This window comes from Streptomyces sp. NPDC059256, assembly GCF_042753785.1.
Classification (GTDB): domain Bacteria; phylum Actinomycetota; class Actinomycetes; order Streptomycetales; family Streptomycetaceae; genus Streptomyces.
In genome coordinates this window covers 373,109-483,565 of the sequence record NZ_JBHYZO010000002.1, presented here as the reverse complement: position 1 = coordinate 483,565, position 110,457 = coordinate 373,109, and the positions used below count along the sequence as shown (strand labels likewise).

The 110,457-nt window shown below is 69.0% G+C and carries 87 protein-coding genes and 2 pseudogenes (1 of these 89 running past the window's edge); 44 read left to right on the top strand and 45 right to left on the bottom strand.

Annotated features, from left to right (window positions below; translation table 11 throughout):
* Positions 1 to 1,057: 1,057 nt before the first annotated feature.
* Positions 1,058 to 2,128, bottom strand: a complete 1,071-nt coding sequence (locus tag ACFXJL_RS06625; protein ID WP_384689765.1) for a PucR family transcriptional regulator — start codon at positions 2,126 to 2,128, stop codon at positions 1,058 to 1,060.
* A 282-nt stretch (positions 2,129 to 2,410) separates the two neighbouring features.
* Here ACFXJL_RS06625 and ACFXJL_RS06620 point away from each other — a divergent pair, with 282 nt between their 5' ends.
* The 3 genes from ACFXJL_RS06620 (at position 2,411) to ACFXJL_RS06610 (ending at position 10,551) form a co-directional block, all read left to right on the top strand.
* Positions 2,411 to 3,001: a hypothetical protein gene (locus ACFXJL_RS06620; RefSeq protein ID WP_384689763.1), complete on the top strand. Its 591-nt coding sequence runs from the start codon at positions 2,411 to 2,413 to the stop codon at positions 2,999 to 3,001.
* 293 nt (positions 3,002 to 3,294) lie between these two features.
* Positions 3,295 to 5,391 (top strand): SPFH domain-containing protein, encoded by a 2,097-nt coding sequence (locus tag ACFXJL_RS06615; protein WP_384690330.1) that lies wholly within the window; start codon positions 3,295 to 3,297, stop codon positions 5,389 to 5,391.
* Between the two features lie 159 nt (positions 5,392 to 5,550).
* A complete protein-coding gene (locus ACFXJL_RS06610; RefSeq protein ID WP_384689760.1) occupies positions 5,551 to 10,551 on the top strand; it encodes a DNA repair ATPase in 5,001 nt (1,666 codons plus the stop codon).
* A gap of 16 nt (positions 10,552 to 10,567) precedes the next feature.
* Here ACFXJL_RS06610 and ACFXJL_RS06605 read toward each other — a convergent pair whose 3' ends face one another.
* Positions 10,568 to 12,067, bottom strand: coding sequence for an alpha/beta hydrolase (locus ACFXJL_RS06605; RefSeq protein WP_384689757.1), 1,500 nt, complete (start codon positions 12,065 to 12,067; stop codon positions 10,568 to 10,570).
* A gap of 169 nt (positions 12,068 to 12,236) precedes the next feature.
* On the opposite strand from ACFXJL_RS06605, the gene ACFXJL_RS06600 reads away from it, so the two are divergent.
* From ACFXJL_RS06600 to ACFXJL_RS06590, 3 genes are all read left to right on the top strand, one after another.
* A complete protein-coding gene (locus tag ACFXJL_RS06600; RefSeq protein ID WP_384689754.1) occupies positions 12,237 to 13,283 on the top strand; it encodes a GlxA family transcriptional regulator in 1,047 nt (348 codons plus the stop codon).
* Entirely contained in the window at positions 13,280 to 13,882 is a 603-nt protein-coding gene (locus ACFXJL_RS06595; protein ID WP_384689751.1) for an HD domain-containing protein, read from the top strand. Before ACFXJL_RS06600 ends, ACFXJL_RS06595 begins: the two co-directional genes overlap by 4 nt.
* Before the next feature lie 96 nt (positions 13,883 to 13,978).
* The gene (locus ACFXJL_RS06590) at positions 13,979 to 14,809 is read left to right on the top strand and encodes an isocitrate lyase/phosphoenolpyruvate mutase family protein (protein ID WP_384689748.1); all 831 of its coding nucleotides are present in this window, start codon (positions 13,979 to 13,981) and stop codon (positions 14,807 to 14,809) included.
* A 38-nt stretch (positions 14,810 to 14,847) separates the two neighbouring features.
* Here the strand turns inward: ACFXJL_RS06590 and ACFXJL_RS06585 are convergent, their stop codons facing one another.
* Positions 14,848 to 15,387 (bottom strand): GNAT family N-acetyltransferase, encoded by a 540-nt coding sequence (locus tag ACFXJL_RS06585; RefSeq protein ID WP_384689745.1) that lies wholly within the window; start codon positions 15,385 to 15,387, stop codon positions 14,848 to 14,850.
* A 151-nt stretch (positions 15,388 to 15,538) separates the two neighbouring features.
* Positions 15,539 to 16,603, bottom strand: a pseudogene (locus tag ACFXJL_RS06580) (hypothetical protein); the annotation flags it as partial.
* Between the two features lie 475 nt (positions 16,604 to 17,078).
* Here ACFXJL_RS06580 and ACFXJL_RS06575 point away from each other — a divergent pair.
* From ACFXJL_RS06575 to ACFXJL_RS06545, 7 genes are all read left to right on the top strand, one after another.
* Complete coding sequence (locus ACFXJL_RS06575) at positions 17,079 to 18,284, top strand: helix-turn-helix domain-containing protein (RefSeq protein WP_384636432.1); 1,206 nt, start codon at positions 17,079 to 17,081, stop codon at positions 18,282 to 18,284.
* A gap of 304 nt (positions 18,285 to 18,588) precedes the next feature.
* A complete protein-coding gene (locus tag ACFXJL_RS06570; protein ID WP_384636429.1) occupies positions 18,589 to 18,870 on the top strand; it encodes a hypothetical protein in 282 nt (93 codons plus the stop codon).
* A 128-nt stretch (positions 18,871 to 18,998) separates the two neighbouring features.
* Positions 18,999 to 19,385 (top strand): ATP-binding protein, encoded by a 387-nt coding sequence (locus tag ACFXJL_RS06565; protein ID WP_384636426.1) that lies wholly within the window; start codon positions 18,999 to 19,001, stop codon positions 19,383 to 19,385.
* 373 nt (positions 19,386 to 19,758) lie between these two features.
* Positions 19,759 to 20,073: a 4a-hydroxytetrahydrobiopterin dehydratase gene (locus ACFXJL_RS06560; protein ID WP_358876879.1), complete on the top strand. Its 315-nt coding sequence runs from the start codon at positions 19,759 to 19,761 to the stop codon at positions 20,071 to 20,073.
* A gap of 703 nt (positions 20,074 to 20,776) precedes the next feature.
* Complete coding sequence (locus ACFXJL_RS06555; RefSeq protein ID WP_384689740.1) at positions 20,777 to 21,658, top strand: GNAT family N-acetyltransferase; 882 nt, start codon at positions 20,777 to 20,779, stop codon at positions 21,656 to 21,658.
* Between the two features lie 94 nt (positions 21,659 to 21,752).
* Positions 21,753 to 22,373, top strand: coding sequence for a DJ-1/PfpI family protein (locus ACFXJL_RS06550; RefSeq protein ID WP_384689737.1), 621 nt, complete (start codon positions 21,753 to 21,755; stop codon positions 22,371 to 22,373).
* 127 nt (positions 22,374 to 22,500) lie between these two features.
* Complete coding sequence (locus ACFXJL_RS06545) at positions 22,501 to 23,109, top strand: GNAT family N-acetyltransferase (RefSeq protein WP_384689735.1); 609 nt, start codon at positions 22,501 to 22,503, stop codon at positions 23,107 to 23,109.
* 59 nt (positions 23,110 to 23,168) lie between these two features.
* On the opposite strand, the gene ACFXJL_RS06540 is transcribed toward ACFXJL_RS06545, so the two are convergent.
* From ACFXJL_RS06540 to ACFXJL_RS06530, 3 genes are all read right to left on the bottom strand, one after another.
* Positions 23,169 to 23,771: a hypothetical protein gene (locus ACFXJL_RS06540; protein WP_384689732.1), complete on the bottom strand. Its 603-nt coding sequence runs from the start codon at positions 23,769 to 23,771 to the stop codon at positions 23,169 to 23,171.
* 243 nt (positions 23,772 to 24,014) lie between these two features.
* Positions 24,015 to 24,494, bottom strand: a complete 480-nt coding sequence (locus tag ACFXJL_RS06535; protein WP_329021384.1) for a hypothetical protein — start codon at positions 24,492 to 24,494, stop codon at positions 24,015 to 24,017.
* A gap of 60 nt (positions 24,495 to 24,554) precedes the next feature.
* Positions 24,555 to 26,108 carry a hypothetical protein gene (locus ACFXJL_RS06530; protein ID WP_384689729.1) on the bottom strand — a complete coding sequence of 518 codons (1,554 nt, stop codon included), beginning with the start codon at positions 26,106 to 26,108 and terminating at the stop codon, positions 24,555 to 24,557.
* A gap of 316 nt (positions 26,109 to 26,424) precedes the next feature.
* Here ACFXJL_RS06530 and ACFXJL_RS06525 point away from each other — a divergent pair, with 316 nt between their 5' ends.
* The gene (locus tag ACFXJL_RS06525) at positions 26,425 to 27,735 is read left to right on the top strand and encodes a chloride channel protein (protein ID WP_358876885.1); all 1,311 of its coding nucleotides are present in this window, start codon (positions 26,425 to 26,427) and stop codon (positions 27,733 to 27,735) included.
* Here the strand turns inward: ACFXJL_RS06525 and ACFXJL_RS06520 are convergent.
* The 4 genes from ACFXJL_RS06520 to ACFXJL_RS06505 all read right to left on the bottom strand — a co-directional run bounded on the left by ACFXJL_RS06520 (position 27,701) and on the right by ACFXJL_RS06505 (position 34,658).
* The gene (locus ACFXJL_RS06520; RefSeq protein ID WP_384689726.1) at positions 27,701 to 29,089 is read right to left on the bottom strand and encodes a dipeptidase; all 1,389 of its coding nucleotides are present in this window, start codon (positions 29,087 to 29,089) and stop codon (positions 27,701 to 27,703) included. The genes ACFXJL_RS06525 and ACFXJL_RS06520 overlap by 35 nt on opposite strands.
* A 191-nt stretch (positions 29,090 to 29,280) precedes the next feature.
* Positions 29,281 to 29,718 (bottom strand): hypothetical protein, encoded by a 438-nt coding sequence (locus ACFXJL_RS06515; RefSeq protein WP_358876887.1) that lies wholly within the window; start codon positions 29,716 to 29,718, stop codon positions 29,281 to 29,283.
* Positions 29,715 to 31,196, bottom strand: coding sequence for an APC family permease (locus ACFXJL_RS06510; protein ID WP_358876888.1), 1,482 nt, complete (start codon positions 31,194 to 31,196; stop codon positions 29,715 to 29,717). Before ACFXJL_RS06510 ends, ACFXJL_RS06515 begins: the two co-directional genes overlap by 4 nt.
* A gap of 150 nt (positions 31,197 to 31,346) precedes the next feature.
* On the bottom strand, positions 31,347 to 34,658 hold the full coding sequence (locus tag ACFXJL_RS06505; RefSeq protein WP_384689722.1) for a hypothetical protein: 3,312 nt from the start codon (positions 34,656 to 34,658) through the stop codon (positions 31,347 to 31,349).
* Between the two features lie 380 nt (positions 34,659 to 35,038).
* On the opposite strand from ACFXJL_RS06505, the gene ACFXJL_RS06500 reads away from it, so the two are divergent.
* Positions 35,039 to 36,151: a magnesium and cobalt transport protein CorA gene (locus ACFXJL_RS06500; protein ID WP_358877075.1), complete on the top strand. Its 1,113-nt coding sequence runs from the start codon at positions 35,039 to 35,041 to the stop codon at positions 36,149 to 36,151.
* A gap of 39 nt (positions 36,152 to 36,190) precedes the next feature.
* Here the strand turns inward: ACFXJL_RS06500 and ACFXJL_RS06495 are convergent, their stop codons facing one another.
* Complete coding sequence (locus tag ACFXJL_RS06495) at positions 36,191 to 36,538, bottom strand: hypothetical protein (protein ID WP_384689719.1); 348 nt, start codon at positions 36,536 to 36,538, stop codon at positions 36,191 to 36,193.
* 791 nt (positions 36,539 to 37,329) lie between these two features.
* Positions 37,330 to 37,533: a hypothetical protein gene (locus ACFXJL_RS06490; RefSeq protein WP_329021376.1), complete on the bottom strand. Its 204-nt coding sequence runs from the start codon at positions 37,531 to 37,533 to the stop codon at positions 37,330 to 37,332.
* Positions 37,534 to 38,924: 1,391 nt separating this feature from the next.
* Here ACFXJL_RS06490 and ACFXJL_RS06485 point away from each other — a divergent pair.
* The 5 genes from ACFXJL_RS06485 (at position 38,925) to ACFXJL_RS06465 (ending at position 45,357) form a co-directional block, all read left to right on the top strand.
* Positions 38,925 to 39,053 carry a hypothetical protein gene (locus ACFXJL_RS06485; RefSeq protein WP_329021375.1) on the top strand — a complete coding sequence of 43 codons (129 nt, stop codon included), beginning with the start codon at positions 38,925 to 38,927 and terminating at the stop codon, positions 39,051 to 39,053.
* 108 nt (positions 39,054 to 39,161) lie between these two features.
* Positions 39,162 to 39,938, top strand: a complete 777-nt coding sequence (locus ACFXJL_RS06480; RefSeq protein WP_358876891.1) for a hypothetical protein — start codon at positions 39,162 to 39,164, stop codon at positions 39,936 to 39,938.
* 323 nt (positions 39,939 to 40,261) lie between these two features.
* The gene (locus tag ACFXJL_RS06475) at positions 40,262 to 41,344 is read left to right on the top strand and encodes an LLM class flavin-dependent oxidoreductase (RefSeq protein WP_358876892.1); all 1,083 of its coding nucleotides are present in this window, start codon (positions 40,262 to 40,264) and stop codon (positions 41,342 to 41,344) included.
* Between the two features lie 2 nt (positions 41,345 to 41,346).
* Positions 41,347 to 41,961 (top strand): FMN reductase, encoded by a 615-nt coding sequence (locus ACFXJL_RS06470; RefSeq protein WP_358876893.1) that lies wholly within the window; start codon positions 41,347 to 41,349, stop codon positions 41,959 to 41,961.
* A gap of 195 nt (positions 41,962 to 42,156) precedes the next feature.
* The gene (locus ACFXJL_RS06465) at positions 42,157 to 45,357 is read left to right on the top strand and encodes an AAA family ATPase (RefSeq protein WP_384689713.1); all 3,201 of its coding nucleotides are present in this window, start codon (positions 42,157 to 42,159) and stop codon (positions 45,355 to 45,357) included.
* Between the two features lie 100 nt (positions 45,358 to 45,457).
* Here the strand turns inward: ACFXJL_RS06465 and ACFXJL_RS06460 are convergent, their stop codons facing one another.
* Positions 45,458 to 46,225: a hypothetical protein gene (locus ACFXJL_RS06460; RefSeq protein WP_384689710.1), complete on the bottom strand. Its 768-nt coding sequence runs from the start codon at positions 46,223 to 46,225 to the stop codon at positions 45,458 to 45,460.
* 199 nt (positions 46,226 to 46,424) lie between these two features.
* Between ACFXJL_RS06460 and ACFXJL_RS06455 the strand changes: the two genes are divergently transcribed.
* Positions 46,425 to 46,595 carry a hypothetical protein gene (locus tag ACFXJL_RS06455; RefSeq protein ID WP_384689707.1) on the top strand — a complete coding sequence of 57 codons (171 nt, stop codon included), beginning with the start codon at positions 46,425 to 46,427 and terminating at the stop codon, positions 46,593 to 46,595.
* Positions 46,596 to 46,679: 84 nt separating this feature from the next.
* Here the strand turns inward: ACFXJL_RS06455 and ACFXJL_RS06450 are convergent, their stop codons facing one another.
* The 6 genes from ACFXJL_RS06450 to ACFXJL_RS06425 all read right to left on the bottom strand — a co-directional run bounded on the left by ACFXJL_RS06450 (position 46,680) and on the right by ACFXJL_RS06425 (position 51,716).
* Positions 46,680 to 47,759 (bottom strand): MerR family transcriptional regulator, encoded by a 1,080-nt coding sequence (locus ACFXJL_RS06450; RefSeq protein WP_384689704.1) that lies wholly within the window; start codon positions 47,757 to 47,759, stop codon positions 46,680 to 46,682.
* A gap of 260 nt (positions 47,760 to 48,019) precedes the next feature.
* Entirely contained in the window at positions 48,020 to 48,883 is an 864-nt protein-coding gene (locus ACFXJL_RS06445) for an ABC transporter permease (RefSeq protein ID WP_358876898.1), read from the bottom strand.
* Entirely contained in the window at positions 48,880 to 49,848 is a 969-nt protein-coding gene (locus tag ACFXJL_RS06440; protein ID WP_358876899.1) for an ATP-binding cassette domain-containing protein, read from the bottom strand. The genes ACFXJL_RS06445 and ACFXJL_RS06440 overlap by 4 nt, the downstream gene beginning before the upstream one ends.
* 281 nt (positions 49,849 to 50,129) lie before the next feature.
* Positions 50,130 to 50,693: an NAD(P)H-dependent oxidoreductase gene (locus tag ACFXJL_RS06435; protein ID WP_358876900.1), complete on the bottom strand. Its 564-nt coding sequence runs from the start codon at positions 50,691 to 50,693 to the stop codon at positions 50,130 to 50,132.
* Positions 50,694 to 50,917: 224 nt separating this feature from the next.
* The gene (locus tag ACFXJL_RS06430) at positions 50,918 to 51,292 is read right to left on the bottom strand and encodes a hypothetical protein (RefSeq protein WP_384689700.1); all 375 of its coding nucleotides are present in this window, start codon (positions 51,290 to 51,292) and stop codon (positions 50,918 to 50,920) included.
* A 46-nt stretch (positions 51,293 to 51,338) separates the two neighbouring features.
* A complete protein-coding gene (locus tag ACFXJL_RS06425) occupies positions 51,339 to 51,716 on the bottom strand; it encodes a hypothetical protein (protein ID WP_358876902.1) in 378 nt (125 codons plus the stop codon).
* A gap of 320 nt (positions 51,717 to 52,036) precedes the next feature.
* Here ACFXJL_RS06425 and ACFXJL_RS06420 point away from each other — a divergent pair, with 320 nt between their 5' ends.
* Positions 52,037 to 52,960: a hypothetical protein gene (locus ACFXJL_RS06420; protein ID WP_384689697.1), complete on the top strand. Its 924-nt coding sequence runs from the start codon at positions 52,037 to 52,039 to the stop codon at positions 52,958 to 52,960.
* A 202-nt stretch (positions 52,961 to 53,162) separates the two neighbouring features.
* Positions 53,163 to 54,182 carry an endonuclease/exonuclease/phosphatase family protein gene (locus ACFXJL_RS06415; RefSeq protein ID WP_358876904.1) on the top strand — a complete coding sequence of 340 codons (1,020 nt, stop codon included), beginning with the start codon at positions 53,163 to 53,165 and terminating at the stop codon, positions 54,180 to 54,182.
* Between the two features lie 98 nt (positions 54,183 to 54,280).
* On the opposite strand, the gene ACFXJL_RS06410 is transcribed toward ACFXJL_RS06415, so the two are convergent.
* The gene (locus ACFXJL_RS06410; RefSeq protein ID WP_329021361.1) at positions 54,281 to 54,679 is read right to left on the bottom strand and encodes an RNA-binding S4 domain-containing protein; all 399 of its coding nucleotides are present in this window, start codon (positions 54,677 to 54,679) and stop codon (positions 54,281 to 54,283) included.
* Between the two features lie 118 nt (positions 54,680 to 54,797).
* Positions 54,798 to 56,870, bottom strand: a complete 2,073-nt coding sequence (locus tag ACFXJL_RS06405) for a PhoX family protein (protein WP_384689692.1) — start codon at positions 56,868 to 56,870, stop codon at positions 54,798 to 54,800.
* Positions 56,871 to 57,182: 312 nt separating this feature from the next.
* Here ACFXJL_RS06405 and ACFXJL_RS06400 point away from each other — a divergent pair, with 312 nt between their 5' ends.
* Complete coding sequence (locus tag ACFXJL_RS06400; protein ID WP_384689690.1) at positions 57,183 to 59,075, top strand: VWA domain-containing protein; 1,893 nt, start codon at positions 57,183 to 57,185, stop codon at positions 59,073 to 59,075.
* Positions 59,076 to 59,238: 163 nt separating this feature from the next.
* Here ACFXJL_RS06400 and ACFXJL_RS06395 read toward each other — a convergent pair whose 3' ends face one another.
* Positions 59,239 to 60,591 carry a sensor histidine kinase gene (locus ACFXJL_RS06395; RefSeq protein ID WP_384689687.1) on the bottom strand — a complete coding sequence of 451 codons (1,353 nt, stop codon included), beginning with the start codon at positions 60,589 to 60,591 and terminating at the stop codon, positions 59,239 to 59,241.
* Positions 60,588 to 61,241, bottom strand: coding sequence for a response regulator transcription factor (locus ACFXJL_RS06390; RefSeq protein ID WP_358876908.1), 654 nt, complete (start codon positions 61,239 to 61,241; stop codon positions 60,588 to 60,590). The genes ACFXJL_RS06395 and ACFXJL_RS06390 overlap by 4 nt, the downstream gene beginning before the upstream one ends.
* Before the next feature lie 227 nt (positions 61,242 to 61,468).
* On the opposite strand from ACFXJL_RS06390, the gene metG reads away from it, so the two are divergent.
* Positions 61,469 to 63,097: a methionine--tRNA ligase gene (gene metG / locus ACFXJL_RS06385; RefSeq protein WP_384689683.1), complete on the top strand. Its 1,629-nt coding sequence runs from the start codon at positions 61,469 to 61,471 to the stop codon at positions 63,095 to 63,097.
* Between the two features lie 229 nt (positions 63,098 to 63,326).
* Here metG and ACFXJL_RS06380 read toward each other — a convergent pair whose 3' ends face one another.
* The 4 genes from ACFXJL_RS06380 to aspS all read right to left on the bottom strand — a co-directional run bounded on the left by ACFXJL_RS06380 (position 63,327) and on the right by aspS (position 67,522).
* On the bottom strand, positions 63,327 to 64,106 hold the full coding sequence (locus ACFXJL_RS06380; RefSeq protein WP_384689680.1) for a L,D-transpeptidase family protein: 780 nt from the start codon (positions 64,104 to 64,106) through the stop codon (positions 63,327 to 63,329).
* 5 nt (positions 64,107 to 64,111) lie between these two features.
* The gene (locus tag ACFXJL_RS06375; RefSeq protein WP_384689677.1) at positions 64,112 to 64,972 is read right to left on the bottom strand and encodes a hypothetical protein; all 861 of its coding nucleotides are present in this window, start codon (positions 64,970 to 64,972) and stop codon (positions 64,112 to 64,114) included.
* Entirely contained in the window at positions 64,962 to 65,483 is a 522-nt protein-coding gene (locus tag ACFXJL_RS06370) for a SigE family RNA polymerase sigma factor (RefSeq protein WP_358876912.1), read from the bottom strand. The genes ACFXJL_RS06375 and ACFXJL_RS06370 overlap by 11 nt, the downstream gene beginning before the upstream one ends.
* A gap of 266 nt (positions 65,484 to 65,749) precedes the next feature.
* Positions 65,750 to 67,522, bottom strand: a complete 1,773-nt coding sequence (gene aspS / locus ACFXJL_RS06365; protein WP_358876913.1) for an aspartate--tRNA ligase — start codon at positions 67,520 to 67,522, stop codon at positions 65,750 to 65,752.
* 285 nt (positions 67,523 to 67,807) lie between these two features.
* Between aspS and ACFXJL_RS06360 the strand changes: the two genes are divergently transcribed.
* Complete coding sequence (locus ACFXJL_RS06360) at positions 67,808 to 69,886, top strand: SpoIIE family protein phosphatase (protein WP_358876914.1); 2,079 nt, start codon at positions 67,808 to 67,810, stop codon at positions 69,884 to 69,886.
* Between the two features lie 10 nt (positions 69,887 to 69,896).
* Here the strand turns inward: ACFXJL_RS06360 and ACFXJL_RS06355 are convergent, their stop codons facing one another.
* Together ACFXJL_RS06355 and ACFXJL_RS06350 are read right to left on the bottom strand one after the other, a co-directional pair.
* Positions 69,897 to 70,988 (bottom strand): AI-2E family transporter, encoded by a 1,092-nt coding sequence (locus ACFXJL_RS06355; RefSeq protein WP_384689672.1) that lies wholly within the window; start codon positions 70,986 to 70,988, stop codon positions 69,897 to 69,899.
* Positions 70,989 to 71,556: 568 nt separating this feature from the next.
* Entirely contained in the window at positions 71,557 to 71,823 is a 267-nt protein-coding gene (locus tag ACFXJL_RS06350) for a hypothetical protein (protein ID WP_384689669.1), read from the bottom strand.
* Between the two features lie 107 nt (positions 71,824 to 71,930).
* Here ACFXJL_RS06350 and ACFXJL_RS06345 point away from each other — a divergent pair, with 107 nt between their 5' ends.
* Complete coding sequence (locus tag ACFXJL_RS06345; RefSeq protein WP_384689666.1) at positions 71,931 to 72,758, top strand: helix-turn-helix domain-containing protein; 828 nt, start codon at positions 71,931 to 71,933, stop codon at positions 72,756 to 72,758.
* Entirely contained in the window at positions 72,755 to 72,955 is a 201-nt protein-coding gene (locus tag ACFXJL_RS06340) for a DUF397 domain-containing protein (protein WP_384689663.1), read from the top strand. Before ACFXJL_RS06345 ends, ACFXJL_RS06340 begins: the two co-directional genes overlap by 4 nt.
* Before the next feature lie 75 nt (positions 72,956 to 73,030).
* Here ACFXJL_RS06340 and ACFXJL_RS06335 read toward each other — a convergent pair whose 3' ends face one another.
* The 3 genes from ACFXJL_RS06335 to ACFXJL_RS06325 form a co-directional block, all read right to left on the bottom strand.
* The gene (locus ACFXJL_RS06335; RefSeq protein ID WP_329027647.1) at positions 73,031 to 73,396 is read right to left on the bottom strand and encodes a GntR family transcriptional regulator; all 366 of its coding nucleotides are present in this window, start codon (positions 73,394 to 73,396) and stop codon (positions 73,031 to 73,033) included.
* Positions 73,397 to 73,460: 64 nt separating this feature from the next.
* The gene (locus tag ACFXJL_RS06330; protein WP_384633894.1) at positions 73,461 to 74,444 is read right to left on the bottom strand and encodes an ABC transporter permease; all 984 of its coding nucleotides are present in this window, start codon (positions 74,442 to 74,444) and stop codon (positions 73,461 to 73,463) included.
* Positions 74,441 to 75,415 carry an ABC transporter ATP-binding protein gene (locus ACFXJL_RS06325; RefSeq protein WP_384633897.1) on the bottom strand — a complete coding sequence of 325 codons (975 nt, stop codon included), beginning with the start codon at positions 75,413 to 75,415 and terminating at the stop codon, positions 74,441 to 74,443. The genes ACFXJL_RS06330 and ACFXJL_RS06325 overlap by 4 nt, the downstream gene beginning before the upstream one ends.
* A gap of 366 nt (positions 75,416 to 75,781) precedes the next feature.
* Here ACFXJL_RS06325 and ACFXJL_RS06320 point away from each other — a divergent pair, with 366 nt between their 5' ends.
* On the top strand, positions 75,782 to 77,287 hold the full coding sequence (locus ACFXJL_RS06320; protein WP_384689660.1) for an alpha/beta fold hydrolase: 1,506 nt from the start codon (positions 75,782 to 75,784) through the stop codon (positions 77,285 to 77,287).
* Between the two features lie 119 nt (positions 77,288 to 77,406).
* Here ACFXJL_RS06320 and ACFXJL_RS06315 read toward each other — a convergent pair whose 3' ends face one another.
* Both ACFXJL_RS06315 and ACFXJL_RS06310 read right to left on the bottom strand, forming a co-directional pair.
* Complete coding sequence (locus ACFXJL_RS06315) at positions 77,407 to 78,363, bottom strand: pirin family protein (RefSeq protein ID WP_358876923.1); 957 nt, start codon at positions 78,361 to 78,363, stop codon at positions 77,407 to 77,409.
* 190 nt (positions 78,364 to 78,553) lie between these two features.
* The gene (locus tag ACFXJL_RS06310) at positions 78,554 to 79,012 is read right to left on the bottom strand and encodes an SseB family protein (RefSeq protein ID WP_250919257.1); all 459 of its coding nucleotides are present in this window, start codon (positions 79,010 to 79,012) and stop codon (positions 78,554 to 78,556) included.
* Between the two features lie 129 nt (positions 79,013 to 79,141).
* On the opposite strand from ACFXJL_RS06310, the gene ACFXJL_RS06305 reads away from it, so the two are divergent.
* Together ACFXJL_RS06305 and ACFXJL_RS06300 are read left to right on the top strand one after the other, a co-directional pair.
* Positions 79,142 to 81,025 carry an acyl-CoA dehydrogenase gene (locus ACFXJL_RS06305; RefSeq protein WP_384690326.1) on the top strand — a complete coding sequence of 628 codons (1,884 nt, stop codon included), beginning with the start codon at positions 79,142 to 79,144 and terminating at the stop codon, positions 81,023 to 81,025.
* 164 nt (positions 81,026 to 81,189) lie between these two features.
* On the top strand, positions 81,190 to 82,491 hold the full coding sequence (locus tag ACFXJL_RS06300) for a M18 family aminopeptidase (RefSeq protein WP_384689657.1): 1,302 nt from the start codon (positions 81,190 to 81,192) through the stop codon (positions 82,489 to 82,491).
* A 283-nt stretch (positions 82,492 to 82,774) separates the two neighbouring features.
* Here ACFXJL_RS06300 and ACFXJL_RS06295 read toward each other — a convergent pair whose 3' ends face one another.
* Entirely contained in the window at positions 82,775 to 84,598 is a 1,824-nt protein-coding gene (locus ACFXJL_RS06295; RefSeq protein WP_384689653.1) for an NHL domain-containing thioredoxin family protein, read from the bottom strand.
* Between the two features lie 368 nt (positions 84,599 to 84,966).
* Here ACFXJL_RS06295 and ACFXJL_RS06290 point away from each other — a divergent pair, with 368 nt between their 5' ends.
* Positions 84,967 to 85,791, top strand: a complete 825-nt coding sequence (locus ACFXJL_RS06290) for a maleylpyruvate isomerase family mycothiol-dependent enzyme (RefSeq protein WP_358876926.1) — start codon at positions 84,967 to 84,969, stop codon at positions 85,789 to 85,791.
* Between the two features lie 108 nt (positions 85,792 to 85,899).
* Here ACFXJL_RS06290 and ACFXJL_RS06285 read toward each other — a convergent pair whose 3' ends face one another.
* Both ACFXJL_RS06285 and ACFXJL_RS06280 read right to left on the bottom strand, forming a co-directional pair.
* Entirely contained in the window at positions 85,900 to 87,198 is a 1,299-nt protein-coding gene (locus ACFXJL_RS06285; RefSeq protein ID WP_358876927.1) for an MFS transporter, read from the bottom strand.
* Positions 87,195 to 87,848, bottom strand: a complete 654-nt coding sequence (locus ACFXJL_RS06280; protein WP_358876928.1) for a GntR family transcriptional regulator — start codon at positions 87,846 to 87,848, stop codon at positions 87,195 to 87,197. Before ACFXJL_RS06280 ends, ACFXJL_RS06285 begins: the two co-directional genes overlap by 4 nt.
* Positions 87,849 to 88,256: 408 nt before the next feature.
* On the opposite strand from ACFXJL_RS06280, the gene ACFXJL_RS06275 reads away from it, so the two are divergent.
* Complete coding sequence (locus ACFXJL_RS06275) at positions 88,257 to 89,231, top strand: serine hydrolase (protein WP_358876929.1); 975 nt, start codon at positions 88,257 to 88,259, stop codon at positions 89,229 to 89,231.
* 152 nt (positions 89,232 to 89,383) lie between these two features.
* On the opposite strand, the gene ACFXJL_RS06270 is transcribed toward ACFXJL_RS06275, so the two are convergent.
* From ACFXJL_RS06270 to pdhA, 3 genes are read right to left on the bottom strand one after another with little or no spacing between them, the layout of a single operon-like run.
* Entirely contained in the window at positions 89,384 to 90,823 is a 1,440-nt protein-coding gene (locus tag ACFXJL_RS06270) for a dihydrolipoamide acetyltransferase family protein (protein ID WP_384689648.1), read from the bottom strand.
* A 15-nt stretch (positions 90,824 to 90,838) separates the two neighbouring features.
* On the bottom strand, positions 90,839 to 91,819 hold the full coding sequence (locus ACFXJL_RS06265) for an alpha-ketoacid dehydrogenase subunit beta (RefSeq protein ID WP_358876931.1): 981 nt from the start codon (positions 91,817 to 91,819) through the stop codon (positions 90,839 to 90,841).
* A gap of 2 nt (positions 91,820 to 91,821) precedes the next feature.
* Positions 91,822 to 92,970, bottom strand: coding sequence for a pyruvate dehydrogenase (acetyl-transferring) E1 component subunit alpha (pdhA, locus tag ACFXJL_RS06260; protein ID WP_358876932.1), 1,149 nt, complete (start codon positions 92,968 to 92,970; stop codon positions 91,822 to 91,824).
* Between the two features lie 371 nt (positions 92,971 to 93,341).
* Here pdhA and ACFXJL_RS06255 point away from each other — a divergent pair, with 371 nt between their 5' ends.
* The 3 genes from ACFXJL_RS06255 (at position 93,342) to ACFXJL_RS06245 (ending at position 95,600) form a co-directional block, all read left to right on the top strand.
* Positions 93,342 to 94,007 carry a response regulator transcription factor gene (locus ACFXJL_RS06255; RefSeq protein ID WP_329021328.1) on the top strand — a complete coding sequence of 222 codons (666 nt, stop codon included), beginning with the start codon at positions 93,342 to 93,344 and terminating at the stop codon, positions 94,005 to 94,007.
* 159 nt (positions 94,008 to 94,166) lie between these two features.
* Positions 94,167 to 94,583 carry a pyridoxamine 5'-phosphate oxidase family protein gene (locus tag ACFXJL_RS06250; RefSeq protein WP_384633917.1) on the top strand — a complete coding sequence of 139 codons (417 nt, stop codon included), beginning with the start codon at positions 94,167 to 94,169 and terminating at the stop codon, positions 94,581 to 94,583.
* Positions 94,584 to 94,598: 15 nt separating this feature from the next.
* Positions 94,599 to 95,600: a phosphotransferase gene (locus ACFXJL_RS06245; RefSeq protein ID WP_384633920.1), complete on the top strand. Its 1,002-nt coding sequence runs from the start codon at positions 94,599 to 94,601 to the stop codon at positions 95,598 to 95,600.
* Between the two features lie 43 nt (positions 95,601 to 95,643).
* Here ACFXJL_RS06245 and ACFXJL_RS06240 read toward each other — a convergent pair whose 3' ends face one another.
* Positions 95,644 to 97,218 carry a protein kinase gene (locus ACFXJL_RS06240; protein WP_384690324.1) on the bottom strand — a complete coding sequence of 525 codons (1,575 nt, stop codon included), beginning with the start codon at positions 97,216 to 97,218 and terminating at the stop codon, positions 95,644 to 95,646.
* A 432-nt stretch (positions 97,219 to 97,650) separates the two neighbouring features.
* Between ACFXJL_RS06240 and ACFXJL_RS06235 the strand changes: the two genes are divergently transcribed.
* The 6 genes from ACFXJL_RS06235 to ACFXJL_RS06210 all read left to right on the top strand — a co-directional run bounded on the left by ACFXJL_RS06235 (position 97,651) and on the right by ACFXJL_RS06210 (position 105,614).
* On the top strand, positions 97,651 to 99,294 hold the full coding sequence (locus ACFXJL_RS06235) for a protein kinase (RefSeq protein ID WP_358876935.1): 1,644 nt from the start codon (positions 97,651 to 97,653) through the stop codon (positions 99,292 to 99,294).
* Positions 99,295 to 99,453: 159 nt separating this feature from the next.
* A complete protein-coding gene (locus tag ACFXJL_RS06230) occupies positions 99,454 to 100,020 on the top strand; it encodes a hypothetical protein (protein ID WP_384689642.1) in 567 nt (188 codons plus the stop codon).
* 142 nt (positions 100,021 to 100,162) lie between these two features.
* Entirely contained in the window at positions 100,163 to 100,885 is a 723-nt protein-coding gene (locus ACFXJL_RS06225) for a PadR family transcriptional regulator (protein WP_384689639.1), read from the top strand.
* A gap of 406 nt (positions 100,886 to 101,291) precedes the next feature.
* Complete coding sequence (locus tag ACFXJL_RS06220; protein WP_384689637.1) at positions 101,292 to 102,092, top strand: ABC transporter ATP-binding protein; 801 nt, start codon at positions 101,292 to 101,294, stop codon at positions 102,090 to 102,092.
* Positions 102,089 to 104,965 carry an FtsX-like permease family protein gene (locus ACFXJL_RS06215; protein ID WP_384689634.1) on the top strand — a complete coding sequence of 959 codons (2,877 nt, stop codon included), beginning with the start codon at positions 102,089 to 102,091 and terminating at the stop codon, positions 104,963 to 104,965. Before ACFXJL_RS06220 ends, ACFXJL_RS06215 begins: the two co-directional genes overlap by 4 nt.
* 106 nt (positions 104,966 to 105,071) lie before the next feature.
* Entirely contained in the window at positions 105,072 to 105,614 is a 543-nt protein-coding gene (locus ACFXJL_RS06210) for a bacterial proteasome activator family protein (protein ID WP_358876940.1), read from the top strand.
* A 350-nt stretch (positions 105,615 to 105,964) separates the two neighbouring features.
* On the opposite strand, the gene ACFXJL_RS06205 is transcribed toward ACFXJL_RS06210, so the two are convergent.
* Positions 105,965 to 106,963, bottom strand: coding sequence for an NAD(P)H-quinone oxidoreductase (locus ACFXJL_RS06205; protein WP_384689631.1), 999 nt, complete (start codon positions 106,961 to 106,963; stop codon positions 105,965 to 105,967).
* Positions 106,964 to 107,193: 230 nt separating this feature from the next.
* A pseudogene (locus ACFXJL_RS06200) lies at positions 107,194 to 107,865 on the bottom strand (potassium channel family protein); the annotation flags it as partial.
* Positions 107,866 to 108,388: 523 nt separating this feature from the next.
* Here ACFXJL_RS06200 and ACFXJL_RS06195 point away from each other — a divergent pair.
* On the top strand, positions 108,389 to 109,504 hold the full coding sequence (locus ACFXJL_RS06195; RefSeq protein WP_384689628.1) for a potassium channel family protein: 1,116 nt from the start codon (positions 108,389 to 108,391) through the stop codon (positions 109,502 to 109,504).
* A gap of 18 nt (positions 109,505 to 109,522) precedes the next feature.
* Here the strand turns inward: ACFXJL_RS06195 and ACFXJL_RS06190 are convergent, their stop codons facing one another.
* The gene (locus tag ACFXJL_RS06190) at positions 109,523 to 110,251 is read right to left on the bottom strand and encodes a helix-turn-helix domain-containing protein (RefSeq protein ID WP_358876943.1); all 729 of its coding nucleotides are present in this window, start codon (positions 110,249 to 110,251) and stop codon (positions 109,523 to 109,525) included.
* A gap of 68 nt (positions 110,252 to 110,319) precedes the next feature.
* Here ACFXJL_RS06190 and ACFXJL_RS06185 point away from each other — a divergent pair, with 68 nt between their 5' ends.
* Positions 110,320 to 110,457 carry the beginning of a flavin reductase family protein gene (locus ACFXJL_RS06185; protein ID WP_384689625.1) on the top strand. The gene runs 522 nt beyond the window's last position, so the window shows 138 of its 660 coding nt (coding positions 1–138); the start codon lies at positions 110,320 to 110,322; its stop codon lies off the right edge, out of view.

Genomic DNA, 110,457 nt, shown 5'->3' with positions numbered 1-110,457 from the left:
CTGTGCGTTCGTGTTGTATTCCCATCCATACACACCGCGCTTCTTTGTTTTTTTATTTATATTTGGGGGGGGGGGCGGGCCCCCCCCCCCCCCCCCCCCCCCCCCCCCCACGCCTACCCGAAGGCTATCCGTTAGGAAATACAGCCGGCCTTCGGCGCAGCGCTGACACAACCCGACTTGGGCGCGGAGCTGACGCAACCCGACTTGGCGCTGACGCAACCCGACTTGTCAGCCGCAGCCGAGTTCGCGGAGTTCCATGCGCGCCAGTTCTCTTCCTGGGCCAGCTTCTTGATGAGGCGTTCCATAACGGACCTCCAGTGTGATCGGGTGAGCGGCGGTGGCCGCTCTTCCGGTTTCCTGGAAGCTATGAGTAACCAATGCTCATGTCAATGGATTCTCAAATGAGAGAACGCTCATGGATTTCGCTGACCTGCGGGAAACGCAATCACTTTTCAGACAGTACCGGCACAGGGCATATGCCGTGTGTGTCGTAAATTCCCATCCGGCTTGTCCACTATCGACGTTCTGGGTCGTCGATTCCGGATACGGATGCATTCCGCGGCAGCCGAATACCGGTCGAAGGGGGCATGGCGCGACAAGCTGAAGGAGCGATCCCGACCAGCGTCGACGCAAAGGGCGGGGAGCCTACCCAGGGTTGCCCCACACCATCCATCCGCACCCCAACGGCGGCCGTGCAGGAGCGCCGGAACTCCTCCACCTCGTGACTCTCCGCATGCGTCTCGACGCTCTGGATAACCGACGATCCACTCCCCCGATGGGGCCGCAGCCGATGGCGCTCAGACGCGGCCCCATCCGGAGACCGGCGTACGCGCGTACACGCGTAGGCGCCTCCGCGGTGTCACCGGCACGCGCCGCCCGGTCCCGCGCAAAGACCCGGGAAGGCCCGGGACGAGGCCCGGGACGAAACGCAGGCACAGGCGCAGAACGTAGAACCTAAAACACAGAACACAGAGCACTGAGCACTGACAGACCGGTCGCAGGCACCCGCCGCACAGGGCAGGCGCACGTGTTGCCGCACAGGAGGAGCAGGCAACTGCTAAGCCCGTGCGCGCTCCTGGTCGGGCCAGCCCATCAACCGGGCGCCGATCACCGCCGTTTGGAGCGTGTAGCGGTGTACCGGATCGCCCGGGTCCGCTCCGGTCAGTCGACGGATGCGGTCGAGCCGATAGGTCATCGCCCGGACGCTCAGGGAGAGCCTGCGGGCCGCCTCAGCCGCCACACATCCGGTGTCGAAGTACGCGGTCAGGGTGTCCAGCAGCGGCCGGGCGCCGCCCCTGGCCTGGCTCAGCGGCCCCAGCACGCTTTCCACCAGGTCCTTCATCGCCTGTCGGTCGCGGGTGAGCACCGGGTACACCAACAGGTCCGCCGCCCGCAGCACCGGGTCCGGCAGGTCCATGGTGGCCGCCAGCTCCAGGGCGTTCAGGGCCTCCTCGTAGGAGTGGACGACACCGCCCGCGCCCGGGTGCGGCCGACCGATCGCCACCCGTCCGCCGTCCGTCGCCGCATACGCCTGCTTGGCGAAGAAGCCGAGGACCTCGTCCTGGTCGGCCGGTGCGATGCAGATCAGCCGGCCGTCCTTGGTGGTGAGGAGGATGCTCCGGTGCCCGAACCGGGCGATCAGCGCGGACTCCACCTGTCGGGCCACCGGGAAGCCGTCGTCGTACGGCTCGGGGCCCTGCGCCACCGCCACCGCATGGGCGTGGGAGAGGAGCAGGCCGAAGCGTTCGGCGCGCTGGGCGAGGCGTCCGAGGTCGCTGCGGCCGTAGAGCAGATCGTCGATGAACTCGCGCCGCGCTGCTTCCTCCTGGCGGACGGCGAGGCGCTGGGCCCGCTCGTGACCGGCCGCGAACGCATCCACCGCCTGCTCGACCGCGGCAAGGAGATGTTCCGCCGCCTGGTTCGAGAGTTCGGGCCGGACGGCCTGGGCCGCGGTGAGTTGGGCGCGGACCAGCAGTCGGAGCCCGATGCCCGCTTCGGCCGCCCGTTCACCCCGGCCGCGCAACGACTCCAGTTCATCGCGGCTCAACCGACGCCCGGTGGCACACGCGTTCGCGAGGATCTGGGCATACCCCTCAAGATGATCCTCGTATATCTCCTGCTCCGCCATGCTCAACTCCCCCTCTTGACGCTTTCCTAACGCTCGCTGAGCAAGGGTGCCATGTGCACCTACCGGCCCGCGACCGGCATTAAGACGGCGTAAAGACTGCCGGTCAACGGCAATGCGAACAGGCGTACCACCGGGCAAGAATGAGCTCCATGGTCGGCGGGGATCCAGCTCCATGCCGGACAGCGGAAATGGGGATTCCGCCTGAGTGCCCACAGAACGTGGGATCGACGGGGGCGGGACGACGAAGGGGCCGGGCACGGTCCGGGTGGAGGGGGATCAGTGATGGGCGAGTTCTTGGACCATGTGTTCCGCTTCCCGACGATGTTGTTCACCGCCGCCCTCGTCGTCGTCATCTGCTTCTGGCTCATGGTGTTGGTGGGAGCGGTCGGCCATGACTCCTTCGACACCGACCTGGACAGTGATGCACTGGGGCTGGGCGGGGTGCCCGTCGCCGTCTCCGCCTCCCTGGTGATCGCACTCACCTGGACGCTCAGCCTCATCGGTTCGGTTCTCCTGACCGGGCTCAGCGTCTCCGGGGGCCTGCACCACCTCCTCGCCGCCGTCCTCCTGCCCGTGGCCGTCCTCAGCGCATGGCGACTGACCCGTTGGGCCATCCGACCGCTCGCCGCCCTCTTCCCTGACGAACCCGGGCCGTCCCGCATCGACTTCGTCGGCCGCACCTGCACCATCCGCACCAGGCGCGTCGACGAGGGCTTCGGACAGGCCGAGGTCACTGCGTCGGACGGCTCCACGGCACTGGTGCAGGTGCGCCGCAGCGGCCTCGATGTCACGGCCGCACTCGCCCTCGGCAGTACGGGTCTGCTGTACGCCTACGACGAGGTCGGCGAGTTCTTCTGGGTCGCGCCCTACTGAACCGGGCGGCACCCCAGCACCCCACCCGCCGTACGCGTCGCACCCGGCACCGGCACCCGCCACCGGCAGCCAGGACCGGCATCCAGCGCTGACACCCAGCACCGGCATCCAGCACCGGCACCCGGGACCGACGCACCGCGCTCGCGATGCGCATAGCGACGCCGGTGGACCCCCTCCTCCTTCGGCCCGCCGCCGATCGAGCGCAGACCCGGCGGGGCCCACGCCCCACCGGCCTCGCCCCCTTCCGCTTCCACCCCGGGCTCCGGCCCGCCCGCTCCCACCCGAGGAACTTCATGGACGCCATCACCGTGGGCATCGGCCTACTCATCGCCCTGGTCGTGCTGATCGCCATCGCGATGCTCTTCGTCGTCGGCAGACTCTTCCGCAAGGTGGAGCAGGGCAAGGCGCTGATCGTCTCGAAGATGCGCACCGTCGACGTCACCTTCACCGGTCAGGTCGTGCTGCCCGTCCTGCACAAGGCCGAGGTCATGGACATCTCGGTGAAGACCATCGAGATCTCCCGCACCGGCCGGGACGGGCTGATCTGCCAGGACAACATCCGGGCCGATATCCGCATCTCGTTCTTCGTACGCGTCAACAAGACCGTGGAGGACGTCATCAAGGTCGCCCAGGCGATCGGCACGGCCCGCGCCAGCGACCAGGCGACCTTGCAGGAACTGTTCAACGCCAAGTTCTCCGAGGCGCTGAAGACCGTCGGCAAGCAGCTGGACTTCACCGACCTCTACACCAAGCGCGATGAGTTCCGCGACCGGATCATCCAGGTCATCGGCACCGACCTCAACGGCTACAGCCTCGAAGACGCGGCCATCGACTACCTGGAGCAGACCCCGCTGGCCCAGCTCGACAGCAACAACATCCTCGACGCCCAGGGCATCCGGAAGATCACCGAGCTCACCGCGGTCGAGCACGTGCGCACCAACGAGTTCCAGCGCAACGAGGAGAAGGAGATCACCCGGCAGAACGTCGACGCCCGGGAAGCGATCCTGGAGCTGGAGCGTCGACAGGCCGACGCGGAGATCAAGCAGCGCCGCGAGATCGACACCGTACGGGCCCGGGAGGAAGCCGAGACGGCTCGGGTGGTGGAGGAGGAGCGCCTGCGTGCGCAGAGCGCGTTCCTCAAGACCGAGGAGCAGTTGGGCATCCAGCGGGAGAACCAGAACCGTGAGGTGGCCGTCGCCGCGAAGAACCGCGAGCGGGTGATCGCGGTGGAGAGCGAGCGGATCGAGAAGGACCGGCTGCTGGAGGTCATCGCCCGGGAGCGGGAGACCGAGCTCAACCGCATCGCCGCCGAGAAGGAGTTGGAGGCGGAGCGCCGCGAGATCGCCGAGGTGATCAGGGAGCGGATCGCGGTGGACCGTACGGTCGCCGAGCAGGAGGAGTCCATCAAGCGACTGCGGGCGGTCGAACAGGCCGAGCGCGAGCGGCAGTCCCTGGTGATCGCGGCCGAGGCCGAGGCGCAGGAGAAGCTGGTCAAGGACATCAAGGCGGCGGAGGCCGCCGAGCAGGCGGCCGTGCACCGGGCGGCCGAGGAGCTGACCCTCGCCGAAGCCCGTACCAAGACGGCCGACCTGGACGCCCGTGCCAAGATCCGACTGGCCGAGGGCATCCAGGCGGAGGCTGCGGCGGAGGGCCTCGCGGCCGTTCGGGTGCGCGAGATGGAGGCGTCCGCCATCGAGAAGACGGGCCGGGCCGAGGCCGATGCCATGGCCGCCCGGATGAAGGCGGAGGCGGACGGCACGGTGGCGCAGCTCACCGCGGAGGCGGACGGCAGCCGGGCCAAGGCGCTGGCCGATGCCACCGCGATCGGCGAGAAGCTGAAGGCGGAGGCCGCCGGTCTGACGGACAAGGCCGCGGCGATGGCCGCGCTCGACGAGGCGTCGCGGGCCCACGAGGAGTACCGACTGCGGCTGGAGGCGGAGAAGGACATCCGGCTCGCCGGGCTCGATGTGCAGCGGCAGATCGCCGAGGCGCAGGCCACCGTCCTGGCGACCGGTCTGGAGAACGCCGACATCGACATCGTCGGCGGTGACTCGATCTTCTTCGACCGGCTGGTGCAGTCGATCTCGCTGGGCAAGGGCCTGGACGGTTTCGTCCAGCACTCGCAGACGGCCCAGACCCTCGCCGGCCCCTGGCTGGACGGATCGTCGTCCTTCACGGACGACATGACGGCGGTCCTCGGTTCGGTGTCGACGTCCGATGTGCAGAACCTGACGGTCTCGGCACTGCTGATGCAGCTGATGAAGAGCGGCGGCGAGCACAGCGGCCAGCTGCGGCAGCTCCTGGACGCGGCCCAGCAGTTGGGGCTCGGGGACGCTTCCCTGGCCTCGCTGACCGGGCAGCGCCCGATGAACGGGGTCGTCAAGACCTGACGCCGGGCCGTGTCCGGTTGGAGCCGGATGCGGTCCGGGGTCGGGAGGGGAGCAGCTGCCGCGCGGGGGGCGGCAGCTGCTCCGCCATTCCCCGCGTTCCGTCGGCCGCGTTGTCGACCGCCGCCGTGTTGTGAGGAGCTGAACCAGATGGAGATCGGGATGGACACGACGGATGTGCAGGGCGCGGGCGGCGCACGGGGGGCGGGCGGCGCACGGGGGGCGGCCCCCGCGAGCGGTGGGAGGGCCACCAGCAGGACGGCGCCCGGGCCAGCCCGCGGTGCGGGCAATGGCGCTCCAGCGCAGACCGGTGGGGGCCCGAGCGCCGACGGCTCGCCGGAAGTCCAGCTGGAGTCCGCCACCTACGATCTGCTGCGCGATCGGCTCCGCGGCCACGCGACCGAACTCGCCCGTCGCGCCGAGGCGCTCAACACCGCGCGCACCGCCGCCTTCGGCTCCACCGAGATGCAGCTGACGGCCACCGAGACGCTCACCGTCGACACCCCGGGGCACGCCCGGGACCTCGTCGCCGTCGGGGACGTGTTCCTGTTCGGCACCGACCCGTCCGCCGCGCTCACCCCGCGTACCGCTGTCGCCGATGTGTTCAGCCTCCACGACCGCGCCCGGCAACCACTCTCATCGGACGCCGTCCCCGGGCTGTTGGACGATCCGGCGTTCATCGCCGAGTTCGCCTCCCTGTGCCGCTACTTCCAGGGCGCCCGGCTGATCCGGCTGCGCCGGGTCGAGGACCGGCTGTTGGCCGTGTTCCGGATGGCGGCGGAGGGCGAAGGCACGGGCGGTCGGGCCGACGCCGTGCGCGTACTGCGCTGGGCACTCGACCCGGACGGCACGGTCCGCTTCCTGGACGGCCGAGGGGACCGCGACCTCGCCCGCACGCCCCCGTACGACATCGAGTGGACCGCGCTCCAGCGCGACAGCCATGTGCTCGGACGCCATCCGCACATCGCCGTCGGCGAGGACCTGTACGTCTCCACGGTGGGCGGCGCGCTCACCCTCAAGGTGGAGAACGACACCGAGAGCGCGGACGGCATCCACCGCGAGCCGGTCGACGAGCCCCTCCAGGCGCTCGCCGACGCCGATGTGTCCTACGCCAGGGTCGGCCCCCTGCTGTTGCTGCGGGTGCGGCCCTACAAGGAGCAGCACGTTCGCCATCTGGTCTTCAACACGGTCACCCGCGCGGTGGCCAGGCTGGACGCCATCGGCCAGTCCTGTCGGCGGCTCCCCGACGACCAGGGGATCATCTTCCCCGGCGGGTACTGCCTCGCCGGCGGTGAGGTGCGCGTCTTCGACGTGGCCGCCGACGGTCTGGAGTTCGAGACCGCGCAGCCCTCCCCCGGTGGCGAGGACGTGCTGTACGTCTTCCAGGACCCGGGCGGCGGCCGGGCCCTGCTGATGGCGTACAACACGATCCGCAAGGAGGCCGCGAGCCCGTTGGGTTGTGTCGGACACGCGCTGTTCGACGACGGCACGCTGATCCTGCTGCGCGACCCGCAGACCGACGAGCCCTCCCTGGTCCATCAGATCCAGCTGTGGCGCAGCCCCTATGTCAGCGCCACCCATCGGGCGCCCACGGGCTCGGGCCCACTCGCGCGCATCGGCAATGCCGACCTCGTCCGCGGGATCTCCGACTGTCTGTCCATCGCTCGCCGGGCCATCGAGACCACCCCCACCACGGAGGTGTACGAGTCCCTGGTGGCGCTGTGCTCCCGTACCGTCGACCGCTGCCACTGGCTGGACGACCCCGACACGGGGGACCTGCTGACCCCGCTGGAGGCGGTGCGGACGAGCGCCGGGCAGGTGCTGGAGGAGTTCCGGACCGTTCAGGCCCTCACCGCGCAGTCCGCGGAGGCCCTCGCGGAGATGACGGCCCGCATCACCCGGCTGGTGCGCCGCATCAAGGGCGAGGCGCCCGCGGGTGCGACGGAGTGGGTCGAGCGCATCGCCGAACTGCGTTCCTGCCACGGGCAGGTGGTGGGCCTGCGCGAGATGCGGTACGCCGACACGGAGGCGATCGACGCGCTCGCCCGCCGCATCGAGGACGACACGGCGTCGGCGGCCCGTCGGGCGATGGCCTTCCTCCAGCGCGAGGACGCCTTCACCCCGTTCCACGCCGAGGCGGAGGAGGCGACCGAGGCGGCGGCACAGTCGGCGACGGTGGCCGAGGCGGACGAGGCCGGCGCCCGACTGGTCGAGCGCACGGCAGGACTGCGGGCGCTGAGCGAGTCCGTCACCGGACTGGACAGCGGTGACACCACCGTCCGCACGGCGATCCTGGAGCGGATCGCCGATGCCATGGGCGCGCTCAACCGGGCCTCGGCGACCCTGCGCGCCCGTCGACGTGAACTCCTCGACCACGAGGGCCGGGCCGAGTTCGCGGCCGAGTTCGCGCTGCTCGCGCAGACGGTCACTGGAGCCCTGGCAGCTGCCGAGACGCCCGACGCCTGCGAGGACCAGCTCGCGCGGCTGCTGCCCCAGTTGGAGGAGCTGGAGTCCCGGTTCGCCGCCCATGACGACTTCCTCGACCGGATCGCCGAGAAGCGGACCGAGGTGTACGAGGCGTTCACGGCCCGCAGGCAGACCCTCGACGACACCCGGGCACGGCGGGCACAGCGGCTGGCCCGGTCCGCCGAGCGCATGGTGGAGGCGATCGTTCGACGCGCGGCCACGCTGCCCGACACCGATGCGGCCCACGCCTACTTCGCCTCCGACCCACTGCCGGTGAAGGTCCGTCGTACCGCGGAGGAACTGCGGGCACTCGGCGACCAGGTGCGTGCCGACGAGTTGGAGGGCCGGCTCAAGGCGGCCCGCCAGGAGGCCGCTCGGGCGGTACGGGACCGCACCGAGCTGTTCGCGGACGGCGGGGACACCATCCGTCTGGGCGCGCACCGGTTCGCCGTGACCACCCGGGCCGCGGAGTTGACCGTCGTACCGGACGGGAGCGGACCCGATGCCGGCCTCGCCTTCGCGCTGACCGGCACCGACTACCGGGCGCCCGTCACCGACCCCGCTTTCGCCGCCACCCGGCCCTACTGGACGCGCACCCTGCCGTCCGAGTCACCGCAGGTCTACCGGGCCGAGTACCTGGCCGCCCGGCTGCTGCCCGCGGCGATCGACGGCGCAGACATAGCGGAGTTGGTGCGTGATGCCGCGCAGTCCTCGTACGACGAGGGCTATGAGCGGGGGGTCCACGACCACGACACCGAACAGATCCTGCGGCTGCTGCTGCGGCTGCGCGCGGACGCCGGGCTGCTGAGCCACCCGGGGCAGGCCCGGGCCGCGGCGCAGCTGTTCTGGGCGCACGGCACGAGCGGGGCGCAGCGCACGGGCTGGGCGCGGCAGGCCCTGTCACTGGCCAGGGCGCAGGAGGTGTTCGGCGCGGTGGGCGCGACGGACGGTCTGCGGGACGAGATCGCCGCCGCCCTCGCGGGCGCGGCCCTGCCGCTGCACCATCCGGGGGCCGCCGACTACCTGGTCGCGGAGTTGGCGTCCGGGGAGTCGTTCACGACCAGCGGCACGGCCCGTGCGCTGTTGGACAAGTTCACCCGGGCGGTGGGCGCCTGCCCGTACGCGGACGATGTGCGGGCGCAGTTGGCCGAAGGGGAGGTCGCGGCTGCGCACCGGCTGGTCGAGGGCTGGCTGACGGCCTGGGCGCGGACGACCGGCGAACACCTCGCGGCGGGGGACATCGCGGAGGCGGTGGCGATCGAGCTGACGGCCGGGCTGGCGCGCCATGACGTGGACGCGTCCGTGACGGGCACGGCGGCCCCGCTGCTGGGCGAACACCCTCGGATCGTCCGCGGCGCGCTCACCCTGCGGCTGGATGAGTTCCTGTCCCGGACGGCCGGTTTCGCGGCCACCGACGTCCCCGGATTCCGCGCCTACCAGCAGGTGCGGGGGCAGCTCGCGGCCCGTGAGCGCACCCGGTTGCGGCTGGACGACTACCGGCCGAGGGTGATGTCCGCCTTCGTCCGCAACCGGCTGGTGGACGAGGTGTACCTACCGCTGATCGGGGACAACCTCGCCAAACAGCTGGGTGCGGCAGGGGACGCACGGCGCACGGACAGCGGCGGGCTGCTGCTGCTCCTGTCCCCGCCGGGCTACGGCAAGACCACGCTGGTGGAGTACGTGGCGGAGCGGCTCGGGCTGCTGCTGGTGAAGGTGGACGGGCCGGCGCTCGGCCGGCACACCGTCTCCCTGGACCCGGCGGAGGCGCCGGACGCGGCGGCGCGCCAGGAGGTCGAGAAGATCGCGTTCGCCTTGGAGGCGGGCAGCAATGTGCTGCTCTACCTCGACGACATCCAGCACACCTCGCCCGAGTTGCTCCAGAAGTTCATTCCGCTGACCGATGCGACCCGCACCCTGGGCGGGCGCGATCTTCGGGGCAAGCGGTTCGCCGTCTGCATGGCCGGCAACCCGTACACGGAGTCCGGGCAGCGGTTCCGCATCCCCGACATGCTCGCCAACCGGGCCGATGTGTGGGACCTCGGCGATGTCCTGACGGGCAAGGAGGACGCCTTCGCATTCAGCTTCGTCGAGAACGCGCTGACCTCACATCCGGTGCTCGCGCCCCTGGCGGGCAGGGGCCGGGAAGATCTGGAACTGCTGGTGCGGCTGGCGTCCGACGACCCCACGGCCCACCGTGACCGGCTCACCCATCCCTACGCGGCCCAGGAACTGGACCGGATCGTGAACGTCCTGCGGCATCTGCTGACGGCACGCGCGACCGTCCTCGCGGTGAACGCCGCCTACATCGAGTCCGCGGGCCGATCCGACAGCACCCGGACCGAGCCGCCGTTCCGGCTCCAGGGCTCGTACCGCAATCTGAACCGGATCGCCCAGCGGATCAGTCCGGTGATGAACGGCACCGAACTGTCCGCGGTGATCGACGACCACTACGCGGCCGAGGCCCGCACGCTGACGACGGACGCGGAGGCCAATCTGCTGAAACTGGCCGAGCTCCGCGGGCTGCTGGACGAGACCGGTGCGGCGCGTTGGGAGCGGATCAAGGACGTGTACGTGCGGGAGGCCCAGGGCGGCGAGTTGGAGCGGGCGGTGGCGGCGCTGGGGGTGTTGGCGCAGCGCCTCGCCGGGGTGGAGGCGGCGATCGTGGGGCGGGGCGGCCCGACCGGGAGCCCGGGGTGAGCTCCCAAGGCCCCGGTCAGCGGCTCGGGCAGCTGATGTCGTTCCGCGGGCGTTCGCCAGTGGTGAGGAAGGCGGTCACCGCACGGTCACCGCAGGCGTTGCCCGTACCGAGGTAGGCCCCGTGGCCGCCCGTCTCGGCCGTGACCAGCCGGGCCCGCTCCCCCAGCGCCTCGCGCATCTTCAATCCGCCGAAGTGCGGCGTGGCCGGATCACGTCGGGTCTGGACCATGAGGATGTTGGACGGCCCCTCATCGGTGATGCGCGTCGGCGCCTCGGTCGGTGTGTCCTTCCAGAAGGCGCAGGGGGTGATGTTCTGCGGCAGCCCCGCGGTGAGCGGATACGCAGCCCGGTCGGCCGCCACCGCACGTCGGTACGAGTCCACGCGGCCGGGCCACCGTATGTCGTTGCAGATCACGGCCATCGTCACCGCCGCGGCCTCGTCGCTCATCGGCTTCACCAGGTCGTCCGAGAGCACCGGCCGACCGGTCGGGTCCTGCGCGGCCTTGATCAACCCCGCCAGCTGGGGGAACGCGGCGTCGTTGTAGAGGGCGAGGTGCAGGGCCTGGCGCAGGAGGTTGCCGTCCAGGGGGATGTGCGCAGTGGTGGTCGGCCGGGGGTTGCGGTCCAGCGCCCGCGCCAGCCGGAGGAACTCCGGCCTGAGGTCCTGTGCGCGCCGTACCAACCGGAGCCCCTCGGCATCGCGGTCCGGGTGGGCGGCCCAAGCCGCGAAGTCGGGGAAGCGGAGCTCGACGGCCCGCCCGGTGTTGGCGAGCCACCCCCGGGCGACGCGCCGCGGATCGGGATCGCCGCTGCTGTCGAGCACCCAGCGATCGGTCCGCTGCGGATGCTTCTGCGCATACACCGCGCCCACGTAGGCGCCGTATGAGCTGCCCCAGGCGGACAGTTTCTCCACACCCAACGCGACACGGAACGACTCGATGTCGCGAACCTCGTTGGCGGTGGTCATGCTGCGCAGCACGGGCCCACCGTTGCGGTGGCAGGCATCGGCGATCCGTTGTGACCGGGCGATGTTCTCATCGATGCTGCCGTCGGCGGCGGGCCAGGACCGCAGGTTCGGCAGCCGCCGATCGTCGGGGTCCAGTCCGCAACTGGCGGTGGTACTCCCACCGACCCCGCGCGGGTCGAGGCTGACGACGTCATAGGCGCCCTTCAGCTCCCGCTGGAGGGCGATCCCCTTCTGCGTCAGTCTCTGCACCCCTGAGGAGCCGGGCCCGCCAGCGATCACCACCAGGGTGCCGCGGCGCGCCTGGGGGCGGTCGCTGAGGATGCGGGAGACGGCGAGGGAGATGCGTTTACCCCTGGGGTCGCGATAGTCCAGCGGAACCGACAGGGTGGCGCACTCCTGGGTCTCCGGTCCGCCTGCCTTCGCACAGTTCTCCCAGACGAGGGCCCGGGGCGCGGGTGTGGTCGGAGCGGCCTGCGCGGCGGGGGAAACGATGCCGGTGAGCGTTGCGGAGAGGGCGAGGAGAAGGGCCGGAGTGGAGTAAGTCGTCATCCCTAGAGGGTTGTTGACATCCGGTGCCCCGCCCATCCAGGAGGCTGGTGGACCGGGGTGGGGGTACCCCCCGACCGCGTGGTTCACCCGGCGCCACCCGCCGTTGCATGTCTGAATCTGACATATCTCCGTCATTGCCGTCACCGGGTGTCCGCAAGAGGATGAAGCCATGAGCCGCAGCCGCAAGGTCGTGATCGCCGTTTTCGACGGGGTGGAGTCCCTGGACGTGACGGGCCCCTCCCAGGTGTTCGCCACGGCCAGCCGGCTGCTGCACGGCGCCGGATACGGCTACAGCGTCGAACTCGCCGCGGCCAGTGCAGGTGCGGTGAGCTGCGCGGACGGGGTTCGCTTCGCGGTGGACCGCTCCTTCGCCGACCTGGACGCCTCCATCGGGTCGGGGGCCTTCGGCATCGACACCGTCATCGTGCCGGGTGCACTGCGTCCCGGAAGGGGCCGCCTCGAACCCATCGTCGAGCCGGCCGTCCTGGCATGGGTGAAGAAGGTCGCACCCCGGGTGCGCAGGGTGGCGTCAGTGTGTGCGGGAGCCCATCTGCTCGCCGAGGCGGGTCTCCTCACCGGCCGGCGCGCCACCACCCACTGGGCGACGGCGGACCTGCTCGCCGAGCAGTACCCGGACGTCACCGTGGACGCCGAAGCCGTGTACGTACGCTCCGACCCGATCTGGACGGGCGCCGGTGTCAGCGCGGGCATCGATATGAGCCTGGCGCTCGTCGCCGACGACCTCGGGCGCAGACACGCCCTGGCCACGGCCAGATGGATGGTCGTCTACCTCCAGCGCCCGGGCAACCAGGCCCAGTTCAGCACCCCGCTGCACCGCCAGAGCACCGCGAGCCCCGATGTCGCCGAGCTCCTGGCGTGGATCGACGCCCACCTCGACCAACCGCTGAACGTGCCGACCCTGGCGGCCCGGCTCAGCTTGGGGGAGCGGCAGTTCGCCCGGGTCTTCACCCGGGAGACCGGGAGCACACCGGCCGCCTACGTCGAAACACAACGTATCCAGGCGGCCCGGCAACTGCTCCAGGAGGACGCACTCACCGTCTCCGCCATCGCCACCCTCTGCGGCTTCGGCTCCACCGAGACCTTCCACCGCACCTTCAAACACCACACGTCCATCACACCTCACGCCTACCGCCAGCGGTTCAACACCAGGACCGACCCGTCGGACACCACGCCTTCGAAAGGCCGCCCACCATGACCGCAGCCCCCGCCCTCATAGCGCGCCCCGACACCGCTCTCGCCGACGCCGCGGACGCGATGCTGCAAGCCGCCGCGCCGCCCGCGCTCGTCGCCCACTGCCACCGCACCTACGTCTTCGCGGCGGCCCTGCTCGACCGCCGCGGACTCGACTACGACCGCGAAGCCCTCTTCCTCGGCGCAGCCCTGCACGACCTCGGCCTCACTCCGGCCTGGACGCACACCACGACGCCCTTCGAGGAACACGGCGCGCAGGTCGCCCACGAAGCCCTCCTCCAGCAGGGCGCCCGCCCTGAGCTCGCCGATCTGGTGGCCGACGCCATCCGCCTCCACCTCCTGCTCACGACCGCCGACGACCGCCGCCCCGAGGTCGCGGGCATCCACCTCGGGGCGGGCGCGGACGTCATCGGCCTCCGTATCGACAAGATCCCCCCGACCACCGTTGACCTGGCCCTGGAGACCTTCCCGCGCCAGTCCCTCGCTTCCTTCCTTCGGGAGGCCCTCGGCGACGAGGCCCGCCGCAAGCCCGACTGCACGATGGCCCAACTGGTGGCAGAGGTGAACTTCCTGGACCTGTTGGCGAACGGCCCTGGGGAATGAGCCGCGGAGACGGTCAGCCCTTGCGCCCTCGGGGCGGAGCCACCCCCGACGACGGCACGGAGAAATAGTGCTCGCCGATCGGGGACACATGGTGCAATGCCACCCATGACAACGCTTCTCGACAAGGCACGACTGTTCCGCTCCTGGCACGTTCCGGGCGATCCACTGATCCTGCCCAACGCCTGGGACGCGGCCTCCGCCCGAGTGGTGGCGAGCGCGGGTGCCGCCGCGGTCGCCACCACCAGCGCCGGGGTCGCCTGGTCGTTGGGCCACGGCGACGGGGACCAGCTGAGCCGCGAACAGGCGTTGGGCGCGATCTCCCGGATCACGGCCGCCGTCGACCAGCCGGTAACGGCCGACATCGAACGCGGCTACGCGACGGATCCCGCTGGTGTGGGCGAGACCGTACGCGGCGTCCTGGCGGCCGGAGCCGTGGGCATCAACCTTGAGGACACCCTGCGTCCCGTCGCCGAGCAGGTCGCCCGGATCGCAGCGGCCCGCAAGGCTGCGGACGAGACGGGCGTCCCGCTGTTCATCAACGCCCGCATCGACACACACCGCCTGCCACCCGGTGGCCGCGCGGCATGGCTGGACGAGACCCTCAGCCGAGCCGGCGCCTATGCGACGGCGGGCGCGGACGGCATCTTCGTCCTCAGCGCTCCGGACACCCTGGCGATCAGCACGCTCGTCGAATCCATCCCCTTGCCGGTGAACGTCCTGGCCTGCCCGGGATCACCATCCGTTTCCGAGCTCGCCGATGCGGGGGTCGCCCGCGTCAGCGCGGGTTCCTCCATCGCCGAGGCGGCGTACGCACTGGCACGACGAGCAGCCCACGAACTACTGACCGAGGGCACGACGACCACCCTGGAGGGCGGATACGAATATGCCGCGCTCAACGCGTTGTTCCTGGACGAACGGCCGCGCTGAGAACACTGGCCGGGGAAGAGCGGCGGGCGCTCAGCCGATCATTCCCGCCCGGGCCGGCGCGCCCATTCCTCATCGAGGATGCTGAAGACATCGGAGTCACGCCAGCCGTCCCGAATCCGCGCGGTGTGCCGGTGCCGGCCCTCATGGATCATGCCGAGCTTGCCCAGCACCCGGGCCGATGCGACGTTGCGAGGGTCGCAGGTCGCGTAGATCCGATGCAGTCCAGTCAGCTCGAACCCCCTGCCGAGGAGTTCCCGGCCGATGGCCGTGCCCACCCCTTTGCCCCACACCCGAGGATGGACGAGATACGAGATCTCGCCCTGGCGATGAGCCAGACTCCGGACCTTCAGCTCGCCGATGCCAACGAGTTCACCGTCGAGGCAGGCGCCATAGACGAACCGCGTCTGTGGGGACTGCGCCCGGGCGTCCACCGCACCTCGGACGAAGTCCCGTGTCTGTTCCTCGGTGTTCGGCCCCCACGCCTGGTAGCGGCATGCCTCCGGCAGACTGGCGAAGGCATGCACAGCAGGGCAGTCACCGACAACGAGATCACGCATGGTCACCAAGGGGTTGATCACCAAGCGATCATGTCAAGCCTGCGTCGCCGCACATCAGCGCCCCCACAATTCTCAAGCCGCGCTGACAGCCTCCCCCATCGCCCCCGTTGGTCCGGAACTCCACTTCCTGGACCAACTGAGGAGCGGGCCAGGGGATGAACCGCGGACGCCGTCAACCCTTCGCTCCTGCCAGTTGGCGTGCTCGTGTGTCCAGCTCCCGCACCGCCCGAGCCCTTCGGTACGGAGCAATGCGCCTGCGCAACGATCGAAAGTGCTCGTCTCCACGGGCCGTCGACAGTGTCGCGTAGTCGTCGAGGAAGAGCCCCCACGTGCCACATGCCTCTTCGACATGCCCAAGCTCGAACTGACGCTCAGCAAGGACAGCGTGTGCGTGCAACCGCCCTTGGCGCTCTTGTCGGGGTTTGGCCTTCAAGGACTCCTTCAGGGCCGCGATGGAACCCGGTAGATCCTTCGTCTCGTACAGAACGTGCGCGATGTGGAACTGGTACGCGGACCGGTCGTATCCACCGACCGACTCGCGCCGGGAGTCGGCCCGGGCAAGTGCGTTCTCCGCCTCTCGAAGGCGGGCGAACGCCTGCCGACCGTTCCCCACCATCGCCGCCGCATGGGCCTGCTGCCCACGCAGGAAGGCCACCAGTCGCGGCCCGGCCTTGGGCGCTGCCTCGGCAGCCGAGTCCGCCAACTCCAGAGCCTTGCGCCCATGCCCCAGGCTCGACGCCTGGAGGCTCATTCCGCGCAACGTACGCGAGAAGGTGAGGTGGTCATCCGCTTCACCCGCGAGCTTCAACGCCCTGACGTAGTACCTCTGCCCCAAGCCGTGCTCCCGCTCGTACATGGCCATCCAGCCCGTCAGATACGTCAGGTCCGAGGCCGCAGAGAGCATGGCCGAGTGATCCTTGTCGCTGGCCGAGGCCCGCAGATAGGGCAGTACGGTGTTCACCAGAAAGGCTGCTGCCATCGGCCGGGCATGACCGCCGCCGAACTCATCGAGGATGTCCGCGATGCGATCCGTCATGGCCCGCACCCCCTTGACCTCACCGGCTCCGATCCGGCTGCTGGGCCCGGTGACACGCACTCCCTCCGCGGCTTGAGCAACCTCCCCGAAGACCGGCACTGCGAGAACGGCTGAATACATTCCGGCTGTGAGCACACCACGACGCGAGGGGTCCATGTCTGCCCTTCCGAGATCCATCAGGGATTCGACGGTGCCGCGAGAGCCGACGGACTGGCCTGCCGCAGGCTCGGACTGTTCTGACTACCGGGTTCACTGCGCTGTGACGACGAACTCTGTGACGACCACCGCGACTGTTTGAGCGAGAATTGGCGGACTACTTTGCTCCGCTTACGGGCTTCGTCTCCACGTCGACTCCCCTGGGATTCCCGACTCTGCGGTTTAGCCTCTCCATCACGGTACCCGTGCAATCCCGCTCGGCAGGTGGCTCCGAACATTCCGCTATCGAAAACCGGACACCGAGAATGCGAATAGCCCCAGTGAGCCCCGCCGAGTGCAGTGGGGCTGAGCCACCCATACGGGGACTCAGGAGTACGAGCATCCGTCCCCGACGCTGAAAGACCCTGTGCACCGACGCGGGCGCCCCTCGCAGCGATCCTGCGAAGGGCACCGACGCCATCTCCCCCGGGATCCAGAGGAGTAGCGTTCTGAGTGTCTACGTCAGAACGGAGGCCCCAGTATGACTGATGGCCCTACCGAGCACACCGCCAGTGTGGGAGCGCGTATTCATGAGCTACGAGCGCTACGTGACTTCACACTCGCAGAACTGGGCCAACGCGCCCACGTTTCCCCCTCCATGCTGTCCCGCATCGAGCGCGGCAGCCGAATTCCAAGCGAACAGATCATTTCCGCCGTTGCCAGGGCTCTGAGCGTCAGCGTCACCGTGCTGCACGGCCAGCCATACATCGAACAACTACGCAGGGACCAACTCGACCGCCTCATCTCACCACTGAGCATCGCGCTGGACGACTGGGACATTCCCCCGGCGGACGACGACCCCGTGCCACGAGCCCTGACGGAACTCCACGACGAGATCAAGCGGGTCCAGCAACTGCGCACAGACGCGGAGTACGGCACACTCGCGGAAATCCTGCCCGGCCTGCTCGGGGAGTTGGCCCATGCCACCCTTCTTCGTGAAGCGCCGGGGCGGGACAGGGAGAAGGCGCACTGGCTCCAGACGGAAGCTGCTCTGGGCGCGTTCAGCGTCGCCTACAAGCTCGGATACATGGACTTGGCGCGGTTATCGCTCGCCCGTATGGCATCGGCAGCGCTCCAGTCAGGTGACCCGCGACAAGTTGCGGCCGAACGCGTCAAGCGGGTCATGCTGCTGGCCGAGGGACCCGCATTGGACAGAGGGCTGCGACTGGTCCAGCAAGGTCTACGGGATCTCGATCCCGACGGCACTGCCGAGACCCTGGCCGTACGGGGAGGGCTCATCCTCAAGGGCTGCCAGCTCCACGGCCTCCGAGGCGACAGGGAGGAACTGAGTTCCTGGCTTGAGGAAGCACGGGGGGTTGCTCGACAGACTGGCGAGACAAACCACTATCTGTTCGTGTTCGGACCCACGAACGTCGAGCAACACGCCATTGAGGCGGCCGGAGACCACGACGATCACGCCCTCGCGGTCAAGTTGAGCAACTCGGTCCGGCTGCCGTCCGCCTACCCTCCCGCGCGGGCGGGCGTGTACTGGATCGACACGGCTCGCTCCCAAGCCCTGACCGCCCGGCACGATGACGCTCTGGAGTCCCTGGAGAAGGCCAGGCGGACGTCACCGCAACAGACCCGCTATCACCCGACCGTCCGGTCGACCGTGGGCGTACTGCTGAGGTCCCGGCCGCGGGCGTCGGAGCGCTTGCGTACCTTCGCCCAATGGAGCGGCGTGTAGCGCACCAGTAACTCTGCGTCAAGGGTCTGGCGTTGACTCCCTGTCAACGCCAGACCCTTTTCTTTTCGCAACTCTGTGAACAGACCCAATCGAGTCACCAGGAGTCGCGATGCCCATCGGAGCACGCCGCATACAAGCCCTCTTGAGAGCCGACCTCGTGCCCACGGGTCGCGGTCCCGTCGAGTACCGCAGTGGGGGCACTGTGCCCAGTCGCTCAACCTCCCGTCCGGCCTCCGCCCACGACGAACCGGCGGGAACGGTCCGCCAAGACTCGTCGAACAGCTTTCGAGGGAGCTAGCCCACGATGCGCGCCGCCATCGTCCGAGCCCTGTTGTGGGCTCTGAGCCGGTTACTTCCGGCAGAGGACGACGCCGTACCACCGCCCACATTCACCCCCGAGCCGGCGCCGGTTCCCGCCCGCTGGTGGTCCACGCCGACCCCCGCCCATGTCGTTGAGCGGCAACGCACGCTTAGAGGTGAAGACTGCCGAACCGTCCGCCCGTACGTCGTTGCGGAAGAGACCCTGCAACTACGCGCCCTGAGCGCGGACCACGACCCGTATGCACATCGGGGGACGTACGCATGAGACACGACGCAGTTGCACGACCCACGTCCCCGCCCGAAACCTTCGATCACACACCCCACAACACCGAACAGCCACTCGGGGCCGCCCGAGCAGTGGGGGCCACGAGCGAAACGGAGACCCTTCTGAGCATGAGCTTGACCGTGGAACCGTCCAAGATCGGGGTGGTGCGACGAGCCGTCGTAGATCGCCTCAAGGATGTCGGTCACCGAGAGGCCGCCCCCGATGTGGGGTTGGTGGTGACGGAACTACTCGCCAATGTCCACAAGCACGCCGAAGGCATCTGCCATCTGGAGATCGAGCCTCGCGGTGAGCGGCTGGTCCTCCGTCTCAGCGACACCGTGCACAATCTGCCCACCGTGCGCCAACTCTCCGACTGCGCCGAGACCGGCCGCGGCCTGCTCCTGGTCGCAGCGCTGACCGAGCACTGGGAATCCACCACCACCCCGACGGGCAAGGTCGTGACCTGTACGTTCCACACCGCTGCCGTGTCCTCACAGACGAAGGCCGACCGATGACGGGGGTCGAGCACGAGTCCAACGCAGTGACGCCCGCCGCTCCCCGAGCGAGATCGGAGAGGGCACTCGCAGACAGGGTCTTCTTCGCCATCGCGACCCTGACTCTCTTCGGCTCCCTGGTGGCCGCCCTCCTTCGAAGCATCAGGGGGGACGGCCCTTGATGTGCTCAAGACCGCAGAGCCTGGCTCCCTGCCAGGGGCAGGAGTCCTGCGCTCGCCCCGGTGTGCCTCCCGCAAACGGGTGCAATCCCCCCGGCCCCCGCCGTGGAGCGCTGGACACCCCGGGGCGGGGCATGAACAGCTGAAAGCACCCACAGTGCCAGCGGCCGGACCCGGCAGGTCGTTGGGCCAGTACCGATCCGAAGGAGCACTCGATGCCCGCCACCGCGCTGACCGCCGACGAGTTGGACCAGGCGTTGACCGACCTGCCCGGTTGGAGTGTGCAGGACGGCAGCCTCGCCGCAGAGTTCAAGGCCGAGCGCGCCAGGGTGCCCGAGCTGTACCGGGCCGTTGCAGCCGCCGAGGACGAGGCGAATCACCACGCCAAGATCACCATCCTCTACGGGACGATCGGCTTCGGGCTCAACACCCATGACGCCGGTGACGCGATCACCGCTCTGGACACGGCCCTCGCCGCACGGATCAGCGCCTTGGCCGCCGAGCACGGGGCCGAGCCGGCTGGCGGCTGATCCGTTCGGTCGTGGCGAGTCCGAGGCGGCGGCGTACCGACGCCGCCTCGGATGATCTTGATCCCAGGGGGCGAATGGCCCCCCGCAACCGCCCAACGCGGGCGCGCAGCTCAGATGTTGCTCAGAGAATCGGTGATTTTCGGGACCGCCGAACCGTTCCTGCTAGCTTCGGCTCACCGACGGTCGTCGAAGCACGATGCCGCTGACCGTCGAAGGCACCGAGACCCACCATTCACCGCACTCTCCTCGTTCCTCCCGGTACGTGACGGCAACAGGGGGTACCCATGCAGCACGTATGGCTGGCCATCGCGGCGGTCTTCGCTCTCAATCTCGTTGTGTTCTCCGGCGCTTGGCTGTTCCTCAGACTGCACCGGGTTCACATCCGCTGGCACGGCTGAGCAGCGCTCCGACCTTTCGGGGGCTGGGCTCGGTCGGGCCGGAGATACGGTGATCCGCCACCGTGAGCAAGCGTGGCGGAGGGCGTGATTCCGTACGTCCCACCGAGCCCTGTCCGGACCGGGCGTACGGCACCCGGAAGGCCCTCGGAAGGCCCCCTGTGCCCAAGGCTGACCAAGAGCGCGGGAATCACGCACGTGATCGCAGATCGCTCCCACCACGGCAGGCAGACGCGTTGACCAGCCAGAACGGCATGTGATCACCGAATGCGCTCCCCCGGAGTCGAGCACCTGCGGGACCATGGAGCATGCGCCCCGATGACTGGCACCTCACCCACGACGTCGATGACTTCCTCGTCCGCGCCGAAGGCTTTCTGCGCCCCCGCCTGGCCCTGCACACCACGCTGCTGACGGTGACCGACAAGCTGCAAACACGCGGGGCGGACGCGTACGGCGACGAAGCCCCCGCTTTCGGCCGGTTGGAGCGGGCGGGCGAGACCATCGGGACCTTTCATCGCCTGGCGGGCGGTCGGCTGTTCATCGCCGCGCTCTCCCCCGAGCACGCCGAATCGCTCGCCCTCCGGATGAAGGGCCTCGGCCATTCCCTCCCCGGCGTCACCGGGGACCACAACGCCGTCACCGCCTTCGCCGAGGCATGGCAGCGACTCACGGGCGCCACACCGACACTCGGGATCCGGCTCGGTCTGTACCGTCTCGGCACCCTGACCCCGATGGACCTGTTCCCGCAGGGCCGAGGGCGTCTCCTGGGCGAGCAGGACCGGGAGCAACTCATGTTCTGGTTGCGCGGGTTCGCGACCGACGTACAGGAGGACGTCACCATCGACGCCGGCTCCTGGGCCAGCACCCGCTTCGCCGACAAGCACTACACCTTTTGGGAGACCCCGGACGGCACACCCGTATCGCTGGCGGGCTCGACCTCGATGGTCTCCCACATGGTCCGGGTGGACCCCGTCTACACCCCGGCCCACCTGCGCGGTCGCGGCTACGGGGGCGCCGTGACGGTCGAGGTGACCCGGGCCGCACTGGCTGCGGGGGCAACGGACGTCGTGTTGTTCACCAATGCGGCCAACCCCACCAGCAACGCCCTCTACCAGCGTCTCGGATACGAGCCGGTGACGAACATCAGCGTGTACGACTTCGCGTACCCCGCTGATCCGGAAGGCAGTTGAGACGCCCGAGGGGGTCATTCCGCCGTTGGCACCCCGGGGCCTCGTGCAGCGCAGCCCTCTCCGACCCAGGTGAGGGCTGGCTAGGCTGCGGCGCATGGACATAGTGATCCCGCTCTTCGACGACTTCGAGCCGCTCGACGCGATCGGACCGTACGAGATCCTCGCGTATGTGCCCGGTGCCACCGTACGGTTCGTCACGGCCGAACCCGGGCTGGTGCGTGATGTGTTGGGTTCCCTGCCCGTGCACGTCCCGACCGGGTACGCGGAGGTGGAGCGCTGTGACGTCCTGCTGATCCCGGGCGGTGGCAGCTTCCAGGCCATGGTTGCGGACGCCGACTTCCTCGACTGGGTGCGCGCGATCCACACCGGTACCCGCTTCACCACCTCGGTGTGCACCGGCTCCCTGGTGCTCGGTGCGGCCGGTCTGCTGAAGGGCCTGACCGCCACCACCCATTGGGACGCGGCTGCCGACCTGGAGTCGTACGGTGCCGTCTACACCCCCGAGCGGGTGGTCCGGCACGACCGGGTGATCACCTCGGCCGGGGTCTCATCCGGCATCGACATGGCCGTCCGACTGGCCGCCCTGCTCACCGACGATGTGACGGCCCAGGCGATCCAGCTCTACACCGAGTACGACCCGCAGCCCCCCTTCGACTCCGGTTCGGTGGCCAAGGCATCGGCGGAGGTGCTCGAACGGGCCCGCGCCCTGGGCTGACACCGCGGGCGGGAACGGGCCCTTCGGGCGGTCCGCCCCGGTGGCGAGCGAGGGTGCGCGGGAGGCGGTGGAACCGTACAGGGGACCTCTCTCCAGCCTCGAAAAACGAAGAGTGCAGAATGAACCTATGTCGATATCGAACACCCCGAAAACGGCAACGCTCGACGATGCGCCGCTGGTCAGCAGCGTGTTGGCCCGTGCATTCGACGATGACCCGATGATGCGTTCGTTCTTCCCCGACGGCGCCACGCGTGAGGCGGATCTGAGCCGCTACTTCACGACGATCTTCACCCGGCAGTACGTCAAGCACGCCGTGTGCGAGGTCACCGAGAAGGCCGCCGCGTTCTGGGTGCCGCCGGAGGCCCAGGCCAAGGCCGTCCCCGATGGGGAGACCATCCAGGAGCTCCTGAACATCCTCGGCGACCGGGCCGAGTTGTTCCGGAACACCGTCGAGACGGCCGCCAAGCACACCCCCCAGGAGCCGCACTGGTATCTGGCGCTGATCGGCGCCGACCCGGCGGCGCAGGGCCAGGGGCACGGGGCCGCCCTGCTGCGCTCGGGGCTGGCGAAGGCGGATGCGGCTGGTCTGCCCGCCTACCTGGAGTCGTCCAAGCCGGACAACCTCCCGTTCTACGAGCACTTCGGGTTCACCGTGCGCAACGAGTTGCAACTGCCCGACGGCGGTCCGGTGCTCTGGGCGATGTGGCGCGAGCCGCGCCCCACGACCGCGGCCTAACCCCCACCGCGTACCCCGACCGAGCCCCCGCTCGATGTGTCGATCACCAGCGGGCGGGGTCACTCCGAGGGGCGTGTGCCATCTGCCCGGAGGCGGGCCAGGACCAGTTCCCCGCGCGGGGACAGCCTGTATCCCGTCTCCAGGCTCTCGGTGAGTCCGTACTCCTTCAGCCTGCGCACATCGGCCTTGAACCGGGCGAGGTCGCGATCGATGGACTCGGCGAGTTCCCGCGCCGGTACGGCCGGACGCCCGGCGATCAGTGTGAGTACGGTCTCGGTCCACGGTCCGTGCTTGCTGCGGGAGTCGATCAGCGCGAGACGCTCCGCGTCCAGGGCGATCTCCCGTTCCGTCAGGTCCTTCGCGGTCCGTAGCCCCTCCCGCGGATCGGACCCGGCATGGTGCAGGGCGATGCGGTAGATCCGGCGGTCCGTCCCCGGTCGCAGACTCCCCAACAGCTCGCTCCGGTCGGGAAAACCTGCCTTGCGGGCGTCCTCGTCGGTGATGTCCTCCTGAGCGACGATGTCCACCGCACCGAACTCGATCACACCGACAGAGGTCCGCAGCGTTCCGCCCACCTTGGCTTCCGGGCGCAGCCAGCGCCGGAACGCCAGGCTCACCTCACCGGCGACCACCCGGTCGAGCACGTCCCGTTTGAACATCATGTGCCGCTCCTCGGCCGCTTCGGTCCGGTCGCCCAGCACTCCCGGCGCCTGGGTTTACGGGTTCCCCAGTCTGTGGGCGGGGCAGGCAGAGCCACCACCCGGTGGCGCCATCGGCACCCACCGACCGGACCAGCGGCGCCATCGCCACCCACCGACCGGACCGGTGGACACACTCGTGGGCCCGGTCCAGGACGGACCGGGCCCACGGGGGAACCTACGAACCTGCGGACCTGCGGACCTGCGTCAGATCAGATCCCCTCGACTCTCATCCGGGTGGTACGTGGCCAGGGCCCAGATGATGAACACATCGATCGCGATCATGATCACTGCCCAGATCGGGAGGTAGGGCAGGAACAGGAACTGCGCGATCAGGCTGATCGAGGCGAAGAAGATGCCCGTGTACCGCGCCCAGGACTGGTTCGACAGCACGCCCCAGCCGGTGATCAGCAGACAGACGCCGAGCACGAGGTGGATCCAGCCCCATCCAGTGAGGTTGATCTTGTAGACGTAGTCGCCGACCCGGGTGTACACGTCGTCCTTGGCGATCGCGGAGATGCCCTGAAGGATGGCGAGCACGCCATTGCAGATCATCAGGATGCCCGCGAAGACGACCCCTCCGACCGCCCAGCCACTGTTGTGACGGGACCCGTAGCCGGAGCCCTGACCGGTCGTCGGGGTGGATCTCGGCGGTGGTGTCCCGGTCGGCTGCGATGCACTGCTCATGGGACGTCCCTTCATTGGCTTCCTTGCCCCGTGCGCCCATCGCGGACGGGAATTCGAGCCTCAGCCCGCGCCCGGCCCACCGCCATCGGTGTTCGGCCGTTCGGGTGATGGTGGGGTCTGGGGGGTGCGCGGCGGCCGGGAGGGGCGTTCCGGCACGGGCGCGGGCCCGGTACCGGCCGATCCACCGGCCCGTGCGTCAGCCGCGCTCCCACCGGATGACCGCCCCGATGACGGTCCCGATGACCTTCCCGACGGAGGCCCCGACGGCGCACTCCCGCCCGTGGCCCCACCGGCGGCCGGTCCTGACGGAGGGCCCTCCTCAGGGCCCGACCGCCCCACCGTGCCGCCTCCGGGGCCCGGCTCCCCCGCCACCAGTTCCACCACCGCCAGGGCGAACAGCAAGCCCAGTGCCAGCCCCACCACCACCCACGCGGTCGGATAGCTCCACAGCACGTACGCCAGCACCGCCCCCGCCACCAGCACCCAGACGATCCACCGTCGATGGCGGCGCACCCAGGGCCCCACCGGCCCCGTGTGCAGCCCCGCACGGGCGATGGTCGCCCGTACCGCCCCAAGGCCGCTGTGCCACGTCTGGCGCACGAGGGCGGCCCAGCGCCCCGGGCCGGTGAGCCAGGCGGCGAGAGCCACCACGATCCCGAGCGTGACCACCATCCGTACCGTGGTGCGCAGATAGCGGACCATCGCGTCGTACACCGAACCGGCCGCGGGCTGGGACACCTCCGCCGGCAGCGCGTCCAGATAGACCGCTCGGAAGCCCGTCAGACCCAGGCCCAGCAGCAGCAGGGCGAACGCCACCCCCAGCGCGGCGGCGACCAGCGCCCTGCGGCGGCGCACCGCGAGCAGTACGCCCACGACCACCAGCAGCAGGGCCAGCACCGGCAGCCAGAACCCGGCGATCTGGAGCAGCCGGAACCCCGTCTTGACCTTGCCGATGTCCTCCGACTTGAACACCGTGAACTCGGCGTTGACCTGGGGAATCCGCCCGGCCACCGTCAGGCCGTCGTCGACCAGGCGCTGTTTCACCTGGTCGACGACCGGCCCCAGATCGATCTTCACGGCGTCGTTCGTGAGCTCGACCGCACCGCCGCCGTTGCCGGTGAGGGCCTTGTCCACGGCGTCATGGACCTTGCGGTTGGCGTCGACCCAGACCGTCTTGAACGCGTCGGACGCCACGACCTCCTGCGACTTGTCGTGGACGAAGCTGCGCAGTGCGCTCTCCAGCGAGTCGCCCAGTTTGCCGAGCGCCTTGGTGAGGCGCGGTCGATCGGCGGGAGCGACGCCCTCCAGTACCGAGTTGAGGTCGATGTGCTCCATCACGGCATCGGTGACCCGGGTGGCGACCGCGTTCTGTACGTCCGCGTCGGAGGCGAGCGGGGCGACCGTGTCCACGTATCGGTCGGTGTTGCCGACCTCGTCCGCGCTCCAGGCGGCCACCGCGCCCAGTGGGGCGAGGACACAGCCGATGACGATGAGCAGCGCCGAGAAGAACGAGCGCACCCGATGGTGGCCGGGCCTGGGCGCCGAGGTCTCCAGGGCGGTGACCCTCGCTCTCAGGTGCTCCAGTTCGGTGCCCCCGTCGGTGCCCCCGGTCATGGCCGCTCACCCCTGCCCGGGACGGGCGGGCCGCCGTGCCGGACGTGTTCGCCGTACGCCACCGACCATCGCCCCGGCCGTGCGCTCTTACCGTCCGCCATCGCCGTACGCCTCCCGCTCGCCGTCCCGTCAGCGAACCCGAAGCGTGGAGCGGCGGCGAGCGGTGGACCGCCGTCCGGGTGGAGCCACCCGAATGCAGCGCGCCCAGGCGGACCACCCGCCCCCTCCTGCCTTTGCATGGGCTCATGGATCGCCAGGAAGTGCGCACCCCGACCGCGTGGAGCCGTACGGCAGGCAGTAGCGGGCGGAGGGTCGTGTGAGTGCGGCGGCGCCCGGGGCAGCCTCGGATGAGGCACCCACGCTCCGGGACACCATCCGCAGCCGCGGCTATCTCAAACTGCTGCTGCTGTCCGTTCTGATCGGGGCGCCCATCGCCCTGGCCTGCTTCTTCTTCGTCAGTGCGCAGCACGCCCTCCAGCACGCCATCTGGGAGGACCTCCCGCACGCGGTCGGGTACGACGAGCCGCCGTGGTGGTGGTCGCTGCCCGCGCTGCTGCTCGCCGGGCTGTTGCTCGCGCCGATCGTGACCCGGCTGCCGGGCCGCGGTGGGCATCAGCCGGTGCACGGTCTCGGCGGGCCGCCGCTGGGGCCCGATGCGCTGCCCGGTGTGGTGCTGGCGGCCCTCGCGACCCTGCCGTTGGGTGTGGTGCTGGGGCCCGAGGCCCCGCTGATGGCGCTCGGCAGTGGGCTCGCACTGCTCGCCGTGCGGTCGGCGAAGCGGGCCGAGGACCCCAAGGCCGCGCTGGTGTTGGGGACGACGGGGTCGACGACCGCGATCTCCACCATCCTGGGCGGTCCGTTGGTCGCTGCGGTGATGGTGGTGGAGGCGGCGGGCCTCGCCGGGCCCCAACTGGTGTTGCTGCTGTTGCCGTGTCTGCTGGCCAGCGGTGTGGGTGCGTTGGTCTTCACCGGTTTCGGGAAGTGGACGGGACTGTCCATCGGGGCGCTGCAACTGCCCGACGTACCACCGAATGTGAGCCCGGACGCCGGTGACTTCCTGTGGGGGGTGCCGGTCGCGGTGCTGATCGGTGTGGCGGTGACGTACGCCCATCGCATCGGCTATGTGTCCCTGCGGTGGACCGAACGGCACACCGCACTGCGGACGGTGGTGTGTGCGGTGGCCGTGGGGGTGTGCATCGCCGTGTACGCGCTGGTGTCGGGCCGTTCCCCCGCGGAGGCCGCACTGTCGGGGCAGGTGACGCTCGGTGTGCTGGCCGCCGATCCCCATGCGTGGTCGGTGGGGGCGCTGGTGGCCCTGGTGGTGTGCAAGGGCCTTGCGTGGGGGGTGAGTCTGGGTTCCCTGCGCGGTGGACCGATCTTCCCTTCGGTGCTGCTCGGCGCGGCGATCGGGGTGGCCTGCGCGGGGTTGCCGGGGCTGGGGGTGACACCGGGGCTTGCGCTCGGCATGGCGACCGCGTCCGCGGTGGTGACCCGACTGCCGGTGACCAGTTCCGTGTTGGCCGTGCTGCTGATGGGCAAGGACGCGGCGAACCAGATGCCGTTGATCGCGGTGTGTGCGGTGGTGGGGTTCATCACCGCACAGTTGTTGGAGAAGCAGCAGCGCTGAAGTGGCGTAGGAACAGCGCTTCGACCTGCGCCATGTGCTCGATCTCGGTGGGGTCGACGCTCTCGTTGGGGGCGTGGATGAGGCACTGCGGCTCCTCGACGCCCATGAGGATGATTTCGGCGCTCGGATAGGTGTCGGCGAGGACGTTGCAGAGCGGGATGGAGCCGCCCTGGCCGAGGAAGGACATCGGCCGGCCGTACACCTCGGCCATGGCCGTACCGAGGGCCGCGTACGCCGGGCCGTCGGTGGCGGCACGGAAGGGTGACCCGGTGCCCTCGGGGTCGATGTCGACGCGTACGCCCCAGGGTGCGGCGGCCCTCAGTTGGGCGATCAGTGCCGCGCTGGCCGTTTCCGCGTTCATGCCGGGCGGTACGCGCAGACTGACCCGGGCCCGGGCGGTGGCGGGCACCGCGGCGGCCGACCCGACGACCGGGGGACAGTCGATGCCGAGGACGGTGACGGCGGGTCGGGCCCACAACCGGTCGGCGACGCTGCCGGTGCCGGTCAGCCGTACGCCGTCGAGCACTCCGGCATCCGTGCGGAACTGCTCCTCGTCGTAGCCGACGCCGTCCCAGGTGCCCTCGGTGTCGAGGCCCTCGATCCGGGTGGCGCCGGTCTCGGGGTCGCGCAGCGAGGCCAGCATCTGGATCAGTGCGGCGAGCGCATCGGGTGCGGGGCCGCCGAACATGCCCGAGTGGATCTCGCCCTCCAGGGTGTCCACGGTGACGACGACGGCGGCGAGACCCCGGAGGGAGACGGTCGCGGTGCCGGTGCCCACGGCCGCGTTGCCGGTGTCGCAGACCAGGAGCGCATCGGCGAGGAAATCCTCGGGATGCTGGGTGACGTACGCCTCCAGGCCGCCGGTGCCCTGTTCTTCGGAGCCCTCGGCGACGAACCGCAGGCCGACCGGGATGTCGTCGCCCAGCGCCCGCAGCGCGGTCAGATGCATCACGATGTTGCCCTTGCAGTCCGCGGCGCCGCGCCCGTACCAACGGCCGTCGCGTTCGGTGAGGGTGAAGGGCGGGGTGGTCCAGGCGTCGTCGTCGAGGGGCGGTTGGACGTCGTAGTGGCAGTAGAGGAGCACGGTCGGCGCACCGGGCGGCGGTGGGCGGTGCCCGATGACGGCATGGCTGCCGTCGGGGGTCTCGACGAGTCGTACGTCGTGCAGTCCGGCCTCGGTGAAGGCGTCGGCGACCCAGCGGGCGGCCTTGTGGCACTCCTCGGGCGGGTACTGGCGGGGGTCGGCGACCGAGGGGATGGCGACGAGGTCGGCGAGGTCGGCCTTGGCGCGCGGCATCAGGGCGGTGATGCGGTGGAGCAGTTCGGTGTCGTCGCTGTTCGCCTGGGCGTTCATGTCGGTGCCTCGTCTCCTGGTCGGTGCCTCGTCACCCAGGTCGTCACCGCGGCCAGGTCGTCACCGCGGCCGAGTCGTCACCGCGGCGGCGGGCTCCCCTTGGCGTCGACTTCACCCGGTCACCGTTGTCGTGGGTCGCGGGTCGCGGGTCGCGGGTCGTGGGACATGGGACGTGGGACATGGGACGAGGGTCAGTTGCGCACGGTGCTGTCGGTCTTGAGGTCGTCGATCGCGTCGCGGATCTTGTCGATCTTCTCGGGGCAGTAGATGTCGACGATCATCGCTTCGGCCTCCACCACCTGGGAGTCGGCGATGATGGGCCGCTGCCCGGGGCCCGCAGCGCCGTTGGAGAGGTTGATGCGCCACAGCGCGGACTTCAGTGCGCTGGCCGGGTCCTCGCAGACCACTCCGCCGTCCGTGCCGAGCACCCGCTCGATGGTCTGGATCTCCGGGCGCGGCAGTCCGGCGTCGTCCAGGTCGGAGGCGAGTTGGTTCGCCTTCTCGGTGGCCTGGTTGGTGACGCGGACCTTGTTGTACTGGATGACGCCGACGACCGCGAGGGCGACCAGCATCACGATCGCACCGATGTAGATCCACTTGTGTTCGGAGGCGAATCGCGTCGGGCTCATGCCGCACCCCCGTCGGCCGTGGCGTTCTCGGCGTTCTCCGCCGTCTTCCAACTGGGTTTGCGGAACTTCAGGAACGCCCAGGGGATCAGCAGTCCGAGGATCACCAGACCGCCGCCGACGATCAGTACGTACGCGCCCACGCTGCCGCCGCCGAACTGCGACGGCGGTACGAAGCCGATGGCGAGCGCGGCGAGCGACGCCAGCAGGCCGACCGTGCACAGCACTCCCAGCAGGGGTGCGCGATAGCCGCGGGGGTGGTCGGGCTGGTTCTTCCGCAGGCGCATCGCGGCCACGAACATCAGCAGGTAGACGATCAGATAGACCTGGGTGGTGATGGTGGAGAAGATCCAGTAGACGCTGGAGACGTTCGGCAGGAATGCGTACATCAGGGCGATGACGGTGGTGACGATGCCCTGGGTGACCAGGATGTTCTGCTGGATGCCGTTCTTGTTGAGCTGTTGCAGGAACGGCGGCAGATAGCCCTCCTGCCGGGAGATCTCCAACAGGCCCTTGGAGGGGCCCGCGAGCCAGGTGAGCATTCCACCGAGGGCCGCGGAGACCAGCATCACGGCGGCGATCGGGGTGAGCCAGCCGATGTGGAAGTACGAGAAGAAGGCGTCGAACGCCTGCATCACACCGGCGGTCAGGCTCAACTGCCCCGAGGGGACGACCCAACTGATCGCGAGCGCCGGCAGGATGAAGATCAGTAGGACCAGGCCCATGGCGAGGAACATGGACTTCGGATACTCCCGCGGCGGGTCCTTGAGCGAGGAGACGTGCACCGCGTTCATCTCCATGCCCGAGTAGGAGAGGAAGTTGTTGACGATCAGTACCAGGCTCGCCAGTCCGGCCCACTGGGGCAGCAGGTTGGACGCGGTCATGGGCGCGGCGGATGGGTTGCCCTGGCCGAGGAAGACCATGCCGAGGACGACGAGGATCGTGCCGGGCACCAGTGTTCCGATGACCAGGCCCCAGGACGAGAGTCCGGCGAGCGCCTTGGTGCCGCGCGATGAGACCCAGACCCCGGTCCAGTACAGGACCATGATGACGATGGCGGTGTAGAGGCCGTTGGAGGCGAGCGCGGGATCGATGACATAGGCGATCGTGCTCGCCACGAACGCCAACAAACTCGGGTAGTAGAAGATAGTCATGGCGAATTGACACCAAACCGCCAGAAACCCCAACGGTTTGGACAGGCCCTCGCTCACCCAGCGGTAGACACCACCCGGCCAGCCCGACGCCAGTTCCGCGGAGACCAGCGCGGTCGGCAGCAGAAAGACGATCGCGGGGATGAGGTAGAGGAAGACGCAGGCCAGGCCGTAGACGGCCATGGTGGGTGCGGCACGCAGACTGGCGACCGACGCGGTGGTCATCAGGGCCAGGGTCAGCCAACTGAGCGTGGGGTTGGCCGGCCGGCCGACCGCCTTGGTACGGGCCGTCTGCCGCGGAAGGTCCGCGGGCACGTCCATCGAACTCATGGGCACCTTCCCCCGTGCTGGCCGCTCGGTGGCGAACCGCCGTGTGGCGTGTGGTTCGTCCCAGACTCGACGGGGCGCGGGGGCTCTGCACCCGGTGACCGGCCGACCGGGTGACGGCACGACACACCCAGTGGCGAGCTGTGGGGTACTTCAGCGGTCGACGGAGTCCGTCGCCCTACTGGTGGCCGACCCGATCTGGTGCCCGGTGCGCTGGGCGGTCACCTTGACCGTGATCCTCTTGCCGCCCTGTGCCGACTTCAGCTTCAGACTGGACCCGGTCGCCCCGACGATCGCCCGGCCGTCGGCGTACCACTGGTAGGCGTACGACGTCGGCTTCGGCGACCAGGTGCCGCGCTTGGCCTTCAGGGTGCGGCCGACATCGGCCGTCCCCGTGATCCGCGGCGACTTGCTGGCCTTCGGCGCACTGCCCAGCGCGACCGTGGCGGGTGCGCTGGTGGCCGAACCGTCCGGGTGGCCGATGCGGCGGGCGGTGACGCTGACCGTGAGCTGCTTGCCCACGAGCGAGGACGGGACGGTGTAGGTGGACGAGGTGGCGCCGGAGATGCTGCGCCCGTCCGCCTTCCACTGGTAGCGGTGGGACGTGGCCGCGGGCGTCCAACCGCCGGTGACCGCGGTGACCTTGGCTCCTGGCCGTACGGTGCCGCTGATCCTGGGCGCCTTGGTGTTCTTCAGCGCTGCGCCCGGGGTGACGGTGAAGGTGCCCCGGCCGAACTCCCAGCCGTAGTGGGTGATCACACTGGCGGTCCAGGTGCCCGGTGCGGCACCGTCGAGATCGAGGGCCACCGTCAGCGACCGGCGATCCGGCGCGACGGAGATCGGCGTCGACTCGATGGTCTTCCCGGAGCGCTTGATGCGGACCGTGTCCTGTTGGTGCAGCGCCGTGCCCGTGAGGGTGAGGACGGTGTCGCTGCCACTGACAGCAGTGGCCGGGCCGATCGTGCCGACCGTGCGCGGCTCGTTCCCGCACAGGCTGGCGCGGCAGTCGAAGGCGGCACGGTAGGAGGTCTGCGAAGCCCGCTCGGGGAGCCCGATGACCAGGGTGGTGGGCAGGAGCGGAGCGGTGGTGGGCTCGTCGGTGGTGCAGCGGTAACGGCCGGTGCGGGTGGTGGTGCAACCGTTTTCTAGCGCACTGCCGTAGAGCCTGGGCACCACGGTCAGCCCGCGCTCGGCGACCCCGGTGTCACTGGTGACGGTGGCGTTGAACTGGTCGCTCGTGCCGGTGGGCAGCGCCGCACAGACGGCGGAGTTCTGCTCGGTCAGGGTTCCGGTGAGCGCGCCGAAGCCGTAGCTGACGTTCGGGATCCGGAGGCATTCGGGTGCCGGCCCGGCCGCCGTGCCGATCCGCAGGGCGTCGAAGCGGTAGTCGGGGGCCGCCGGCCGGTCCTGCGGCACGGTGACGATGACCTGGTAGCTGGTGGAACCGGTGACCGCGCAGGCCCGGGCGCGGTAGCCGCAGGTGGTGATCGCGCCGTCCGCGCCATGGGCAACGGTGTGGGCGGTGGCCTGCTCGTCGCGGGCGTTCAGATAAAGCGTGTCCTTGGGGTCTTCGGTGGTCACCTGACGGCACTGGAGGGTGCCCGCCGCGCCGGCCGTTGCCGTGACGGACGGGCCGCCCACGACGGTCGCCGGGTTGGGGATGCAGCCCTTCGCCGTGGCGGTGACATCGCGACGGGTGAGGGTGTACGAGCCTTCGGTGTCCTCAGCGGAGAAGATCACCGTGTAGGCGGCGCCAGGAGTGAAACCACAGGTGGTGTGTGCGTACTGGACGGGCCGCAGCGCGCAGACCTTGGTACCCGTCGGGTTGACCACCGTGACGACGGCATTGCTCGTGCCCGCCGCCGTGTGCAGTTGGAGGTTCTCCATCACGCTGTGATCGCCGGCGGGGATCGTCAGACAGTGCGAGAACACCCCGCCACCGGTGGTCAGGTGGGCGGCGGCCGTGGTGGCGGTGAAGTCACCGGCGGGAACCGTGGTGCAGCCCTCGGCCGTGTCGGTGCGGTAGAGCGCCATCGCATAGGCACCGGTGGGCTGCTTCGACTGCCCCGCGGTGATCAGCATCCGGTGCGGGGCCTTGCCGGTCAGCCCGCAGGTGCCCTCGTTCAACGTGGCCCAGTCGCACCGCTGGGTGCCGTCGGCGTCGAGGACGACGGCCTTGGGGTCGACCTTGACCGCACCGCGGTTGCCCAGTGCGGCCAACCGGGCTCCGGCCGGCTCCGGCAGGATCAGACAGTCCGTCTCCCCCGCGGCCCCGAAGTCGCCGAGTTGGCCGCCGAGCACCGCGGGCCGACAGCCGTCGCTGGCGGTGCGGTCGTAGACGAGTGTCGCCTGGTCGGTGACGAGGGTGTAGTCGGCCGATTCGGGCAACTGGCACTGGCCCCACGGCTTGCAGACGGTCCTGCCGGTCCGGTCGTAGACCTTCACTCCGGACCGTACGCCCGCGGCTGAGACCTGGTGGATCTCATAGCTGCCGGCGGTGGGAGCGGAGAAGATCTTGCAGCCGCTCGCGGTGGCCGCTGCGGGCGGCGAGTCATAGGCGTTCAGCGGGGCGTATCCACAGCCCGAGGGGTCGGACAGCCGTCGGATGCTCAAGGCGTACGCGGCGGGGAAGCCCGCTTCGGAGTGCCTGATCCGAGCGATCACCCGGTAGGGGCCGTCACCGGGCAGGACGCATCCGTCACTGCCGTCGGCGTTGGTGCGGGGGCAGATCCGGGCGCCGGAGCGGTCGGTGATCCACTGGTCGGCGGAGAGGTCGACCACGACCCGGTCACCCGGTCGGGCCCGGAACGGCTGGCACAGGAGTTCCAGTGCGCTGTCCAGGGAGCCCGTGACCGCGGGGGTCGTCCAGGAGGTGCCCGTCGGTGGACGGCAGCCGGTGGTGTCGGCGAGGGAGACCGCGGCGAGGGCGGTCCGGCTGCGGGCCGAGCCGTAGTTGACGACCTTCACGGTGAACACGCCCGCGCGGGGCAGGGCACACCAGCCGGCGCCACCGGCAGCGTCGTAGCAGTCGAGCTGGCGGGCGCCGTCGAAGACGAGTGCGTGGGAGTCGCCGCGGTGGCGGTCCAGGAGGATGCGGTGGAGTCCGGGGCGCTCGGCGGTGACGGTGTAACAGACGCTGCCGTCGCCGGGGACGCTGGCCCTGCCTGCGGCGTCGCCGGGGTCACCGAAAGCGGACAGCGGAAGCGCCGTGCACTCGGTGATGTCGGCGGGGGCGGGTTCCGCCGCCGCCTCCCGGGGTGGGCGTGGGTCCATCTGTGCGGCACCCACGGACGCGCTCGCGGCGGCGTTCTTGGAGTCGTTGACCGTACGGTCCGTCGACTCCTGTCGCGGAGCCGCCTTTCCCTTCTCGGGCACCCAATCGACCACTCCGGGCACCACCATGGACAACAGCACCGACAAGATCAGCAGCGCTGCGACATACGACGCGGATTTCAGCAATCTCACAGCCGTAGAAGGGTGGTACGGCACGACGTCCCCCCGGACCGGCGAATGGCATGGGCGCGCCGGGGCCTATCCGTAACAGGGGCCTGTGTGACGCGTGTGGTGAATCCTTGCGATGATCCCATAAATGTCTCTTGAGGGGTACACATAAGCCAGCTCGGGCGGCTACCTTCCGGCCACCATGGCCGTGATGGGCATCGAGAACCCTGACCCATCTGCCCCGCCATCGAATGCACGCCAAGCGCGGCAGCCCGGGCGCCCCTTTCACCTCCCGCAACCCCCCGAACCCCTGCCGTACCGTCCTGGCCTGCGGAACTCTGCCTTCCAGTACCGGTCCGATGGCACACTTGCGCCCGGCCGTCCGAAGGAGCTCCACCGTGCCGATGATGCGCAAGCTGCGCCGAGTGATAAGCCGCACCTACCGTCGCGCCACCGTCGATCTCAGCCACCCGGCACGCTCACCCCTCGGCAGCACGGTCGTCAACTGCGTGGTGTACGAGGACGGTGTGCGGCAGCCCTGCGACGGCGACGCCCAGAACGCCCTACGCCAGGTGCGGCGCTCGGACGGCCGGGGCTTCGTCTGGTTTGGGCTGCACGAGCCCACCGCCCTGGAATTGGCCGTCTTCGCCGAGATGTTCGGACTCCACCCGCTGGCCGTGGAGGACGCGGCGCTGGCCCAGCAGCGACCAGGGCTCCAGCGCTACGAGCCCGTGCGCGGCCAGCCCCACGGGGACACGCTCGTCGCAGTGTTCCGGACCTGCCGCTACATCGCCGACCCGCAGTCCCCCTCGGGCGGGGAAGTGGTGGACACCGGAGACCTGATGGTCTTCATCGGCTCCGACTTCGTCCTCACCATCCGACACGGCGGACACGGCTCCCTCGGCCCGATCCGGGAGTCGCTGGAGGCCAGGCCGGAACAGCTGGCCAAGGGCCCGGCCGCCGTACTGCACGCCATCGCCGACCAGATCGTCGACGACTACCTCGCCGCCGCCGACGCCGTACAGCACGACGTGGACGAGGTGGAGACCGCGGTCTTCAGCGAGCAGGCCGGCCGCCATGACGCCGGCCGCATCTACCAGCTCAAACGGGAGCTACTCGAACTCAAGCGGTCCGCAGGTCCGCTGGAACGGCCCATCCGGGCGCTGGCCACCACACCGCTCGCCCCGGCCGGCCCCGCCATGCAGCCGTACTTCCGGGACGTCGTCGACCACCTGACCCGGCTGAGCGAACAACTCGCCTCCTTCGACGCACTCCTCGACTCGATCCTCCAGGCCCATCTCGCACAGGTGACGGTCGCCCAGAACGAGGACATGCGGAAGATCACGGCGTGGGCGGCGATAGTCGCCGTACCGACCATGGTCTGCGGGATGTACGGGATGAACTTCGAGCACATGCCGGAACTGCGCTGGACCTACGGCTATCCCCTGGTGCTCACCGTGATGGCGACCGCCTGTGTGACCATCCACCGCAGCTTCCGCCGCAACGGCTGGCTCTGAACCCGTCGGTGGCCGGGGTGGGATGGACGGAAGCGGCGATCAGAGCGTTCCGGTCTCGACCGTGGGGCGGACCGCGAAGGCCGAGGCGTCTTCGAGCCAGGACGTGTCCACCAGGGGCCCGTCGAAGAGGACTCCCGCGACCCGCTGCGAGCGGATGAGGTGGAGGGTGCTGGACCACAGCCCGCCCGGCGCCGGATCGACGACCTCGGCAACCACGGGCCACCGGCGCGCCTGTGCGAAGAGCCGCAGACCGACCAGCGCGGACGGCTGACTGGTGGCGTACAGCACGACCCCGGCTCTACCGGGGTCGGACGGGCCGTCAGGGATAGCGGCGGCAGAGTCCGCAAGGCGGGCGCAGCGCACGCGTTGCAGCGGTGTTCGTCTCATACAGCGACGATGCCGCTACTGGGCGCGAAGGTGAAGTCCACAACCGGATGACTCTGTGGAATCTCCAGCCCATGCGTCACACGGGGCACAGGAGTGTCGCTCTGTCATCCTCCGTCCCTTTCCGCGCCCCCCTTCTGCCGTCCCCGAAGGGCTATGACGGACAGGTCCGCTCCAGCGGGACGCCGGGCCCCTGTCGATGACGCCCGCCCTCGATGCTCGGGAAGCCACCCTGTCCAAACAGCGCGGGCAGCCCGAGCGGCCCGAGCGGCCCGGGGTGGCGACGATTGGAACGACCAGGACGACCGCCCGGCGCAGGGGCCTCCATCGCGCTGCGGACCGTAGGGCGAGATAGGGGTCCACCAGGCCGCTCGATGTTCACCCTTGGCAGTCCGTGGCGATGATCTTCACCTTTCGATCTTGGGAGGCCGCTCATTCCCAGAGAAAGGATCTTGAATCTTGAGGCGGCACCCCTCCTTTCCCTCATTCAACTCCGTTGCTGCAAATGCCCATTGAGGCGTCGATCGATCCTCAGGCATTTCCGTTCCCGGAGGTGGCGGGAAACCGAGAGCGTCGGGCATACGACCGAAGGAACGTTCTCCCACGCGCACATCGATACCCATCAGGACCCTCGCGAAGATCCTCAGGTTCCACCCCTCGACCACGGCGGAAGAATGCGGGCGTCACGAGCTGATACGCAGTCAGATTTTCTGCATGCGCGACCTCTTGACGCCCGGACCTGTTGTCGCCTTGCCCCCTCTGCCCATGGGTCCGGTTCGACGCCCGGTCGCGGGCTACAGCAGAGTGACGAACAGGCCGAGAGTCATGACGGCGACCACACAGCCGTAGAGCGCGAGCGTCACCGAACGCGCCTCGTCGGAGGGGTCGGTACGGCCCGCGCTGGAGAACCGGAGGGCCGAAGTGCCCAGCAGGGCGAGCGCCGCTGCGGAGCAGACGGCGACCATGGGGACGGAGAGCGCAGCGATCAGGAAACTCATCACCCGGCGAACCTCTCACGGGTCGTCAGAAGCCGCATGCCGGGCTACTCCGGCAGGGGCAGAACGGCGTCCGGCGATACGGGGGGCAACCTCTGTGGCGCCAGTTTTGGAGGTGAAGCATGTGGGTGACGTGTCAGACAAACGTCTAATTTGCCTATCCGCGCGACACCCCGCACCACGGACCGCCTTGCCCCTAACGTACGAATGTGGCGGGATGGCAGCAGTTGAGCGCGTTGGGGATCGCGGCGATTGTGGGTTCGCAAGGGGTGGCCGTGGCCACTGCTGCAACCGGGGCCGTGAGGGAGTCGGCGCACGCGTCGATCTCCGAGCCGATGGCCGGACCCGAACGCGGGGCGGACACCGAGGGGACCGAAGGAGACGGCCGGGTACGGACGTCCGATCGGCCGAAAACCGACGGTACGGCGGAGGTGGCGCCCGGGCAGACGGCACAGGAGCCCAGCGCCAGGGAAACGGACACTCGCCCCGACACCTCACCTACGCCGGCCGCGAAGGCATCGAACGCATCAAACGCATCAGGGACGACGAGTTCCCCGGCCAGTGGGGGGAGCGAGTCCCCGCAGCCAGCGGCGGCGGGGCAGGGCATCCAGAACGAAACCGCTGATCGAGACCCGGCTGCGGCGGCCGGCGAAACGCGCACCCCCCGGCACTCGGCCGACAAAACCGCGGGAGATGCCGGAGACGCTGAGGGTGCTGGAGCTGCCGGACCCGCTGGAGCTGCCGGACCCGCTGACGGCGCTGGGGACGAGCGAGCAGCGCGGGCCGCAGCGGAACCCACTTCGGTCCCGCGATCGAACAACCCCCTCGGCTCGTCCTCCGCTCCTGCCCGGGTGCTCGACGGCGCGGCACACGTGTCGCTCCCGCTCCCCTTGCCGTTCGAGGTCTCCACACACGTGTCGGTACCGGGACTCGTCTGCGCCTCGGCGTCCGTGTCGGTCGGAGGAACCGTTCCGCTGACGATCGACGTATCGGTGGCGGTCCACCTGTTCACCGACTGCCCCCCGCCTCCCGAGCCGCCCCCCTGCCCCACGCCGACCCCCACTCCTACACCGACCCCGACCCCGACCCCGACTCCAACGCCCACACCGAGCCCCACACCGACGCCGACACCGTCCCCTACCCCGACGCCCACACCCGTCCCTACTCCTACGCCCACCCCGACCAGTCCACCTCCGACCAGTCCGCCCCCGGCGCCTCCGGCTCCCGCGCCGCCCGTGGTCGAGCCGCCTCCGGCTCCCCCGGCCCCGCCGCCGGTCGAACCGCCCCCCGCGCTCATCCCTGCTCGCGCCCCGGCACCGCCCGCGCCACGGCCGCTACCGGCTCCCCCGCGCACCAGCCCGCCCCAGGCGGCACCGCCGCCGCAGGCCGTGCCGGTGCGCAAGTACCGCCCCATCCCGGGGAAGCGGAAGTCCGACGGGCTGCCCCTGGTCGTCATCATGCTCACCACCACCACGCCCGCCGTCCTGGCCGCCGCCATGCTGCGGCCCCGGCGCGGTCGCTGACCCGACCCGGCCGCCCCAGCGGCGCCCGGGGCACGGCACTGCCCGACGCAAACCGGCGCACCAGGCCGGACAGCGCACACAGCACCCCCCGACAGCACGGAGATCCCCATGTCCGAATGGCTGGTCCTGGCCATCGCGATGGCCGCCGCCTGCGCCGTCGTACTCGCCGCAACCCTGCTCAGCCATCGCAGACGCGAGGCCCGGGCCCTTCCGATCGACGATGACCGCGACTCCACACCCGACGTCCTTGAGTACATGACGATGATGGTGGGCGTGGTGTACGCCATCGTCCTGGGGTTGGCCATCGCGGGTGTCTGGGAGGCGCGCAGCACGGCCCAGGACGATGTGCGACGCGAGGCACAGGCGCTCTACGAGGTGACCCAGCGCGCCGAGGTCTTTCCCCCTGATGTCCAGACCGAGCTGAGGAAGGACATCGACCGGTACGTCTCCCACGTGGTGCACACCGAGTGGCCACGGATGACGGCGGGTGAGGAATTGCCCGACCGCGGGACCCAGCTCCTGGACACCGTACGGAGTGATGTCGCCCAGCACGAACCTGCGAATGAGCTGGAGGCCCAGGCGTACCAGCCGATGCTGGACCAGATCTCCATCGCCGACGACGCACGCAACGCACGGGAGCAGAACGCGGGTGCGACGCTGCCCGGGGTGGTCTGGTTCGGTCTGATCATCGGGGCGTTGGTCACGGTGGGGCTGATCTTCACCATGCACATCGGGCGCTCCGGCCGGGAACTGCTGCTCGCCGGACTGTTCAGCGCGCTGATCGCCTTCCTCCTCTTCCTGGTGTGGGACTTCGACGCACCGTTCGGACGGTCGGGCTCAGACTCGGCCGATGCGTTCCGCCAACTCTTCTCCGCCGCTAGATAGGGACGGCCGGGCTACCGGCGATCTGGTGTGGGGTGTCCGTCACTCGGTGACGGGCACCCCCTTTGTCTGTGGGGCATCGGCCTGTCTGTGTGCATCGGCCGGGGCGTGGGGCGATGCGTAGATCCAGACATGCCTCGGGGCAAGTCTCGGCTGCTTCCAGAAACGGCCTAAAAGCTGAAAAGCAGCAGGTGGGAGGGGGCGCGGCAGGATGGGGATCAGCCGATGGGCCGGGGGCGGAATAGCGGGGAGGGGTCTCCCGTTGTACGATTTGATTCAACATTCAACCACTTAGGTTGAAGGCCCTAACCCGAGAGGTGAGCTCCATGCAGTTCGGCATCTTCACCGTCGGCGATGTCACCACCGACCCGACCAACGGGCGCACGCCGAGCGAGCACGAGCGGATCAAGGCGACGGTCGCCATCGCGCAGAAGGTCGAAGAGGTCGGCCTCGACGTCTTCGCCACCGGCGAGCACCACAACCCGCCGTTCGTCCCCTCGTCCCCCACGACGCTGTTGGGACACATCGCGGCCCGCACCGAGAACCTGATCCTGTCCACCTCCACCACCCTCATCACCACCAACGACCCGGTGAAGATCGCTGAGGACTACGCCTACCTCCAGCACCTCGCCGACGGCCGGGTGGACCTGATGATGGGCCGGGGCAACACCGGGCCGGTCTATCCGTGGTTCGGCCAGGACATCCGACAGGGCATCCCGCTGGCGATCGAGAACTACGCCCTCGTCCACAAGCTGTGGCGACAGGACGTGGTGGACTGGGAAGGCAAGTTCCGTACGCCCCTCCAGTCGTTCACCTCGACCCCGCGCCCGCTCGACGGCGTACCGCCGTTCGTCTGGCACGGTTCGATCCGCTCCCCGGAGATCGCAGAACAGGCCGCCTACTACGGTGACGGCTTCTTCCACAACAACATCTTCTGGCCCATGAGCCACACCAAGAAGATGGTGGACCTCTACCGGAAGCGTTACGCCCACTACGGCCACGGCACGCCCGAACAGGCCATCGTCGGACTCGGCGGCCAGGTCTACATGCGCAAGAACTCGCAGGACGCGGTGCGCGAGTTCCGCCCGTACTTCGACAACGCGCCGGTCTACGGACACGGTCCCTCGCTGGAGGACTTCAGCGAGCAGACCCCGCTGACCGTCGGCTCCCCGCAGCAGGTGATCGAGCGGACGCTCGGCTTCCGTGACGCGGTCGGCGACTACCAGCGCCAGTTGTTCCTGATGGACCACGCGGGGCTCCCGCTGAAGACGGTCCTGGAGCAGCTCGACATCCTCGGTGAGGAAGTCGTCCCGGTGCTGCGCAAGGAGTTCGCGAAGCTGCGGCCCGCCGGAGTCCCCGAGAGCGCACCCCTGCACCCCGCCGTCATCGCTGCCCGTAAGGAGGCGTAACGATGAAGCCGCAGCAGACTCTGAAGTTGGTGGCCGTGTCCGCCGGTCTGAGCGTGCCGTCGTCGACCCGGCTGCTGGCCGACCGCCTCTCCGAGTCGGTTCGCCAGGGCCTCATGGGTCAGGGCGTGGACGTGGAGGTGCGTGTCATCGAGCTTCGCGAGCTGGCCGTTCCCATCGCCAACCACCTGGTGACCGGGTTTCCGCCGCCCGCACTCGACGACGCCATCGAAGCCGTCACGGAGGCCGACGGAGTGATCGCGGTGACTCCGGTGTTCACGGCGTCGTACAGCGGACTGTTCAAGTCGTTCTTCGACCTGATCGACCCGGACGCGCTCACCGGGAAGCCGGTGCTCATCGGGGCGACCGGTGGCACGGCCCGGCACTCGCTGGTGCTGGAGCACGCGCTCCGTCCGTTGTTCGCCTATCTACGGGCGATCGTCGCGCCGACGGCCGTGTACGCGGCGTCGGAGGACTGGGGCGGCACGGGAGACGCGCTCACCGACACCCTGCCGGTGCGCATCGACCGGGCCGGTGAACAGTTCGCCCGACTGATGGCGACCACTCCCCGACGGGAGCCGGTCGACACCTCACCGCTGGCGGCACTCCCCATCGCCTGAGAAAACGCGGCACCAGTAGCGCAGACAGTCACACGGCCCGGGTCGATACGACCCGGGCCGTGTTTCCGTCCCCAGCCCCCTGAACGGCAGGGAGTACGGCTGCGCCCCAGGTCACGGGCGTGCTCGGCGGCAGCGGCAGCCGGTCGCGCCCCATCCCATATGCGGGATGTCAGTGGTGCCTCCTATGGTTTCGTCATGACCCCTGCACTGATCGGGCGCGACCACCCCGCGGGCGTCCTCAAGGCCGAGATCGACCGGGCCACACAGAGCCACGGCGGCCTTGTGCTGGTCACCGGCGAAGCCGGCATCGGAAAGACCTCGCTGGTCACGGAGGCTGCCGACGAGGCACGCAGGCGCGGGGCACTGGTGCTCGGCGGCTCCTGCTGGGACTCGGACAGTGCTCCGGGGTACTGGCCCTGGGTCCAGGTGGTGCGAGGACTGCGGCGCAGCCTCGGAGACGAATGGCCGCAGATCGAGAAGGCCGCCGGCAGACAACTCTCGGCGCTGCTCGGTGAACAGCACGGCGATGCGCGCGAGCGGGACGAGAGCTTCGCCCTCTACGACGCGGTGACGACCGCCCTCGTCACCTCCTCCCACCAGCGGCCGGTGATGGTGGTGCTCGACGATCTGCACTGGGCGGACACCGCATCGCTCAAACTGCTCGAATTCGCCGCACAGCACGCCTGGTTCGAGCGGTTGCTCCTGGTGGGGACCTACCGGGACGTCGAGGTGGAAGCCGCCGACCACCCCCTGCGAGGGCTGATCCTGCCGCTGACGGCCCGCGCCGCGGCGACGGTGACGCTCACCGGACTCGCCCGGGACGACGTAGGGGCGCTGATCACCCTGACCACCGGCGTCGAAGCGGAAGCCCCCCTGGTCGACGAGGTCTTTCGACGCACCGGGGGCAACCCCTTCTTCGTGGAGCAGACGGCCCGGATCTGGCGCAGCGGCAGTCCGGTCACCACCGTCGCCCCGGGTGTCCGCGAGGCGGTGCGGCGCCGGCTGGCGCTCCTGCCGGAACCGGTGATCTCCCTGCTGGAGACCGCCGCCGTACTGGGGCGGGAGATCCACCGCCAGGTGCTCGCCGCGGCCGTGTCCACCCCGGTGCCGCAGGTCGATCGACTGCTGGAGCGGGCGGTCACCGCCCGGCTGGTGACCGTCAGACCGGGCGGGCTGTTCTCCTTCGCCCATGACCTCGTGCGCGAGACGCTGTACGACGAGTTGAGCGAGGCGCAACGGCGGGCCCGACACTCCTCGATCGTCCAGGCACTGGAAGCGACACCCACCCTCGGCGAGAAGGTGGTGCCGGCCGATCTGGCACGCCACGCCTATCTGGCGGGTGAGGAGTTGGATCGGACGAAACGGGTCGAGCTGTTGCTGTTCGCCGCGCGGGACGCATCGAGCAGGCTCGCGGGCGAGGAGGCCGTCGGACACTATCGACGGGCGATCGAAGCCGCGGGGGACGACACCCGCAGGGCGGTCCTCCTCCATCTCGACCTGGGTGGCGAACTGGTCCACCAGAGCGAGGAGACGGCGGGTCTGCACTCCTTCGAGCAGGCAGTCGAGTTGGCCCGGTCACTGCGCGATCCGGAGCTGTTGGCGCGGGTCGCCATCACCATTCACCAGAACGACCACTTCGCGCCGGGGCGGGCGCACCACACGCAATTGCTGCGGGACGCACACCGTGCGCTCATCGGCAGCGGAGACGAACCGACGCTCTCCCCCGAACTGCTGACGCAGGAACTGGCCGTGCGGACGACCGCGCTGGCGCGCAGTGGGGACGACGATGAAGCGTTGGCGTTCTCGCTGTGGGCCCGGCACGACTCGATCTGGGGTCTCGGCACCGCAGAGCAGCGGTTGGCGCTCACCGCCGAGATGATCGACGTCGGCCATCGCACCCGTAACCTGGAGATGGAGATGCATGCCCACTCCATGCGCTGGGTAACCCTGCTGGAACTGGCCGACCCGCGCTACTTCGATCAGCTGCGCGCCTTCAGCACCCTCGCGGAGCGGGCCGAGCTGGTGCGCTTCGAGATGGCTCGGATTCTGGACAACGCCCTGGTCGCGGGCTTGCGGGGGCGGTTCGCACAGGCGCGTGAGCTCATGGACGAAGTGGCCGAGATGCGCCATGGGAAGTCGCAGTTCAGTTTTGTCTTCGCCCATATGCAGTGGGCGGTGGAGCTGCTCCAGGGGCGGTTCGCCGCCGCAGAGACGGTGTTGGACGGGTTGGACGGCATCGGACACCCCTATCCGGAACTGCTGGTGGGGGTGACGGCCGCCGAACGGGGTGACACCGCCCTCGCCGTGCGCATGGCGGACGCCCTGCCCGAGCCACCGCCGCGGATCTTCACCCCGCTCTGGATGCGGCTGCGCGCCCAGGCCGCGGCGCTTTCGGGGGACCCCGGTCGGATCGACGAGGCCAGGGCTGCCCTCGCGCCGTACGCCGGTCAGTGGGTGGTCTCGCTGTACGGGTGTGACCTGGGCGGGCCGGTGGATCTCTGGCTGGGTCTGCTGGATGCGGCGGCGGGGCGCCGCGAGGCGGCGGTGGCGGAGCTCACGGCGGCCCATGAGTCGGCGGTCCGGATGCGGGCCCGGCCCTGGTCGGTGCGCTCCCGGGCTGCGCTGCTGCGGGTCCTGGGCGACGCAGCGCCGAAGGATCTGGTCGAGCAAACGCAGCGGGAAGCTGAGGAGTTGGGGTTGATGCATCTGCTGGCGGCCCCGGGCGCAGATGCTTCCGAAGAGGGGACGGACCCGGCGGGCATCGCCGGTACGGACGGCACCGACAGCGTGATCAACACCGCGCCACCGAAAGTGAAGTCCCCGGCTCCGGTCGGGGAGAGCACGACGACCGCAGGGGAGTTCCGCAAGCAGGGCGCCGTCTGGTCGCTGCGGTTCGCAGGCCGTGCGGCACACATGCCGGACGCGAAGGGGCTCAGGGATCTTCATCAGCTGCTGTCCCGTCCGGGCGAGGAGTTGTCCGCGGTGGTGTTGCTGGACCCGGAGGGTGGGGACCCGGTCGTCACGGCGCACCGCTTCGGTGCGGATCCGGTGCTCGACGAGGAGGCGAAGACCCGTTACCGCCTTCGACTGGAGCGACTGGACGACGAAATAGACCGCGCGGCCGAGTTGGGCGACACCCGCAGGGCGGCCGAGTTCGACCGCGAGCGGGCGGCCCTGCTGGACGAGTTGCGCACGGCCGCCGGTCTGGGCGGGCGCACCCGGCGACTGGGGGATGCGGCGGAGCGCGCCCGCAAGACGGTGACCGCGCGCATCCGGGACACCCTGCGCAAGTTGCAGCCGCTCCACCCCGAACTGGCCGCGCATCTACGGGATGCGGTGACGACGGGCGCCCACTGCGCGTACCGGCCCGCGAAGCCGGTGCGGTGGCGGCTCTGAGCGGGTCGAGGAGCCGCCCGTTGCGGTGTGGGTCGGCAGCGGCGGGTCCCGTTGTGCGCTTGCTGGTGGGTGTGCGCTTGGTGGTGTGGGGTCCTCGGTATTAGCGCCCGATCTGCTCCACGGTGATCTCGAACTGGTCCACTGCACCCTCCCACTCGGCCACGACCCTGTCGTCCTCCCCACGGGAATCCCGTATGTCGTCGTAGAAGAACCGCAGGTCGTGCGATGAGGAATCGCAGAAGGCGCGCAGATGGGCCCGGAGCCCGGCGTGTTCCACGGCTGCGATCGCTGCCTCGGTCTCCGCGTCCCTCGGCTTGCAGGGCACGAGGCTGTGGGGGCCGTCGCCGATCCCGGTCGCGACCCGCAGGGCGTCGAGGAGCGTGCCGTTCGAATTGATCCTGGCCTTCGCCAGACACCAGACGCCCGCCGGCAGCTCCGGTGAGGTGAGGTCGACCCCGTGGCGGGCCGTCAGCCGGGCCAGATCGGCACCGAGGACATACGGCAGGTCATCGACAGCGGCCCGATCGGCAGCGACGAGGTCCGTCAGAAAGGCAGCCGGGAAGTCCGCCCCACTGGGGTCGATCTCGAACAGGGAGCGGCTCGCGTCGAACCGGAGCTCCGGGTAACCCACCTCGTCGAGCAGCATCAGATTTTCGCTGGTGATGGTCTCCCGGCCGGTGAGAACCGCCTCCGCCAGCCATGCGGGGTCCCGGTACACCTCGGTCTCGTGGAGCCAGTTGCCGCTGTAGTAGACGGCGTAGTCGGCGTCCGGCGGGAAGTCCGACAGGGGCCGGTCCAACAGGACCCCGAATGCCTGGGTGAGCGACGACTCCCAGTCGTCGCCGGATGTGGAGGGGTTTGACGTCACGTTCCGGCTCCCGTGCATGGGGCCGTATCCACGGTGAACGGTGTCCACGGCCCGAAGGACAACATCGCGGCCACCCTAGGGACACCCACTGACATTGATGCTGATACTCGGGTTCCGGTGGTCGTGGCTCTGCCACTGACTGACGTCCTGCTGGGCTGCTCAGTTGGGGTGTCAGTGGGGCCTGATGAAATGTAGAGCGGTGGGCACACCGGCTGCCCTGCGCACGGACAACCGACTGACTGCCGTGCAGGAACTGCGGGCCGTGGTCCGCCGCACCGACGCCCTACCCATCGCCCGACGCTCGCCCCATGCGGTTCCCGTGGAGTTCGCCGAGCACCACGAACTCGAATCCTGGTGGTGGAGGCTCTAGTGCTGTGACCGGGACCCGTGCTCGTCGTGCGGCACGCCAGGCGGCGCCGGACGGGCACGGCATGTCCCGGCCAGGCCCCGGGCCTCAGACGGACACCACGTCCGCCACCACGCAGGCGATGTTGTCGGGGCCGCCCGCCCGGTGGGCCAGAGCGATCAGTTCCGCCACCGCGGCCTCCGGGTCCTCGACGGAGGCCAGCACCCGTTGGACAGCACCGTCGGACACCACCGAGAACAGACCGTCGGAGCAGAGCAGATAACGGTCTCCTGCCTGTGCTTCGTGCAGCCGCAGATCGGCGCGGGCCGATGTCTCACGGCCGTCCAGGGCCCGCAGCAACAGAGCGCGCTGGGGGTGCGAGTCGGCTTCCTCCCGGGTGAGCGTGCCCTCGTCCACCATGCGTTGGACGAGGGTGTGGTCGTGGGTGATGTGGAAGACCTCGCCACCGCGCAGCAACAGGGCACGGGTGTCGCCGATGTGGACGAGCGCGAGTCGGGAGCCGGTCCACACCATCGCGGTGAGGGTGGTACCGGAGTCCGCGGACTCGTCGAGCGCGGTGTTGGCGCGAAGGACGGCGTCCTCCAGGGCGTTGAGGAGATCACCTGCCCGGGTGGAGGGCTGCTCAGCCGGTGTGGTGGCTTCCCACTCCCTCAGCGCGTCGATGGCGATCAGGCTGGCGGCGGCGCCCTGGCCACCGTAGCCGTCGGCGACGGCGAACAGCCGCGAGGTGGCGTACGCGGCGTCCTGGTTGGTCTCGCGCACCAGACCGCGGTCGGTCTTGGCGGCGTAGCGAATGGCGAGTTGCGTCATGGCGGGTTCCTCCCGAGAGAGCTGGGTCAGCTGATCGGCGAGGAAGAAGGCCAGGTCACGACGGGTGGCGGTGTCGGCCTCCACCCGTGCCCAGTACGCCCGTACGGCCTGGGCCGCGGCGCCCGGATCGGACTCACTGAGGTCACAGACGGTGTGGACGTCCGCCAGTGGCATTCCGATCCGGCGCAGCCAGGCCACCAGCCGGGCGCGCTCCAACTGGCTCTCGTCGTAGTACCGGTATCCCGAGTACGCATCGACGCTCGCCGGTGGCAGCAGTCCCAGTTCGTCGTAGCGGCGCAGCGCCTTGGCGGAGAGCCGAGAGGCACGGGCGAACGCCCCGATCGTCAGCCGGACCATGCGGTTCCTTCCTCGCACCGGGTGGTGGTCCACCCGATGCCCCGATGCTGTGGCTTCCCCCGGGAGGAAGGTCAACCGCCGACGGCGACCGCCCCGCAGCGGAACGGCCCACGGCAGTCGATCGACAGCGGAACGACCCACGGCAACCGTCACACGACGGGCTGGCTCCCGTCATCACGCGTCGAGGAACGGGCGGCGGATGTTCCCCCGGAAACATCCGCCGCCCGCCCCTCAGCTCAGAACGGCTCAGCGCTGGAACCTCACTTGCGGTTGTAGAGCCGCATGGTCCAGGTGCCGAACACCACCACGAAGAACACGGACCACCCCAGGGACCAGGCGATGTCCGCGGCCGGCCACTCGCCCGCCATCAACTCACGCACGGCCGTGGACACATGGGTGACCGGGCTGTTGTTGACGAATGCCTGGAGCCATCCCGGCATGGTCTTCGGGTCGACGAAGACATTGCTCAGGAAGGTCAGCGGGAAGATCACCATCATGCTGACGCCCATCACCGACTTCTCGCTCCGCAGCAGCAGCCCGAACATCGTCCAGACCCAGGAGAAGGAGAAGGAGAAGACCATCAGGACCAGGACGCCGAGCGCGATACCGACGATCCCACCGTCCGGACGATAGCCGATGATCATGCCGACGGTCAGCATCACCACGGAGGCCATCAGATAGCGGACGATGTCACCGAGGAGATAGCCCACCATCGGGGCTGGCCGCCAGATCGGGAGCGTACGGAAGCGGTCGAAGACGCCCTTGGTGATGTCGGTGTTGACCGCGACACCCGTATAGAACGTGATCATGATGACGCTCATGGTGAGGATGCCGGGCAGCAGGAACTGGATGTACTCCTCGGTGGACCCGGCCAGCGCACCTCCGAAGAGGTAGGTGTACATCAACACCATCATGATCGGGAAAGCAGTCACATCGAACAGCTGATCGGGCACGTGCTTGATCTTGAGCATCGCCCGCCAGCCGAAGGTCATCGACGCCGACAGCGCACTGGGCCGCGGTGGTCGCTCCTTGTTCACCAGGAGCGCTGCGAGATCCTCCGCCCTGGGGGCCTCGAATTCGAGGTCGGCCTTGTCACTGGACTTGGTGGTGGTCGCGGTGCTCATGCCGCCCCCTTCTTGTCGGTCAGGGCGAGGAAGACCTCGTCCAGGCTGGGCTGGCCCAGCGCGAAGTTGTCCACGGTGATTCCGTTGTGCGCGAGCTCGGCCAGTGCCTTGGCGGCCTGTTCTGCGGCGCCGAACTCACTGGCGTGCCCATTGATCCGCGCGGTCAGTGCGAGCGGATCGGAGTCGAGCAGCACCTCCACACCGAGAACCGCCGCAAGCACCCGCTCGGCCTCGGGGCGCTGGTGGGCATCACGCAGCCGCAGATGGACCGCACCGGAACCGACGGACGCCTTGAGCTCGCCCTTGGTGCCCTCCGCTATCACCTTGCCGTGGTCGATGACCGCGATGCGGGAGGCGAGCTGGTCCGCCTCGTCCAGATACTGCGTGGTCAGCAGGACCGTCGTGCCCTGTGCGACGACCGCGCGCACGATGTCCCACACCTGGTTGCGGCTGCGGGGGTCGAGCCCCGTGGTCGGCTCGTCGAGGAAGAGCAGATCGGGAGTGTTCAAGATGGACGCGGCGATGTCGATGCGCCTGCGCATGCCACCCGAGTAGTTCTTGACCTGCCGCTCCGCGGCAGCTATCAGCCCGAACGCCTCCAGCAGCTGTTCACCCCGGGCCTTGGCCGCCTGCTTGGAGTGACCGAGGAGCCGGCCGAGCAGGATCAGGTTCTCCATGCCGGTGAGGTCCTCGTCCACGGAGGCGTACTGGCCGGTCAGGCTGACCCTGGCGCGGACGGCGTCGGCGTCCTTCCGCACGTCCTTGCCGAAGACGCGGGCTTCGCCGCCGTCGGGTCGGAGCAGGGTCGCCAGCATCTTGACCGTGGTGGTCTTGCCGGCGCCGTTGGGGCCGAGGACTCCATAGACGGTGCCGGCGGGCACGTTGAGATCGATGCCGTCGACCGCCCGATGTTCACCGAAGACCTTCACCAGGCCCTTGCTCTCGATTGCCAGTTCTGTACTCATCACGCCTTTTCCTTTGGTTTCACGGTGAGGCTCGGGTGCGGGCCACTGGCACGGCGAGGCGTCGTGAGGGCCTCCCCGGTCAGCGGCGGACCATGGGTCTTCGGTTGGTTCTGTGGCCTTCGGTTGGTTCTAGGAATTCGACCGCCACGATCGACGGAAGTCATCGGTCGGACCGTAGGAATCCGGCCACACCTCGCATCCATCATGCGAAATGTCAGCACATCTCATCTGAAGTTTTTCCACACTCAACGGGCTCATCGGACTGGTGAGGCTGGTGGTGCTCAGGAGCAGTACGGCCGCAGGGCACGGGCCTCCCTGAGTGCCAAGCCCCACCAGCCGAGCTGGTCGAGCATCACCTGGGCCGCGCGGTCCTGCTCCTCCCAGCGCTCGTCGAGGAGGTTGATCGCCACGCCATTGCGCAGTGTCACGGTGTGCAGCTCGGTGAAGACCGAACGCAGCTGTTCCACCGCGTACAGCCCTTGTGAGCCATGGCCGTAGCTCACGAAGCCGACCGGTTTGGCCTGCCACTCGTCGTAGGCGAAGTCGATGGCCTGCTTGAGGGAGGCGGGAAACGACCGATTGTACTCAGGCGTCACGACGACGAACGCATCCGCAAGATCCACCTGAGCAGCGAACTCGCCGACCGCTCCGGTCGTCCGTGCGGGATAGCGGGTCGGGAAGTCGAAGTCGATCAGATCGACGACGGCCAACTCCAACTCCGTACGCTCACGGGCACGCTCGGTGAACCACCGGCCGACGCCGTCGCCCACCCGTCCCTCCCGCGTACTGCCGATGATCACGGCGACCCGCAAGGGATCCGGTGACCGCTCGCCGCACTCCCGCATCAGCCGGACCCTCCTCCCGTCGAAATCAGCCCTCACCCCTCAGGCGCGAGATCACGACGCGCGATCGCCAGATCTCATCTGGCGACAGGAACTGGCGGACCGGGTGGGCAGGCGATGACCCGCTAGATCGGACCGTGCGGCCCGGAAGGGGTCAGGAAACGGCGTACGAAGGCCAGGGGCCGCGCATGGCGTACGAAGGAGGTCAGCGACCGAGCCCGCGCAGGTCAGCGGTCGATCGACCAAGGCGCGTCCGGGGGCGGTGAGCCCTCGGCGAGGATGTGCGCGACGATCCGGAACGCCGCCGCCAGGGGCACCGTGTCCTCATCGGGATACTCGTCGTCCTGCCCGTTGGCCAGGAGGAAGCCGTCGCTCCAGCCGTCGGCACCCGGGTCCACCGCGTGCTCGCCGGGATCGCCGGCTCCGGCCAGCAGCATCACCATCGCGCGCTCGGTATTGGTCACGAAGGCCAGCGAACGCCCGGCCGAGCTGCGCAGCCAGGTCTCAAGCCGCCCCTGGTCGATCCTCGTCAGCAGCCCCGCCCGCACCGCATCGGCCGACGAGGGCTCCTCGTCGTCGGCGAACACCCAGCTCTCGTCCACGCGCCCGACCTTCTCACGGCCGGCCGCCGACACCGGGAAGGGGTGCTCACTTCTCCCGCATGTAGAAGACGTAGTACGACGCCACCAACATGGCAGCGGCGAAGAACAGCCCCATGCCCACCGCCTGGAGGATGCTGCACCCGGTCAGGCTGTGGAGGAAGCCGATCGACATTCCGCACAGCCCCGCGTAGGCCGCGGCACGCAGCTCGCGCGGCAGGGCCCGCTGGATCCGACCGAGGCCGTACGCCACCCCGACGAAGACCAGCCCGGCGACCACGCCGAAGAGGACGTCCCACCAGCTGACGGCGACCCCGGTCCGACGCAGGAACCCCGCGTAGAAGCCGAAGACCGCTCCGAGAGCCAGCGGCACCCCCCAGCTGAGAGAAATGTGGTGCCGCGCGGACGGCGTTGCATGTGTGGCCATGGCCGGGCCCCTTCCCTCACGGTCCTGCTCATCACTCCCTCTCAGGGCACACCCACACGCGGCACCCGGCAAGTCAGGGCCCATCTCGCTCGAACCACCGCACCCGCTCACCACGCGACGCCGCACGGCGCAAGCCGAGCCCAGCCGCGCCAAAGCCAGCCCAGCCGAGCCGACCCGAGCCGAACCGAAGCCAGGCAAGCCCAGGCGAGCCGAAGCCAGGCGAGGCTTTTGCAGGGCTTTGACTCCCGGGGCAGCCGGTCACGCGCCCGGTCGGCGGACCAGCGGTCGCGCCCAGGACGCGGGCCGCGTTCCCTGGAAGGGTGCGGAGTCTTCTCTCAGCGGTGTCGACGGTGCTGCTCGTGCTCGTCGCCGTCCTGACGCCGCTCAGCGCACTGGCCGTCTGGGCGGAACGAGAGATCGGCGACCCGGACGGCTATGTCTCCGCGATGGCCCCGCTCGCCTCCGACCCCTCGGTGCAGAACGCCGTGGCCGACCGCATCACCGACGAGGTGCTGACGAAGGTCGATGCCGGACCCTTCACCCCTGCCGTACGCGAACTCATCCACGACGCGGTGCTCAGCTTCGCCGCGACCGATGCGTACAAGACCGCGTGGAACACGGTCAACCGAGCCGCGCACACCGCCGTCGAACAGGCGCTGACCAGCGATGACGGCGACACCGCAAGCATCGACCTGGGTCCGGTGATCGAACAGGTCAAACGGCAGCTGTCCGCCGAGGGGGTGCCCTTTGCGGACCAGATCCCGATCGGCGACATCACGATCACGATCGTGGAGTCACAACGCCTCGGTGTGGCGCGTGAGGTGTTCGACGCCCTCCAGATCGCCGGCGTATGGCTGCCCGTGACCACGGCCCTGCTCGCCGTGGCCGCCGTCCTGTGCGCTCGCCACCGTCGGCGGGCGCTGGCCCTGCTCGGGTGCGCACTCGCGGTGGGCGGCGCACTTCTGCTGCTCATCGTCCGGGTGGGGCGGGCCGTGACCCTGAACGACCTCCCCTCGGACCTGGACCGCCCGGCGGCGGGCGCCGTGCTCGATGCCCTGACCGCGTCCCTGCGGACGACATCGTGGTGGCTGATGGGTGTGGGTCTGGTCGTGGCGATCGGTATCTGGTGGCTCGGCCGCCGCCGGCAGACTGCCCAGGACCAGGCGCACAACCAGGCGCACGACCGGGCGGGCAGGGCGGACGACCACCCCGGAACGGGCCCGGCGGACCCGGAAGGCCCTTAACCGATCCGGACCCGACCCGGACCCGATCCGCACCCGATCCGGAAGGTCCCGGACTGATTGCAACGAGTTATCCCCAAGCGGGCGAGAGGCGCAACAGAGTCGGCGAAACTGGCGTCATGACAGTGGGACGTTCCGTCGTCAGAGGTCACGGGAACGCGACCCCGGAACGCCTGCACGCGTGAAACACCTTCGGAGGCCGGTTTTGGACAGCGCCACCTCGACCGCGGCACCCGCCGCAGTACCGGACGCCCCGCTGCGGCCTCCGGGCCGCCGTCGAGCTGCCGGGTGGTTCGCCGTCCTCCTGCTGATCGTGCCCACCGTGGTGGTGGTCCACCGGATCATGGACATGGACGGGGTCACCCCCGTGCCCCAACTCCTCGCCTTCCTGCCCTGGCTGCTGGCGCCCTCGGCGCTGGCCCTGCTGTTCGCGCTGCTGGCCCGCTGGCGCGGCGGCATGGCCTGGGCCACCGTGGTCCTCGCACTGATCGGCTGGTTCGTCAGACCGTACGACTCGGGGCTCGCCGATGAGCCGAAGGGGCAGGTCATAGCCCAGCTCGACGTCCTCACCTCGAACGTCGAGTTCGGCAATGCCACACCGGGGCTGCTCGCCACGATCCAGCGGGAGCAGCCCGACCTCGTCTTCGTCCAGGAGTGCGCGGCCGTCTGCTCCAACGCCCTGGCCGCGGAGATATCGCAGGCCGAGTATCCGTACCGCAATGTGATCGAGGGGGCCGCGGCGTCCGGTTCGGCCATCCTCAGCAAGTACCCGTTGCAGAAGGCCGCGGGGATCGCGAGCCTTCATGCGATGCCCGGTTCGGTGGCGGTCATCGCAGGTCAGAAGGTCAATGTGCAGTTGGCCCACCCGCTGCCTCCGATTCCTGACGGGGTGGACGAGTGGCGCGCCGAACTGGACCTGATGCGGAAGTACGCCCGAGGGGCGAAGGGGGAACCCACGCTCTTCGCGGGGGACTTCAACGCCTCCCAGGACCACGCCGCCTTCCGGAACATCCTCGATGACGGCGACCTGCGCAACAGCTCGGCCCTCGGCGGAGCCTCCCGCACCCCGTCCTGGCCCACGATGGTCGGCCGGCCCCTTGGCACGCAGATCGACCATGTGCTGATCAGCGAGGAGTTCTCGGTGCGCAAGGCCCGGTTCTTGGAGCTGGGCAACACCGACCACCGCTCGCTCCTGGTGCGACTGGACCTCCACGCCGGCCGTTGACCCCGGGAAACGACCGACACGACCGACACGGGTGACAACCGGCGACCGGCGACCGGCGCGGGGGACGACAGGCCCGGTGACGACCGGCGCGGGGGCGGTTAGCGCGCCGGTTTCGGCTGGCCCGGCTGGAGGCGTTCCATCTCCCGCCGGTCCCGCTTGGTGGGACGACCTGCGCCCCGGTCCCGCACCGCGACCGGCGCGACGAATTCCTTCGGCGGGGGCGGCGGACTGTTGTCCACGTACGCCTGCACGGCCACCGGCGCACCCACCCGCTTGCGGATGATCTGTGCGACGACCACCAGCCGCTCACGGCTCTCATGGAAGATCCGCACCTGATCGCCGACACGGATCGACTGGGCGGGCTTCACCCGGGTGCCGTTCACTCGGACGTGGCCGGCCTTGCAGGCCGCAGCCGCCTGGGAGCGGGTCTTGGTGAGCCGTACGGACCAGATCCAGGCGTCGACCCGCACCGATCCCTGTGCACCTTCGCTATCCATGCCATCGACTCTACGGCTCGGGCAGGACGCGCAACGGATGGTTTTCGTCCCGCGCCGCGGACGAGCTGCCGAGGGGGCACCCTCGCGCCGCCCGACTCCGGACGGTGCGAGAAGGTGCTCACACGCCGATGTCGGCGCCGTCCTTGCGCCACACCGCCACCACGGACGGGCGGACCATCCGGCCCGTCCCGTCCGGCCAGGCGCTCGCGGGCTTCTGTGCCGAGGCCCCGTCCACCTCACCGGGGTGCTGGACGGCGACGAGGACCCGCCGGTCCTGGATCACAGGACCGCAGGTCTCCGCCCCGATCGGGACCGTGAGGAACTGCTTCAGCTCACCACGGCGCTCTCCGTGGGTCGCCACTCCGAAGAGTCCGTCGTGCGAGCCGAGTTGATTGCCGTCCGTGGAGATCCAGAGATTGCCGTGCGGGTCGAAGGCGACGTTGTCCGGGCAGGAGATGGGGCTGACCCGGTCCTTGGGGAAGCCGGCGAAGTAGGTCTGCGGGTCCTTCGGGTCGCCCGCGACCAGGAACAGCCGCCAGGCGAACCCGTCGCTCGCCGGATCGTCCCAGTTCTCGGCCAGTTCCAGGATCTGGCCGTGCTTGTTGAGGTTGCGCGGGTTCGCCTCGTCGGCGCCCGGCTTACCTGGCTTGCCGCGGTCGGTGTTGTTGGTCAGCGCCAGATAGACCCGGCCCGTGCGCGGGGACGGCTCGACGTCCTCGGGCCGGTCCATCTTGGTGGCCCCCACCTTGTCGCCGGCGAGCCGGGTGAAGACGTACACCTCGTCCGAGGTCATCCCCGGTACGTGTGAGACATCACCGGTGGCGAGCGGGATCCAGACGCCGGAACCGTCGAACTCGCCGTCGGCCGGGAGCGCGCCCGTACCGCTGCCGGCGGTGTACTCGGGGCTGTCGCCGGTCAGTTTGGCCACGTACAGCGTGCCCTCGTCCAGCAGGGTGAGGTTGTGTTCGCGCGCCGCCCGGGAGTTGCCCTTCTTCATCCGCTTCGACGAGACGAACTTGTAGAAGTAGTCGAACCGCTCGTCGTCGCCCATGTAGACGACCGGACGGCCGTCCTCGGTGAGCCGTGGCGCTGCGGCCTCGTGCTTGAAGCGGCCGAGTGCCGTGCGCTTGCGCGGTACGGAGTCGGCGTCGTACGGGTCGAGTTCGACCACCCAACCGAAGCGGTGCGACTCGTTCGGCTCCTGTCGGACGTCGAAGCGCTTGTCGAACCGCTCCCACTTGCGCTCGCTGGGGCCCGTACCGATGCCGTAGCGCTTGTCGGTGGCGCTGGAGCCATGGGCGAAGTACTGGTTGAAGTTCTCCTCGCCGTGCAGCGTGGTCCCCCAGGGGGTCTCGCCACCTGCGCAGTTGTTGAGCGTGCCCCGCACCCTGACGCCGGAGCGGTCGACGGAGGTGCGCAGCAGGGGGCTGCCGGCTGCCGGCCCGGTCATCTCGAAGGCGCTGGTGGCGGTGAGTCGACGGTTCAGGGGATGCCTGCTGAGCGCGATGATCCGGCCCGTCCTGCGCTCCTCCTGGACCGCGACGACGGACAGACCGTGTGCGGCCCAGGCGATCTCGACCTGCTCACGGGTCGGCTTCTCGGGGTCGTACCCCCGGAACATCAGTACCTCGTCGGTGTACTCGTGGTTGGCGACCATGAGCTGTCGACCGCGCTCGCCGGGGAGCGGGAGCAGGGAGAGGAAGTCGTTGTTGTAGCCGAACTGGCCTGCCTGCGCCTTGGCCGTCTGCCTCTCGGCGCGGAACGTGGGCGCACCGCGCAGGATCGGATCGCCCCAACGGATCACGATGTTCTGGCTGTAGCCGGAGGGGACGGTGACCGCGTCCTTCTTGTTGGGCGCGACCGGCGCGAAGCGCAGACCACGGGCCCCGTCGGCGCCACGGACCCCACCGGGCCGCTGACCACGGTGGTCGAGGGGCGCGGCCACCGCCTGCCCCGTACCGGTGCCCAGTACGGGGGCGGTGGCGGCAGCAGATGCCACGGTCACGACGGCCGCCGCCCGCACCATCGAGCGGCGGGACAGGGCACGGGCGATGATGTCGCCCGCGTACTCGTTGTCGCTGGTGTTGGGGACCTCTTGGAAGCAGGCGTCACCGCACCGGTAGCGGCAGGTGAGCGCGGAACGTCCACCCGCGTGGGGCTTGGTGCTCAACAGTGGCAGCAATCTGCGCACTTCGTCCTCCTCCGGCGCACCCGCGCCGACAGTCTGTCGGGATGTCGTCAGCCGTGACGTTAGGAGGATTTGCACGCAATGCGGCGGACACAGGGTGAACGAGGGATGAATGCACGGAAAGACATGAGCTGTACCGACCGGGAACGGTCTCGTACGGAACCGATCACAGACGAGTTTCCGTTAATCCGCCCCTGCGGGGGTTTACTACAAGTGGCCGCTAACCTTACGTGTCCGCCCTGGCCAGGACACCCTCAGAACGACTTGGTCCATATGCGGATATAAAACACCCAACTCATGCGAAAGGTTTCGCACATGGGCATTCGGAGCTTGCTGCGTAAGGTGTTCGGTCGCGATCGTTCGGAGCCCACCGAGCAGGTCGCAGCTTCAGTCCCGACCCAGTCCGAACGTCCAGAACCGGCCACCACCACCGAGGCCGTTTCCACCGAGACACCCGTCATTCCCTCGCCGGCCGAGGCACCCGCCACGGAGACCGCCGAGCCGGCGTCGGCAACCGCCGCAAAGGCGGCTCCCTCCGCGTCGGCCGCCTCCGGATCAGCCGACGCCGCTGCGACACCGGCACCCGCGCCCGCGCAGGAGGAAGCCCCGGCCGCTACGGCGGACGCCGCGTCCACACCCTCCGACCTGGCCGCCGACCTGGTGTCGGCCGCGTTCGACAATCCGCAGCCCCGGCCGCGCACCGCATCAGTGCCTTCCCAGGCCCGTACGGAGAGCGCCCCCGGAGCCAGTGCGACGGAACCGGTTGAGCAGCCGGGCGAGGAGCAGGTCGAGCAGCCGCAAGAGCCCGCGGAGGCCGTCCGGTCCGAAGCGATCAGCGCTGCCGGCGAGAGCCAGGACTCGGGTCCGGAGCTCGCCGTGAGCGGCGAAGAAACGGGATCGGCCCAGGCCGAGGACCGACCCGAAATCGAGACCGAGACCGAAGACAGGACCGAGGCAGAGGCCGAAGACAAGGCCGCGGTCACCGTGTCGGCGGGGGACGCAGTCGCATCCGTGGCGGAAGCGCCCGCCGAACCCCTGTCGGAGGCCGAGCCACCAGCTTCGGAGGCACCGCCAACAGAAGCACCGCCAGCACAAGCAGCGGCAGCGGAGGCGGAGGCAGACGAAGCGGACCGTGCGGTCACCGCCGAGGAGACCGCCCCGGTCTCGGCCGAGTCCACCGAGCCGGAGCCCACTGCGGTGGCACCCGAGGCAGACGGGGGCGACGCCGACGCCGACACGGCGGACGTCACCGCACCGGAATCAGCGACCGCGTCCCCGGCACAGCCGGTGGCCGCCCCTGCCCCGACACCGGCGCCGACATCGACATCGACACAGGAGTCCGTGTCTGAGCCTGAGCCTGCGTCCGTGTCTGTGTCTGCGTCTGAGCCGGTCGCCACGGAGACCGAGCCGGCAGCAGCCGAGGAAGTCGAGGCGGACCAACCGACCGAGCCCACCGCGGACGCCGCGGACGCCACGGACGCCACGGACCTGAACGAACCCACCCCCGAGAGCACCAGCCCCGCCGAAACCACAGCAGCCACAGCACCCACCGCGCTCGCCCCAACGCGTGCCGCCGCGGCCAGTGCACTCCAGCGGGCGGGACTCAGCGACACCCGGGCGCTCGTCTATCTGGTGTTGGACCGCTCCGGCTCCATGCGCCCCTTCTACAAGGACGGCAGCGCACAACACCTCGGTGAGCGCGCCCTCGCGCTGGCCACGCACCTCCACGAGGGCACGGCACCCGCCGTCGAGGTCGTGTTCTTCTCCACCGAGGTCGACGGCACCGGGACGCTCACCCCCGACGCGTACGAAGGAAAGGTGAACGAACTCCACGACTCCTTCGGCCGGATGGGACGCACCAACTACCACCTGGCGGTCGAGGAGGTCCTGGCACTGCACGCCAAGGCCAGCAAGGCCCTGCGGGCGGCGACCGGCAGTCGGTCCCGCAAGCCCGTTCCTGCGCTGGTGCTCTTCCAGACGGACGGCGCACCCGAGTCCAAGACCGCCGCGACCGCCGCACTCGCGGCAGCGGCCGACAAGCCGGTGTTCTGGCAGTTCATCGCCTTCGGTGAGCACGAAGCGAAGGCGTTCGACTACCTCCGCAAGCTCTCCGTCGACCATGCGGGCTTCTTCCACGCGGGCCCCAAGCCCGGCGAGCTCCCCGACGAGGAGCTGTTCGACGGCCTCCTCCAGGGGTGGAAGCCGTAGCAGCTCCGCCGCAACCCCCTACCTCGTGCCGCCGGTACCTCACGTACCGGCGGCACATGCGTTGTGAGCGGTCCGGCCAAACCGTCCCGTCACCCGCCCCCACCCATCCGTCCGTCTGCCAGCCGACCGACCGACCGCACAACGCAACACACCACAAAAACGTCTACGTCGGCTGTCGGTCCGCAACGGTGTGGACGACGGGCAGGGTCACCGTGACGGTCAGCCCCCCGCCCTCAGGGCCCGGGCCGGCCGACACCCGACCCCCGTGGGCATCGGTGATCGAGCGGACGATGGACAGTCCGAGGCCGGCCCCGGGTCCCATCCGGTCCCGTCCCTCCCCACGGCGGAAGGGCTCGAACAGGGAGGGAATGTCCTCCTCGGCGACCTTCGGCCCGGTGTTCTCCACGACCAGCACACCCTCGCCGACCGCATCGGCGGCCACCCGCACGCTCACCGTCCCGCCCGGAACGTTGTAGGCGACCGCATTGGACACCAGATTGCCCACCAACTGGGCCAACAACAGCCGGTTCCCCCGCACGACGACGCCGTACTCCACCTCGGCCCGCACCTCGTGGCGTACCGATTCCTCCCGGGTGAGCTCGCCGAGGTCGATGTCGTCGCGCTCCTCCAGTCCGCGTTCGCTGCGGGCCAGCATCAACAACCCCTCGATCAACCGCTCGCTGCGCCGGTTGGTGTCGAGCAGCACGCGTTTGGTGGCCAACAGGTCCTCGGGGGACGCACCGGTGTCCAGACCGACCTGGATGGCCGTGCGCTGGGTGGCCAGGGGCGTGCGCAGTTCATGGGAGGCGTTGGCGATGAATCGGCGTTGGCTGTCGAACGCGCTCTCCAACCGGGCGAGGAGCGCATCCAGGGTGTCACCCAACTCCTTCAACTCGTCGTCGGGTCCGCTGGCCGCGATGCGCTCGTGCAGAGTGCGTTCGGAGAGATGGCGTGCCTTCGCCGTCATGGCGTGCACGGGCCGCAGCACCCGGCCCGCCGTCCACCAGCCGACCGCGACGGCACACAGCGCGGTGATCAACAGCGCGGCCAGCGACCAGAACAGCATCTCCTCGGACGCCGCGTCGCTCACGTTCTCGGTGAGCTGTTGGGCCCTGAAGGTGGTGAGGTCGCCATGGCTCACCGACCAGAGGCCGGGCGACGACGGGTGCGGCTTGAGGACGGCCCGCCGGGCGATGGAGTCCGCCTGGTCCTCCGTGCCCGCGCGGGAGAGCAGATTGACGACGGCGAGCAGGACCCCGCCGAGGACCAGGAAGACGGCCCCGTAGACGAGGGCGATCCTGGTGCGGATCGTGGAGCCGGGACCCAGCCGTCCGGCCCCGGCGTGGCGGGTGCGGGTGCGGGGGCGGGTGCGGGCGGCTCCCGGGTCGTTGTCGACGCGCTGGCCGGTTCGCCCTTCGCGCACGACGGGACCGAGCCGGGTGCGGCGCATTCGGGCGGCCGTGATCCGCACACCGGCGATCCCGGGCGTCCGCCCGGCGCCGGGGCTCCGGGTCACAGTGCGTACCCCACTCCCTGGACCGTGCGGATCAGGGCGGGCTCGCCCAGCTTCGCCCGCAGCTTGCTCATGCAGACCCGGACGGCTCCGGTGAAGGGGTCGGTGTGCGCGTCCCAGGCCCGTTCGAGGAGTTCCTCGGCCGACACGGTCGCGCCGTCCGCCTCCAACAGGATCTGGAGCACGGAGAACTCCTTCGGGGACAGATCAAGGAGTCGCCCCTCGCGGACGGCGGTCCTGCGCACGGTGTCGAGCACGACCCCGTGGCGCTCCAGCAGGGGCGGTACGGCCCGTGCGCTGCGGCGGCGCAGCGCACGCACCCGGGAGACCAGCTCGGGGAACTCGAAGGGCTTGCCCAGATAGTCGTCCGCGCCCAGGTCGAGCCCTTCCACCCGGTCCTCCATGGATGCGGAGGCGGTGAGCATCAGGATGCGGGTGCGGGACGCGGAGGCGACGAGTTCCCGGGCGACCTGGTCGCCGTGGACGCGTGGTAGATCGCGGTCGAGGACGACGACGTCGTAGTCGTGGAGTCCCAGATAGGCCAGGGCCGCGTCTCCGCTGTACACGGTGTCGACCGCGAAACCGGCGCGGCGCAGCCCGGTGGCGACCAGCTCGGCCAGGATTTCCTCGTCCTCGGCCACCAGTACCCGCATTCCGCCTTCTCCCCTGCCATGACCGCCGCGCCGCAGGGCTCCCGGGCCCACTGCCCGTCCCGCCGGCGAAGGACGCGTTGTCCATCCAGGATGCGTCTTTCCATCCCGTTCCTATCCCGCGGGATGTTTCGCGGATGTCTCCACCACCGCGCCACTCAGCGCGGGCCCGCTCCCGGTGGGCTTTATGCGGGTGAGGGGAGCATCCGGGGGCGACTAGGATTTCGCCCATGGCGGCCACTGGAACCGAGAAGCAGGGATCGAGCGCAGACGTGCAGGCGTACTACGTGACGACCCCCATCTACTACGTCAACGACGCTCCTCACCTGGGCCACGCCTACACGACCGTCGCAGGCGACGTGCTCACCCGCTGGCACCGTCAGCGCGGCGAGAAGGTGTGGTACCTCACCGGCACGGACGAGCACGGTCAGAAGATCATGCGCACTGCTGAGGCGAACGGCGTCACGCCCCAGGAGTGGTGCGACAAGCTCGTGGAAGAGGCGTGGAAGCCCCTCTGGGAGCATCTGGGGATCGCGAACGACGACTTCATCCGGACCACCGAGAAGCGGCACACGGACCGGGTGCAGGAGTTCGTCCAGGACCTGTACGACAAGGGCGAGATCTACAAGGGCGGCTACGAGGGCCCGTACTGCGTGGGCTGCGAGGAGTACAAGCTCCCGGCGGACCTGATCGACGGCGAGGGCCCCTACGAGGGCCAGAAGCTCTGCCCGATCCACAAGAAGCCGGTGGAGCTCCTCAAAGAGGAGAACTACTTCTTCAAGCTGAGCGAGTACGGCCCCAAGCTGCTGGAGTTCTACGAGGCCAATCCGGGCTTCATCCAGCCCGAGTCCGCCCGCAACGAGGTCGTGAACTTCGTCCGCCAGGGCCTCCAGGACCTGTCCATCTCCCGGTCGACGTTCGACTGGGGCGTGAAGGTGCCGTGGGACGAGAAGCACGTCATCTACGTGTGGATCGACGCGCTGCTGAACTACGCGACGGCGGTCGGCTACAACGAGAACCCGGCGAAGTTCGCGGACACCTTCCCGGCCAACGTCCATCTGGTCGGCAAGGACATCCTGCGCTTCCACGCCATCATCTGGCCGGCGATGCTGCTGGCGAACGATCTGCCGGTGCCGGGCCGGGTGGCCGCGAACGGCTGGCTGATGGTCGGCGGCGAGAAGATGTCGAAGTCCAATCTGACCGGCATCAAGCCGCAGGACCTGACCTCGCACTTCGGCGTGGACGCCTACCGCTGGTACTTCCTGCGGGCCATCGCGTTCGGCCAGGACGGTTCGTTCTCCTGGGAGGACTTCACCGCCCGCTACACGAGCGAGCTGGCGAACGACTACGGCAACCTGGCATCGCGGGTGGCGGCGATGGTCGGCAAGTACTTCGACGGGCAGCTGCCGGAGGCCACCGCTTCCGGTTCCGCGGAGAAGGCGGTCCAGGACGGTCTGGCCACGGCGGTCACGACGGCGGACCGGCTGATCGGCGAGGAGCTCGACTTCCAGGGCGGCATCCTCGCGGTGTTCGACTTCGTGAAGCAGGTCAACGGCTACCTCACCGAGCAGGAGCCGTGGAAGGTCGCGAAGGACACCTCTCCCGAGGGTCAGGCGCGGCTGGCGACCATCCTGTACACGGCGGCCGATGCGCTGCGCGGCGTGGCGGTCCTGCTGAACTCGGTGATGCCGCGCACCTCGCAGGCACTGTGGGAGTCCCTGGGCGCTGAGGCGTCCCTGGGCGCCCTGCCCGACCAGAGGGTGCAGGACGCGGGTGCCTGGGGCCTGCTGCCGGTGGGCTCGACGGTCACCAAGGGCGCGGTGTTGTTCCCGCGGCTGGAGGAGCCGAAGAACCAGTAGCACCCAGCAGCGGCGCGTGGCGCATCCGCGCGGAACTGTGGAGTACCGGAACACCGGAAACCGGAAACCGGAACACTCGAATGCAGGCGACCCCCGGTCCCCGGGCATCAGCTCGGGCCGGGGGTCGTGTCGTACGGCGTCGGGAGCGGGGGCATACGGCGTGCGGGGTCGTACGGCGTCGGGTGCCGGGTCGTAGGGCGTCGGGTGCGCGCTGGTGCACCGGGCGGGTTCAGGCTGCCAGCGCCGCCACCGGCCCCATCACCACCACCGGCTCGGCCGCCGGATCCAGGCGCCGCAGCAACTCCTTCATGCGCTCCCGGGGCAACCCCACACAGCCTTGCGTACCGGCGCCGTGCTCGACGTGGAGCCAGATGCCGCCGCCCCTGGCGTCTCCCAGCGGCCGGGTCCAGCTCAGCGGGGTGTGCCCGGCCACCCGGTTGTAGTTGACGGCGACCACGTAGTCGAAGGCGCCGGTCAGCGGCTCACCCTCGACATTGGTGCGGTTCGGAGGGGTGAAGCCGGGCCCCTGGTCGTACGGGAGTTTCGTGCCGGGGTCCTTCAGCAGTCCGCCCGCGTCGGTCAGCCCGTACACCCCGATCGGGGTGCGCAGATCGCCCTGGCGGTGGTGCTCGGTCCAGCCGCGGACGCCGTTGCGGGTGGGCCAGATGTCCGATGCGGGCCGCCAGGCGCCCGCGGAATCGCGTTCGTACAGAACTGCGGTCCCCTGGTTGGCGTCGGCTCCCTCGGCGCGGACCACCAGTGCTTGCCTGGTCTTGAGGCCCATGCGCTGACGCGTCTTGGGGCCGAGGCCCGGTATCTCCGTGGTTTTCGCCGCGAGCGGCGAGGGCTCGGCGCCGTGTGCCGGGTTCGCCCCGGGAGCACGCTCGGCAGTGTCGTTCTCATGGGCGGGGCCCGGGCCTTCGGCCTTGCCGGACTGTGTCTGGCAGCCGCTCAGCACTAGGACGAGTGCGAGCGCCGCCGCCGATATCGCGCCCGTACGAGCGTGCATGGGATCTACCGTCCTGTCGGGGTGGTGGTATCGGATGTGTCCGCGTCATCGAGCTGGGCGCTGTCGATCATCTTCTGGACATCGGCCCAGGTCTCGGCGGTGGTGCCGGCGGCGGCGCAGACCCGGAACGCGGACAGGACCGCGGGATAGGGCTTGGAGTCGGTCACCAGACTCGCCGCGTGGGTGACCGCGCCGCCGATGGCCGCGCAGTTGTCATCCACGCCCATGGCCCGGAGCTTGCGGGAGGCCCGACCGTCGATCTTGCCCCTGGGCGGCCCGCCCGCGGTCACGGTGATGAGGATGTCCCCACGGCCGAGACGGTCCAGCGGCAGACAACCGTCCGCGTACTTCATCCGGCAGGGGCGGGTGAACGGGGCTACCGGTTGGGTGGCGATGAACCCCTGGGGCTCGACGAGGTTGCGGCGGTCCGCAGGCATCGTCAGGGTGTGCCACGCCCTCGGCAGTCGGACCGTCAGCCCGTCCAACTCCGTGAACGTCACCGTGTCCTCGGTCGGGGCGACGGCGGCGGGGGTTCGTGCGCTCAACGCCGGACGCCGGGAGTCCGCCGTGGTGGGCAGCAGCAGCGCTCCGGCCGTGGCCAGAGCCACCGCCGCGGCTCCCCCCGTCACCAGGGCCATCCTGATCCGTCGACGGCGTACGACCCGCTCCCGGACCTGGCGCAGCAGGCCATCGGATGTGGCGAGCCGGGGCGTGCCGCGTTCGAGCAGGACGCGCAGTTCGTGCTCCAGCGGCTCGTCCAGGGCCGATCCGCCCGAGGTCGGCCCGCCCGGAATCGATCCGCCCGAGGTCGGCCCGTGCGAGGTCGGTCCGCCCGAGGTCGGTCCGTTTTGGCGTTCATGCAGCACGGCGATCACCTGCCTTCGCCATGGTGGCGGGCAGCAGTGCCCGCAGGGTGCGCAACGCCTTCGACGACTGGCTCTTGACCGTGCCCGTGGCACAGCCGAGGGTGGCCGCGGTGTCCTCGACGCTCATGTCCTCGAAGTAGCGCAGGACGACGATCGCCCGCTGCCGAACCGGAAGGCTGCGGATGGCCATCGCGAGCGACTGTTCCAGATCGACATTGGCGTACGCGTCGATCGCGGTCACGGAGTCCGGTAGGTCGCCGTGCGGCACCTCCCCGCGCCAGCGTCGCCGCCACCAGGAGGCATGGGTGTGCACCAGCGCCTTGCGGATGTACGCCTCCGGGTGCTCCCGCGAGATCTTCGACCAGTTCGGCCAGACCTTCGCCAGCACTGTTTGGAGCAGGTCCTCGGCGAGGTGGGCGTCGCCGGTCAGCAGCCAGGCCATGCGCAGCAACCGGGGGCCGCGGGCGGCGACGAACGCCTCGAAGTCGCCGTCCCCGTACTCGGAGCCCATGGTCCCGTCCCCGCTCTCGTGTTCCGTCGTCCACGTAGAAGGAACGCGGTGAGGAATGGTTCGGGTTGCCCGCATTCGCGGGAACAAACGCCTCCGCCCAACGGGATGCATCCGCGCCCTGAGCACGCAGAGCACCGAGAGCACCGAGAGCGCCAACGGACGGGTTGAACACGAAGAGGCCCCGGACCGCCTCTTCTTGGGTTCCGGGGCCTCTTGCGTATTGCTTCGCGTACTCGACCGGTGTGCCGTCAGCCGGCCGGCAGACGTTACTCGGCGGGCTTCGCCACCGGCTTGCGGAGCTGGATGTTCAGCTCCCGCAGTCGGGACTCGTCCAGCTCGGTCGGCGCACCCATCATCAGGTCCTGGGCGTTGCCGTTGAGCGGGAAGGCGATGGTCTCGCGGATGTTCGGCTCGTCGGCGAGCAGCATCACGATCCGGTCGATGCCGGGGGCGATGCCACCGTGCGGCGGGGCGCCGAGACGGAAGGCCCGCAGCATGCCCGCGAACTCGTGCTCCACGGTCTCGCGGTCGTAGCCGGCGATCTCGAACGCCTTCAGCATGACCTCGGGCTCGTGGTTGCGGATCGCGCCGGAGGACAGCTCGATGCCGTTGCAGACGATGTCGTACTGCCAGGCGAGGATGTCGAGCGGGTCCTTCTCCTCCAGGTCCTTCATACCGCCCTGCGGCATCGAGAACGGGTTGTGGGAGAAGTCGATCTTCCCGGTCTCCTCGTCCTTCTCGTACATCGGGAAGTCGACGATCCAACAGAACCGGAAGACGCCCTCGTCGAAGTGGCCCGCGCGCTTGGCGGCCTCGACGCGGACCGCGCCCATGATCTTGGAGACCTCGTCGAAGTCGCCCGCGCCGAAGAAGACGGCGTGCCCGGCGGCGAGGCCGAGGCGCTCGGTGAGGACCTTGACGTTCTCCTCGGTGAGGAACTTGGCGATGGGACCGGAGAGCGAACCGTCCTCGGCGACGCGCACCCAGGCCAGCCCCTTGGCGCCCTGCTCGATCGCGTACTCACCGAGCTGGTCGAAGAACTTCCGGGGCTGCGCGGAGACGTCCGGCACGGCCAGGGCGCGCACGTGCTTGCCGGCGAACGCCTTGAACTCGGAGCCGTCGAAGACATCGGTGATGTCGACGAGTTCGAGCCGGGCACGCAGGTCCGGCTTGTCGTTGCCGTACTTCAGCATCGACTCGCGGAACGGGATGCGCGGGAAGGGCGAGGTGACGTGCTTGCCGTCGCCGAACTCCTCGAACAGCTCGGTCATCAGCTTCTCGACGGGCTGGAAGACGTCCTCCTGCTCGACGAAGCTCATCTCGACGTCGAGCTGGTAGAACTCGCCCGGCGAGCGGTCGGCGCGGGCGTCCTCGTCCCGGAAGCAGGGCGCGATCTGGAAGTACCGGTCGAAGCCCGAGATCATCAGGAGCTGCTTGAACTGCTGCGGGGCCTGCGGCAGGGCGTAGAACTTGCCGGGGTTCAGCCGGGAGGGCACCACGAAGTCACGCGCGCCCTCGGGGGAGGTGGCGGTGAGGATCGGGGTGGCCATCTCGTTGAAGCCGAGCGCGGTCATCTTGTGCCGGATGGCGCTGATCACCGCGGTGCGCAGCATGATGTTGCGGTGCATGCGCTCACGGCGCAGGTCGAGGAAGCGGTACTCAAGACGACGCTCCTCGTTGACGCCGTCGTCGGTGTTGATCGTGAAGGGGATCTGCTGGGCCGCGCCCAGCACCTCCACCTCGGCCACCTCGATCTCGACCTCACCGGTGGGCAGCTCGGGGTTGACGTTGTCGGCGCCCCGGCTGACGACCTTGCCGTCGATGCGGACGACGGTCTCCTTGGTGAGGTGGCTCAGCGCCTCGTTGGCCGCGGTGCCCGGGCGGGCGACGAGCTGGGTGATGCCGTAGTGGTCGCGCAGATCGATGAAGAGGATGCCGCCCAGGTCTCGACGATTGTGCAGCCAGCCGCTCAGCCGGACGTCGGTGGAGACGTCAGAGGCGCGGAGCTCGCCGCAGGTGTGGGACCTGTACCGATGCATCGTCGTTCATCCAGTCTTAGCGGAGTGGGGTGGGGTGGGCCTGTCAAGGTTACCGCCCACCCCACTCCCCCCTCATTGGCATATACACGCCAGAGGCAGGCCGGGGGTGCGCGAGGTCCTCAGCTCACCCGGTGAACAGTCGTACCAGCGCGGCTTCCGCGCCCATCCGTGCCGGTGCGGCCTGCGCCTGCTCCCGCGCTCCCTTCTGCCGTCCGTGCACGGCCCGTTCACCCGCGGGTGGCCCCCGGCAGGTCAGGCATCAGCAGATCGGAATAAAGTGAGGCAATGCGCACCGAGGACGTCCTGGCAGCCATCGCCACCGGCCTATGGCGGTGGGACAAGGCATCCGGGACGGTCACCCTCGACGCGGAGGCCGCCCGGCTGATCGAGCTGCCCCCAGAAGCCGGCCCCCACCCCGAGTCCGTCGTGAGGGCCCGATTCCACCCCATCGACTGGAACGAGATCAACGGAGTCGTCGGCCTCGCCATCGCCGAGGACACCCTCGCCGAGGGGCGGCTGCGGATCGTCGACGAGGGCGGACGCGTCCTGCGTACCGTCCGCTTCCGCTCCAAGCCGTTCCGGGTGGGCGCCTCCCACGTCCTGTACGGAACGCTCCAGGAGGTCGCCGAGCCGACCGAGGGCACGGCAGCCCAGACCCCGATCACCGGTGACTGGCGGCGCTCCCGGGAGGCGTTCCTGCTGGACGCGGGGCGCGCACTGGCCGAGGCGCGGTCGACCGCCGAGGTACTGCGGGTGGCCGCATCCCTGTCGATGCCGGGATTCTCCCCGGACGGGCTGGCGGTCTTCGGCGCCGCGGGCGACCGGATCACCATCATCGGACAGCACGGCCACCAGGGGGCCGAGGACGACCCCTTCAGCCATATGCGGATGGACACCGACCATCCTGCGGCCGAGGTCATCCGCACCGGACGGGCCGTGTACCTGCCGAGCCCCGACGAGTACGACCACCGCTATCCGACCAGTTGGCCGCTGGCGCAGCGGCTGGGGCGGCAGTCGTGGGCCTATCTGCCGCTGATCGTCGCGGGCCGCACCATGGGCGCCTGGATGGCGGCGTTCCGGCACCCGGTGACCTTCACCCCCGACGAGCGCTCCGTACTGACGACGGTCGCCCGGATGCTGGCGCAGGCACTGGCCAGGGCCGGGGTCGCGGAGACCGAGCGCGAACTGTCCCTGGGTCTCCAGCGGTCGATGATGCCGGTGCTGGGACCGGCCATCCCGGGCATGTCGGTGGCCGCGCGCTATGTGCCGACGGGTGGGGGCCTCCAGGTCGGCGGCGACTGGTACGACATGATCCCGCTGCCCTCCGGACGCATCGCCCTGGTGATCGGGGACGTACAGGGCCATGACGTACGGGCCGCGGGACTGATGGGCCAGTTGCGGATCGCCCTGCGTGCGTACGCGTCCGAGGGGCACCGTCCGGACGCGGTGCTCTCCCGGGCGTCGCGCTTCCTGCACGGCATCACCGACTCCTACGGGCAGGGCGACTACTCCGGTCCACGGTTCGCCACCTGCCTCTATCTGGAGGTCGACCCGGCGAACGGGCGCATCGAGATGGCTCGTGCGGGCCATCCCGAGCCAGCGGTCCGCATGACTGACGGAACGGTTCTTCTCAGGCCAACCGAGGGCGGACTGCCCCTGGGCATCGACCGGGATACGGACTATCCGACGACGCGGCTGACCCTGGAGCCCGGCGAAACGCTGATGATGTGCACGGACGGTCTGCTGGAGACCGGCGGCCATGACCTGGACACCGGCTGGGCCCGACTGCGGACGGTGCTGGAGAGCGACCCGGGCGAATCGCTGGAGGAGTTGGCGGACGCACTGGTGCAGGCGGTCCACGGACCCGTCTCCCACTACACGACCGGCCCGCTAGCCGACCGGCGCGAGGACGATGTGGCACTGGTACTGCTGTCCCGCGAGGGGCAGCCGGTGACGGAGGCCCCGCGGCGGATGGTGATGACGGTGGCCCAGGCCCAACCGGAACGCATCGCCGTCGCCCGCCACCAGGTCAAGGAACTACTGCACGACTGGGCCGACCCGGACCAGCTCGACTCTGCGGTTCTGATGGTCTCCGAGATGCTGACCAACGTCTTGGTGCACACCGACGGCAATGCCCTGCTCTCGGCGGAGGTCGCCCACGGCAACGGGGATGGCCGGCGACTGCGGGTCGAGGTCACCGATGCCAGCGATGAACTGCCGCACAAGCGGCGCCCCGGCGAGATGGCGTCGTCCGGCCGTGGCCTGGTGCTGATGGAGATGCTGGCGGACGCGTGGGGAGTGGACCCGCGGGGCGAGGGCAAGTCGATCTGGTTCGAACTCCACGAGTCGAAGACGAAGGAGTAGGCGGCGGCGATCAGCCGGCCGATTCCGTCCCGGCCCCTGCCGCCCTTTCGCTCGTGCCGCTGCCGTAGACCTTCCGCAGTTCACCGATGACGCCGAAGGCCGCCGCGGTCACGGGTACGGCGAGCAGCATCCCCAGGATTCCCGCCACCCCGGCCCCCGCGGTGATCGCCAGCATCACGACGGCCGGGTGCATCTGGACGGTACGGCTCTGGATCATCGGCTGGAGCACATGCCCTTCCAGCACCTGCACGGCGAGGACGACACCCAGCGCCCAGAGCGCGATCACCCATCCCCGGTCGGCGAGCGCCACCAGGACCGCGACCGCGCCGGAGAGGAACGCCCCGAGATAGGGGATGTACGCGCCGACGAAGACGAGCGCCCCGAGCCCGAGCGCACCGGGAACCCGCAGGATCAACAGTCCGATGGTGATGCAGAAGGCGTCGATCAGGGCGATGAAGGTGGTTCCCCGCATAAAGCCCTCGACGGCTTCGAAGGCCCGCCGTCCCATCGCCTCGACGACTTCCCCGTTCGGCCCGGGTGCGATGACCCGCGCCAGACCCTCCGCCTTGTCGGAGTCCCGGAGGAAGAAGAAGATCAACAGCAGGGCCAGCACGGCGATGGCGATCGTCTCGCCCACCACGCTCAGCCCGCTGATCACACCGGAGGCGGCGGTCCCACCGAACTTGGTGAGCAGGTCCTTCGCATTGGTCGCAAGGTCGTCGAGGGAGGTGCCCGCGGCCCCGAAGTGCTCGGCGAGGCCCTTCGCGGCCTCCCGCAGCGAGGAGACGATCTGGTCGCCGCTGTCGATGAGCGCGCTGACGACGATGTAGGTGGCCCCACCGACCACCGCGACGACCGCCGCACAGGTGAGCCCGGCTGCCAGCGAGCGGTGCATGCCCATCCGTACGAGCCACCGGTACAGGGGCCCGAGCAGCGCGGTGCCCAGCAGCGCGAGCAGTACGGGGGTGACGGCGGTCCGCAGATACCCGATCAGCCAGATCGCCACGGCCGCCACCCCGGCGACCAGCAGAAACACGACACACCAGGCGGCAAGCCGGCGCACGGGCTCGGGCAGGAGTCTCGACCGCTCTGGGAGCTGCACACGTCCAGCGGACCACGGCGAGGCGCGGCCGTCGCGTGCTCGGGGGCCGGGCGGGTGACGCTCCATCAACGGGCGATCCCTCGGCCAGGTGGACCCCTACCCCGTACGGATCATCTCGCCGGGAGTCGGCCCCGCATCCAGCTTGGGGAAGCAGTCGGGGCACGCGTACAACGTCATGGGCTCGGGCCCACTGGCACTCCCGACCCACCGAACGATGATCGGCGCCCCGGTGAGCCAACCGCAGTGACAACAGAAGGCGGATGGATCGGGCGGAAGTGCGGGGAAAAGACCCTCGGGTCTCATGTGGTCACCCCCTCAATGGTCCGGGGGTCGACGTCACTGGGCGGGTCCCACTGCTTGGTGTAGCACTCGAAGAACAAGTAGCGACGGTGTCCGGTGCGTCTGAAGTGGGCTTCCGTCCACGCTTCGGCATCGTCTACGCAAAGGTCCTCGGCACCTCCCGGCAGTGCCCTGCACCCGGACTCCCCCGAGGCACACGCAACGTGCACGGAAATTCCGCTGGCTTCATGGAGTTTGAGCGTCCAGATGAGTTCCCTAAAGCGACGGGTCAGCCCCATGTCGACGCCTCCTGAACGCCGTTGCCACTGACGACGACCTCTGCCGCACCCGGCCGATCACCACGACTCCAGACACTCAGGTTCTCGCCGCTCACACTCCACTCGCGCCCTCCCCCGAGGGGACGAAGGAAGTAGCTCCCCAGGGAGAAGTCCATGACCACCCCCACCCTCTTCGCCTCGGCATCCCAAACCACGGCCCCGACCGCGAACTCCTGACACATGCCGCCCTCACGATCCGGGCGGGTGGGTGCACACATCGACCACACCTCTCCGTAGTCATTCCACTACCAAGTGAAGTCAGCGTGGTCTAGAGTCGAATCGTCTTCAACTTGCGCTATTTGTGCGGATAGTTAGGTGGGGGCCGTTGAATCGGAAAGAACTTGACCCCGAGAAGTCGCCGCGTGCCGCGTTCGGGCAGCGTTTACGCACTTTGCGGGATGAGCGCGGCTGGACCCAGGACGAGTTGGCGGAGCGGATCGGATGCTCCGGGACCCACATTTCTGCGGTGGAAACTGGTCGCCGATCTCCAACTCCCAAGTTCGCGGCGAACGCGGACAGAGTCCTCGGAACCGGAGACAGACTCGAACGCCAGAGCCGAGCCGTACGGCTCACCGCAGTACTGGAAGGGTTCCCGGAGTACGTCACGCACGAGCTGCGAGCGGTGGAAATCAGGCTCTACGAGGTCGGTGTTGTGCCGGGAATCCTCCAGACAGCCGAGTACGCTTCCGCGCTCACCACACGCACCGTGGAGCGCGGAGCTATCACTTCCGAGCAGGGTGACGAACGAATCTCGCTCATAAATGAGCGGCAGGGAGCACTCATCCGGACACCGCCCCCGCTGGTCTTCGTGGTGTTGGACGAAAGCTGCCTCAGACGACCCGTTGGCGGCCCCGCAGTCATGGAAGCCCAGTTGGCGCGGCTGATCGATTTCGCAGCACTGCCGAACACTGTGCTTCAGGTCGCCCCGTTCAACATGGGTGACAGTCGTCCCCTCAGCTTGCCGCTCTACATCCTGACCATGCAGAACCGATCCCTGCTCTCGTACGCAGAGTCCGCACAACGGGGGCAACTTGAGCGGGAAAGCGCCTCCGTGGTGCCCCTGCTGACGGCCTACCATCAACTACAGGCCGAAGCACTGTCCCAAGCGGCATCCGTTGCCATGATCAAACAGCTACGAAAGGGCAACCCGTGACGACGGAACCCCCCCGTTGGTCCAAGTCCTCCTACAGCGAGAACGGTGGTGCCTGCGTCGAGTGGGCACCCTCCTACGCATCTGCCAACAGTGTCGTCCCTGTCCGTGACAGCAAGAACCCGACCGGCCCGACCCTCCTGGTCAGCACCTCCGCATGGTCAGGGCTCATCGCTCTCGCCCGCACCAGCGAGCTGTGAACGCATAGACACAAGTGACGCCTACGGGGCGGGTGCGGCCCCCCGGCCGCACCCGCCCCGTATGGGCACTTCCCGCTACCCGCGCCCCTCCGGGGCCGGGAACTGTTCGTCCAGTGTTGCGTTCAGCAGCGCCCGCACGTCCTCCCGTTCCATTCCCGTCGCGCGGGCGCTGTCCATCCAGGTGATCAGTTCGGCGGTCAGTCGCTCGCTGTCCTTGGAGGGCGGGCGGGCGAGGGACTGGCTGACGAAGGTGCCGACGCCCGGGCGGGGCTCCACCAGGCCCTCGCGTTCCAGTTCCCGGTACGCCTTGAGCGTGGTGTTGGGATTGACCCGGGTGGTCGCGGCGACCTGGGCGGCGGTGGGGAGGCGGTCACCCTCCACCAGGACGCCCAGTCGCAGAGCCTGCTTGACCTGCTGCACGATCTGGAGGTACGTGGCCATCCCGCTGCGCCGGTCGATCCGGAACTCGACCACGGTCACTCCTTCGTACTTCCTTCGGGCCGACTCACAGCGACTTGCGGTGCATCCACCACACCGTGGCAGCGAGCATGGCGGCGGTCAGTGCCAGAAGTATCCCTGTCATCGACCACTGGATGCCCGGAAGCTGGTCGAGCCTCACGTACTCGACGACGTCGTTCACGATGCCGTGCTTCTTGACGCAGGCCGCGCTCTCCGCTTCGGTCGGACGGACGCAGGTGCCCCAGCCGTAGAGCTTTCCGTCTGCGGTGCCGACCCAATTGTCCACCTGGATCTCACCGGGCTTCAGACTGACACCCTCGCTGCCCGTCGGGTACGAGATCTGATGCGGGGTGACGAAGAAGGACGCCATGCGGTCCTTCACCATCATCGCCCCAACGGTGAGGGTGATGAAGGTAACGCCCATGGCGGCGACGGAGCGCCGTAGGACCGCTCCGGCGAGGATGCCGAACGAGGTGGTGAAGAGGGACAGCGCCACCAGAAGCGGCCCAGTGGTGTAGATGACGCTGGTGTTCCACCAGTCCCCTCCGGAGAAGAGGGTGTCCACCGATCGCCACATCCAGGTGAAGGCCACCGAGGTCAGGGTGGTGAGGATCGCGATGAGCAGCAGCGGAACGGCCAGTGTCGTGCCGATGACACGCAGTCGGGCGACGGACTGCGTGGTGGTGAGCCGCAGTGTGTTGTTCTCCTGCTCGGCCGCGAGCAGTGGGGCGCCGAGGAACACACCGAGGATGAGCGGCAGCGAGGAGAGCACGAAGAAGGCGTTGCCCAGCCTGTCCTCGTCGTTCGACAGCAGCTGATCGACATCGGTGGCCTTCGCCGAGTTCAGGAAGTCGACGAGCAGTGCGCGCTGGTAGACGCAGAAGGCGATGAAGAGGACGGTGCCGCCGATCAGCAACAGCAGCGCTGTGCGGTTGCGGCGCCAGGCCACCCAGCTCATCCCGCGCAGGAGGGTGCGCCCGGGGGCGGCGGTCGAGTCGTTCGGCGCCTCGGTCTTCGTCAGGACGTTCATGCGGCCCTTCCCTCCTTCTGCGAGGCCGGCGCGGCGGCGGTGATGTCGGCTCCGGGGGTGATCAGGGCGGGTACATCGGCGGAGCGGAGATAGGCGAGCAGCACCTCTTCGAGGCTCGGCTCCACGCTCTCGTACGAGTCGCCCAGCTCCGCCCCGGGACGGATCAGTGCGGTGAACTGCCGTCCGGTGACCCGGGATTCGACGACGGCGTGGCGCTCGGTGAAGACGGTGGGAAGGACTCCGTTGTCGTTGGCGCCGGTGCCGGGGCCCGGGTCGGCGAGTCCGGTGACGAGCCGGTGGGCGGGGATCAACTCGTCCACGTATCCGGCCATGCGGAGTCGGCCGCCGGAGAGGACGACCAGGTGGTCGCACATCTCCTCCAGTTCGGACAGGAGGTGGGACGACATCAGTACGGTCAGGCCGTGTTCGGCTGCCTCCGAGAGGAGCAGTGCGGAGAGTTCGTGCCGGGCCAACGGGTCGAGGTCGGCCATCGGCTCGTCGAGGAGGAGGAGTTCGGCGCGCTTGCCGAAGGCCAGGGACAGGGCCACACGGGTGCGCTGGCCGGAGGAGAGGGTGCCGATCCGGGCGCCGAACGGCACCTTTCCCGCTTCCACGATCCGCTCGGCGGCGGCCTGGTCCCAGTGCGGGTTGAGCTCGCGGCCCAGTCGCAGGGTTTCGGCGACCGTGAACCCCTTGTAGAGCGGGCGTTCCTGGTCCACGAACGCCGCTCGCTGGAGTGCGGCCGGGTCGCTGACCTCCATGCCGAAGAGGCGGAGGCTGCCGGTGGTGGGGCGGAGCAGGCGGGCGGCGATGCCGAGGAAGGTGGACTTTCCGGCGCCGTTGGGTCCCACGAGTGCGCTGATGCAGCCCGCGGGCAGCCGGAAGGAGCATTCCTGTAGGGCCCAGCCCCGTCGGTACTTCTTGCCCAGATCCAGCGCCTCGACTGCGTACGGGTAGGAATCGCCGCTCATCTAGGTCCCCCCTTTCACTAGTTAGTTAGTGGAATGATGGTGAGTATGGGGGTGGGTTGGCCCAGGAGTCAAAGGCACTGTGTGGCGATTCGGGGTGGGGTTGACCGCAGAAGGAAGCAAAGATGCAGGTCAAGCGGCCTATACGGGGACCGGACGCGTTTTCGTCAGCCGCGGGAAGCAGGGCCGCGGGAGGCCCCGTACGGGTAGTGGAAGTCCCGTACAGGTAGTGGAAGTCCCGTACGGGTAGTGGAAGTCCAGTCGGAGCATGGGGAGATGGCCGCTGCGGGGTGCCGGGGGAGCCGCTTGTTACGTCCTCACCATGTGCTCATTCAGCCGCCGTCACACAAGATCGCAACAGTGGCGCGCATGAACACGAGCACCCGTGTGAACAAGGCCCCGGACCGAGGTCGGCGAGCTCTGGCCGTACTCCTCGCCCTCTCCGCGTCCACCGTTGCCCTGGCCGTCCCCGGTCCGGCAGCCGCCCAGCAGTCGGCCGGTGTTGCCGCCGCCTCTCCCCCGCCGATCCGTTGGGGTGCCTGCCCCAAGGGCGACCCGCCCTATCCCGACCCCAGCCCGAAGGCGCAGTGCGCAACGGTCAAGGTGCCGCTGGACTGGTCGAAACCCGAGGGCGCGAAGATCGGCATCTTCGTGGCCCGCCACCGGGCCACCGATCCGGCGCGGCGCATCGGCGTGCTGATGTCGAACCCGGGCGGCCCCGGAGCGCCCGGAGCCGATGACGCGCTGTACGCGGACGACCCCCTGTCGGGCTACGCCCCGGCGATGCTCCAGCGCTTCGACATGATCGGCTTCGACCCGCGCGGCATCGGCCGCAGCCAGGGCGCCCGCTGCGATGAAGCGATCCTCGACAAGATCCCGAACCGCCCCCGCAGCGCGGCCGAGTTCGCGCGACTGCGCACCCTCAATGGTCAGCTCGCGGACAGTTGCCTCAAGCGGACGGGGCAACTCGCCGCGCACATGGACGGCGAGAGCGTGGCCCGCGACATGGACGCGATCCGGGCCGCCCTCGGTGAACGCAAGATCAGCTTCATCGGCCACTCCTACGGCACCTTCCTCGGCGAACGCTATGCGCGCCTGTTCCCGAACAGGCTGCGCGCGCTGGCCCTCGACAGTGCGATGGACCCGGACCGCCCGAACGCGGAGCGCTTTCTCACCGACGGCAGCACCACCGTCAACAGTGCGCTGGAACGGCTCGCGACCTGGTGCGAGAAGGACCCGGCCTGCGCGCTGAAGGGCAAGGACCTGACCGCCGTCACCAGGACCCTGTTCGCCCGCGCCGACGCGGGCACGCTGCGCGAGCCGGGTCCGAACGGACCGACCCGGACCAAGGTCAGCGCCGACAGGCTGTCCGACTTCCTGACCTTCGCACTCGGCAAGTCGGCCCCCGACACGGCAGCGGAACAGTTGGCCGCCCTCCACACCGGAAGGGGCGAGGTCCGCTGGATCCCTGTCGGCACCAGCCTGGAGTCCCGGCTCGTGCTCTGCCGGGACTACGACTTTCGCATCCGCGACTACGCCCAGTACCGCGCCATCCGGGAGCGGGTCGCGAAGGCCGCCCCGCACGTCCGCTACAACGCCCAGGCACTGGACATCGTCCTCGGCTGCCAGGGCTGGAGCGTGCCGCCCAAGCCTCGACCCGCTCGGGCGAAGGGCGACCTCCCGCCCGTCCTCGTCGCCAATGCCACCCATGACCTCGCGACGCCCTTGCCAGGTGCGCGGCGCATGGCACGCACCTTCCCGAAAGCGACCCTGTTCACCATGGACGTCGTAGGCCACTGGCTCTACCGCAGGGGCGGGACGGAAGAGGCGATGCGCGTGATCGACGCCTACCTCACCCGCCCCCGGGGGAAGTAGCGACACCTACGCACCCGTCCCCCCAGGGGTGGAAGTAGCGCAGGACATGACAGGGCCCCGCACTCAGCGAGCTGAGTGCGGGGCCCTGTCGTGGTGTACTGCCAGCCCGTACGCCGAGGTCACATGCCGTGCACGGCTGGAATCGTGCCCAGCCGGCCGGCCTGGAAGTCCTCGAACGCCTGGCGCAGCTCGTCCTGGGTGTTCATCACGAACGGCCCGTAGTGCGCCATCGGCTCACGGATCGGCTTGCCGCCGAGGAGCACGACCTCCAGGTCGGGGGAGTTGGAGTCCTGGGACTCATCCGCCCGAACCGTCAGTGCGCCACCATCGCCGAACACAGCCGTCTGGCCCTTCTGGACGGGGCGGCGGTCCTCACCGACCGTGCCACGACCTGCGAGGACATAGGCGAGACCGTTGAAGTCACTGCGCCAGGGCAGTCTGATCTGCGCACCCGGCCGCAGCGTCGCATGGATCATCGTGATCGGGGTGTGCGTGATGCCCGGACCCTCGTGTCCGTCGAGCTCTCCCGCGATGACGCGCATCAGCGCACCGCCGTCGGGCGAGGTCAGCAGCTGGACCTGACCGCCGCGGATGTCCTGGTAGCGCGGTGCCATCATCTTGTCCGCCGCCGGGAGGTTCACCCACAGCTGGAGTCCGTGGAAGAGTCCGCCCGACATCACCAGCTGCTCCGGGGGAGCCTCGATGTGGAGCAGGCCGGAGCCGGCCGTCATCCACTGGGTGTCACCGTTTTGAATGGTTCCACCGCCACCGTTGCTGTCCTGGTGGATGAAGGTTCCGTCGATGAGGTACGTGACGGTCTCGAAGCCGCGGTGCGGGTGCCAGGGGGTGCCCTTCGGCTCTCCCGGCGCATACTCGATCTCGCCCATCTGATCCATCATGATGAACGGGTCGAGGTACTTGTAGTTGATCCCGGCGAACGCTCGGCGGACCGGGAATCCTTCCCCCTCGAATCCGGTGGGGGCGGTCGTCACGGCGAGCACGGGGCGGTTCGCGGCCTCCGCGGGCGCGGCGACGCGCGGCAGAGTGAGCGGGTTCTCGACAGTCACTGCGGGCATGGCAGTACCTCCTTGTGCGACCACTTTAGTTGAATCATGAACTTCCTGCTACTCGGGGAACGAGAAAGGCCCGGGAGGAATTCCTCCCGGGCACTCGCAGGAGCCGATTTCGGCAGCCGCACCTGACCTACATGCCTTGCGTGACGCACGATGCACGGCGCCGCACGCGCCACGCATCACGCATGACCCGCTACCCGTACATACGGCGCATGGCGAAGTCCACCATCTGCTCGACGGCCTTGGCGTCGAAGACCATCCGGTGCTCCCCCTCCATGTCGAGGACGAAGCCGTAACCCGTGGGAAGCAGGTCGATCATCTCGGCGCCGGTGATCACGAAGTACTTGGACTCCTTGCCCGCGTAGCGCCGCAACTCCTTGAGCGAGGTGAACATGGGGATGACCGGCTGCTGGGTGTTGTGGAGCGCCAGGAAGCCGGGATTGTCGCCGCGCGGGCAGTAGACCTTCGAGGTCGCGAAGATCTGCTGGAAGTCCTCGGCGGACAGGGAACCGGTGGTGAAGGCCCGCACGGCATCGGCGAGCGACGGTGGCGACGGCTCCGGGTACAGCGGCTGCCCCTGCGCCTGGCCCCCGTATGGCTGCTGGGGTGCGTACTGCTGGTGAGCGCCCTGACTCTGGTCATAGCCGTACATGCCCGCAAGAGTAACCAGTCACAGTTAGCCCAAGAGGGGTTGCATCTTATTACCGACGGGTAGCATCATCGTAGCTACTTGCTGGTAGGTAAGAGCAAACTGACTCCCGATCCTTACGGAGCCGTCGCCATGGGGCACTACAAGTCGAATCTCCGCGACATCGAGTTCAACCTCTTCGAGGTCCTCGGTCGCGACCAGCTGTACGGCACCGGCCCGTTTGCGGAGATGGACGTCGAAACCGCCAAGAGCATCCTCGCCGAGATCACCCGCCTCGCGGAGAACGAGCTGGCGGAGTCCTTCGCGGACTCCGACCGCAACCCCCCGGTCTTCGACCCCGCGACCGGCACCGCCCCGGTACCCGCGTCCTTCAAGAAGAGCTACCAGACCTTCATGGACTCCGAGTACTGGCGGCTCGGCCTGCCCGAGGAGATCGGCGGCACCACCGCGCCGCGCTCCCTGATCTGGGCCTACGCCGAACTGCTGCTGGGCTCCAACCCCGCGATCTGGATGTACTCGTCGGGCCCGTCCTTCGCCGGGCTCCTCTACGAAGAGGGCACCGAGGAGCAGAAGAAGGTCGCTGAGATCGCCGTCGAGAAGCAGTGGGGCTCGACGATGGTCCTCACCGAGCCCGACGCTGGCTCCGACGTGGGCGCCGGTCGTTCGAAGGCGATCCAGCAGGAGGACGGCTCCTGGCACATCGAGGGCGTGAAGCGCTTCATCACCTCGGGCGAGCACGACATGTCGGAGAACATCCTCCACTACGTCCTCGCCCGCCCCGAGGGCGCCGGCCCCGGCACCAAGGGCCTCTCCCTCTTCCTCGTACCGAAGTTCCACTTCGACTGGGAGACGGGCGAGCTCGGTGAGCGCAACGGCGTGTACGCCACGAACGTCGAGCACAAGATGGGTCTCAAGGCGTCCAACACCTGCGAGATCACCTTCGGCGACCGCCACCCCGCCAAGGGCTGGCTGATCGGCGACAAGCACGACGGCATCCGCCAGATGTTCATGATCATCGAGTTCGCCCGGATGATGGTCGGCACCAAGGCCATCGCCACCCTCTCCACCGGCTACCTCAATGCGCTGGAGTACGCCAAGGAGCGCGTCCAGGGGCAGGACCTGGTGAACTTCATGGACAAGACCGCGCCCAAGGTCACCATCACCCACCACCCCGACGTACGCCGCTCGCTGATGACGCAGAAGGCGTACGCGGAGGGAATGCGCGCCCTCGTCCTCTACACCGCGTCCATCCAGGACGAGATCGCCGCCAGGCAAGCCACCGCCGGCGACGCCGAGAACGCCGCAGAGGGCACAGAGGGCACAGAGGGCACAGAGAACGCAGAGGACACCAAGGCCCTCGTCGCCCTGAACGACCTGCTGCTGCCAATCGTCAAGGGCTACGGCTCGGAGAAGTCCTACGAGCAGCTCGCCCAGTCGCTCCAGATCTTCGGCGGCTCCGGGTACCTCCAGGAGTACCCCGTCGAGCAGTACATCCGGGACGCCAAGATCGACACCCTCTACGAGGGCACCACCGCCATCCAGGGCCAGGACTACTTCTTCCGGAAGATCGTCCGCGACCAGGGCCAGGCGCTGAACGCCCTCTCCGAGGAGATCAAGAAGTTCCTCGCCATCGGCACCGGCGGCGAGGACCTGGCACCCGCCCGGGACTCGCTCGCCCAGGCGGCGGTGGACCTGGAAGCGATGGTCGGCGTCATGACGAACGACCTGATCGCCACCGGCGAGGACGTCAAGAACATCTACAAGGTCGGACTCAACACCACCCGACTGCTGCTCGCGTCCGGCGATGTGGTCGTGGGCTATCTGCTGCTGCGCGGCGCCGCCGTCGCCGCCGAGAAGCTCCCCACCGCGACCCCGAAGGACGTGCCCTTCTACAGCGGCAAGATCGCGGCGGCCAAGTTCTTCGCCGCCAACGTCCTGCCGGGCGTCTCCGCCGAGCGCCGGCTCGCCGAATCGGTGGACCTCGCCCTGATGGACCTCGACGAGGCCGCCTTCTAGACCATCCCCGTCCCCCATGGCCTGCTGCCCCCGGTGAGACCGCCGGGGGCAGCAGGTTGTCCGTCCATCCATGTGTCCGAGCTTCCGACCACCGTCCATGAGCCCTTGCGAGAACGGCGGTACTCAGCCACGAACGCCCCGCCCCGCCTCGTTACAGTGGCTCCATGAGCACCAACGCATCCCTCCGGTTCGATCGTGGGCACACCGACGACCTGATGACCTTCCTGGCTGCCGCGACCTCCCCGTACCACGTGGTGGCCGTAGCGGCGGAGCGCCTGGAGAAGGCCGGCTTCCGCCAGGTCAAGGAGACCGAGGCATGGGATGCGTCGACCGGTGGCCGATATGTCATCCGCGGGGGCGCGCTCATCGCCTGGTACGTGCCGGAGGACACCCCCGCGCACACTCCGTTCCGCATCGTGGGCGCCCACACCGACTCGCCCAACCTACGGGTCAAGCCACTGCCCGACGCCGGCTCGCACGGCTGGCGGCAGATCGCCGTCGAGGTCTACGGAGGCCCGCTGCTCAACAGCTGGCTCGACCGCGACCTCGGCATCTCCGGGCGGCTCAGCCTGCGGGACGGAACGCATCGACTGGTCAAGATCGACCGTCCGCTGCTGCGGGTGCCGCAACTCGCGATCCACCTCGACCGCTCCGTACACGCGGACGGCCTCAAGCTCGACAAGCAGCGCCACATGCAGCCCATCTGGGGTCTGGGCGAGGTCCACGAGGGCGATCTGATCCGCTTCCTCGAACAGGAGAGCGGGCTTCCGGAGGGCGAGGTCACCGGCTGGGACCTGATGACCCACTCCGTCGAGGCCCCCGCCTACCTCGGACGGGACGAAGAACTCCTCGCCGGGCCGCGCATGGACAACCTGCTCTCCGTCCACGCCGGCCTTGCCGCGCTCATCGCCGCTGCTGCCACCCCCGCACTGGCCTACGTCCCGGTGCTGGCCGCCTTCGACCACGAGGAGAACGGCTCCCAGGCGGACACCGGCGCCGATGGACCGCTGCTCGGATCGGTGCTGGAGCGCTCGCTGTTCGCCCGCGGCGGCGGGTACGAGGACAAGGCCCGGGCGTTCGCCGCAACCGTGTGCCTGTCGTCGGACGTCGGTCACGCCGTCCACCCCAACTACTCGGAGCGCCACGACCCCACGCACCATCCGCTCCCCAACCGCGGCCCGATCCTCAAGGTCAATGTGAACCAGCGGTACGCCACCGACGGCAGCGGCCGTGCGGTGTTCGCCGCGGCCTGTGAGAAGGCGGGGGTGCCGTGGCAGACGTTCGTCTCGAACAACTCCATGCCGTGCGGCACGACGATCGGACCGATCACGGCAGCCCGGCACGGCATCCAGACCGTGGACATCGGCGTTGCGTGCCTGTCGATGCACAGCGCCCGAGAGCTGTGCGGCGCCCAGGACCCCTATCTGCTGGCCAGCGCCTTGACCGCGTTCCTGGAAGGCGCCTGACCCGCGTGGCCGTGGGCGGCGCCCGCCCACGGCCATGGCCCCGCTCCCGCTGACCGCCCCTTCGGCGATCTGACCGGAAACAGACGGGAAACAGACGGTCCGCGAAGGTGGGGCCATGGAACGAAACAACGCCACCACCGCCGGTCCAGGATCCTTCCCCCGCGTGCCCACCGCCGGGTACGGAGCAGCCGTACGCGATCCGGAGTGGGACCCGGGGTGACCGAAAACCGAACCCGGGCCCGGCCGCGATGACGTCCGGGCCCCGGGTTCGCCGCCGAGCCGGTCAGTCCATGCCCGCGAGGACGAGCGGCAGCCGGGAGACACCGTCCGCGCTCACCCGCACCGGCACCCCCCAGTCCTGCTGGTGCACATGGCAGGCCGGGTACTCCTGCGCCGGATCGTCGTCGCAGGACGCGGCCATCGCCGACACGTGCAGCACCCCTTCACCCACCGCGGCATCGACCTCCACCTCACGGAACAGGTCCGTGCCCGCGCCGGCGCCGGACAGCAGCAACTCGGGCGGCGTGGAGGAGACCAACAGCCGGGTCGAGGGCCCGTAACGGGTGTCCAGCTTCTGACCGGCCGGCGCCTGGAAGACCACATCGACGCGCAGCGCGCCCGCCGCCACTTCGGTAGCGGCGCGCTGGGTGCGGTGGGCCACGGCCTCCACCCGCACCGCCTCATCGGGCAGCCGCAGCCGGGTCAACCGGTGCCGGGCGGACTCCACGACCACGATGTCCTCGCCGACGAGCACGGCGTCCGACGGTTCCCGCAGATCCGTGGCCAAGGTGGTGACCTGGCCGGTGGCGGGGTCATAGCGGCGCAGCGCATGGTTGTAGGTGTCGCTCACGGCGACCGAACCGTCAGGCAGCGCGGTCACCCCCAGGGGGTGCTGGAACAGTGCCTGCTCGGCGTCCCCGTCGCGGTGCCCGAAGTCGAAGAGGCCCGTGCCGACGGCCGTGCGCACGGTGTGGTCGGGGTCGTCGGCTTCGATGTAGCGCAGGGACGACGACTCGGAGTCGGCGATCCACAGCCGCTCCTCGGTTGCGGCGAGTCCCGAAGGTTGTGCGAACCACGCCTCCGTGGCCGGCCCGTCGACCAGGCCCTCATTGGTGGTGCCGGCCGCGAGCCGCACGGTCTGGGAGGCCGGGTCATAGGTCCACAGCTGGTGCACTCCGGCCATCGCGATCCACAGCCGCCCCTGCCACCAGGCCACGTCCCACGGCGACGAGAGGTCGACCTCGCGTGCGGGGCCCTCGCTGGGCGACCCCTGCCACCACTGCTTCCCGGTCCCGGCGAGCGTCTCGATCACACCGGTCTCCGGGTCGTACGCGCGGATGGAGTGGTTGACGGTGTCGGCGACCGCGATCCGGCCGTCGGGCAGCGGCGCCAGACCCTGCGGCTCCTTGAACGCACCACCCGCGCCGCCGTCGATCCGCCGGACGACGGACTCACCGTCGGGTGCCAGCTCGACGAGTTGGTGCCGGGTGGTGTCGGAGACCAGGAAGTTCCCGGACGGCAGGACGACGGCCTTGCCGGGGAAGCGCAGATCGGTGGCGACGGGCTCGGGCGGCACATAGGGCCCGTCCCCGCGCCGCAGGGTGCCTTTGGCCGCGTGCTCGGTCTCCAACTCCGCGACGAGCCGCTCGATGGCGTGGGCGTGTCCCTCACCTGCGTGCTGGGCGACGACGTACCCCTCCGGGTCGATGACGACGAGGGTGGGCCAGGCCCGTACGGCGTACTGCTTCCAGGTCGCCAACTCGGGGTCGTCGAGGACGGGGTGGTGCACCTGGTAGCGCTCGACGGCATCGACCACGGCCTGGTGGTCGGCCTCGTGAACGAACTTCGGCGAGTGGACGCCGACGATCACGACGGTGTCGCGGTGCTTCTCCTCCAGCTCCCGCAGCTCGTCCAGGACGTGGAGGCAGTTGATGCAGCAGAAGGTCCAGAAGTCGAGGATCAGAATGCGGCCCCGGAAGTCCGCGAGCTTCAGATCCTTGCCACCCGTGTTCAGCCAGCCACCCTTGCCGATCAGCTCGGGGGCACGGACACGGGCACGTCGGCGGGGCGCGGGCGCGGGGGTGGGCGCCGGGGCGGCATCGTTCATGGTTCAAGGGTGCCATCCCGGAGGAATCGGACGCTGCCCGTCGGGTGTGTGGACCCGGCCACTTCCGCACCGCCGAAACAGCGGAATCAGCCGCGCCGAAAGACGTGTGAACCCACCCCGTACGCCCTCACGACGGACTGTCAGTCATTTCGTACGGATATGAGGTGACCTGGTGGGACAGGCTGCCCCCACCTGCGATGCCATGGTTTTCGGCCTCCGGACACGGGCCTACGATCGTCATAGGAAAGCACTGCCGACGCGCCGCGCGGCAGCGTAACTTAATCGCCGAACCTCCCACGCAGCCAAGCCGTCCGCCGCCAGCAGTAAGCAGCCAAGCCCGCGTCCACGCAGAACCGCCGAGGGGTCCCGTGACCGTCCATCCCAGCCTCCAGACCTACGCCGATGCCTGGACCCACGCCGTCGAGTCGATAGCCGAGCTGGTGCAGCCGCTCGTCGAGGGGGAGTGGAACCGCGCCACCCCGTGCCCTGCCTGGTCGATCCGCGACATCGTCTCCCACGTCATCGGCATGGAGACCGAGATGCTCGGCGATCCACGGCCCATCCACACCCTCCCCCGTGATCTTTACCATGTGCAGAGCGACTTCGCCCGGTACATGGAGATGCAGGTCGATGTGCGTCGGCACCACACCGCTCCGGAGATGACGTCGGAGCTGGAGTACACGATGATCCGGCGGGCGCGCCAGCTGCGCAACGAGAACCGTGCGCCCAACACCATGGTCCGTGCGCCCCTCGGCGCCGAGCAGACCCTCGAAGTGGCCATGCGGATGCGGGCCTTCGACACCTGGGTGCACGAGCAGGACCTGCGGGTCGCCCTGAACCAGCCCGGCAACCTCGACTCCCCCGGCGCCCACATCACCCGTGACTGCCTGTTGGAAGCCCTCGCGAAGGTCGTCGCCAAGGACGCGGGCGCACCGCCGAATTCGGCCGTGGTGCTCGATGTGCACGGGCCGTTGGAGTTTCTGCGGACGGTCCGGGTGAACGCGGACGGCCGCGGTTCCGTCGACGGCTCGCCGTCGCTCGGGCCCTTGGTGAGCCTGGCGATGGACTGGGAGACGTACTACCGACTGGCCTGCGGCAGGGTCCGGGCCGCGGCCGTCGCCGACCGGATCAAGGTGGACGGTGACCAGGAGTTGGGGGCCTCGATCCTGCGGCACTTCGCCGTCACTCCCTGAGGCTTCGCCCCGCCCGCCGTGTGGCGGGGGGGGTGCCAGAAGTTGCCACTGCCCGTGGCCCGATGACGGCGCAGCGGGCGTCATCGTGCTGGGCCGGTACCGGTGCGCTCACGCCGGTACGTGTACCGCCTCCACCCGGCTCGCCACCAACCTCTCGCGCTCCAGTTGCGCCGTACGTCTGCGCAACCGCAGGATCTGCGCGATGCCCAGCGCCTCCAGTACGAATACGCAGGAGAAGGCGATCCGGTAATTGCCGCCGGTGGCGTCGAGCAGGAGGCCGATCGCCAGCAGGGTCGTCATCGAGGCGGTGAAGCCGCCCATGTTGACGATCCCCGATGCGGTGCCCTGCCGCTGGGGCGGGTTCGCCGGACGGGCGAAGTCGAAGCCGATCATCGAGGCCGGGCCGCCGGCGCCCAGCACCACGCACAGGGTGACCAGGAGCCACATCGGGGCCTGCTCGCCGGGGTAGGCGAGGGTGATGGCCCAGATCAGCGCGGTCGCGGCGATCGAGCCCAGGGTGAGTGGCAGCCTGGCCGCGTGATGGCGTGCGATGACCTGCCCGTACACCAGCCCTATCACCATGCTGACCAGGACGTTCAGGGTGAGCAGGGCGCCTGCCGTGGCGCGGGTGAGGCCCTGTGCCTCGATCAGGAAGGGCATTCCCCACAGCAGCATGAAGACCATGCTGGGGAACTGGGTGGTGAAGTGCACCCACATGCCCAGCCGGGTGCCGGGTTCCCGCCAGGACAGGGTGATCTGCTTCCGTACGAAGGCGGCGCCGCGGTGGTGGGACGGCGGGGGTTCGTGGCCCGGGGGGTGGTCCTTGAGGAACAGCAGCACCAGGGCGATCGCGACCAGTCCGGCCACCGCACTGCCCGCGAAGGTGGTGGTCCAGCCCACACCGTGCAGCAGTCGCGCGATGACCAGGGTGGAGATCAGATTGCCCGCCATCCCGAACAGCGCGGCGACCTGCGCTATGAGCGGCCCGCGGCGGGCCGGGAACCAGCGGCTGCCGAGCCGCAGCACGCTGATGAAGGTCATCGCGTCCCCACAGCCGAGCAGGGCGCGGGCGGCGAGTGCGGTCTCGTACGAGGGGGAGAGCGCGAAGCCCAGCTGTCCCAGGGTGAACAGGACGGCCCCGAGGGTCAGGACCTTCTTGGTGCCCAGTCGGTCGACCATCAGTCCGACGGGTATCTGCATACCGGCGTAGACGAGGAGTTGGACGATCGAGAAGGTGGAGAGCGCGGAGGCATTGATGTCGAAGCGGTCGGCGGCGTCGAGCCCGGCGACCCCGAGTGAGGTACGGAAGATGACGGCGACGAAGTAGACGGCGACGCCTATGGACCAGATCGCCGCGGCACGACGCCCGCCCGGCGGGTCTCCCGGTAGGGCGGCCGGTCGGTTCACCTGGCCTCACCCCGAGCCAGTGCCCTGACCCAGCTCACATGGCGGTGCACCAGTTCGGCGGCGAGGTCCGCATCACCGGCGCGCAGGGCTTCGAGGATTTCGCCGTGCTCGGTGACGTTCTTGGCGATCCGGTCGGGGTGGGCGTGCATCACAGCGACTCCCATTCTCAACTGGCGGTCCCGGAGCTGGTCGTAGAGCCGGGAGAGGATCTCGTTGCCGCCGTTGCGGACGATCTCCGCGTGGAAGGCCCGGTCGGTGGCGGCGACGGCGGCCAGGTCTCCGTCCTTGCCCTGGCGCTTCTGTTGTTCCAGCAGCTCGGCGAGGCGGTCCAGCAGTTGCGGGGACGCGGGCACCGCCTTGCGGGCCGCGTGTTCCTCCACCAGGAGCCGGGTCTCCACCACGTCGGCGATCTCCTGTGCCGACACCGCGAGCACCAGCGCGCCCTTCTTGGGGTAGAGCTTGATCAGCCCTTCGACCTCCAGCTTGAGCAGCGCCTCGCGCACGGGGGTGCGTGACACCCCCACGGCGTCGGCGAGTTCGCCCTCGGTGAGGAGGGTGCCGCCCTCGTAGCGACGGTCGAGGACGGCTTGCTTGACATGGGTGTAGACGCGTTCGGCTGCGGGCGCGGTGACGGGAGCTGCGGCGGGCATGCACACAGCTTAGATACAACAGAGGTGCATCAGAAGCGGGCGTCCACCATGCAGGATCGGACCGCCCGGGCGAACCCGATCCGGGCCACCGCCATCCGGACCACCGCCACCCGGGCCGGGGTCATCACGGGGTGATGAGGGCTCCGACACCAGTTCGATGCGGTGTAGGGGAACCGACCACCGGGCAGCTGGAGTGTGAGTGGTCAGTGGGGCACCCGGATGCAGATGGGGCGGTCCGCCGAGTCAGGGCGGGCCCTGATGCCAAGACTGACCCCCTTGGCACGGAAGTGGGCCCGGGGACGCAAAAATCTCCCGAGATACTCCTGATTCGCGTACATCCTTTCCTGATTCTCGCGTGTCTCACTTCGGGGCCCTTGATCTTTCCTGGCGCCCCGTCCTGACTTCTCGATGGATGTGCGAACTCGGAGCGTTCCTTTGATACTCAACAACACGAGCGTGCGCAGAGCCGCCACGGTTGTCATCTCCGGTGGTCTCCTGCTCACCGTCTCCCCGCTCGCCGCACCGGCTCAGGCCGCGGCGCGCCCGGTCCCGACGGTCAGCGCCAAGGGCGCTTTTCTGATGGACCAGGCGTCGGGCAAGGCGCTGTACGGCAAGAGCAGCGACACCCGCCGTCAGATGGCGAGCACGACCAAGGTGGCGACCGCCATAACGGTCCTCACCATCCCGGGCGTCAGCCTCAGCAAGAAGGTGACGGTCAAGCAGACCTACCGCGACTACGTGACGCGGGAGAAGGGCAGCACCGCCGACCTCAAGACCGGCGACAAGGTGACGGTCCGCCAGCTCCTGTCGGGGCTGATGCTGCCGTCCGGCTGTGACGCCGCGTACGCGCTGGCCGACACCTTCGGCACCGGGTCCACCACCGCCGCACGGACCAAGTCGTTCATCGGCAAGATGAACGCGAAGGCCAAGTCCCTGGGTCTGAAGAACACCAACTTCGACTCGTTCGACGGCATCTCACAGGGCGGGAAGAACTACACCACCCCGTCCGATCTGACGAAGATCGCCCGGCACGCGTTCTCCAGCGCGACCTTCCGCGAGGTCGTGAAGGCGACGAAGTACGTCACCAAGGCGACCACCAGCACGGGTGGCACCCGCACCTACACCTGGTACAACACCAACAAGCTGCTGGGCACCTACAGCGGCGCCGTCGGCATGAAGACCGGTACCGGCAGCGTCGCAGGACCCTGCCTGGTCTTCGCGGCCACCCGCGGTTCCAAGACGTACGTCGGGGTCATCCTGGGCGCATCCAGCGTGGACGCCCGCTTCAAGGACGCCGGCAAGCTCCTGGACTACGGCTTCGGCTCGTCGACCGCCAAGAGCATGAAGCTCCGGTCGCTGCCGGTCGGCGCCCAGCGAGACTGAGCACGTCAACCGCAGTACGCAGCAACTGAAGCGGGGGTCCGTGGCACTGTGCCGTGCCACGGGCCCCCGCTTCATGTTCGCTGCCTCGAAGGGCCCGCTTCACAGGCCCTGGTGATCAGCGCCAGGACCTGTCCGACGATCTCCAGAGGCCCTCAGGCCCAGGTGATCAGTCGACGGGGGTTCTCCAGAACCGCCGCCACGTCCGCCAGCACCTTCGAGCCGAGTTCCCCGTCGACGAGGCGATGGTCGAAGGACAGGGCCAAGGTGGTGACCTGGCGGGGCTTCACCTTGCCCTTGTGGACCCACGGTTGGAGCTTGATGGCCCCGACCGCGAGGATCGCCGATTCGCCCGGGTTGAGGATCGGCGTACCGGTGTCCACTCCGAAGACCCCCACGTTGGTGATGGTCACCGTGCCGCCCTGCATGGCCGCGGGAGAGGTCTTGCCCTCCCTGGCAGTGGTCACCAACTCACCCAGGCTGCGGGCGAGCTGGGGCAGGGTCAGTTCATGCGCGTCCTTGATGTTGGGCACGAGCAGACCGCGCGGGGTGGCCGCCGCGATGCCCAGATTGACGTAGTGCTTCTGGACGATCTCCTGGTTCACCTCATCCCAGGCGGCATTGACCTCGGGGTTCCGCTTGATCGCGACCAGGAGTGCCTTGGCGATCAGCAACAGCGGGTTGACCCTGAGTCCGGCCAGGTCCGGATCGGCCTTCAATTCATCGACGAGCTTCATCGTGCGCGTCACATCGAGCGTGATGAACTCGGTGACGTGCGGTGCGGTGAACGCGCTGCCCACCATCGCCGCCGCCGTGGCCTTGCGGACGCCCTTGACCGGGACGCGGGTCTCGCGCGCACCCATCTGCACGGGTGCGGGAGCCTGCGGCCCGGTCTCCTTGCCCTCTTCGCCCTCTTCGCCCTCTTCTGAATTGACGCTGACCGATTCGGGCACGGTCACCGCGGCGTGGACGTCATCGCGGGTGATGACCCCGTCGGGGCCGGTGGCGACGACGGCCGCCAGATCGACGCCGAGGTCCTTGGCGAGCTTGCGCACGGGGGGCTTGGCGAGCGGGCGGGCCGCCGCCGGAGAAGCGGCCGAAGGAGCAGCCACGGGATCGGGCGATGCAGCGGCGCTGCGGCCGTTCAGTTCGGACTGGATCGCCGCGGTGTGCTGCTCGGGCACCTGGGCCCCCTTGCGCGGACGCCGCCTGGTGGAGCTCTCGGCGACCCCGTAGCCCACGAGCACCGGCTGTCGGCCCTGAGGCTTCTCGTCCGGTTCCGGTTCGACGGCCGGGGCGGTCGGGGCCGTGGCGGGCTCGGCGGGTGCCGCATCGGGGGTGACGTCCACCGAGATGATCACCTGGCCGACGTCGACGGTCGTGCCCTCCGGGAAGCGGAGTTCGTGCACCACCCCGTCGTAGGGGATCGGCAGTTCGACGGCAGCCTTCGCCGTCTCCACCTCGCAGACGACCTGTCCGTCCGTGACCGTGTCACCGGGCTGGACGAACCACTTGAGGATCTCGGCCTCGGTCAGTCCCTCGCCCACGTCGGGCATCTTGAACTCGCGGTAGCGGAGTGTCGTGTCGTGCGTCATGTTCTCGGCACCCCTTCAGTACGCGAGCGAGCGGTCTACGGCGTCCAGCACCCGGTCCAACCCGGGGAGGTACTCCTCCTCCAGACGGGCCGGGGGATAGGGCGAGTGGAACCCGCCGACCCTCAGCACCGGGGACTCCAGGTGGTAGAAGGACCGCTCGGTGATGCGGGCGGCGATCTCCGCGCCGGAGCCGTAGAAGACGGGGGCCTCGTGCACCACGACCAACCGGCCCGTCTTCTCGACCGACTTCTGGATGGTGTCGAAGTCGATCGGGGACATCGAGCGCAGGTCCAGCACCTCAAGGGACTTGCCTTCTTCGGCCGCCGCAGCGGCGGCTTCCGTACACACCTTCACCATCGGCCCGTACGCGGCCAGCGTGAGGTCCGAGCCCTCCTTGACCACCCGTGCGGTGTGCAGGGGCCCGGGGATGGCCTCGGTGTCGACCTCGCTCTTGTCCCAGTAGCGCCGCTTGGGCTCGAAGAAGATGACCGGGTCGTCGCTCTGGATGGCCTGCTGGAGCATCCAGTACGCGTCGGACGAGTTGGACGGTGAGATCACCTTGAGCCCGGCGACGTGTGCGAAGAGGGCTTCGGGGGACTCGCTGTGGTGCTCGACCGCACCGATGCCGCCGCCGTAGGGGATGCGGATGACGACGGGCAGCTTGATCTTGCCGAGTGCCCGGGCGTGCATCTTGGCCAGCTGGGTGACGATCTGGTCGTACGCCGGGAAGACGAAACCGTCGAACTGGATCTCGGCGACCGGTCGGTAGCCGCGCAGCGCGAGGCCGATGGCCGTACCGATGATGCCGGACTCGGCCAGGGGGGTGTCGATCACCCGCTCCTCGCCGAAGTCCTTCTGCAGTCCGTCGGTGACCCGGAAGACACCGCCGAGCTTGCCGACGTCCTCGCCCATGATCAGTACCTTGGGGTCGGTTTCCAGGGCCTTGCGCAGCGACTCGTTGAGCGCCTTGGCGAGGGGGAGTTTCTGTACGGACATGGTCAGTTGCCCTCCTCGGCGAATGACGCCTGGTACGCGGCGAACTGCGCGCGCTCCTCGTCGACGAGCGCATGGCCGTCGGCATACACATGCTCGAAGATCGCCATGTGGTCGGGGTCGGGCATGGCCCGAACCGCCTCCCGCACCCGCTTGGCCAGTACGTCGCTCTCCTCGTCCAACGCGGTGAAGAACGCTTCATCGGCGTGCTCTTCGGCGGTCAGGAGGGTGCGCAGCCGCAGGATCGGGTCCTTGGCCTCCCAGGCGGCCCGCTCGTCGTCGTGGCGGTACTTCGTCGGGTCATCCGACGTGGTGTGGGCGCCCATGCGGTAGGTGAACGCCTCGACGAGCGTGGGTCCCTCTCCGTTGCGGGCCCGTTCCAGGGCCCACTTGGTGACCGCGAGACAGGCGAGGACGTCATTGCCGTCGACGCGAACTCCGGGGAAGCCGTAGCCCTGGGCGCGCTGGTAGAGCGGTACCCGGCTCTGGCGCTCGGTCGGCTCCGAGATCGCCCACTGGTTGTTCTGGCAGAAGAACACCACGGGTGCGTTGTAGACCGCCGAGAAGGTGAAGGACTCGGCCACGTCACCCTGGCTGGAGGCGCCGTCGCCGAAGTACGCGATCACCGCGGAATCGGCCCCGTCCTTGGCCACACCCATGGCGTAGCCGGTGGCGTGCAGGGTCTGGGAGCCAATGACGATGGTGTAGAGGTGGAAGTTGTTGCTGTTGGGGTCCCAACCTCCGTGGTTCACCCCACGGAACATCCCGAGGAGGTTGGTGGGATCGACCCCGCGACACCAGGCGACGCCGTGCTCACGGTAGGTGGGGAAGACGTAGTCGTCGTCTTCGAGGGCGCGGCCCGAGCCGATCTGCGCGGCCTCCTGGCCGAGCAGCGACGCCCACAGTCCCAGTTCGCCCTGTCGCTGGAGAGCAGTGGCCTCCGCGTCGAAGCGACGGGTGAGGACCATGTCCCGGTAGAGCCCGCGCAGCTCTTCCGAGGTCAGATCGATGCTGTAGTCAGGGTGCTCGACGCGCTGGCCTTCCGGCGACAGCAGCTGTACGAGTTGGGGCTCGGAACTGAGTGGCTTCTTCGCGGCGCTCACCCGCTTGCTGCTGCGTCGCGGCTTGCGCGCGGCAGTGCTCTCCACGGTCACGTGCGTGCTCCTCCGTCTATCCGGTCCCCCGGGTTCGCCGGGAGCCTGGGGTCGCCCCTGCCGAAGACAGGGGGAGGCTCGCCCCTTCGTCCGCTCCCGCACGGGGTGGGTGCGGCAGACGGTTGAACGGGCGTGACAGGTGCCCCGACGAGACCCTGTCAAAAGGCACGTTACCCAGTACAGCGCATTCCTGCGGAACCCCATTTGACCTGCGTTTTTGCTTGGATTTCCAAGTAAACGGAGAAAATGGTGAATCACTGCTGGCAGGAGCCCTGATCAGCACCGGTCACGACCCAGCGGGCCGTCGAGACATCGGCACGGTATACCGGCCACCCGGGGCACGGGAAGAGCTGGTGTGTGAGACTGCATTCGTGCGCGAAGAACGAAAAATCACCGTATTCCTCTTGGACGACCATGAAGTCGTCCGACGTGGCGTCCATGAGCTGCTTTCGGTCGAAGACGACATCGAGGTCGTCGGCGAAGCCGGTACGGCGGAGGACGCCATGGTCAGAATCCCCGCCACCCGACCCGATGTGGCCGTACTGGACGTACGGCTGCCGGACGGGAGCGGGGTCGAGGTCTGCCGGGAGATCCGTTCCCAGGACGAGAACATCAAATGCCTGATGCTGACGTCATTCGCGGATGACGAGGCACTTTTTGACGCCATCATGGCCGGTGCATCCGGTTATGTCCTTAAGGCGATCCGTGGAAATGAGCTGCTGGAGGCGGTGCGCGGCGTGGCGGCCGGAAAGTCCCTCCTCGACCCGGTGGCCACCGCCCGCGTACTGGAGCGACTGCGCGACGGGAACAACCCCAAGAGCAACGACAAGCTCGCCGGGCTGACCGAGCAGGAGCGCAAGATCCTCGACCTGATCGGAGAGGGACTGACCAACCGGGTCATCGGCGAGCGGCTGCACCTCGCAGAGAAGACCATCAAGAACTACGTCTCCAGCCTGCTCTCCAAGCTGGGGATGGAACGCCGCTCGCAGGCCGCGGCCTACGTGGCCCGGATACAGGCCGAGCGACAGCACCACTGAGCCACGCGCGGAACGCATGGGAACGCGTACCGCCCGGGTGCCGAGGTCCACGGGTGCGCCCCTTCTCGATGGGCGCCGAGGATCACGGGACCTTCGGCCCCCGTCGAGGAGGGGCGGCTGCCCCTTCCCCGCGACGGCAAAGTAACCGAAAGTGGACCTATGTCCACCGAGGAACTCCGCGCCATCGAGCTGCTCACCCGGGTCTCGTACGGCCGACTGGCGACGAGCATGCGGGCCATGCCCTTCGTGGCTCCGGCCCGGCACATCGTGCAGGACGGCCGGGTGCTGCTCCGCATCCACCGCGGCTTCGGCTACCACCGCGCCTGCAACGGCAGTGTCGTGGCCTACGGCGCGGACAACTTCAACTCGGGCGGCACGACCCTGTGGTCCGTTCAGTTCACGGGCATGGCGGAGATCGTCCGGCCGGCGGACGAGGTGATCCGACTCTTCGGCCATGAGCCGATCCAGGCCGACGGAGAGAACTTCGAGGCGGTCTTCATGCGGGTCGAGCCGCAGTTCGTGACCGTGCACACCCTCGATTATTGCGAAGAGCTGCACGACGGACACGCTGCGTGATCTATCATTTGGTGAGTGCTGCGCTCATCTGTCCTCGCGCCGCCGGTCGGTGCCCTGTTGCACCGCTACGAGGATCCCGGTGCACCGCTCTCCTGTGAGCGGGTCACCCAGGGCCTCCTGAACCGCGGCTACCGTCTCGTCACCACCAGGGGCACCTACTTCCTGAAGCATCATCTCGACGGCGACCACGAGGCCATAGCCCATCAGCACCGCGCCACACAGCGACTCCAGATGCTCGGCGTACCGGTCGCCCCGCCCGTCCAGGACGCGCACGGCGACACGGTCGCGGTGATCGGCGGCGACTGCTACGCCCTCCACCCCTGGGTCGAGGGGCGGCATCGCAACGGGGCACAGCTGAGCATGGTCCAGTCGCGGCGCCTCGGTTCACTGCTCGGGCTCGTCCATGTCTGCCTCGAACGGGTGATGGACTCCACCCAGCACCGGATGTGCGAGAGCGCCGACCCCGCCGAAACCTTCAACCAGATCGACGAGCTCCTCGCGCTCTCCCGGTCCGCCCGGCCCCACGACATCTTCGACACCCTCGCCGAACACCGTCTCCTGGAGCGCAGATCGCTCCTGGAACTTCACGCCGACCGCAGACCACCGCCTGCCTCGGCGGGCGGCTGGGTGCATGGGGACTTCCACCCGCTGAACCTGCTCTACCGGGGCGCCGAGCCGGCGGCCATCGTGGACTGGGACCGGCTGGGGGTGCAGCCCCGCGCGGAAGAGGCGGTGCGGGCAGCCGCGATCTTCTTCGTCCAGCCGGCCGGAGAACTGGCCCTGCCGAAGGTGCGGGCGTACGCCCGGGCGTATCGACGGGCCGCGGGAGCCGACGCGGCAGAGCTGGCGGCGGCGGTCCACCGGGTGTGGTGGGAACGCCTCAACGACTTCTGGATATTGCGCTGGCGGTACCAGCTGCACGACCGCAGGGCCGACCCGCAGTTCGGTGCGGTGTCAGCCCTGGCGGTGTGGTGGACGAGGGAGTACGAGGCGGTGCGGGACGCCTTCACCGCATAGCACCGGAGCCCGGCCCGTCCTACGGGCCGGGCTCCGGTCGTGCTCACTCCAGCGGGTTGGTGCCGCCGCCGCCCTGATTGGCGCCACCGGGGTCACCGCCACCGGGGTCACCGCTCGTACCGGGATTGGGTTCATTGCTCGGACCGGTCGGCTCCTCCGACGGCGAGTTGCCCGGCTCGGGCTCACTCGTCCCGGTGGCCGTGTTCGACGGCTGCGTGGAGTTCGTGGGCTCCGGGTCGTAGGTGCGTTCCCACGACTTGGACGGCTTGGGGTCCTTGGTGAACGGACGCGAGTACGACTGTTTGGGATTCTCGTCAGGCTCGTCGTCGGGCTCGTCCTCCTGCTCGGAGCTCTCCGCCGACGGCGAGGTGGAGACGGCCGGCGCGGACGGGCTCTGCGAGGTCTTGGTGTCGTCCTTGCCCTTGCCCGCAGGCGGATCGGTCTGGCTCAGCGCATAGGCGACCCCCGCCACCACGGCGACCAGTGCCAGCGCGGCCACGATCCATCCCTTGTTGCCGCCCCGCCCATCGCGACGGCCACCGTCGTACGCCCCGTCGTCCGGGTTCATCGGCGGCAGGATCGGAGCCTGCGAGGTGTCCCCGTGGACGGGGTGGTGCATCGTGGTCGCCGCAGCGGCCATCCCGAGCCCCGGCCCCGTCGGACGGCTGTCCTGGGCGCGCACGGGCCCGGTGTTCCAGCTGCCGTTGTGGCTCCCCTGCTGCTGGAGCATCTGCAAGCCGTACTGGACCAGCCCGCGCATCTCCTCGGCGCTCTGGAACCGGTCGTCCGGGTCCTTGGCGAGCGAACGCATCACCAGACCGTCGAGCTCGGGCGGCACCACGTCCGAAGCCTCGGACGGCGGCAGCGGAATGTCCTGGACGTGCTGGTAGACCACCGAGAGCGGGGTCTCCCCCGTGAACGGCGGGCGGAGTGCGAGGAGTTCGTAGAGGAGACAGCCGGTGGCGTAGAGGTCGGAGCGGTGGTCGACGGCCTTGCCCAGCGCCTGCTCGGGCGAGAGGTACTGGGGCGTGCCCATGACCATGCCGGTCTGCGTCATCGTCGTGGAAGCGCCGTGCAGCGCCCGGGCGATGCCGAAGTCCATCACCTTGACGGCACCGGAGTTGGTGATGATGACGTTCGCGGGCTTGATGTCCCGGTGGACGATGCCGTGCTGGTGCGAGTAGGCCAGTGCCTCCAACACCCCGGACACGATGATCAACGCCTGCTCGGGCGGCGGCGCCTCGGCATTGATGAGGAGATCGCGGATCGTGCGGCCCTCGACCAACTCCATGACGATGTACGGCACCGGCTGGCCGCCCACCTGGTCCTCGCCGGAGTCGTACACGGCGACGATCGCGTGGTGGTTGAGTCCGGCGACCGACTGTGCCTCCCGGGTGAACCGGGCCTTGGCGATCGGGTCCTCGGCGAGATCGGTGCGCAGGAGCTTCACCGCGACCGTACGACCCAGTCGCACGTCCTCCGCCGCGAAGACCTCGGCCATGCCGCCGCGCCCCAGGCGGTGCGTCATGCGGTAGCGGCCGTCACCGACCACTTTGCCGATACCCCAGGAGTCCGGTGCATCGGGCACGCCGCCGCCGGCTTCGGGTTCGGGTGCCATCAGTCCTCGCCGTCTCATCTGTGTATCCGTTGCGTGGCCTCACGCTACAGCCTTCACCGGACAGGGCTGGCTGGGATCGACCGGTCATCAAACCCGCTGTGAGCCAGACCACGCAAATTCCATGGATCTCTTGTAACGCTTGCAGGACGCTTCTTGTGCGTACGGTCACGGATCGGGCACCTGGCTTGACGTGCTGGACCCCTCGGGCAGACTTGCCCCGTAATGGGGATCACTGATCCCAGTTTCACAGGGCACCGGTCCTCATGGGAACGGGTCTTAAGGAACGAGACACCAGGAACCTGGGGTCAACCGAACTTCAACGGGGGCACGGAACACGGATCGCCAGGAAATGAACACCTTTCGCACCTGTCTGCTGCGTAAGCCGAAATTTCCTGTTCTCCGTAGCGTCCGCGCCGAGGGGGAAGCACAGTCATGAGCCAGGACGGCGCGCAGGGCCGCTATGCGGGCGGTTCGCTGGCAGGTGGTCGGTACCAACTTCGCGATCTGCTCGGCGAGGGCGGCATGGCCTCCGTCTATCTGGCCTACGACTCGGCACTCGATCGCCAGGTGGCGATCAAGACACTCCACACCGAACTGGGACGCGAGCAGTCGTTCCGCGAGCGGTTCCGGCGCGAGGCGCAATCCGTCGCCAAACTGTCACACCCCAACATCGTCTCCGTCTTCGACACCGGCGAGGACGAGTTGGGCGGCGCCCTGATGCCGTACATCGTCATGGAGTACGTCGAGGGGCAGCCGCTGGGCTCCGTACTGAACTCCGATGTCCAGCGGTACGGCGCGATGCCGGCCGACAAGGCGCTCAAGGTGACGGCCGATGTGCTGGCCGCGCTGGAGACCAGCCATGAGGTCGGACTGGTCCACCGGGACATCAAGCCCGGCAACGTGATGATGACCAGGCGCGGTGTGGTCAAGGTGATGGACTTCGGCATCGCGCGGGCGATGCAGTCGGGCGTCACGTCCATGACGCAGACCGGCATGGTCGTGGGAACGCCCCAGTACCTCTCGCCGGAGCAGGCCCTCGGCCGCGGGGTGGACGCGCGTTCCGATCTGTACTCGGTCGGCATCATGCTCTTCCAGTTGCTCACCGGGCGGCTTCCGTTCGATGCGGACTCACCGCTGGCCATCGCGTACGCACACGTCCAGGAGGAGCCGGTCGCGCCCTCCACGATCAACCGGTCGGTCACGCCCGCGATGGACGCGCTGGTCGCACGGGCACTGAAGAAGAACCCGAACGAGCGGTTCCCCAGTGCCGCCGCGATGGCCGACGAGTGTGCCCGGGTGGCGAACGCCGGACAGAGCGCCGCACCGGTGATCGTCAGCGGGGCTCCCACGGCCCACGGAGCGGGGGTGTCCTCGACCGTCTTCCCGCCGCTGGACCAGTCGGCACCGCCGCCACCGGGCGTACAGCCGTCCTACCAGCCGGGACCGTACGGCACTCCCACCCCTCAGTACGGCTATCCCCAGGCGCCTCACACTCCCGCCCCACAACCGACCGGTCCGCCCACACCGGGCCCCGGGTACTCGGCGAGCGGTCCGCTGGCGGGGGTCCCGCCGCACTCGTACACCATCTCGCCGGCGCAGAACGCGCCCGCGCCCCGCAACACCGGGCGCAAGGTCGTGATCACTCTGGCGTCGGTCTTCCTCGGACTGGTGATCCTCGGCGGAATCATCTCGGCGATCGAGAACCGCACCAAGGACGACGGGACCAACGGGACGACCACGGAAACCCCGACTGCTTCCGCTTCGGCCGACACGCCGGGTACGGGCACCGCCCTCCCACCGGACCGCACCCGGACCATCGAGACCAGCAAGTGCACCGACGCCTACGAGGACAGCGGGGACCCGAAGAAGGTGCAGGCGCCCGACCTCATCTACAAGGACGTGATGTCGGTGAAGGAGTGTCTGCGCGCCGCGGGATGGACCTGGACGGTGCGCGAGGAGAACAACCCCCAGTGGCCCAAGGACGCGGTGATCGACCAGTTCCCGCGGAAGGACTCCGCGGTGGAGCCGAAGAACCAGGAGTTCGAGTTGACGATCTCCACGGGCAAGTCCGACTGACCTCCTCGGGGAGCTTCCCGCGCCGCGGGTCCAGGTCCGCCGTCCGCCCGGGGGCATTGCCCGGCCGGTTGGATCGGCAGCTGCCCGAGATGCCGGATCCATCCCTGCATGTGACGCTGGCTTCACTGACTCAGCGGCTCGGCACGGGAGGGGTTCCGGGTGACTCCAAGGCTCCGCGGGCGGCGGTGTGTGATCGCCGTTGCCGCCGCGATGGTGCTCTACTCCCCACCCCTCGCCCATGCGGTGGAACAGGAACGGCCCGCAGAGCGCCCCACCGCCTCACCCACCGCGTCCCTCGCCGGGCGGGCGGCCGGCGAGGGGCGGACCCGGCCGGGGCGCTCGGCGGCCGAAGAACGCCTCCGTACGGACGAGACATCAGCCGCCGCCTCTGACTCTGACTCGGCGACACGCAACGGGTCCGCGGCGCCCACGGACACCACGTCACAACCTCGTCCCAACTCGTCGTCTCCCGAGGCCCCTGCCGCGATATCCCCGGACGCGTCGGACCCCCTTCCCGAGGAGGACATGGCACCTGAGGCGGAGGAACCCGGCACGGCCATGGACGAACCCCGGGGTACGGGGGCTCCCGCAGCGGCGCGTCAACACCCCAGCCAGACCGTCCCCGCACCGGCAGCGCAGCAGATCTCGCTGCTCTCCCTGGGTATCGGGATGGCACTGATGGGGTTGGGGATCGGCTTCCTCGGGGTGCGGATGCGGCGCCGATAGGCCCTGTCCGAGCCGGTGGCGCGGGGTCCCGCTCTCGGCCCCACCCCCCGGGAGAACCAGCCCTGTCCGTCTTGAGATGGACCGTGCGGTTCCCACTATCGACGGTTGGCCCGCATGGGCATACCCGGTATACATACCGAGTATGTCCATCCGTCACGGGCTTCTCGCCCTTCTAGAGCACGGCCCTCGGTACGGCTCACAACTCCGTACCGAGTTCGAGTCGCGCACCGGGGCCACCTGGCCGCTCAACGTGGGCCAGGTGTACACGACCCTCAGCCGTCTGGAACGCGACGGGATGGTCGAGCAGTCCGGCGAGGACGATGCCGGCCATGCGCTGTACGGCATCACCGAAGCGGGGAAGACCGAACTGAGGAACTGGTTCGAGCGCCCGGTGGACCGCAGCAACCCACCGCGCAATGAACTGGCCATCAAGCTCGCGATGGCGATCGGGGCCCCCGGTGTGGACATCCGGGCCGTGATCCAGTCCCAGCGCCACCACACCGTGAAGGCGATGCAGGACTACACCCGGCTCAAGGCCCAGGCCCTGAAGGCCATCGAGCACGGCGGTACGGGGGAGCGGGACGACGTGGCCTGGCTGCTCGTGCTGGAGCAGCTGATCTTCCAGACGGAGGCCGAGGCCCGTTGGCTCGACCACTGCGAAGTGCGGCTCATCAGGCTCGCGGCCACGACCGGATCGGGCACCACACCCCCCGCGACGGGCTCGCCGAACACAGCGCACGGCACATCCGGGGCCGCTGATGCGGAACCTCACCCGGATGGATCAGCGCGCCAGCCCAGCGACCGCGCCGATGGATCAGCGCGGCAGCCCAGCGACCGCACCGAACAGGCGAGGACCTCCACCTGAGTACAGCGAACACCAAGCCGTGAACCCCGCGCTCCGAGACGTACGGGGGAACTGACCGGCCTCAGAGGGTCTCGGAGCCGCCGACATCCGTCGCAACAGACGGGTACCGGCCCTGGGCGCACCCCTCAAGGGTCTCGCTGCGCCACCTCCCACACCGTACGGAGCGACATCCCGGGCCCGGTTCGCGATCCGGGCCCCGACATCGCGCCGGAGTCGGTCGATGCCCCGCTCCCCGCGCCAGTCGGAGCGGACGGCCCGGACCCGTCTCCGCCTCCATAGCCCCGGTCCGCCCTCGGACCACTACCGCGGCGCAGAACCCGCCGCCCCATAGCAGCATCACCCGGCCGCGAAGACCGCTCGGTCGCCGGCCCACCGCTCGACCACCAGCCCTAGGGGGACGTTACCCATGTCCGCATCCGCACCACTTCAGCCACAACAGTCTCGGCGACCCGTACTGCAACTCCAGGACCTGACGCGCGTTCATGGATCCGGGGCCACCGAGGTACACGCCCTGCGCGGAATCAACCTCGACGTCTTCCCCGGTGAACTGGTGGCCGTGATGGGGCCGTCCGGCTCCGGAAAGTCCACACTGCTCACCATCGCGGGCGGCCTCGACATGCCCACCTCGGGCCGGGTGATCGTCGAGGACACCGACATCACCCATGCGAACCGCAAGAAGCTCGCCGCACTGCGTCGGCGCAGCATCGGCTATGTCTTCCAGGACTACAACCTGATACCGGCGCTCACCGCGGCGGAGAACGTCTCCCTGCCACGCGAGTTGGACGGGGTCTCCGCCCGCAAGGCCAAGGTCGAGGCCGTGGCCGCCCTGGTGGAGATGGACCTCGGCCATCTCGCCGACCGCTTCCCGGACGAGATGTCCGGTGGGCAGCAACAGCGCGTGGCGATAGCCCGCGCACTGGTCGGTGACCGCCGTCTGGTTCTCGCCGATGAGCCGACCGGAGCACTCGACTCCGAGACGGGTGAGTCCGTACTCGCCCTGTTGCGCTCCCGCTGTGATGCAGGTGCTGCCGGAATCCTGGTCACGCACGAACCTCGATTCGCCGCGTGGGCGGATCGTGTGGTCTTCCTCCGCGATGGCGCGGTCGTCGACCAGACGGTACGCAGCCAGGCCGACTCACTGCTGTCGAGCGCCACGGCCGGCGCCCCTGGGCAGGACGGCTCGGGCCGGGGAGCGAACCAGCTGTGAAGAACTGGTACCACTCCTGGTGGGCTGCGATCCGCATCGCCCGCCGTGACGCCTGGCGCTCCAAGGGCCGCAGTTCGCTCGTCCTCGCGATGATCGCCCTCCCCATCCTCGGTGTGAGCGCGGCGAATGTGACGTTGCGCAGTTCGGACGTGTCCACCGAGCAGAAGATCGAGATCACCATGGGCGCCGCGGATGCCCTGGTGACCGACCCCGGTATGGGAGGTGAGCCCGTCCTCCAGACACCGAACGGCGAGGGCTACACCTCGGCCAAGGAGGAGTCGGCCCCCTCTCTGCCGGGCGAGGGCAGGAGCGCGAACATCAAGAAGGCGTTGCCTGCCGGTGCAAAGGTGCTGGCTGACAGGTCGGGCAACGCCAAACTGCGCACGAAGCATGGTCTGCTGGGCACCGAAGTGCGTGAGTTGGACGCCGCGGACCCCATGGTCAAAGGCTTGTTGACCGTCCTTCAGGGACGGCCCGCGCAGAAGCCCGACGAAGTGATGGTGACCACGCACTTCCTGAAGGAGAGCAAGCTCAAGGTGGGGTCGAAGCTCAGCGCCAGGGGCTTCGACCGGGAGTACCGGATCGTGGGCTCCTATGAGCTGCCCGGAGCCTTGGAAACGGGTCAGGTCACCCTGCTGCCCGGTGCTTTCCTCACGGCGTTCGACAAGGCCCAGGAGAAGGCTGGACTGCGCGGCAGCGGGTCCTCGACCAGCTATCTCGTGGACGTCGAGGGAGGTTTCACGTGGAACATGGTCCAGCAGGCCAATGCCAAGGGTGCGGTGATCAGCTCACGGGCGGTGCTGCTGGATCCGCCGCCCAAGTCCGAGGTGCCCATCTACGAGCGGGACGGCTGGGGCACGTTCGACATGAGCACGGCCGGCCAGGCAACGGCAATTGCGGCCATCGCCACCGTCGCGGGCCTGGCCATCCTGGAGATCTGTCTGCTGGCGGGCCCCGCCTTCGCGGTCGGCGCCAGGCGCTCCCGTCGTCAGCTGGGTCTGGTCGGGGCCAATGGTGGGGACCGTAGCCACATCCGAGCCATCGTCCTCGCCGGCGGTCTGGTCATCGGCGTGGCCGCCGCCATCATCGGCACCGCACTCGGGCTGTTGCTCACCTTCGCGCTCCAGTCGACGCTGGAGGAGTGGATGGGCGCACGCTTCGGCGGTCTGGACATCCGGCCGTTGGAGCTGCTCGGTATTGCACTGCTCGCGGTCTTCACCGGTGTGATGGCGGCGCTGGTACCCGCCATCACCTCGTCCCGGCAGTCGGTCCTCTCCTCGCTCACCGGACGTCGCGGTGTCCGCAAGAGCAACCGGGTCCTTCCGTTGATCGGCCTGGTCGCGATCCTCATCGGCGGCGCGATCGCGCTCTACGGCTCCACCGTGAGCGAGGAAGTGACGCTCGTCGGAGCGGGCAGCGGCCTCGCAGAGCTCGGCATCATCGCCCTGACCCCCGCACTGGTCGGACTGTTCGGCCGGGTGGGTCGCTTTATGCCGCTCTCGCCGAGGCTCGCCCTGCGGGACGCGGTCCGCAACCGGGGACGTACGGCTCCGGCGGTGGCGGCGGTGCTGGCGGCCGTGGCGGGCACGGTGGCGGTGGCCACCTACGCCGCGAGTGACGACGCCCAGATGAGGGCCCAGTACGAACCCCAGCTGCCCACCGGCGCGGTCTCGCTGCAACTGCACGAAGGCGGCGGCAGAGACGTTCCTCTGGCGCGGGCCGCGGTGGTCCGGAACCTTCCGGTCGATGTGCAGGCCGATGTGGCACGGATCGTGGTCGGCAACATCAACTGCGAGATGTACAGCTATGCGAAGGGCTGCGGCGAAATGCAGCTGCTGCTGCCGCCGGCTCATGAGTGCCCCCTGTGGAAGGTCGACCCGGCCAACCCCGAGGCTTCGGCCGAGGAGAAGTTCAGCAAGGCCGAACGACGCAAACTCTCCAAGGACTGGCGCTGCGCCAACGGCGGCCCCTGGGGCGGCAGCGACAGCGTGCTGGTCGGTGACCACAAGCTGCTCACGGTCCTCGGCATCAAGGACGCCGCCGCGGAGCGGGCCCTCAAGGAGGGCAAGGTCGTCTCGTTCGACCGTCGCTTCATCGAGAGCGGCAAGGTCGGACCTGGCGGCAAGGTGAAGATGACGCTGATCACCGACCGCGAGGCGAGCGAGAAGGCCCGCCAGGAGGGCAAGCAGCCGCCGGGCGAAGTCAAGACCTTCGACGCCTACCAGGCACCTCAGTCGACGAAGTCCTATACCGTGATGATGATCATCCCGCCCGCCACCGCCAAGGCGTCGGGTCTCACGACCGTCCCCTTCGGCTCGTACTTCACCACGGAGAAGTCTCCCAGCAGCGAGCAGAAGCAGCGTCTCGACGGGCAGCTGGACAGAACGGGCACGGACGTCGCTCTGTACGTCGAAGACGGCTACAAGAGCCCGAACGACATCGTCCTGCTCTCCCTGACCATCTTCGCGGGCCTGATCACCATCGGTGCGGCCGGTATCGCCACCGGTCTCGCCCAGGCGGACGCCGAGGCGGACCTGAAGACCCTCGCCGCCGTCGGGGCCCCGCCCAGGGTGCGCAGGACGCTCAGTGGGTTCCAGTGCGGGGTGGTGGCCGTGATGGGTGTGGTGCTCGGCTCGGCAGCGGGCATCCTTCCCGCGATCGGCCTGCGGCTGGCCGAGGAGCGCCAACAGATGAAGTGGTACCAGGAGGGGCTGGACTCGGGCTTCGACCCGGGTTCGGTGCCGCACCTCCCGCTGGTGCTGCCGTGGGACACGTTCCTCCTGCTGCTGGTGGCCGTACCGCTCGGTGCAGCACTGCTGGCAGCGCTCGTCACCCGCTCCCGCGGCGCGCTGGCCCGCCGCGAAGCGACGTGATCAACGGCTGAGACACCGGCCGAAATCCGCCTGCCCCGGTACCAGAGTGATCACTCTGGTACCGGGGCAGATCCTTGATGACGCACATGTGCGAGACAATGGCGACATGGAGATGCCGAGGAATGAACGGTCGCAGGACAGCCCCCACGTTCTTGTCGTGGGGCAGGACGGGATGGCACTCGGCGGCGGTGGCAGTGACGACGAGTCGCGCGAGGTCCCGGTGACGGAGATGGTCGAGCAGCCCGCGAAGGTCATGCGGATCGGCAGCATGATCAAGCAGCTGCTGGAGGAAGTGCGGGCAGCTCCCCTGGACGAGGCGAGCCGAGTCAGGCTCAAGGAGATCCATTCGAGCTCGGTGAAGGAACTGGAAGACGGCCTCGCTCCCGAGCTGGTGGAGGAGCTGGAGCGGCTCTCCCTGCCCTTCACCGATGAGGCGATCCCCTCCGAGGCGGAGCTGCGCATCGCCCAGGCGCAGCTGGTGGGCTGGCTCGAAGGGCTGTTCCACGGCATTCAGACGGCGCTGTTCGCCCAGCAGATGGCCGCGAGAGCGCAACTGGAGCAGATGCGCAGGGCGCTGCCGCCCGGTGCGTCCCACGATGACGACGACCACCCCGAGCACGGAGCGATCCGGTCCGGGCCCTATCTGTAGGTCTCGTACATGATCTGTAGGTCTCGTACATGATCTGTAGGTCTCGCACATGGTGGATCTGTAGGGCTTGGCACGTGGTGGATCTGTAGGGCTTCGCACGATGCCTGGTGAGCCGCTCGACGCCTGGTGACCCGATGTGTCGGCGCAGGCCGCACGGATGATCCACGAGGACGGCGGGCGGCTGTCCAAGGAACAGCTGCAGGGCCGGTCGGGCATTCAGCCCGACCGGCCGCTGTCGTTTCCGGGTGGCGCTTGCTCTGGTACTTCTTTCGCCGGTCGGGCCTTCACGCCGGTCGGGCGCTCCATTCGACCGGTCCTTTCTGCACCAGGAGGCGTTCCCTCAGTTCGCCTCAGCCCCTGGAGGTGGTGCCCTCCGCGACGAGCAGGATCTTCCCCACATGTCCGCCGAGCTCCAACACCCGGTGCGCCTCGACCGCCTCCGCAAGGGGCAACCGTCGATCGATCACAGGCCGCACCCGCCCTGCCTCCACCAACGGCCACACGTGTTCCCGTACGGCAGTCACGATCGACGCCTTCTCACCGAGCGGACGGCCGCGTAGGGAGGTCGCGGTCAACGCCGCACGCTTCCCCAGAAGAGTCGCCAGATTGAGCTCGCCCTTGACCCCGCCCTGGAGCCCGATCACCGCGAGCCTGCCGTTGACCGCCAGCGCGCGCACGTTCCGGTCCAGATACTTGGCGCCCATGATGTCGAGGATCACATCGGCGCCCGCGCCGGCCGTGGCCTTGCGCAGCTCTTCGACGAAGTCCTGCTGGCGGTAGTCGATCAGTATGTCCGCGCCCAACTCTGCACAGCGCGCCAGCTTGTCGGGGCTGCCCGCGGTCACCGCGACCGTCGCCCCGACCGCCTTGGCGAGTTGGATGGCCATGGTGCCGATGCCGCTCGCACCGCCGTGGATTAGGATCGTCTCACCAGGACGCAGATGCGCGATCATAAAGACGTTGGACCAGACGGTCGCCGTCACTTCCGGGAGCGCAGCCGCGGAGACCAGATCGAGGCCCTTGGGCACCGGAAGCAACTGCCCGACAGGTACGACGACCTGCTGCGCATAGCCACCGCCGGCGAGGAGTGCGCACACCTCGTCACCGACGGCCCAGCCGGACACCCCACTGCCCAGTTCCACGATGCGTCCGGAGCACTCCAACCCTGGATAGGGGGAGGCGCCCGGCGGAGGATCGTAGAAGCCCTGGCGCTGGAGGAGGTCAGCCCTGTTGACCGCACTGGCCGCGACCTCGACGAGGACTTCCCCCTCGCCCGGCTTCGGATCGGGCACCGCCGTCCACACCAGTGCCTCGGGACCACCGGGTTCGGGAATCGTGATCGCATACATGGCGGCGAGGGTACTCCCGGGTGATGGCCGGCACCGCAGGGCCCACGGCACGCACGCCGAAGACCGCACCGTCCAGCCGAGACCGCCCGACCTTCGGCTATGAGTCCGACCCTTGTGAAGACACCGGGATCCACCGGGTACTCACCAGGTAGCCACCCGGACGGGGCTCGATCACCCACGCCAATGCCCAGCCACGCCCGACTCGGCTTCGGCTTCGACTTCGGCTTCGGCTAAGCGTCGCGTGCTGGCAGTACGTTGCTGGCGCGCACGATCGTGATCAGACGGTCCGTCAACTGGAGCGGACTGGCGGACGGGTCGTCGTAGCCGATCAATCGATGGCCCCGCAGCACGCTCACCACGAGATCGCTGGTCTCCCGCACGCTCAACCCCACTTCGGCCTTTATCACCGGCCGTTCGACAAGATCGAGCCCGCTGCCCTGCTGGATCAGATCCTCCATCACCGCACCGGCACTCGGACTGAGCACGGAGAGACCCAACAGCCGGCCGGCCGCACTGGCGCTGGTGATGACCGCATCGGCACCCGACTGCCGCAGCAGGGGTGCGTTCTCCTCCTCGCGGACCGCCGCGACGATCTTCGCTTCCCGGTTCAACTGCCGTGCGGTGAGGGCAACCAGGACGGCCGTGTCATCGCGCTGAGTGGCGATGATGATCCGTCCTGCCCGCTGGACCTCGGCCCGGATGAGCACATCACTGCGGGTGGCATCACCCACGACACCGGCGAAGCCCTCGGCGGCGGCGGCCTCGATCACCTTCGTACTGGGATCGACAACAATGATCTTTTCCTTCTCCAGCCCCGTGGCGGTCAGCGTCAAAATCGCGGAGCGGCCCTTCGTACCGAATCCGACGATGACGGTGTGCTCTCGCAAGCCAAGCCTCCAACGGTTCTGGACCCCACCCCGGAGCGGGCCGCGACGGTCTGCGCCAGGGTGCGGCCGGACCCCACGGCCCGGGTGACCGACGCTACCGCCAACGCGGCCACCGAGGACGCCTTCGTACGTTCCACGCCGGATGTCCGCGCCAAACAGCAGATCTCCTGCCACCGAGATCTGACGGTCGACCGACCGGCCCCCGACGCCCGGGGCTCGACTGCCATCCGCGCACTGCCCCGCAGGGGTTCACCAGCAGAAGAGGCTACGGAGTCACTCCTAGGGGGGCACTGTCCCGCTGGGCGCTCGCCCCGCACCCGCCCACTGGCTCCCGGCACACACCACGAACAGCGACCTTCCTTGCCCTGTGAGTGGCATCTCTTCCTCGACAGTGCTCGTGCGTGTTCGTGAGTGGCACCTCGACAACCTCTCTCGTACCCCGGCGCGGTATCCAGAGTTACCGCCTCACCGCGCAAGATCGGGGACCATGGGCACATGCCTGAGCGATCGACCGGGCAACCGCCAGAGGGGAACACCGATGAGGGCCGAGAAACCGCCGACCAAGGCAGGGAGACTCTCGATCCTGCGATCCCTCTGGTACCGCTCGCGCAGTGAGGCCCGAGACGATGACGAGGCCGGACGCGCCATCACCATGCCCGCACAGGCGAGTGTCCCGCCGCTCCAGCAGGTGCTGCGCCGGTTGGCCATGGCCCTGCTCGTCCTGATCGTCACCACACTGCTGGTCTGGTTCGACCGCGCGGGCTACAGCGACAACGCGGATGGGAAGGTCGACTTCCTCGACGCCGCGTACTACACGACCGTCACGCTCTCCACGACCGGCTACGGCGACATCGCCCCGGTCAGCGACGGGGCGCGACTGACGAACATCTTCATCATCACCCCACTGCGCGTGCTGTTCCTGATCATCCTGGTCGGCACCACGCTGGAGGTGCTCACCGAGCGAACCCGTCAGCAGGTCCGTGTCCACCGCTGGCGCTCCCGGATGCGGAACCACGTCATCGTGGTCGGCTACGGCACCAAGGGACGGCACGCCATCGAGACGCTCCGGGGTCAGGGCATCCCCAAGGAGAAGATCGTCGTGGTCGATCCTCAGCAGAAGGCGGTCGACGCTGCGAGCGCCGATGGACTGGTGGCGGTCCTCGGGGACGCCACCCGCTCCCGAACCCTCCTCAAGGCGGAGCTCCAGGCCGCGGCCCGGGTGATCATCGCTCCGCAGCGGGATGACACCGCAACCCTGGTCACTCTCACCGCTCGCCAGCTCAACAAGAGGGCCGCCATCGTGGTCGCGGTCCGCGAGGACGAGAACGTACCGCTGCTGAAACAGAGCGGCGCCGACACGGTGGTCACCAGTTCCAGTTCCGCGGGAAGGCTGTTGGGCGTCTCGATGGCGAGTCCCCATGTCGCCGACACCCTGGAAGACCTGATGACGCGCGGCAGCGGACTGAACCTCACAGAACGCTCCGTCACCAAAGGCGAAGTGGGGCGATCACCCCGTGAATGTACCGATCTCGTCGTGGCCGTGGTCCGTAGGAAGAAGATGCTCGACTATGCCGACCCCGAGTGCGCTCAACTGCAATTCGGTGACCAACTGATCACGATCAGCCGGGAACAGACCGACTTCTCCGTTGACTGACCGCTCCCGGCTGAGCCACTAGGAGCGAGGCTCAGCCGGAAGTGCACCGTCGGACATGCCCAGAGCTTCGCGGAGGGCTGAGCGGCCCACATCGGTGAGTGCAATGGCGCGTCCCGTTCCGATCCGGGTGATCCAGCCCGAGTCGAAGGCATGACGACACACGGCGGCACCGACAGCACCAGCCAGATGGGGCCGACGCTCCGTCCAGTCCACGCACGAGCGGACGGGGGGACGGCGGGTGGCAGGCGCCAGCGTGATGCCGAGCTCGCCCAACCAAGCGGTTCCGTCGCCGGTGAGCCTCAGTCCGTGCTCCCAGTCCAGAAGTCCCCGCTCGGTCATGGCCTCGGTGATCGCGACCCCCAGTGCGCCGGCAAGGTGGTCGTAGCAGGTACGGGCACGGGCCAGGGCCCGGCTGCGGTTGACGTCCGGCAGCGATCGGGGCGGGGCGGTCTGCCGAGGGGCCATGGAGGCGAGGGTCTCGATCAATTCCGCCGTGGCAGGGTCGGTCAGCCGAACATAGCGATGGCGGCCCTGGCGCTCCTGGGTCAGCAATCCTCCGGCGACAAGGCGGTTCAGGTGCTCGGTCGCGGTCGAGGCGGCCACTCCGGCATGGCGAGCAAGCTCGATCGCGGTCCAGGCCCGGCCGTCCAAGAGGGCGAGACAGAAGCCCGCCCTGGTGCTGTCGGCCAGGAGGCCGGCCAGAGCTGCCAGATCCGGAACCTGAAGATGTGCATCACGGCTGTTCATGGTCCTCCATCTTGCATCCGCGATCGTTCGGCACGGACCGAAGAGTCCTCGCCCTACCTTCGTGCTCCATGAACACCACCGTGCGACCCTGCGCCGAGCCTGGCGACCTTCCTTCCACCGCGCCTTCCGATCACCTGACCATCACGCCGAGCGTCCTGTACTTCGGGACACCGGTCGTGCTGCTGTCCACCGAGAACGAGGACGGT

Coding starts and splice junctions, on each gene's coding strand:
- ACFXJL_RS06490 (WP_329021376.1), bottom strand. CDS start 37,533: ATGAGTTTCCTGATCGCTGCGCTCTCCGTCCCCATGGTCGCCGTCTGC.
- ACFXJL_RS06625 (WP_384689765.1), bottom strand. CDS start 2,128: ATGGCGGAGCAGGAGATATACGAGGATCATCTTGAGGGGTATGCCCAG.
- ACFXJL_RS06360 (WP_358876914.1), top strand. CDS start 67,808: ATGCGCACCGAGGACGTCCTGGCAGCCATCGCCACCGGCCTATGGCGG.
- metG (WP_384689683.1), top strand. CDS start 61,469: ATGGCGGCCACTGGAACCGAGAAGCAGGGATCGAGCGCAGACGTGCAG.
- ACFXJL_RS06545 (WP_384689735.1), top strand. CDS start 22,501: ATGTCGATATCGAACACCCCGAAAACGGCAACGCTCGACGATGCGCCG.
- ACFXJL_RS06380 (WP_384689680.1), bottom strand. CDS start 64,106: ATGCACGCTCGTACGGGCGCGATATCGGCGGCGGCGCTCGCACTCGTC.
- ACFXJL_RS06555 (WP_384689740.1), top strand. CDS start 20,777: ATGCGCCCCGATGACTGGCACCTCACCCACGACGTCGATGACTTCCTC.
- ACFXJL_RS06310 (WP_250919257.1), bottom strand. CDS start 79,012: ATGTACGGCTATGACCAGAGTCAGGGCGCTCACCAGCAGTACGCACCC.
- ACFXJL_RS06440 (WP_358876899.1), bottom strand. CDS start 49,848: ATGAGTACAGAACTGGCAATCGAGAGCAAGGGCCTGGTGAAGGTCTTC.
- ACFXJL_RS06530 (WP_384689729.1), bottom strand. CDS start 26,108: ATGACCGGGGGCACCGACGGGGGCACCGAACTGGAGCACCTGAGAGCG.
- ACFXJL_RS06210 (WP_358876940.1), top strand. CDS start 105,072: ATGGAGATGCCGAGGAATGAACGGTCGCAGGACAGCCCCCACGTTCTT.
- ACFXJL_RS06520 (WP_384689726.1), bottom strand. CDS start 29,089: ATGAACGCCCAGGCGAACAGCGACGACACCGAACTGCTCCACCGCATC.
- ACFXJL_RS06595 (WP_384689751.1), top strand. CDS start 13,280: ATGACCGCAGCCCCCGCCCTCATAGCGCGCCCCGACACCGCTCTCGCC.
- ACFXJL_RS06270 (WP_384689648.1), bottom strand. CDS start 90,823: ATGACGCACGACACGACACTCCGCTACCGCGAGTTCAAGATGCCCGAC.
- ACFXJL_RS06445 (WP_358876898.1), bottom strand. CDS start 48,883: ATGAGCACCGCGACCACCACCAAGTCCAGTGACAAGGCCGACCTCGAA.
- ACFXJL_RS06195 (WP_384689628.1), top strand. CDS start 108,389: ATGAGGGCCGAGAAACCGCCGACCAAGGCAGGGAGACTCTCGATCCTG.
- ACFXJL_RS06400 (WP_384689690.1), top strand. CDS start 57,183: ATGGGCATTCGGAGCTTGCTGCGTAAGGTGTTCGGTCGCGATCGTTCG.
- ACFXJL_RS06480 (WP_358876891.1), top strand. CDS start 39,162: ATGTCCGAATGGCTGGTCCTGGCCATCGCGATGGCCGCCGCCTGCGCC.
- ACFXJL_RS06305 (WP_384690326.1), top strand. CDS start 79,142: ATGGGGCACTACAAGTCGAATCTCCGCGACATCGAGTTCAACCTCTTC.
- ACFXJL_RS06610 (WP_384689760.1), top strand. CDS start 5,551: ATGGACACGACGGATGTGCAGGGCGCGGGCGGCGCACGGGGGGCGGGC.
- ACFXJL_RS06410 (WP_329021361.1), bottom strand. CDS start 54,679: ATGGATAGCGAAGGTGCACAGGGATCGGTGCGGGTCGACGCCTGGATC.
- ACFXJL_RS06495 (WP_384689719.1), bottom strand. CDS start 36,538: ATGAGACGAACACCGCTGCAACGCGTGCGCTGCGCCCGCCTTGCGGAC.
- ACFXJL_RS06470 (WP_358876893.1), top strand. CDS start 41,347: ATGAAGCCGCAGCAGACTCTGAAGTTGGTGGCCGTGTCCGCCGGTCTG.
- ACFXJL_RS06330 (WP_384633894.1), bottom strand. CDS start 74,444: ATGAACGTCCTGACGAAGACCGAGGCGCCGAACGACTCGACCGCCGCC.
- ACFXJL_RS06225 (WP_384689639.1), top strand. CDS start 100,163: ATGTCCATCCGTCACGGGCTTCTCGCCCTTCTAGAGCACGGCCCTCGG.
- ACFXJL_RS06370 (WP_358876912.1), bottom strand. CDS start 65,483: ATGGGCTCCGAGTACGGGGACGGCGACTTCGAGGCGTTCGTCGCCGCC.
- ACFXJL_RS06570 (WP_384636429.1), top strand. CDS start 18,589: ATGCGCGCCGCCATCGTCCGAGCCCTGTTGTGGGCTCTGAGCCGGTTA.
- ACFXJL_RS06235 (WP_358876935.1), top strand. CDS start 97,651: ATGAGCCAGGACGGCGCGCAGGGCCGCTATGCGGGCGGTTCGCTGGCA.
- ACFXJL_RS06500 (WP_358877075.1), top strand. CDS start 35,039: ATGATGCGCAAGCTGCGCCGAGTGATAAGCCGCACCTACCGTCGCGCC.
- ACFXJL_RS06510 (WP_358876888.1), bottom strand. CDS start 31,196: ATGAGTTCGATGGACGTGCCCGCGGACCTTCCGCGGCAGACGGCCCGT.
- ACFXJL_RS06435 (WP_358876900.1), bottom strand. CDS start 50,693: ATGCGGGAGTGCGGCGAGCGGTCACCGGATCCCTTGCGGGTCGCCGTG.
- ACFXJL_RS06250 (WP_384633917.1), top strand. CDS start 94,167: ATGTCCACCGAGGAACTCCGCGCCATCGAGCTGCTCACCCGGGTCTCG.
- ACFXJL_RS06335 (WP_329027647.1), bottom strand. CDS start 73,396: ATGGCCACGTACCTCCAGATCGTGCAGCAGGTCAAGCAGGCTCTGCGA.
- ACFXJL_RS06450 (WP_384689704.1), bottom strand. CDS start 47,759: ATGGTCCGGCTGACGATCGGGGCGTTCGCCCGTGCCTCTCGGCTCTCC.
- ACFXJL_RS06620 (WP_384689763.1), top strand. CDS start 2,411: ATGGGCGAGTTCTTGGACCATGTGTTCCGCTTCCCGACGATGTTGTTC.
- ACFXJL_RS06350 (WP_384689669.1), bottom strand. CDS start 71,823: ATGTGTGCACCCACCCGCCCGGATCGTGAGGGCGGCATGTGTCAGGAG.
- ACFXJL_RS06600 (WP_384689754.1), top strand. CDS start 12,237: ATGAGCCGCAGCCGCAAGGTCGTGATCGCCGTTTTCGACGGGGTGGAG.
- ACFXJL_RS06325 (WP_384633897.1), bottom strand. CDS start 75,415: ATGAGCGGCGATTCCTACCCGTACGCAGTCGAGGCGCTGGATCTGGGC.
- ACFXJL_RS06300 (WP_384689657.1), top strand. CDS start 81,190: ATGAGCACCAACGCATCCCTCCGGTTCGATCGTGGGCACACCGACGAC.
- ACFXJL_RS06275 (WP_358876929.1), top strand. CDS start 88,257: ATGGATGTGCGAACTCGGAGCGTTCCTTTGATACTCAACAACACGAGC.
- aspS (WP_358876913.1), bottom strand. CDS start 67,522: ATGCATCGGTACAGGTCCCACACCTGCGGCGAGCTCCGCGCCTCTGAC.
- ACFXJL_RS06560 (WP_358876879.1), top strand. CDS start 19,759: ATGCCCGCCACCGCGCTGACCGCCGACGAGTTGGACCAGGCGTTGACC.
- ACFXJL_RS06220 (WP_384689637.1), top strand. CDS start 101,292: ATGTCCGCATCCGCACCACTTCAGCCACAACAGTCTCGGCGACCCGTA.
- ACFXJL_RS06540 (WP_384689732.1), bottom strand. CDS start 23,771: ATGATGTTCAAACGGGACGTGCTCGACCGGGTGGTCGCCGGTGAGGTG.
- ACFXJL_RS06315 (WP_358876923.1), bottom strand. CDS start 78,363: ATGCCCGCAGTGACTGTCGAGAACCCGCTCACTCTGCCGCGCGTCGCC.
- ACFXJL_RS06205 (WP_384689631.1), bottom strand. CDS start 106,963: ATGTATGCGATCACGATTCCCGAACCCGGTGGTCCCGAGGCACTGGTG.
- ACFXJL_RS06465 (WP_384689713.1), top strand. CDS start 42,157: ATGACCCCTGCACTGATCGGGCGCGACCACCCCGCGGGCGTCCTCAAG.
- ACFXJL_RS06550 (WP_384689737.1), top strand. CDS start 21,753: ATGGACATAGTGATCCCGCTCTTCGACGACTTCGAGCCGCTCGACGCG.
- ACFXJL_RS06280 (WP_358876928.1), bottom strand. CDS start 87,848: ATGCCCGCCGCAGCTCCCGTCACCGCGCCCGCAGCCGAACGCGTCTAC.
- ACFXJL_RS06575 (WP_384636432.1), top strand. CDS start 17,079: ATGACTGATGGCCCTACCGAGCACACCGCCAGTGTGGGAGCGCGTATT.
- ACFXJL_RS06320 (WP_384689660.1), top strand. CDS start 75,782: ATGAACACGAGCACCCGTGTGAACAAGGCCCCGGACCGAGGTCGGCGA.
- ACFXJL_RS06425 (WP_358876902.1), bottom strand. CDS start 51,716: ATGGCCACACATGCAACGCCGTCCGCGCGGCACCACATTTCTCTCAGC.
- ACFXJL_RS06515 (WP_358876887.1), bottom strand. CDS start 29,718: ATGAGCCCGACGCGATTCGCCTCCGAACACAAGTGGATCTACATCGGT.
- ACFXJL_RS06295 (WP_384689653.1), bottom strand. CDS start 84,598: ATGAACGATGCCGCCCCGGCGCCCACCCCCGCGCCCGCGCCCCGCCGA.
- ACFXJL_RS06605 (WP_384689757.1), bottom strand. CDS start 12,067: ATGACGACTTACTCCACTCCGGCCCTTCTCCTCGCCCTCTCCGCAACG.
- ACFXJL_RS06590 (WP_384689748.1), top strand. CDS start 13,979: ATGCCACCCATGACAACGCTTCTCGACAAGGCACGACTGTTCCGCTCC.
- ACFXJL_RS06240 (WP_384690324.1), bottom strand. CDS start 97,218: ATGGCACCCGAACCCGAAGCCGGCGGCGGCGTGCCCGATGCACCGGAC.
- ACFXJL_RS06475 (WP_358876892.1), top strand. CDS start 40,262: ATGCAGTTCGGCATCTTCACCGTCGGCGATGTCACCACCGACCCGACC.
- ACFXJL_RS06535 (WP_329021384.1), bottom strand. CDS start 24,494: ATGAGCAGTGCATCGCAGCCGACCGGGACACCACCGCCGAGATCCACC.
- ACFXJL_RS06565 (WP_384636426.1), top strand. CDS start 18,999: ATGAGCTTGACCGTGGAACCGTCCAAGATCGGGGTGGTGCGACGAGCC.
- ACFXJL_RS06390 (WP_358876908.1), bottom strand. CDS start 61,241: ATGCGGGTACTGGTGGCCGAGGACGAGGAAATCCTGGCCGAGCTGGTC.
- ACFXJL_RS06615 (WP_384690330.1), top strand. CDS start 3,295: ATGGACGCCATCACCGTGGGCATCGGCCTACTCATCGCCCTGGTCGTG.
- ACFXJL_RS06190 (WP_358876943.1), bottom strand. CDS start 110,251: ATGAACAGCCGTGATGCACATCTTCAGGTTCCGGATCTGGCAGCTCTG.
- ACFXJL_RS06265 (WP_358876931.1), bottom strand. CDS start 91,819: ATGTCCGTACAGAAACTCCCCCTCGCCAAGGCGCTCAACGAGTCGCTG.